The sequence below is a fragment of the Nostocoides sp. genome (assembly GCF_037045025.1).
Classification (GTDB): Bacteria; Actinomycetota; Actinomycetes; order Actinomycetales; family Dermatophilaceae; genus Nostocoides_A.
Map to the genome: position 1 here is coordinate 628,120 of NZ_JBAOHM010000007.1, position 115,343 is coordinate 743,462.

A 115,343-nucleotide genomic window follows, 5' to 3' on the forward strand; every position below is an offset into this window, starting at 1 on the left:
CCGACCGTACGTGCGACTCAACCGTGCGGCCGGACAGGACCAGCTTCTCGGCGATAACGGCATTCGAGTGCCCCTCGGCCACCAGCCGGAGCACATCGAGTTCCCGAGGCGACAACTCCTCGCGGGCCGATCCGCCCCGAGCACGCACGAGCGCACGGACGACCTCCGGAGTGCGGCAGCCGCCCGCGCCCCGTCGGACTCCATCAGCGGCGGCATTCGGACCGGCCGCGTGGACCTCGATCGGGATCGGCGAGGCCGCCCTGATGGCCTCGAGTGCCGCGGCGAGTCCGCCGTCGAGTTGGCTGGGGCGGATGCCATGCGCGATCCGGCGCAGTTCGTTGATTGTCTCGCGCAGTTCGGCAACCGCCGCGTCGACCTCGGCCGCGTGGCCGGGCGGCAGCCGCGCCTGCAACAGCCGCAACCGCACGCCCGTCGCGAGGACACGCTGCTGCACCCCGTCGTGCAGGTCGCGCTCCAGCCGGCGGCGTTCGGCCGACGTCGCCTCGGCTAGGGATCGGCCTGACCCTCCTCGGCACGCGGGTAGCGACCCGCCGGGCAGCCAGGCGCAGCGCTGTGGCCGTGGCCTGACCCCTGCGAAGGGCACGGCATCCAGGCGCCCCCTTGGGGGTTAGCAATGGGCCGAACACCGTGATCGGTGTTCGGCCCATTGCCGGGTCGGGCTAGCTCAGCCGGGAGCGAAGTGCTGCTTGAACCGGCAGATCGCGGCGAATTCGACCGGGTCGAGTGACGCGCCGCCGATCAAGGCCCCGTCGACGTCGCCGCCGGCCATGATCTGGGCGATGTTGCTCGACTTGACCGAGCCGCCATACAGGATGCGGATGCCGTCGGCGGTGTCGCCGCCATACATGTCGGCCAGCTGGGTGCGGATCGCGCCGCACACCTCCTGGGCGTCCTCCGGCGTGGCGACCTCGCCGGTGCCGATCGCCCAGATCGGCTCATAGGCGACGACGATCGAACGGACCTGCTCCGGGGTGATCTGCGCGAGGCCCGCGCGGACCTGCTCGAGCACGTGCGCGACATGCCGGCCCTCCTTGCGGATCTCCAGACCCTCACCGCAGCAGAAAATCGGCGTCAGGCCATAGCGGTATGCCGCCACGACCTTGTCGGCGACGACCGCGTCGGTCTCGTTGTGATACTCGCGGCGCTCGCTGTGCCCGACGATCACATAGGTGCAGCCGAGCTTCGCGAGGAACTTGCCGCTGACCTCACCGGTGTAGGCGCCACTGTCGTGAACGGAGATGTCCTGGGCGCCATATTTCACCTCCAGCTTGTCACCATCGACCAGCGTCTGGACGGTGCGCAGGTCGGTGAACGGCGGGCACACCGCGACCTCGACGTCGGCGAAGTCGTGCTTGGCGTCGCGCAACGTCCAGTCGAGCTTTTGCACCAGATGAGTCGCCTCGAGGTGGTCGAGGTTCATCTTCCAGTTGCCCGCCATCAGGGGTGTGCGGCTCATTGAGAACCCTCCAGAATCGTGATGCCGGGGAGAGCCTTGCCCTCGAGGTATTCGAGGCTGGCGCCGCCGCCGGTGGAGATGTGACCGAACTGGTCGTCGGCAAAGCCCATCTGCCGGACCGCGGCCGCGGAGTCGCCGCCGCCGACGACGGTCAGGGCACCCTTGGCGGTGATGTCGACCAGGGCGTCGGCCAGGGCCTTGGTGCCGGCCGCAAAGGGGGCCATCTCGAAGGCGCCCATCGGGCCGTTCCAAAAGACCGTCTTGGCGTCGGCCAGCTTGTCGGCATACAGCTGCGCGGAGCGCGGACCGATGTCGAGACCCATCATGTCGGCGGGAATCTTGTCGGCGTCCACCACGGCGGTCTCGGTGTCGGCGGCGAAGTCCTTGCCGCAGACGACATCGACCGGCAGGACGATCTCGACGCCGCTGTCGGCGGCGCGCTGCAGATAGCCCGTGCACGCCCCCAGCGACTCGGCGTCGAAGAGGCTCTTGCCGATCTCGTGGCCCTGCGCGGCGAGGAAGGTGAACAGCATGCCGCCGCCGATCAGCAACCGGTCGGCCTTGCCGAGCAGGTTGTCGATGACCGCCAGCTTGTCGGCGACCTTCGCGCCACCGAGCACGACGACATAGGGCCGCTCGGGGTCCTCGGTCAGGCGCTTCAGGACATCGACCTCGGTCTTGACCAGACCGCCCATCGCCGACGGCAACCGGGTCGCGACGTCATAGACCGACGCCTGCTTGCGGTGGACGACGCCGAAGCCATCGGAGACGTAGGCGTCGGCAAGGCCGGCGAGGGCGTCGGCGAACTCGGCCCGCCCCTCGTCGGTCTTGGCGGTCTCGCCGGCGTTGAACCGGAGGTTCTCGAGGAGGACGACGTCGCCGTCGGCCATCGCGTCGACGGCGGCCCGCGCGGACTCGCCGACGGTGTCGGTCGCGAACGTCACCTCGTGACCCAGCAGCTCACCGAGCCGGGCGGCGACCGGGGCCAAGGAGTACTTGGCCTCCGGGGCGCCCTTGGGCCGCCCGAGGTGGGCACACACGATGACGCGTGCGCCCGCCTCGGTCAGGGCCGTGATCGTCGGGAGCGAGGCCCGGATCCGGCCGTCGTCGGTGATCGTCGTGCCGTCCAGCGGCACATTGAGATCGGAGCGGACGAGCACGCGCTTGCCGCGCAGGTCGCCCAGCGAAGCGAGATCACCCATGACGGATCAGAGGCTCTTGCCCACGAGCACGACGAGGTCGACGAGCCGGTTGGAGTAGCCCCACTCGTTGTCGTACCAGCCGACGACCTTGACCTGGTTGCCGATGACCTTGGTCAGCGGGGCGTCGAAGATGCAGGACGCCGGGTCGGTGACGATGTCCATCGAGACGATCGGGTCCTCGGAGTAGCGCAGGTAGCCCTTGAGCGGGCCCTCGGCGGCAGCCTTGACGGCGGCGTTGACCTCGTCGACGGTGGTCTCGCGCGAGGCCTCGAAGGTCAGGTCGGTGGCCGAGCCCGTGGGCGTGGGCACGCGCAGCGCGTAGCCATCGAGCTTGCCCTTCAGCTCGGGCAGCACCAAGGCGACCGCCTTGGCGGCACCGGTCGTGGTCGGCACGATGTTGAGGGCGGCGGCGCGGGCGCGGCGCAGGTCCTTGTGCGGGGCGTCGAGCAGGTTCTGGTCGCCGGTGTAGGCGTGGATGGTGGTCATCAGGCCCTTGACGATGCCGAGCTCGTCGTTGAGGGCCTTGGCCATCGGGGCCAGGCAGTTGGTGGTGCAGGACGCGTTGGAGATGATGTTGTGCTTCTCCGGGTCGTAGTCGCCGTCGTTGACGCCCATGACGAAGGTCGCGTCCTCGTTCTTGGCCGGAGCGGAGATGATGACCTTCTTGGCCCCGCCGTCGATGTGGGCCTTGGCCTTGGTGGCGTCGGTGAAGAAGCCGGTGGATTCGATGACGACGTCGGCGCCCACGGCCTTCCAGTCCAGGTTGGCGGGGTCGCGGTCCTCGAAGACCTTGAAGGACTTGCCGTTGACCGTGATCGACTCCTCGTCGAAGGTGACGTCGCCGTCGAGGCGGCCGAGCACCGAGTCGTACTTCAGGAGGGTTGCGAGCGTCTTGTTGTCCGTCAAATCGTTGACGGCCACGATCTCGATGTCGGCTCCCGACGCCTGCACGGCGCGGAAGAAGTTGCGCCCAATGCGGCCGAAGCCGTTGATGCCAACGCGAACAGTCATGCTCACATACCTTCCGGTTCGAGGTGGGGGAAGCCGCATCGGTGCGACTTCGAATCCAGAAGCCAGCCTATTGGTAGCAAGGGGTGCCGTGCACCCCGCCCAAGGTTCGGACAGAATGAGCCGTTTGCGCTCAACTGTCGAGCATGTCGGCGGTGATCGACGCCTCGGTGTCGGGTATGCCGAGTTCACCCGCTCGTTTGTCGGCCATCGCCAGCAGCCGCCGGATCCGCCCGGCGACGGCGTCCTTGGTCATCGGTGGTTCGGCGAGTTGACCAAGCTCTTCGAGCGAGGCCTGCTTGTGAGCCAGCCGCAACTCGCCGGCGAAGCGCAGGTGATCGGGGACCTCCGGTCCGAGGATCTCCATCGCCCGCTGGACGCGGGCCCCGGCGGCGACAGCGGCGCGCGCCGAGCGGCGCAGGTTGGCGTCGTCGAAGTTGGCCAGGCGATTGGCGGTGGCCCGCACCTCGCGGCGCAGCCGCCGCTCCTCCCAGACGAGGACTGCCTCGTGTGCGCCCATCCGGGTGAGCATCGCGCCGATCGCGTCGCCGTCCCGGATGACCACCCGGTCCACTCCGCGCACCTCCCGCGCCTTGGCGGCGATCTCGATCCGCCGGGCGGCGCCGACGAGTGCGAGCCCCGCTTCCGGGCCGGGACAGGTGACCTCGAGCGCAGACGAGCGGCCCGGTTCGGTCAGGGAGCCGTGCGCGAGGAAGGCGCCGCGCCAGGCGGCGACCGCGTCGCACATCGCGCCGCCGACGACCTTGGCCGGCAGCCCACGCACCGGCCGTCCCCGCACGTCGATCAGTCCGGTCTGACGGGCGAGGACGTCGCCGGCCTCGACGACGCGCACGACATATCGGCTGCCCTTGCGCAGCCCGCCGGCCGCGACAACGATGACCTCACTCGAGTGGCCATAGAGGGTGGCGATCTCGCGGCGCAGCCGCCGGGCGGTGTTGGCGGTGTCGAGCTCGGCTTCGACGACGATGCGACCCCCGACGATGTGCAGTCCCCCGGCGAAGCGCAGCATGGCGGCAACCTCGGCCTTGCGGCAACAGGTCTTGGTGACCTCGAGTCTGCTGAGTTCGTCCTTGACGGACGCTGTCATCGCCATCGGGACATCCTCGCATTTCCCCGGAGGCCAGGTGGCTACCGGGAGGAGCCACGATCACCCCGCCTCGGCTGGGGGACTCACGGGGTCAGCAGCAGGTCGCGATAGGCCGCGGCGAGTCGCAGCAGATCGTGGTGGCCCGGGTCGCGTCCGGCCACGGTGGCCACGATGAGTTCGGCGCCGATGCGATGCACGGCCTGCGCCAGGCCCGGATCCTCCCGGACGACCGACGGGTCGGCGAGCACGGCATCCAGGCGAAGTCCCGGGGCGTGCTGGGCGAGCGAATCGATGTGCCCGGATGCGGAGAAGCCGATGGTCTCGTCGGTGTGCATTTCGAGGTTGAGCGTCAACACCCGGCGGGCCCGGGTGCGCTGGAGGGCGGCAAGGAGCTGTGGGACGAGCAGGTGCGGCAGCACGGAGGTGAACCACGAGCCCGGCCCGAGGATGACGCAGTCGGCGTCGGCGATCGCCTGGAGGGTCTCCTCCCGGCAGGGGGGTGACGCCGGTTCCAGCGCGATCGACTTGACCAGACCGCCGGTGCTCGCGACATTGTGCTGCCCGGTGACGGTCATCACGGCATCCGGCCGGCTCGGGTCGAGCGCGACCTGGGCGCGGATCTCCAACGGCACGGCCGCCATCGGCAGGACGCGTCCGCGCGCGTTGAGCAGCCGACCGACGAGGTCGAGGCCGGCTACCGGGTCGGGGTCGAGATCCCACAGCGCCAGGATCAGCAGATTCCCCAGAGCGTGCCCGCCGAGCGGTCCCTCCCCAGAGAAGCGGTGTTGCAGCACATCGCTCCACTTTTGGCCCCAGGCGGTGTTATCGCACAAGGCGGCCAGCGCCATCCGTAGGTCACCCGGCGGGAGCACGCCGAACTCCTGGCGCAGCCGCCCGCTCGACCCGCCGTCGTCGGCGACGGTGACCACCGCGGTGATCCGGTCGCACACCAGCCGCAAGGCGGCCAGTGAGGCGGCCAGGCCGTGACCACCGCCGAGGGCGACAACCCGGTGGGAGCTCATTCGCGGCCCAGGTCGCGGTGGAGGGCGAAGGTCGCAATCTCGGGCCCGCCCAGCTCGTGAACCAGTCGCTCGGCGACCGCCACGGAGCGATGCTTGCCGCCCGTGCAGCCGACGGCGAGCGTGACATAGCGTCGGCCTTCGCGCAGATAGCCGGCAGTGACGGTGGCCATCAGCTCGCGCACCTGCGCGACGAAGTCGCCGGCACCTTCCTGGGCGAGCACATAGTCGGCGACGGCCTGGTCCTGCCCGGTGAGCAGGCGCAGCTCGGGCACCCAGAAAGGGTTGGGCAGGAAGCGCATGTCGAAGACGAAATCGGCATCGAGCGGAACGCCATACTTGAACCCGAAGGACAGCACGGCCAGCCGAAGCGGCAGCTCGTCGCTGACGCTGAACAGCGGCGTGACCTTGCGGGTCAGTTGATGGACGTTCAGGCCCGAGGTGTCGATGACGACGCTCGCCGTGGACCGCAGCTCCTGCAGCAACGCCCGCTCGGTCTGGATCCCGTCGAGCAGCCGCCCGTCGCCCTGGAGCGGATGCGGCCGGCGCACGCTCTCGAACCGGCGCACCAAGGCCTCGTCGGTGGCGTCGAGGAAGATGATGTTCGGGGTCCACCCACGCCGGCGCATGTCGGTGACCGCCTCGTGGAGCGAGGCAAAGAACTCCCCCGCCCGCACGTCCACCACCGCGGCCACCCTGCTCGGGCGCCCGTCCCGGACCGCCGAGACGTCATGGGCGAGTTCGACGAGATCGAGGATCAGCCGCGGGGGCAGGTTGTCCACGACATACCAGCCCATGTCCTCCATGACGTTGGCGACCGTCGAGCGCCCGGCACCGCTCATCCCCGTGACGATGACGAAGTCGGTGCTCAACCGGCGCAGTCGGGTCGGGGCCGGGGCGATGGGCTCCTGCGTCACGGCCCTATTCAACACCGGCTCGCGCGCCGGTCAGTCCAGGACTTCGCCGGTGGTGACATTGACGGCCGGCTCGGACGGCTGCGCTCCGAGCCGGGCGACGATCGTCGCGGCGAGAGCCGGGCCGATGCCAGGAACCTCGGCGATCTGCTCGGCGCTGGCGGCGCGAATCCTCTTGACCGACCCAAAGTGTTTGCGCAGGGCCTGCTGCCGGGCCGTGCCGAGACCGGGTATGCCGTCGAGCCCGCTGACCGTCATCGCCTTGCTGCGCCGCTCCCGGTGGAAGGTGATCGCGAACCGGTGCGCCTCATCCCGGACCCGCTGCAGCAGATACAGGCCCTGGCTTCCCCGCGGCAGGATGACCGGGAAGTCGTCACCGGGAACCCACACCTCCTCCAGCCGCTTGGCCAGACCGACGCAGGCCACGTCGACGACACCCAGCTCCTGCAGCACCTGCGCGGCCGCGTTGACCTGCGGCAGGCCGCCGTCGACGACGACGAGATTGGGCGGGTAGGCGAACTTCTTGGCCTTACCGTCCTCGTCCAGTTCGTGCCGCTCGCTGAGGTAGCGGCGAAAGCGTCGGGTCAGCACCTCGCGCATCGCGGCGGTGTCGTCGACTTGCCCGTCGCCGTCGCGGCCGATGATGAACCGGCGATACTCCGACTTGCGGGCCAGCCCGTCCTCGAAGACGACCATCGAGGCGACGACATTGGTGCCCTGGACGTGGCTGACGTCGAAGCACTCGATCCGCAGCGGGGACTGGTCGAGCGCGAGGTGGGTGGTCAACTCCTCCAGGGCCTGCGCCCGGGCCGACAGGTCCCCCGCCCGCGCGACCTTATGCCGGGCCAGCGACTGCTCGGCGTTGCGCCGGACGGTCTCCATCAGGGTCCGCTTGTCGCCCCGCTGTGGCACCCGCAGCTCGACCTTGTGGCCGCGGACGGAGCCGAGCAACTCACCCATGGCCGCGGGGTCGGTGGGCAGGACCGGCAACAGGATTTCGCGAGGTATGCCGTCGCCGGACTCCCCGGCATACACCTGGAGCAGGAGGTGCTCGATCAGGCTCGGGACGCCCTCGGCGTCCTTGTCGGCAACCCAGCCGCGCTGGCCGCGCACCCGGCCCCCGCGGACGTGGAAGACCTGGATGGCCATCTCGAGTTCGTCGTCGGCGATCGCGAAGACGTCGGCGTCGGTGCCGTCGCCGAGGACGACCGCATTGCGTTCGAGGGCCTTGGTCATCGCCTCGATGTCGTCGCGCAGCCGGGCAGCCCGCTCGAAGTCGAGGTCGGCGGCGGCGGCCTTCATCTGCGCGGTGAGCGACTTGACGAAACGGCTGGTGTTGCCGGCCATGAAGTCGCAGAAGTCCTCGGCGATTGACCGGTGCTCGTCCTCGCCGATCCGGCCGACGCAAGGCGCCGAGCACTTGTCGATATAGCCGAGCAGGCACGGCCGCCCCACCTGGCCGGCGCGCTTGAACACCCCGGTGCTGCACGTGCGGATCGGGAAGACGCGCAGCAATAGATCGAGGGTCTCCCGGATCGCCCACGCATGGGAATAGGGCCCGAAGTAGCGGGTCTTGGGCTTCTTGGCACCGCGCATGACCTGGGCTCGCGGGAACGGATCGCCCATCGTCACCGCGAGGAAGGGATAGGACTTGTCGTCGCGGTACTTGACGTTGAAGCGGGGGTCGAACTCCTTGATCCACGAGTATTCGAGCTGCAGGGCCTCGACCTCGTTGTGCACGACCGTCCACTCGACCGAGGCCCCGGTCCGCACCATCCGGGCCGTGCGTGGGTGCAGGGCGGCGATGTCCTGGAAGTAGCTGGACAGCCGCGAGCGCAGCGACTTGGCCTTGCCGACATAGATGACCCGGCCGTGCTGATCGCGGAAGCGATAGACGCCCGGGTCGGTCGGGATCGACCCCGGCGCGGGACGATAGCTCGACGGGTCAGCCACGGCAAATCACTGTATGCCGCCGCGGCGACACCCGCGGATGCCGCTCGCGCCGAGCCACGCGCGGGGCGCGCCCCCCGGTCAGGAGACCGACAACGAGTCGCCGTCGGCAGTGACCGTCTTGGCGGGCAACGAGGCGGTGGCTGGACCGGAGACCACCGAGCCATCGGTCACGGAGAATTTGCTGTTGTGGCAGGCGCAGTCGATGGTCTCGGTCACGCCACTGACCACGCACCCCTCATGGGTGCAGACCGCGCTGAACGCCTTGAACTCCCCCTCGGTCGGCTGGGTCACGACGACCTTGGCGTCGGTCAGGATCGCCCCGCCACCGACGGGGACGTCGGCGGCGGCCACCGTGGCCGCGCCCCCGGCAGCCGCGGCCGAGGAGCCGGACGGGCTCGACGTTCCCGAGTCCTCGCTCCCGCAGCCACTCAGGGCCAGTCCGGCGGCACCCACACCACCGGCGGTCAACAGAGTGCGCCGGGACTTTCCGGCAGGACGGCTGCTGGGCATTGGGTGGCTCCTTCGCTCGCTGTGCTGGCCCGCACACGCTAACCGAGCTCCCTGTGTCGAGCAGGTGTCGGCCCCGTGTCAGACCGGGAAAATAGCCTCCGCACGCATAACGAGAGGGACACGCCACCGCCGGGGGTATGTCGCAACCGGAGCATTTGCGGTTAATGTGCCCCTGCTCCCATGCATAGGCGGAGCGGGCGGGCGGGAGCTCGTCAGATTCTTTAACAGGAGGCAATCCGTTGACCAAGCGCTCCGTCGTTTCTGTCGGCGCCACCCTGCTCGCCACCTCCCTGATCATGGCGGGCTGTGGCTCGCGGGGCGGGAACGAGTCGTCCACCAGCGCCGGTGGCGGCGACAATGGTGGCAGCACCAAGGTGGCCAAGATCGGTGTCATCGCCCCCCTCTCGGGCGACCTCGCGGCCCTCGGGCTCGGCATCCAAAACTCCGTCGACCTGGCAATCAAGCAGGCCAACGAGTCCAATGCGATCCCGGGCTGGAAGCTCGAGATCGCCCCCGAAGACGACCAGGCCAGCGCGGATGTCGGCAAGAACGCCGCCACCAAGCTCGCCGGCGACAAGGACGTCATCGGCGTCGTCGGCACGCTGAACTCCTCGGTGGCCTTGCAGGTCCAGCCGGTCCTGGCGGCCGCCAATATCGTCCAGGTCTCGCCGGCCAACACCGGTGTGTCGTTGACCAAGGGTGACGACGCAGCCAACCCGAAGCGGCCGTTCCCCACCTACTTCCGCACCTGCACCACCGACGCCGTGCAGGGCCCGTTCGCCGCGCGCTACCTCTTCGAGAAGGCCGGCCTCAAGCAGGTTGCCACCATCCACGACAAGAAGGCCTACGGCCAGGGGCTCGTCGAGGCATTCACCGCGGAGTTCGAGAAGCTCGGCGGCACCGTGGTCGCGGCCGAGACGATCAACCCCGACGACGACAAGTACGACCCCGTCATCTCCGCGATCAAGCCGAAAGCCCCTCAGGCCGTCTACTACGGCGGTGAATACCCGCAGGCTGGCCCGCTCAGCCAGCAAATGAAGGCCCAGGGCCTCAACGTCCCGCTCATGGGTGGCGACGGCATCTTCGACCCCAAGTTCATCGAGCTTGCCGGCTCGGGCTCCGACGGTGACCTGGCCACCTCGGTCGGCGCGCCCACGGACACCACCGCGGCGGGCAAGGCCTTCCTGGAACAGTACAAGACGGCCGGCTACAAGGACCCGTCCGCGGCCTATGGCGGCTACTCGTATGACGCCGCGAACGCGATCATCAACGCCCTCAAGGTCAGCCTCAAGGACGCCGACAGTGTCGAGGCCGCCAAGCAGAACACGATCACCGAACTCGGCAAGATCGACTTCGAGGGCGTGACCGGGAAGGTCTCCTTCGACGAGTTCGGCGACACCACGTCCAAAGTGTTGACGGTCTACAAGGTGACCGGCGGCGAATGGAAGGCGGAGAGCACGGACTCCTTCGACTGACCGGGGACCGGCCGGTCGGCATACGACATCAATGACGCGTCGACGGGGGACAGCGTTGCCTGCCCCCCGCCGACGCGCCGTGTCATTTACCGTTCTCCCAGCGTGACCGGGGTCACGCGCCTGTCCCATCTCGTCCAAGGAGTGCACCGGCGGTGTCCCTTTTCCTCCAACAGTTGGTCAACGGACTGACGCTGGGCTCGCTCTACGCGCTGATCGCCGTTGGCTACACCGTCGTTTATGGCATCGTGCAGCTGATCAACTTCGCGCACGGCGAGGTATTCATGATCGGCGCCTTCGGGGCGCTGGCAACCTATTTGCTGTTCTTCAAGGGCCAGACCGCGCTCTGGATTTTGCCGATCATGATCGTCGGCGCGATGCTCGCCTCGGTGGGGACCGCAGTGCTCATGGAGCGGGCGGCCTATCGGCCGTTGCGCAATGCGCCCCGGCTCGCGCCGCTCATCACGGCGATCGGGATCTCGGTCTTCCTGCAGGAGTTCGTCCGGCTCTTCTTCGACAAGGTCCCCGGAGCCGACTTTCCCTCGGCCAAGGCGAAAATCCCCTTCCCGCAGATCGACGTCGTAACCGGCCCCGCGTTCACTCCCGGTGGCGTCAGCATCCAGCGGGCGGCGATCTTCACGATCGGCTCGCTGCTGCTGGCGGCCGCCTTGTTGTGGTACTTCATCAACAAGACCAAGGTGGGGCGCGGCATGCAGGCGGTCTCACAGGATGCCGACACCGCCCGGTTGATGGGGATCAACGTGGACCGGATCATTGTGGTCGCCTTCGCCCTCGGAGCGGCGCTGGCCGCCATCGCCGGTGTCGCGCAGGGGCTGCTCGTCACCAATGTCCACTTCAAGATCGGCTTCCTCGCCGGGCTTAAGGCCTTCACCGCCGCGGTCCTCGGCGGCATCGGCAATATCTGGGGTGCCGTCGTCGGCGGGCTCGTCCTCGGCGTCCTGGAGGCCCTCGTGACGCAATACTCGCGCTATCTGCCGGGCATCCTCGGCCAGTTCGGCGGGTCGACGTGGAAGGACGTGTGGGCGTTCGGCCTGCTCATCCTCATCCTCGTCTTCCGGCCACAAGGGCTGCTCGGTGCCAAGGTGGTGGACCGGGCATGAGCTCGCGCCGAGAGATCCCCGCCGGCTCCCGGGAAGCGCACGCCGGCAAGGGCTGGCCGCTCGCGCTGGTCGGTTCGGTGCTGCTCATCGCCAGCGGGCTGCTGTCGTGGAGCTACGACCCCAGCATCCTGGAGGACGTCTCGGTCACCATGTGGCCGGCGAGCGTGCAGTTGTTCGCGATGTTCATCGGCCTGGCCGGGCTCGTCCTTGCCCTCGCTCACCGCGGCCCGCTCGCCAGGCTCGGCGCCTGGTTCGACACGGCCGCGGGACTGCGCGCTCTGGGGTTGGGCGCGATCGGATTCGTCGTGCTTTCGCTCGTCGCCATCGCCTGGCAGGCCGGCGGCCTGGTCAACATCGACCCGGGCGGCTGGTTAGCGCTGCTGGCCGCGCTGCTCATCGCCGTGGGCGGGCTGCTGCTGCCGACGCCCCGGCTCCGGTCCTTGGCCAAGGCATTGACCCGCCCGATCCTGGAGATCCTCACGATCGTCGTGCTGATGGCGCTCGTGCTTTTCGGCAGCGCCTACGTCCTCGGCCGGAACGACCCGTGGGTGTTCATCCTCTTCCTCGTCATGGTCGCGGTCATCACGGCCGCCTTGGCCAAGGCGCGCTTCTTCACCTGGCTGAGCCACGTCGCCCAGCGGCACCGCCCGGTGCTCACGCTGGCCGCGTTCGTCGTCGCCTTCCTGTTCCCGTTCACCCAGGACGGCTCCGACGCCAACATGTCGATCGCCACGCAGGTGCTCATCTTTGCCGCCACCGCGATCGGCCTGAACATCGTCGTCGGGCTCGCCGGCCTGCTCGACCTCGGCTATATCGCCTTCCTCGGCTCGGGCGCGTATGTCGCCGCCATGATGTCCCATGCCGCCTCGGCGACGATCGGATTCAAGCCGCCCTTCATCGTCGTGATGCTCATCGGCGCCTGCGTCGCCGCCACCTTCGGTCTGATCATCGGCAGCCCGACCCTGCGCGTATCCGGTGACTACCTGGCGATCGTTACCCTCGCCTTCGGGGAGATCTTCCGGCTGTCGATGTTCAACCTCGACGGCAACAACGGGCCGGACCTGACCAACGGGCCCAACGGCATACCGGGCATTCCCGATCTCAATTTCTTCGGTTTCGACTTCGGCAAACCGCACACCGTGTTCGGCTTCCAGCTGGGCCGGTTCAGCAACTACTACTTCTTGCTGTTGTTGCTCGTCGGGTTCGTCATCCTGGTGTTCACCCGGTTGAACAACAGCCGGATCGGCCGGGGATGGGTCGCCATCCGCGAGGACGAGCGGGCGGCCGAGGCGATGGGCGTGAACACCTTCGCGCTCAAGCTGTTCGCCTTCGCCGGTGGCGCCTTCCTCGCCGGTCTAGCCGGGACGATCAAGGCCCACCAGGACACGGCCAGTTCGCCCGACCAATACATCTTCCTCGAATCGGCGTTCCTGCTTGCCGCGGTTGTTCTCGGGGGTATGGGCACGGTCGCCGGAGTCCTGATCGGCGCGACGATCTTGAAGTTGCTGCCCGAGAAATTGCGTTTCTTCAGCGAATACCGGCTGCTGCTCTTTGGCCTGCTCCTCGTGCTGATGATGCGCTTCCGGCCCGAGGGGATCATCGCCAGCAAGCGCCGGCAGCTGGAGTTCCACGAGGAAGACGAGGAACTGATGGATGAGATCCAGCAGGATCATCTGATCGACGTCGACGCGGAGTCGCGCGCATGAGCGCGGTCACCACCGGGCGCGGCCCGCACGACGCGGCAGCGGAACCGGCCGGCAAGATCGTCCTGCAGGCCAACAAGATCGTCATGCGGTTTGGCGGGCTCGTGGCCGTCGACAATGTCGACTTCGAGGTCCGCGAGGGCGAGATCGTCGGCCTGATCGGACCCAACGGCGCCGGCAAGACAACCTTCTTCAACTGCCTGACCGGCATGTATAAGCCGACGTCGGGCACGGTGACCTTCTTTGGCCAGGTGCTGCCGCCCAAGCCGCGCGCGGTCGTCAAGGCCGGGATGGCCCGCACCTTCCAGAACATCCGGCTGTTCGGCAACATGACGGCGCTGGAGAACGTCATGGTCGGCCGCTACTGCCGCACCTCGTCGGGGGCGATCACCTCGATCCTGCGGGGCCCCAAGTATCAGCGCGAGGAGCGCGAGTCCCGCGACCGGGCGCAGGAACTGCTCGACTTTGTCGGTCTCGGCAAGTCCGCGGAGTTGCTCGCCCGCAATTTGCCGTATGGCGATCAGCGTCGCCTCGAGATCGCCCGGGCGCTGGCGACCGACCCCAAGGTGCTCCTGCTCGACGAACCGACAGCCGGGATGAACCCCCTCGAAACCCAACAGACCAGCGAGCTGGTGTTCAAGATCCGCGACCAGGGCCTGGCGGTCGTCGTCATCGAGCACGACATGCGGTTCATCTTCGGACTGTGCGACCGGGTCCTGTGTCTCGTGCGCGGCGCGGCGCTCGTCTGGGGCACCCCGGCCCAGGTGCAAAGCGACCCTCGGGTGATCGAGGCCTACATCGGCGGCGCCGAGACCGACGACGAGGAGGACGCGTGAGCGCCATGCTGGAGGTCGCCGACCTCGAGGTGAGCTACGGCAAGATCAAGGCGGTCAAGGGGATCAGCTTTAGCGTCGGCGAGGGCGAGGTCGTCACGCTGATCGGCACCAACGGCGCCGGGAAGACGACCACGCTGCGGACGATCTCGGGGTTGCTGCGCCCGTCCGCGGGACGCATCGTCTATCAGGGCAAGCGCATCGACAATGTCCCGGCGCACGACATCGTCTCCCTGGGCATCGCCCAGTCCCCCGAGGGCCGGCGCATCTTCCCGCGGATGACCGTCGAGGAGAACCTCATGCTTGGGGCGTTCTCGCGCACCGACCACGCCGGGATCGCCAAGGATCTGCAGGCGGCATACGAACTGTTCCCGATTCTCGGCGAGCGGAGCAACCAGGCGGCCGGCACGTTCTCCGGCGGGGAGCAGCAGATGCTCGCGATGGGCCGGGCGATGATGAGCCGGCCCAAGCTGCTGATGCTCGACGAACCGTCGATGGGGCTGTCGCCGCTGATGATGAAGCGGATCATGTCGACCGTGCGAACCCTGCAGGAGCAGGGCACGACGATCCTGCTCGTCGAGCAGAACGCCCAGGCGGCGCTGAAGCTGGCCAACCACGGCTATGTCCTGGAGGTCGGCAAGGTCGTGCTGTCCGGCACCGGCCGGGAGCTGTTGTCCTCCGACGACGTCCGCAAGGCCTATCTCGGCGAGGAGTGAGGCGGCTCCCCGTCAACGCCCGACGTAGGCCAGCAGCGCACTCAACGCGGCGCCGGCGCCGGCGCTGATGGCATGTTCGGGGTCGGGGGTGTAGCCGGGAGTATGCACCCCGGATCGCTGCTCCTGCCCGGGGGCGAACACTCCGAAGGCCCAGAACACGCCGGGAACGCCGATCGCGTCGCTCAGCCAGCCCGCGTCCTCGGAGCCCATGCCGAGGCGGCCGTCACCGACCCGGTCGGCGCCGAACGCGGCGACGAGGGCTTCGGTGACCTTGGCCGTCTGCTCCGGCTCGTTGTAGAGCCGGGGGAAGTTGTTGATCGGCTCGAAGGTGGGTTCGGCGATGCCGGACGCCATCGCCTCGGCGGCGATGATGCGCTTGACCGCCGAGATGACGTGATCACGGACCTCCTGATCCGGGGTGCGGATGTTCAGGCTGAACTCAGCCGTTTCCGGGATGATGTTCTCCTTCGTTCCCGCGCGGAATGTGCCGACGGTCACTACGGCCGGCAGTTCCGGGTCCACCTCACGCGAGACCACCGTCTGCAGGCGCACCACCATGGACGCCGCCGCAACGATCGGGTCCTTCGACTTCTGCGGTTGCGAACCATGCGCTTGCTGGCCGGTGACCGTGACCCGCAACGAATCGCCGAGGGAAGCCATATTGCCTGGTCGGATGACGACCGTGCCGGCGTCGTCGGGCCAGGAATGCTGCGCCAGCACCACCTCGGGCCTGGGCGCCTTGTCCCAGAGCCCGTCGGCCACCATCGCCTTGGCGCCGTAGGCGCTTTCTTCGCCGGGTTGGAAGACGAATACCGTCGTCCCCGCCCACCGGTCCGGGTGTTGGGTCAAGAAGGCGGCAGCGGCGAGCGCCGACGTGATGTGCGTGTCGTGCCCACACCCATGCATCGTGCCTACAGTCGTCCCGTCCGGGAGGGTCCCCGTGGCCGTGGACGCATAATCGACCCCGGTTTCCTCGGCGATCGGCAGGCCGTCGATATCGGCCCGGAAGGCAACCGTCGGGCCGTCGCCATTGCGGATGGTGGCGACGACTCCCGTTCCACCGCACCGGAAATGTTCGATGCCGAGGCTGTCCAGGCGCCCCTCGATCCGCGCCGCGGTGCGGTGCTCCTGGGCCGACAGTTCGGGGTCAGCGTGGAACTCCTTGTACAGCGCTATGTGCTCGTCGAGGAAGTCCCGGGGCACCGCTATCCCGGTCGCCAGCTGCGCGTGTTCTTCACTCATTCTGGTTCTCCTTGGCTCGTCGTGGACGCTGCCGGCTTGGTGGTTTGGTCGCGGCCGTACCACGCGCCCAGGATCGTGATGATCACGGCGATCGGCGTGCCGTAGTTCGCCAGCGCTCCCACATAGGGGATGAGGAGGAAGTTGACCAGGCACGCCACCACGATCGCGATCATCGTGGTGCGCGGTGCCTTCATGGCGACGACGACCTGAACCAGGACGGCACCGAAGACGGCGGGCAGGATATAGCGACGGGCGACGTCGATCAGTGACTCGGGCAGGACGTCGATGAGCATGCTGCCCCCGATTCCCACGAAGAGGATGAGCGTGGTCAGGTGGACCAGGACGGCGCCGATGATCGCCGCGCACGCGATGAACTCGCCGCGGCGGGTGCCCGGCTTCTCGTCGAGGTTGCTCTGGGCGATGATGGCGGCGGGGAGCAGCTTGTTGGAGATATTGCCGATCATGAACGCCTGGTAGGTAGCCGCCCGCCCGAGGATCGGATAGTAGGAAATCGGCTCGACGATGGCGATGATGCCGAAGGTCCCCAACACGACGCTCACCGCTTTCCACACCTCCCCCGCGGTCAGGCCGAGGCCCAGGCCGAAGGCAGCGAACAGGGCAGCGAACAGCGAGACGAGGAAGCCGAGGAAGAGCGTGACCGGACCCCAGATCGAGATCGTGCGATCGAATTGGGCGAGCATCCCCGGTTGCCGGGCGTCAACGGACATCGTGCCTCCTCGCTCAGGCGCTGGTCATGAAGTGGGCGACCGTGAGGGCGACGACGATGGCGATGCCCAATCCCCATTCCCGCAGGAAGGGTTTGTTCAGGTGCGTGGCGCCGAGGAGGCATAACCCCATCGTCGCCGCCGACACGAACAGGAGGGTGAGGTGCACGCGCGACTTGAGCCCCTCGGCCAGGGTGAGAGTGAAGAATGCGCCCAGCATCGCGGCTCCGGGCACGATCAGCATGATCGTCGGATCGACCTTGCGCAGCGACTTGTCGCCCTTGGCGAGGATCGGCGTCAGGATCAGTGCGCTGAGCATCCAGGCGAGCCCGCCCAGGGTCATCGCCGAGAACCCGATCGCGAACACCTTCTGGGTGTAGGTGGGGCCACCGAGTTCGGCGTTCTGGGTGCCCGCGGCCATGCCGGCGGCGGCCACATCGAAGGCCGCCGAGCCGACCAGGCCGATCCGGGTCAGGACCGCTGGCGTCCCGAACAGAGGGAGCAAGGAAATCGCCACGAGGGCCACGGCCAGCGACGGCCCGATGGCGGCCACGGCACCGGAGCGGACCGACGCGGACACCTGATCGGGTGTCAGGTCCACCGCCGGCCCGGCCCGCCTGATGGCCCGGTAGTAGATGATCGACTGCAGCAGGATGACGCCGAAGACACCGGCCATCGCCACCCACAGCAGGGGATGGAGCGCGACCGGGCCGATGTCGGTGGAAGCGGGGTTCACGTCGTAAGGCATCTTGGCTCCTCACGCGATCTCGAGAAGAGCTTCTCCGTTGAGGCTCACGCAAACGAGGGTAGGGCACCCGTCGTGGAGGCGCCATATCAAAGGGCGCCGGCGCGGTGTGGAAACCCACAGCCGCAGACGATGACCGGTCCGCAGCCGCAGGTCCGCGACCGGGCAACACCGTCGCGGCCGCGGTCATCGACATGGGGCTGTCGGTGGCGCGACATACGATGGCGGACGTGACCCGAGCGACCGCCGCACGCGCCTCCGGAAGCCGCCACCACGACCAGTTGATCGTGCGCGGCGCGCGGGAGCACAACCTCAAGGACATCTCGGTCGAGTTGCCCCGGGACGCGCTCGTCGTCTTCACCGGCCTGTCCGGGTCGGGCAAGTCCTCCCTCGCCTTCGACACGATCTTCGCCGAGGGACAACGGCGCTATGTCGAATCGCTCTCGGCATACGCGCGGCAGTTCCTCGGGCAGATGGACAAGCCCGACGTCGACTTCATCGAGGGCCTCTCCCCCGCCGTCTCGATCGACCAGAAGTCGACCAACCGCAACCCGCGCTCGACGGTCGGCACGATCACCGAGGTCTATGACTACCTGCGACTGCTGTTCGCCCGGGCAGGTCGGCCGCACTGCCCGGTCTGTATGGAGCCGATCACCCGGCAGACGCCGCAACAAATCGTCGACCGGCTGCTGGAGCTGCCCGACGGCACCCGCTTCCAGGTGCTGGCGCCGGTGGTCCGCGCCCGCAAGGGCGAGTATGTCGACCTGTTCGCCGAGCTGCAGAGCAAGGGCTACGCACGCGCCCGCGTCGACGGGCAGGTCGTGACGCTAACCGAGCCACCCAAGCTGGAAAAGCAGGTCAAGCACACGATCGACGTCGTCGTCGACCGGTTGGTCGCCAAGGACGTCACGACCGACGCCGGGCGCTCGGCCAAGCGGCGACTGACCGACTCGGTCGAGACCGCGCTCGGGCTGGCCGGCGGGCTGGCCGTCGTCGAGTTCGTCGACCTCGCCGAGGACGACCCGGGCCGGGAGCGACGGTTCTCGGAGCGGATGGCCTGCCCCAACGACCATCCGCTGCAGATGGACGAGATCGAGCCGCGGTCGTTCTCGTTCAACAGCCCGTTCGGTGCCTGCCCGACGTGCACCGGCATCGGCACCGAGCTCGAGGTCGACCCCGAGCTGATCGTCCCCGACGAGGACCTCTCACTCGCCCAGGGGGCGATCGCCCCGTGGGGCCAGGGCTGGGGCTCGGCAGAATACTTCCAGCGGGTGTTGACCGCTCTCGCCGACGACCTCGGGTTCTCAATGGACTCGCCGTGGCGGGCGCTGCCGCAGCGCGCCAAGGAGGCGGTGCTGCACGGCAAGAACCACAAGGTGCACGTCAAATACCGCAACCGCTACGGGCGCGAGCGCTCCTACAGCACCGGCTTCGAGGGCGCGGTGCCCTTCGTCAAGCGCCGGCACGCCGAGACCGAGTCCGACTGGAGCCGGGAGCGTTATGAGGGGTTCATGCGGGAGATGCCCGTGCCCGGCCTGCCGCGGATCGCGGCTGAAGCCGGAGTCCCTGGCCGTGCTGGTCGGCGGGCGCAGCATCGCCCAAGTGTCCGCGCTGTCGATCCGGGGGGCCGCCGACTTCCTCGTCGACATCGACTTCACCGAGCGGGAGCGGCAGATTGCCGAGCGAGTGATCAAGGAGATCGGCGCGCGCCTCGGCTTCCTGCTGGACGTCGGCCTCGACTACCTCTCGCTCGACCGGGCCGCGGCGACGCTCTCCGGCGGCGAGGCGCAGCGGATCCGGTTGGCGACCCAGATCGGGTCCGGGCTAGTCGGGGTGCTCTATGTCCTCGACGAACCGTCGATCGGGCTGCACCAGCGCGACAACCACCGGCTCATCGAGACCCTCGTCCGCCTGCGTGACCTGGGCAACACCCTGATCGTCGTCGAGCACGACGAGGACACGATCGCGACCGCCGATTGGGTGGTCGACATCGGACCGGGCGCCGGCGAGCACGGCGGGCATGTTGTGCACAGCGGCCCGGTTGCCGGGTTGCTGGGTCACGCCGACTCGATCACCGGCAAATACCTCAGCGGCCGGTTGGAGATCCCGACGCCGCCGATCCGGCGGCCGATCGACAAGACCAAGCATGGTCACGGTCGTCGGTGCCAAGGAACACAACCTGCGAGGATGTGACGGTCTCCTTCCCCCTCGGCGCCTTCATCGCCGTCACCGGCGTCTCCGGCTCGGGCAAGTCGACGCTGGTCAACGACATCCTCTACAACGTGCTGGCCAACAAGCTCAACGGCGCCCGACACGTGCCGGGGCGGCACAAGACGCGTGACCGGGTTGGAGCACCTCGACAAGGTCGTGCACGTCGACCAGAGCCCGATCGGACGGACCCCGCGGAGCAATCCGGCGACCTATACCGGGCGTCTTCGACCACGTCCGCAAGCTGTTCGCGACGACGACCGAGGCCAAGATCCGCGGCTATCAGCAGGGCCGGTTCAGCTTCAACGTCAAGGGCGGCCGGTGCGAGGCCTGCTCCGGTGACGGGACGATCAAGATCGAGATGAACTTCCTGCCCGACGTCTACGTCCCGTGCGAGGTCTGCCACGGCTCGCGCTACAACCGCGAGACGCTCGAGGTCCATTTCAAGGGCAAGACCATCGCCGACGTGCTCGGCGATGCCGATCGAGGAGGCCGAGGAGTTCTTCGCCGCGGTCCCGGCGATCGCCCGGCACATGACGACGCTGAACGCCGTCGGGCTCGGGCTATGTCCGGCTCGGGCAGCCGGCGACCGACTCTGTCCGGTGGTGAGGCGCAGCGGGTCAAGCTGGCGAGCGAGCTGCAGAAGCGCTCCACCGGCCGCACCGTCTATGTCCTCGACGAGCCGACCACAGGTCTGCACTTCGAGGACATCCGCAAGCTGCTGCTCGTGCTGCAGGGCCTGGTCGACAAGGGCAACACGGTGATCGTCATCGAACACAACCTCGACGTCATCAAGAACGCCGACTGGATCATCGACCTCGGCCCCGAGGGCGGCTCCGGTGGTGGCCGGGTGCTCGCCGAGGGCACCCCCGAGCAGGTCGCCGCGCTACCCGACAGCCACACCGGACGCTTCCTGGCTCCAATCCTCGCCCGGACGGCCCGCACGCCGGAACGGGCCGGCGCCACGCCGGACCCGGGGAAGACGGCGACAACGGCCACGGAGCCGGCAGCCACGAAGGCGGAGGCAAGGAAGGCATCGGCTACGAAGGCATCGGCAACGAAGGCGAGAACAGGCAAGGCGGCACCGGCCAAGACCGCCACGACAGCGGCCGCGGCGACAGAGACCGCGGCGGCGAAAGTATCGGCGGCACCGGCCAAGACCGCCCCAGCAACGACATCGGCTGCGGCGCAACCGGCGCCGGCCAAGAGCGCGGCGACCAAGGCGGCCGTGCGGCGCATCCGCAAGGCCGGCTGACCGGTCCCGACCCAACCAGCAGCAGCGAAGGGAGCGTCATGGACGAGCACGCGCACGCGGAGGATGTGCTGGGGGTGTTGACGCGGCATACGAACGCATTGATCACGACAGCGGCGGGACTGGACGATGTCGCCGCGCCGAGCCGCTGCGAAGGCTGGACCCGGGCGCACGTGCTGACCCACGTTGCCCGCAACGCCGATGCGCTCGGGCGGTTGGTTTCCTGGGCGGTGACCGGCGTGCGGGAGGAGATGTATCCCGGCGGCCCCGGTGCGCGGGACGCCGAGATCGAGGCCGGCGCCGGACGACCGCACGCCGAGTTGGTCGGCGACGTGGCCACGAGCGCCGCCGCTCTGGCTCTCGCCTTTGGTGGCCTGGACGATGCCGTGGTCCCCGGCGTGGAGATGCGCGGCGGCCGGGTGCTCGCCCCCGGCGATCTGCCCGTGCTGCGGCTGCGTGAGGTCGTCTATCACCACGTCGACCTCGACGCCGGCTTCGGCTTCGCCGATGTCGACGACGCTCTGATCCGCACCTTCCTCGAGGAGGAGGTCGCCCGGCTCGACGCCCACCCCGAGCGGCCCGCCCTGACGATCGTCCTGCCCGACGAGTCCCGCTATCTGATCGCCGACGGCGGCCCGGAGGTCCACGGCGAGCGGGCCGCGATGCTGTTGTGGCTGGCCCGGCGCGACCCGTCCGGCGTGACGACCCGCGACGGGAGTGGCCTGCCCGACCTTCCCCGAGGAGCCTGACCTTGCCGACGGACCAGACGTGGGGAGGTGTCGCAGAAGTGGGGGGATTTCGCAGGAGTGGGGGAATTTCGCAGAGGTCACACGTACTCCGTGTGACCTCTGCGGATATGTGTGACCTCTGCAAATGCGCGTGACCTCTCCACCCGGGTGAGAGCGCCGGCACTCCCCGCGACCGGTTGGCCATAACCTGTGGCCCAGAACCGAGAGGAGTTCCGAGATGACCTACACCGGCGAGGTGACGCCTGGTGGCCCGAGCGACGTTCGTGAACTGGGCCGGGCCACCATACGCAAAATCGCTGTGTCGGAGCAGCACAACAACGTCTATCTCGTGACCTGCACCGCGACCGGCGAGCAACTGCTTATCGACGCCGCCGATGACGCGCCGCGGATCGCCAGGTTGATCGCAGAAGGCACCGGGACAGTGCAGCACCTGGTCACCACGCATCGGCATTGGGACCACACTCGCGCGCTCACCGAGGTCGCCGCGGCCACCGGCGCTCGAACGTATGCCGGCGCCGACGACGCCGACGCCCTGCCGGTAGCGCCCGACGTCCGCCTCGAACATGGGGACACGGTCAGCGTGGGCGAGTTGACCTTCGATGTGATCCACCTGCGCGGGCATACTCCCGGCTCGGTGGCTCTGGCGTATGCCGATCACGAAGGCCACACGCACCTCTTCACCGGCGACTCCCTCTTCCCCGGCGGGGTGGGCAACACGAAGATGCCGGGTCAAAGCTTCGAGTCCCTCTATGCGGACGTCGTGGCGCGGGTCTTCGGCGTGTACGACGACGACACGTGGTTCTACCCAGGGCACGGCGCGGACTCGACGATCGGCGCCGAGCGCCCCAATCTCGACGAATGGCGCGCTCGCGGCTGGTGAAGTCCGGTCGTTGGCCGGGTCGGAGCACGTGTGCGCTCCATCCGTGACGCCGGGTCGTCTCCGTGTCCTTCAGGAACTCGGGCAGGGCCTGGCCGAGTCCCGATGCAATCGGACCAAGCCCGAACGGATGTGTGGGTGCCTACCGAGATCCTCGGATGATGGGTGACCGGGATCGACGCAAGGACCCGCGTAGGCTGCACCGGTGTCCGCCGTCAACCGGGTCCCCGCGTCCATCTTGGTGCTCGGTGGCATCGTCTCGGTCCAGTTCGGTGGGGCCATCGCCCAAACGCTCATCCCCGTCCTCGGCGCCGGTGGGACGGTGGTGTTGCGACTGCTGCTGTCCACGACCATCATGCTCGCCGTGCTGCGGCCCCGCTGGCGTGGCTACGGGCGGGCGGAGTGGACGACCGTGCTGCTGTTTGGCCTCGCGCTCGGTCTGATGAACTACACCTTCTATGGGTCGCTCGCCCACCTGCCGATCGGGGTGGCGGTCACGATCGAGTTCATCGGGCCGCTGCTGCTCGCGTCCGCCCTGTCCCGGCGGCTGCTGGACATCATCGCCGTGCTGGCTGCCGGGGTCGGTGTGGTATTGATCTCCGAGGCACTGCACACGCCGTTGGCCGATCTGGAGTGGACCGGAATCGCGCTGGCGCTGACCGCCGGAGGATGCTGGGCGGCATACGTCATCTTGTCCGGCCGAGCCGGGGCGCATTTCCCCGCCCTGGACGGGCTCGCCTTGGCGATGGTCGTCGCGACCGCGGTGACGTTGCCGGTCGGCATTGGGAGCGTCCCGGACTGGACCGGCCCGCTGGCGCTCAAGGGGCTCGGCATCGCCGTGCTGTCCTCGCTGCTGCCCTATTCGCTGGAACTGCTCGCGTTGCGGCGGATGTCGGCGAAGGTGTTCGGCGTGATGCTCAGCCTGGAGCCGGCGTGTGCAGCGCTCGCCGGCCTGCTGGTGCTCGGGCAACGACTGCACCCAGCCCAGTTGGTCGGTATGGCGTTGGTCGTGGGCGCCAGCGTGCTGATCATGGGCTTCGGCGCGCGGCCGGATCCGGCCGAGGCCGCGGCGACCTGAGCCCGGTGGCCATGTCGCCCGCCCCTCTGTCGAGATCCAGGGGCCGGGATCGGCTCATTCCGGTCCCTCTCTCCCGGAATCGCGCCAAGCAAAGAGCGGCGGAACTCGCGGCCCCTCGAGTCGGGAGATTCGCCCGAACTCTGCCCGTCGATTCAGCCCGACGACGCGATCTACCCGGTTGCAGACACATCCCGGTGGCACGAGTCGGGTGAATAGCAAGGGCATATATCCGAGATTTGTTCTTGTCTACCGACCGGTAATCTAGTATAATTGTGGCATGACGGCGATCCTACCCACCACCCCCGGAACCCCCGGGGACGATGGCGGCAGGGACGACGCGGTCGCCACGGTCGTGAATGACTTCTTTGATGACTGTGACGGGCTGGCCGGTCAGCTGACTCCGGAGGAAGAGCTGGCGCTGCTGCAACGCGGGGATGAGGAGCCGATGTTCGCCGACGCGGCCGAGGAGGCCGCGTTCTTCGCCCAGATCCGCGCGGACATGGAGGACTACGAGGCCGCCCAGTTCCCCCGCCGCGGCCGCGGCGGCTACCCCGGCGGCGGCGAGGGTGGGGATGAGTGCGGGTCGCGGTTCGCGGAGCTGGTGGGGGCACCACAGCGGGCGAGCGATCAGGTGGCCTGGCTGACCGCGATCACCGACGCGTTGGCCGAGGTCGACGGCCTGGCCCAGGACGCGGGGCAGGGGGAGCGGATCGAGGTGTTGAGCGTGTGTGAACGCCTCAAAGCGGCCCTGGCGGCGGCCCAGGCGCGAGTGAGCGTCGCGTTCGCCGACACCCATACCGCCGACGCGCACGCCCGCGGGCTCTCGCCGCGGGCGGCGAGCCGGGGAATCACCCCGCAACTCGCGCTGGCCCGCGGGTGTAGCCCGTCGGCGGCGCAGGCGCAGCTGTCCCAGTCGCGGGCGTTGACCAGCGTGTTACCGCACACCCTGGCCGCCCTGACCGCGGGCCTGATCTCCCCGGCGGTCGCGGGCGCGGTCTGCGCCGAAGCCGCCGGGTTGTCCGAGGACGACCAGCGCCTCCTGGACGCCGAGCTCGGGGAGCGGTTGCCGGTGTTGACCCTGGCGCAGGCGCGGGCCGCCGCCGCCCAGGTCGCCGCCCGGCTCGACCCGGACGCCGTCCTGGCCAGGCACGCCAAAGCGGTCTCCTCCCGGGGAGCGTGGACCCGGCCGGCGCCGGACGGGATGGCCTACCTGACCCTCTTGGACACGTTGCCGCGGATCGTGTCGGCGTACGCGTGTTTGCACCGGCACGCCACCGGCGTGCTCGCCGGCGCCGACCCGGATGACCCGGCGGGGGAGCGGACCTATTCGCAGGTGCTGGCCGACACCGCCATCGCGCGGCTGTCTGGGCTGGCGTCCGGGCAGTTCCCCCCGGCCGCGGTCACCCTGGTGATGACCCCCGACAACCTGTACGGCAAGAACCTCAACGACCTGGGCGACCTATTCACCCCCACCGCCCCCAGTGACACCACCGACAACACCGACACCGACACCACCGACACCACCGACACCACCGGCGCTCCCGACACCACCGGCAGCGACAGCACCGCCGACAGCCGTGCCACCGAAACCACCGGCAGCGACAGCGGCGCGACCGAGACTGCCGACACCCACACTGGCGACGACGCCGGCGCCGGCGAACCCGAACCTTGGCCCGCCGAAGCCGACGCTGCCGAGCCCGAGTCCGAGCCTGCTGCCGGCTCGCCGGCCGAGACGGTTCCCGGCGATGCCACCGCCGACGCTGACCCCACCGACGACGGCGAGCCCACCGACCAGCCGTCGCCTGGAGAGCCCTGACACCCACGGCGAGCCGAACGATGACGGCGCCGAGCCCGCCGACACCCGCGCGGGCAGCAGGAGCCAGCCGGCCGGCCCCAGCGGCCCCGCCGCGGAACCCGCCGCGCCCGCGCGATCCCCCGGTGACGATCGCGGCGACCCGGACAAGGCCGCCGATCCCGACGGACACCGACCCCGCCGACACGCATCCCGACAGCCACCCCGCCACCGAGTCCGACCCCATCACCGAAGCCCCGGCGGGCGAGCCGCCAACCCCGACGGACCAGCACCCACCCACCGAGCCTGCCTGGCACCGCCCCGGCGAGGGCAGCCGCTGCGCCGGCGCCGCCGACCCGGTCCGCATCCTCGGCCACGGCACCATCCCCGCCGCCCTCGCCCGCGAATGGCTCCTCTGCGGCTGCGACACCCCCGACACCGACACCGACACCCCCGACAACCACTGCGGTCCGCCGGGCCCCGGCGAACACCCCGCCGCGGTGTCCCTGCGGCGGGCGTTCACCAGCCCCGACCGGCGCGACCTGATCGCCCTCGAATCCGCCGCCCGCCTCTTCCCACCCCTACTGCGCTCCCTGCTCATCCTGCGCGACGACCGCTGCCGCATGCCCCACTGCGATGCCCCCATCCGCCACGCTGACCACGCCGTCCCCGCCGCGAAGGGCGGGCCCACCAGCTACCAGAACGGGCAAGGCCTGTCCGCCGGCTGCAACTACACCAAAGACCTGCCCGGGTTCACCACCCGCGTCCTAACCCGCGCCGAGATCGCCGCCTACGCCGCCGGACCCGAGACCGACCGCAACACCCACATCGCCCGCAACGCCAGGCCCCGCACCCACATCACCGCGATCACCACCCCCACCGGCCACACCTACCTCTCCATCCCACCGCCGGCCCTCGGCTGGGGACACCGCCCCACCTGACCCCGCCACACCCAGTCCCGCCACGCCTGAAACCCATCGCCGGCTGGGCCTCCTCACGCGCCAGCTGGACTGCGCGATTGACCAAATCGCGCAAATCAGCCCTTCGTTATACGGCGTCCTGGGGTGAGTTGCGAGCGTCACGGCTGGACTTCCACAGGCTGGCGATCGTCGTGACGCCGAGAATGACGAGGATGGCGCCGAGCGAGACCGAGATCGGGATGTCCGGGACGCTGACATGCTCACCACCGTTGATGAACGGCAACTCGTTCTCATGCAGGGCGTGTAGCAGCAGCTTGACCCCGATGAACGCCAACAGCACGGCGAGCCCGATGCTGAGATAGACCAGCTTCTGCAGCAGCCCGCCAAGGAGGAAATAGAGCTGCCGCAGGCCCATCAGGGCGAACAGGTTGGCCACCAGGACGATATAAGGCTCCTTGGTCAGGCCGTAGATCGCCGGGATGGAGTCCAACGCGAACAGCAGGTCGGTGGTGCCGAGCGCGAGGATGACGAACAGCATCGGCGTGGCAAGCCGGCGCGCGCCATCCTTGACGAAGAGCTTGGTCCCCTGGAACTGCGGCGTCGACGGGAAGCGCTTCTCGATGGCCTTCATGAACCGGTTCTCCTCGAACTCCTCATCGTCCGACTCACCCTCGGTCGCGAGTTTGACCGCGGTGTAGATGAGGAAGGCGCCGAAGATGTAGAAGACCCAAGAGAAGTTGTTGATCGCCGCCGCACCGGCCCAGATGAACAGGCCACGCAGGATGATCGCGATGATAATGCCGATCATCAACGCGAACTGTTGCAGCTTCTCCGGCACCGCGAACTTCGCCATGATCAGCAAGAAGATAAACAGGTTGTCGACGCTGAGCGAGTACTCGGTCAGCCACCCTGCGAAGAACTCCCCGGACAGCTTGCCGCCCTTGGTCACCAACAACATGATCCCAAAAGCGACCGCCGCGCCGATGTAGAGGCCCAGCGCGACCACCAATTCCTTGGTGCTCGGTCGGTGCGGGTTCCGCGCGATCCACAGGACGTCGAAGGCCAGCACGGCGGCCGCGACGGCGATGGTCAGCCACCACACCCACGCGTGCAAGTCGAGCTGCGTGGCGTTGGCCGTGGCAAGGGTTGCGGTCATGGGCACCTTCCGGACACGAGCAAATCAGTCCCGAAGGTCTCTCCCACCAGTTGGGCCGGCGGCCCCGAGCCCGGTGGCGAGCTGTGCTGACGAGGCTACCGCGTGGGGATACTCCCCTTCGCGTGCGGGCAGTCTAGCGCCTTCGGCAACTAAGACGCCCCGTCTAGCGCCTTCGACAGCTACGACGCCCCGCCCGCTCACAGGCACCGAGCCGTCAACCGCCGAGACCGCTCGCGCGTGCCAGCAGCGTGGTGACCTGCTCACGGCCACCACGCGAGGAGAGTTCGCCATCGCCGGCCACACCACAGACCACCCCATTCTCACGACGCCGTCGCCGCATGCTCGGCCTCACCATCGCTTCCGCGCTCGCCCTCACCGGCGTCGGCCTCGCCAGCGCCCATCCGACGAGCCAACCACCCTCAGCCAGCCGCTCGGGCGACCCGGGATTCCGGATCGAGCGGTTCGGCCGGCGCCAACCGCTACGAGGCTGCTGCGGCGATCAGTCGCGAGTTCTTCCCGTCATCCGCGGCCGTTGCCGTCGTCGCCAGCGGCGAGGTGTATGCCGATGGCCTGGCCGCTGGCCCGGCCGCGGACCAGCTCGGCGGTCCGGTCCTGTTCGTCAAGAAGGATCATGTCCCCGAGGTCGACCCGCGCTGAACTGCAACGGCTGCGACCAGGGCGCGTGCTCGTCCTCGGCGGAACGGCGACGATCGACGACGCCACCTTCGCGGCGATCGCCGGATCGACGAGCGCATCGACGACCCGAGTCAGCGGCACCGACCGGTTCGCCGTAGCCGCCGCCGTCAGTCAGCGCCGCGTTCGCGTCGGGCGCGGACATCGCCTATGTCGCCTCCGGACGGCGTCTGGCCGGACGCGCTCGCCGGTGGTGCCGCGGCCGCGGTCCAGGGCGCGCCGATGCTGTTGACGGACACCCACAGCGTCCCGACCTCGATCCGCGACGAGCTGCGGCGGCTCGCTCCGGACCGGATCATGCTGCTCGGCGGCACCGCATCGGTGAGTTCGGGCGCGGCGGCGGACCTAGCCACCATCGCTCCGGTGGAACGGGTGTGGGGAGACGACCGCTACGCGACCGCGCTCGCCGTCTCGCGGCGTGTGTTCGGTCCGGACCGGCCCGGCCTCCTGCTCGCCACCGGCGCGAGCTACCCGGATGCCCTGGCCGGCGTGCCCGCCACCCGCGCGACCCGCGGGCCAATCCTCCTGACCCGGACCACGTCCCTGGCGAGTGGCACGGAGGCCGAACTGTCCCGGCTGGGGCCGGATACGGCATACATCATCGGCGGGACGGCATCGGTCTCGATCGCCGTGCCCCGTCTGGTCCAGCGCCAGCTCGGCCTGTGCTGGGCCGGGTTCGCGCCCACCTCCACCAGTCAGGAAATCGTCACCCAGGCCGACGGAGTGAGCGGCGCCAAACTCGCGTTCACGTTGGACATGGGCGGGCGGCTGACCGGGGCGGCCGACATCGTCCGCTATCCTGACCGATCACCAGGTGTGCACGACGTTCTTCCCGACGTCGATCATGGCGGCGACCGATGAGGGACGAGAAGTCCTCGCCCTGATCGCGGCCCATCCGGAACTCTTCGAGGTCGGCAACCACACCGTCCACCACTGCGATCTCGTGCTCGGCGGCGGCGGATCGCCGACCGCGCCGCCGTGCGACCGTCCGATGACCGACGACTTCGTCCGCTCCGAGCTGTCCGGCGCCGAGTCCGCGCTCCGCTCGCTCAGCGGCGGTATGCCGATCCGGCCCTACTGGCGTCCGCCGTTCGGCTCGCACGACTCGCGGGTGCGCGGTCTCGCCGCCTCGGTGGGGTATCCGAAGACGATCATGTGGAGCCGGGACACCATCGACTGGAGCGAGTCGACCACCACCGCCCAGATCATCGACCGCGTGCTCAACCCATCGCCGGCGAGCGGCACGATCGTGCTGGCCCACCTCGGCGGCTACCACACCGGCGAGGCACTCCCGACGATCGTCACCACCCTGCGAGCGCGGGGGTTCACCTTCACAACCGTCTCGGACCTGCTCGACGGCTGACCGTCTCGGGCCTGCTCGACGGCTGGGGTCTCAGGTGGCGGCGGGCCGCTTCGACTTCGGCAGCTTGCTGACGACCAGCTCGTAGGACAGGTCGACCGCGTCGAGGATCTCCTCGTCGGGGATCGCGCCCCCGATCGTGAGCGTGTTCCAGCCGTTGCGGCCGATATACGGCATGACGACCACGTCCTTGGGGTATTGGTGCAGCCACTCGTCGGCTTCGGCCCGGTTGGCGCCGCACTTGACACCGACGCTTTCGCCGCCGAGCCCGAAGGCGAATATCTTGCCGGCGACCTTGGCGACGTGGTCGCCCTCCCACGGCTCGTCGGCATACGCGCCGCGCTTGCCGAGCGCATGCGCGCTCACCTGCTCGGGGGTCAGGCCGCTCATCGGGTGGCCTCGCTCATCTGCCGCAACTCCTTCTTGAGGTCGCCGATCTCGTCACGCAGCCGCGCGGCGAGCTCGAACTTCAACTCGCCGGCGGCCTGGTGCATCTGCTCGGTGAGTTCCTGGATCAGCGCGGCCAGCTCGCTCGCCGGCAGCCCCTTGACCGTCGCAACCTGGCCGGTGTCGGCCATCATCGCGCCCCGCCCGCCCCGGCCCGCCCCGCGCACACCGCGCGATTGGCTGCGCCCGGATCCGATGCAGGGTCTCGGTGTCGGCGTCCTCGCGGCCGAGCAGGTCGGTGATGTCGGCGATCCGCTTGCGCAGCGGCTGGGGGTCGATGCCGTTCTCCCGGTTGTAGGCGAGTTGCTTCTCGCGACGCCGGTTGGTCTCCTCGATGGCGTGCTGCATGCTCGGGGTGAGCTGATCGGCATACATGTGCACTTGGCCGCAGACGTGCCGGGCGGCGCGGCCGATCGTCTGGATCAGCGAGCGCGCGGAGCGCAAGAATCCCTCCTTGTCGGCATCGAGAATGCTGACCAGCGAGACCTCGGGCAGGTCCAGTCCCTCGCGCAGCAGGTTGATCCCGACGAGGACATCGAACTCGCCGAGCCGCAGCTCCCGCAACAACTCCACGCGTCGCAACGTGTCGATGTCGGAGTGCAGGTAGCGGACGCGCACTCCCTTCTCGAGGAGGTAGTCGGTCAGGTCCTCGGCCATCTTCTTGGTCAGCGTGGTCACCAGCACCCGCTCGTCCCGCTTGGCCCGCTGGAAGATCTGGTCGAGGAGGTCATCGATCTGCCCGCGGGTGCCGCTTGACGATGATCTCGGGGTCGACCAGGCCGGTCGGGCGGATGACCTGCTCGACGACGCCGTCGGACTTGGCCAGCTCGTAGTCGCCCGGGGTCGCCGACAGGTAGACGGTCTGCCCGATCCGGTCGAGGAACTCCTCCCACATCAGCGGCCGGTTGTCCATCGCGCTCGGCAGGCGGAAGCCGTGCTCGACGAGCGTGCGCTTGCGGGACATATCGCCTTCATACATGGCGCCGATCTGCGGCACGGTCTGGTGCGACTCGTCCAGAACGAGCAGGAAGTCCTCGGGGAAGTAGTCGAGCAGGCAGTTGGGGGCACTGCCGCGGGTGCGGCCGTCGATGTGCATCGAATAGTTCTCGATGCCCGCGCACGAGCCGATCTGGCGCATCATCTCGATGTCGTAGGTCGTGCGCATCCGCAGCCGCTGGGCCTCGAGCATCTTGCCCTGCTTCTCGAACAGCGCGAGTTGCTCGGCCAGCTCCTTCTCGATGCCGCTGATCGCCCGCTCCATCCGCTCCGGGCCGGCGACATAGTGCGTTGCCGGGAAGACATACATTTCCTGCTCCTCGCGCACGACCTCGCCGGTGATCGGGTGCAGGGTATAGAGCCGCTCGATCTCATCGCCGAAGAACTCGATCCGGATCGCCAGCTCCTCATAGACCGGGATGATCTCGACCGTGTCGCCGCGCACCCGGAAGGTGCCCCGGGTGAACGACAGATCGTTGCGCGTGTATTGCATCGTGACGAACTTGCGCAGCAGCTCATCGCGCTCGATGACATCGCCGACCCGCAGCGGGACCATGCGGTCGACGTATTCCTGCGGGGTGCCGAGGCCGTAAATGCAGCTCACCGAGGCGACGACGACGACATCGCGGCGGGTCAGCAGCGAGTTGGTGGCGCTGTGCCGCAGCCGCTCGACCTCGTCGTTGATCGAGGAGTCCTTCTCGATGTAGGTGTCGGTCTGGGGGACGTAGGCCTCGGGCTGGTAGTAGTCGTAGTAGGAGACGAAGTATTCGACCGCGTTGTTGGGCAGAAGCTCGCGAAACTCGTTGGCGAGCTGAGCGGCGAGCGTCTTGTTGGGGGCCATCACCAGCGTCGGCCGCTGGACCTGCTCGATCAGCCAGGCCGTGGTCGCCGACTTGCCGGTGCCGGTCGCGCCGAGGAGCACGATGTCCTGCTCCCCCGCCTTGACCCGCCGGGCCAGGTCGCTGATCGCCGTCGGCTGGTCGCCGTTGGGCTCGAAGTCGGAGACCACGGCGAAGGGAGCCACCCGCCGCTTGAGGTCAGTGGTCGGACGCATGGTGCAACGGTAAACGCCTCCACCGACAACCTCGATTCCCAACTGCCGCCGTTGCCGGTTGCGGTGGTTGTCCTTCCCGAGCCCGGATCGATCGCGCTGGCGGCCCGGCTGTTGGCGCCGCCCGTAGCTGCCGAGGACCTCGCCTATGTCCTCTACATCAGCGGCTCCACCGGAACCCCGAAGGGGGTGTGCGTCGAGCACGGGCAGGTGGCGTCCTATCTCGACAGCGTCGCCCACCTCTTCCCCGACGCCGACCTGGGCGCCGCCGGCGCCGTCGCGTCGGCGGAGTTCGACTACTCGCTGCACGAGCTGCTGCTCCCGTTGACCCGGGGCGGGTGCCTCGTCCTCGCCGAGGATGCGTTTACGCTGCCGGAGCACCCGGCATACGGGCAATTGACGCTCTTGCATGGGGTCCCGACGCCGATGGCGTTGCTGCTCGAACGGCCGCTGCCGGCGTCGGTGCGAACCGTGGTCTTTGGTGGTGAAGCGCTGCCGCTGCCGCTGCCGCTTATCGAGCGCGCCTTCGCCAACCCCGGCGTCGAACGCGTCCTCAACATGTATGGCCCGACGGAAACAACGATCGCCTGCACGGGCATCGTCTTCCGGCGCGAAGACCCGCCTCGCGCCACCATCGGCGCACCGCTGCCCGGGGTCACCGCGGCCGTGCTCGACGCCGATCTGCAACCGGTCGCTGGCAAGGCCGTCGGGGAGCTGTGGATCGGCGGCAACCGCGTCGCGCGCGGCTATCTCGGGGAGCCCGAGCGCACGGCCACCGCCTTCCGCGACGGGATTCCCGCGCTGCCGGGCCGGGCCTACCGCACCGGCGACCTGGTCAGCTGGTCCGGCGGCGAACTCGTCTATCACGGCCGCCTCGATGACCAGGTCAAGGTCCGCGGCCACCGAGTCGAGCCCGCGGAGGTCGAGACCGCGCTGCTCGGAATCCCCGGTGTCGGGCAGGCCGCCGCGCTCGTCGTCACGACCGCGGCCGGTGCCGAACTCGCCGCGGTCCTCGTCCCAGAGCATCCCGGCCTCGATGTGGAGTCGGTCCGCGCGGCCGCCGCCGCCCGGCTCCCGGAGTTCCTGCTGCCGGGCCGGTTCGTCGTGGTCGAGGCGCTACCGCTGACCACGGCGGGCAAGGCCGATCAGCGGGCGCTGGCCGCGCTGGTCGCTGCCGCCACGGGCGATCCCCGCCCGGTCGGGATGCCGTACGATCCCGGCGAGCAGGCGGTCGCTCACGCGGTGGCGGGCGTCCTCGGCGGCCTGCCGGACCCCGCGCGCCCACTCGCGGCCCAGGGACTGCACAGCCTCGGTGCGGCCCGCGCGGCCGCCGCCCTCGCCACCGCCACCGGGAAGCTCCTGCAGCCCGGCGACTTCCTGGGCGAGGCCACCATTGGCTCGGCCGCCGCAGCCCTGCAGTCCGCGCGGGTCACGGCGGCGCCCAGCGAGGACGTCACCGCCGCTGTCGGTGACCGGGTGCCGCTGACCGCCACCCAGCGCCGGCTGTGGGTGCGACGACAGCTGGCCGATGACCCGGCCGTCACCGCCGTCGCGGCGCGCCTGCACCTCGACCCCGATCCGGGGACGGCGGCACTCGGCGCCGCCCTCACCCGGCTCACCGAACTGCATCCGTCGCTGCGGACGGCCGTCCGGGAGAGCGCCGGGGGCCCGGTGGGCGAGGTCCTCGCTCCCGGGTTCGACCTGCACGACCTGCGTGGCGGCCGAGGCACGCCCGACGAGTTCCTCCGGGTCGCGGTCACGCTGGACGGGTCGACGCCGCCGCTGCGGGCGGCGCTCGTCGAGCCGGACACCAGGCAGGCCGGGATTGACGTCATCATCCACGCCGACCATCTGGCCCTCGACGGGTGGTCGCTCGGCGTGGTGGCCGCTCAGCTGGCCGAACTGCTCGCCGAACTCGAGCGGATCATCGCCGGCGGACAGCGCATCGACGACCCACTCGGAGTCGGCGCCCCAGGCGCGCCGGTTGCCGGCCGCGGGCGTCGCATCATCCGCGGCCACCCCTGGTCTGTCGACGACATCGACGCGTATGCCGCGCGGCTCGGTGTCAGTCCCGCCGCCGTGCACGTCGCGGTCACCGCGACGCTCCTCGCCCGGCTGGGCCGCCTCGACGACCTCCTCCTCGGCGTCGCCGTCGCCCAGCGGCACCGCCCCGGCACCGACACCGTGGTCGCCCCGCTGCTCACCGTGCTGCCGCTGCGCATGCAGATCGACCCCGACCGGATCGTCGAAGCCGTGATCCGCGACGCCGGCGAGGCGCTGCAGCGCACGTTGCGCCTCATCGACCTCGACCCGGACGCGGTGGCGACGGCAGCAGCGTGGGCGGACTTGCCACCCGGCGCGTTGCCGCTACCCGTGTTGCTCACCGTGCAGCCTGATGGCCCGGTCACCGCCAGTGCCGCGGGTCAGCGCGTGGACATCGCCGGCGAAATGGATTGCGGCAGTTCCCAGGCTGATCTGACGATCATGATCAACGCAGGATCGGCCGGACCCGAACTGATCGTCGAGCACGACACCACTCGGGTGCCGGACGGGGGCGCGGTCGCCGACTTCGCCGACCGCTATGTGCGCGTGCTGCACGCGATGCTGGCGGCTCCCCGGGCACCCCTCGCCGAACTCCCCATCCTGAGCCCCGCGGAACTCGACCGGCTCGACCGGTTGACCGAGGGCCCACCACTGGCGAGCGGGTTGGTGGACGTCACCCAACGGATCTGGGCCGCGGCGCAACGCCATCCCGGGCAAGTTGCCACCGAAACTGCCTCTTTACCAGGACCTTCCAAGCCCCCCGAACGGCTGACCTATCGAGACCTCGTCCACCTTGCCGCACGGACCGCGACGATCTTGCGCGCCGCCGGCGTGCGCCCCGGCGACACGGTCGCGGTCGCCCTCCCCCGCGATGCCCGGCTGCCCGCGGCGCTACTCGGAGTTCTCGCCGCCGGGGCCGCATACCAGCCCTGGCACCCGGGCTATCCACCGGCCCGCCTCGCCTTCCTCGCCGCGGACGCCGGGGTGGGCGTGGTGTTGACCTGTCCGCAACTGCGCGATGTGGTGGCCGCGGTGCCGGTCGCCGACCCGGTCACTGTCGTCGACCTGCCCGGCCCGGACTCCCCCGACGACCCGATTCCGGCACCGCCACCCGCGTGGCCGGACGAGTCCGCGGCATACGTGCTGCACACGTCGGGATCGACGGGCACTCCCAAGGGCGTGCCGGTCAGCCGCCGCAACCTGAGCTGGCTGACGCACAGCGTGCTACAGGCCGCGGTCGTGCCCGCAGGCAGCCGCGTGCTGCTGACGACGTCGCTGACGTTCGACATCTCCGTAGCCGAACTCTGGCCCGCGTTGATCTGCGGCGGCACGGTCGTCGTCGCCCCGGACGAACTGGCCCGGGACGGTGCGAAATTCGCCGCCGTGCTCGACGCGAACGCGGCGGGAGCGATCCAGGCAACCCCCAACGGGCTGCGCGTCCTGACCGACGGCGGCTGGCGCGGCGGTGACGTCGCCGTGCTGAGTTGCGGCGAGCCCCTGCCGGCCGACGTCGCCGGCAAGGTCGTCACCCGCGCCCGGATCGGCTGGAACCTTTTATGGCCCCACCGAAGCGACCGTCTATGCGACCGCGCTGGCCATGACCCCCGAGCACGTCGCCGATGCGGCCGGCCGGGGAGCACCCATGTCGATCGGCCGGCCTCTGCCCGGCGCGCGCGTCCGCGTTGCCGGGCCCGACCGCCGCCCGGTTCCCCCCGGGTGTGTCGGGCAGTTGTGGATCGGCGGCCTCGGCGTCGCTGCCGGCTACCTGGACCGGCCGGAGCAGACCGCTGCCGCGTTCGGCGCCACCCGGGGGCACCGCACGGACGCGTGGGAGCCCGGCTGGTATGCCACCGGCGACCTGGCCTGCTGGCTCCCCGACGACACCTTGGACTTCCGCGGACGGCGGGACGCACAGGTCAAGGTCAACGGCTACCGGATCGAACCGGCGGAGGTGGAGGCCTGCCTGCGTAACTCCAGGCCGCTCAAGACCGGGCTCTGGTCGGCGCCTCGTCCCATGCAGGATGACGCTGGGGTCAAGGAGGTGGTGTCCTGCAATAGGTGAGGTATACGGCACCTTCTGCAGGACGGCGACGCGGGCCAGCGTGGAGGCACCGCCTTGGTGGCCGCCGCCTTGTCCGCCGCCGACGCAGCGGGCGAGCCACTGGTGGTGCTGGAGGGCAGCCCGCGCTGCTACGGCGCCCGCGGGTTTGATTTCGCGGGCAGCTACGGGATCCGCCTGCCGCTCGCTACCGGACTGGGCACCCCGCGAGGCGGCCCAGGTGGCCCTGCTGTCCCGCTACGTCCCTGGTGACCCGACGCTTCGGGGGGAGGTGATCTATCCCGCCGCCTTCGACGGGTGGTGACCCCGGCCGTCACCTCGCAGCCTGGGACGACAGCCGCCACGGTAGACCGGCTAGCGTGGGCGAGCGTGAGAACGGGTGAGTGAGGTGAGTGAGCAGCAGCGGGCGCCATACGACCCGATGCCGCACGGACCGGGCGAGGTGGGCCTCGGGCCGTGGGAGGGCGAGTGGCCCACCGGGCCAGGCAGTGAGGTCTACGACCCCGACCTCCTTCGCGACGGGGATCGGCGCAACGTCGTCGATCGCTACCGCTACTGGTCGATGGCGGCCATCGTCGCCGACCTCGACACTCGACGGCACGGCTTCCACGTCGCGATCGAGAACTGGCAGCACGATTTCAACATCGGGACCATCGTCCGGACGGCAAACGCCTTCCTCGCCAAGGAGATCCACATCGTCGGCAACCGCCGCTGGAATCGGCGCGGCGCGATGGTCACCGACCGCTACCAGCACGTGCGCTATCACCCGGATGCCCAGAGCCTGGCCGAATACCTCGGGGAATGCGCGGTCCCGCTGTGGGGAGTGGACAACCTGCCCGGGTCACTCCACCTGGAGTCGGCAACCTTGCCGGAGCGGGTGTGCTTCCTCTTCGGCCAAGAGGGCCCGGGCCTGTCACCAGCGGCCCGCGCCGCCTGCTCGGCGACTTTCTCGATCGCCCAGTTCGGCTCGACGCGCTCGATCAACGCCTCGGTTGCTGCCGCGATTGCCATGCACGCCTGGGTGCGCTCGTATGCCGACTTCTCCGACGCCTGGCGGGGGTGACGCTGGCGACGGCGCTGGTCAGCTTCCGGCGCTGGTCACGACCCGCAGCCGCTCGATGGCATCGACCAGATCGACGCGGACGCCAGCGAGCACGCTGACGCGCTGCGGGTCGGGCACCTCCGCGGGCAATTCGGCCGTGCCGGTGCGCATCCGCCGATAGGTCGCCAACGCGCTCCGCGCGACGAGCGGGTAGAGCCAGGTCGTGAACGCGCTCCGTCCTTCGAATCCGTGGATGCCGCTGCTGACGGCGATCAACGCCTCCTGGGTGGCGTCCTCGGCGTCCTCCGGATCGGCCGGTCATCGACGCCCTTGCTCGGCTGGAGATCCGCAACCTGGGCGCTTCCTTGCCCGACGCTGGCGTCCGGGTCGCTTAGCAGCGCCTCGTGAACTGGGGGGCCGACAGGTGCGTGGGAGGATTTGCTTGGTGCTAAGTCACTGCTTCCGTTTCGGAAGCAGTGACTCGTCTGTGCTTCCGAAACGGAAGCAGTGACTTAGCGTGTGGAGACCGCCCCGGGCTACGGTGGAGGCTATGACGCCCGATCCCAGCCCGCGGAATGTGCTCGGCGGGGCCTTGACCGAGTGCGGGGTGGATCCGATGACCGGGTTCTACCGGAACGGATTCTGCTGGACGTCTCCGGAGGACGTCGGGCGCCATACGGTGTGTGCGGTGATGACGGCGGGCTTTCTCGAGCATCAGGTGCGCACCGGGAACGACCTCGTCACTCCCATTCCGGCCTATCGCTTCCCGGGCCTGAAGCCAGGCGACACGTGGTGCGTCGTTGCTGCCCGCTGGTTGCATGCCCACCGCGACGGTGCCGCCGCGCCCGTGGTCCTGGCGGCCACTCACGAGGCAACATTAGAGATCATCCCCCTGGATGTCTTACGCGCGTATGCCGTCGACGTGCCCGACGACGCCAGCTCACTCGAGTGAGTCCTCCTTGGACGCTGTCTCTAGCAGGGTCAGCGACACCCGGCGCGCCAGCCCTGCCGGACCTTCTGGAGGACCTGCAGGTCGTCACTCTCCCGATGCGGGTTCCGTTCCGCGGCATACGATTCCGGGAAATCGCCCTAGTCAGGGGGCCGAGTGGGTGGGGCGAGTTCAGCCCCTTCCTTGACTACGAGCCACTCGAAGCCGCGCACTGGCTCGGCGCCGCCATCGAAGCCGCTTACGGTCAGTGGCCGCGGCCCATACGCGATTCCGTACCGGTGAACGCCACTGTCCCGGCCGTGCCAGCGGACGCGGTTGCCACTCTGCTGGAACGGTTTCCGGGATGCATGGCGGTCAAGGTCAAGGTCGCCGAACGTGGCCAGGCCCTCGCCGACGACCTGGACCGGGTCGCCGCCGTGCGAGCCGTCGTCGGCCGGGACGTCCGGATCCGAGTGGACGCCAACGGATCCTGGGATGAGGCCCAGGCGAGGGAGGCACTACAGTCGCTCGCGGCATACGACATCGACTATGCCGAACAGCCCTGTGCCACTGTCGAATCCCTCAAACGACTCCGGATATCCCTGGCCCGCAACGGGATCAACGTCAGAATCGCCGCCGACGAATCGATCCGCAAGGCCGCGGATCCGCTACGGGTGGCGCGGGAGCACGCCGCCGACCTGCTGGTCGTCAAAGTCGCTCCCCTCGGCGGGGTCGCCCGTGCCCTCGACATCGTCCGTGAAGCCGGGCTGCCGGCGGTGGTCTCCTCGGCGCTGGACAGCTCCGTGGGCATTTCGGCGGGGGTGGCGCTCGCCGCCGCGCTCCCGGCGCTCGACGGGCCGTGCGGCCTCGGCACGCTGGCCCTCATGGGCGGCGACGTCACCCGAGAGCCGATGGTTCCCGACGCCGGGATGCTCCGCCCGCGCCGGGCGGTCGTGTCCGCAGACCTGCTCAGCCGGTATGCCGCGGCCCCGGACCGGATTGCCTGGTGGCGCAAGCGGATCCGGGACTGCCTCGCTCAACTCACCGAGCAGCCGCCGGTCGGGCCACGATGACGAACTGAAGGTACTGGAACTGCCCGGTCAGCGGCGCGATCGGCTGCAGCCGATCCCAGCGGCCGGTGTACCACTGGTTGTTGATGCCCTCCGCTCGGGCCACTTCGAACCCCGCGCCCGCAAACATCTCCAGCATGGTCGACCGGGTGAAAAAGCGCAGGTGCGTGCGATCCAGCGTCCCCTCGTCGGTGTAATCCCAGCGGCGCCGGGCGATCACACGAGCGATCACCGGCAGATAGAGAATATTGGGCAGGCTCGCCACGACCCAGCCGCCCCGGCTCAGGTGCGCGCGCGTGCGAGCCAGCGCCGCCCACGGGTCCAGCATGTGCTCCAGGACGTCGTTGAAGACCACGCAGTCGAAGCGATCGCCGCGCTCGAGAGCCTCCGGGAAGTAGCCCCCGCGGACGACGTCGAACCCAGCGGCCTCGGCTGACTCCCGGGCCGCCGCAACCGGCTCGATTCCCTCAAGATGCAGCCCAGGACCGAAGCGCTCCCGCACGAGCCTGCCGAAGCCGCCCGTTCCGCACCCCACATCTAGCAGTGAGCCGATCCCGTCGGGCACGAACGGGAGGATCTCGGGTCGGCAGGTGTCATAGACATGCCCCTGCTGTGCGGCGGTGGACAGATCAGGCATGGCCGAATCGTACGCATCGAGCGACGGCATCGGGGCCGCGTGCCGGCGTCGGAGGCGTTTGCCTCCCAGCGCATCCCAGTGCGTCAGTCGGCGGCGACGAGGCCGATCCGGCTGGGCCACAGCGGATCACAATTACCGAAGACGACACCCGGGCGCGCGTCGTTGCGGCAGCGCGGGAACCCGGCCGCCCCCAGCGCGCGGACATCGGGCGAGCGGCCAGCGCCGATCCGCAGCTCGAGCTGCAACCGGCCGGCGCTCCAGCCGGTGGTCCCGGACGCGGCACATGGCTCGCCGACGGCGCGGGCGACCCGGGCCGCGATCCGCCGGGCCTGCGCAGCCGCGAACCCGGGGGGAGGGACGGTCCGTGCTTGCGTCGCGCACGTGGTCGTGCGGAGGTTGGCGGCGAAGGGCAGCAGGCGCGCGGCATACAGCTGCGTGGTTGCGGCCTCGAGGTCTGCCGGCGAGCCGTCATTGTCCAAGAGCACGTCCGCCGCCGCGCGGCGAGCGCCGTCATCCGCCTGCGCCCGGATGCGCGCGCGCGCATCGGCCTCGGCCAGCCCGCGGTGCTCCACGAGCCGACGCACGCGCACCTCGGCGTCCGCGAGCACGACGATCACCAGGTGGTATGCCGCGGACATCTGCTTCTCGACGAGCAGCGGCATGTCGTGCACCGCGATCTTGTCCTCGGGCACCGCCGCCAGCTGCCGGTCGGTCTCGGCGAAGATCAGCGGGTGCGTGATCGCCTCCAGGTCGCGCAGCGCGCCCGGATCGGCAAAAACGATCCCGGCCAGCGCTGCCCTGTCGAGGGTGCCGTCCGGCGCCCGCACGGCAGCACCGAAACGATCGATGACGGCGGCCAGCCCATCGGTGCCGGGCGCGACGACCTCGCGGGCGATGCGGTCGGCGTCGACGATCACCGCCCCGAGCTCGCGCAACTGGGCCGCGACACTCGACTTGCCCGACCCGATCCCCCCGCTGAGGCCGACCCGCAGGCCGCTCACGCCTGCGCCAATCGGGCCGGGAAGCCCCCGGTCGCGATGGGTCCCCAACGGGTGGGCGTGATCCGCAGCAACGACTTGCCCTGCTCGCGCATCGCCTGACGGTATTCGTCCCAGTCCGGATGCTCCCCGCTGATGCACCGGAAGTAGTCGACGAGCGGCTCGAGGGCCTCGGGCAGCTCAAGCACCTCGCATTCGCCGTCGACCTGCATCCACGGCCCACCGAAATCGTCCGACAACACAACCACGGACACGGCGGGCTCACGCCGCGCGTTGGCCGTTTTCGCGCGCTCCGGATAGCTCGAGATGACGATCCGGCCGTCCTGGTCGAGACCGCCGGTCACCGGCGAGAGCTGCGGGCCACCGTCGCGGCGCGAGGTGACCAACACCATGTGGTGGCGTGACCGCACGAACTCGTGCATGCCATCCCGGTCGACCACACGTGTGGTCGCAATCATGCGTGCCATACCGCCATCCTGCCGCACGCCTGGGAGAACACCCTTCGAGCACGGGCGGCAAACCTGTTATAAGCAACCGAGCGACCCGCGCTCCGGGAGTGGAGCGCGGGCCGTTGCTCGCGGCATACGGGCTCGTATGCCGCCGGTGTCAGTTCCCGGTGAGCTTCTCGCGCAAGGCGGCCAGCGCCTCGTCGGAGGCGAGGGTGCCCTCGACCGGGGCCGAGGAGCTGCTCGAGGAGCCACCCGAGGAGTAGGACGTCGGCGCCTCGGCCTCGGCGCCCGCCTCGGCGTCGGCCTCGGCCGCCTTCTCGATCTGGGCGCGGTGGGCCTCCCAGCGGGAGAACGCCTGGGCGTACTGCTTCTCCCATGCCTCGCGCTGCTTCTCGAAGCCCTCAAGCCACTCGTTGGTCTCCGGGTCGAAGCCCTCGGGGTACTTGTAGTTGCCCTGCTCGTCGTACTCCGCGGCCATGCCGTAGAGGGTCGGGTCGAACTCAGTCTGGCTCGCGCCGTCCTCGTTGGCCTGCTTGAGCGACAGCGAGATCCGCCGACGCTCCAGGTCGATGTCGATGACCTTGACAAAGATCTCGGTGCCCACGGTGACGACCTGCTCGGGCAGCTCGACGTGCCGCTCGGCCAGCTCGGAGATGTGCACCAGACCCTCGATGCCGTCCGCGACGCGCACGAACGCGCCGAACGGCACCAGTTTGGTGACCTTGCCCGGCACGACCTGACCGATCGCGTGGGTGCGGGCGAAGTGCTGCCACGGGTCTTCCTGGGTCGCCTTCAGCGACAACGAGACCCGCTCGCGGTCCATGTCGACGTCGAGCACCTCGACGGTGACCTCGTCCCCGACCTCGACGACCTCGGACGGGTGGTCGATGTGCTTCCAGGACAGTTCGGACACGTGCACCAGACCGTCGACCCCACCGAGGTCGACGAAGGCGCCGAAGTTGACGATCGAAGAGACGACACCGGAGCGGACCTGGCCGGGCTGCAGCTCGCGCAGGAATGTCGAGCGAACCTCGGACTGGGTCTGCTCCAGCCATGCCCGGCGCGACAGCACCACATTGTTGCGGTTCTTGTCGAGCTCGATGATCTTGGCCTCGATCTCATTGCCGACATAGGGCTGCAGGTCGCGCACCCGGCGCATCTCGACCAGGGAGGCGGGCAGGAAGCCGCGCAGGCCGATGTCGAGGATCAGGCCGCCCTTGACGACCTCGATGACGGTGCCCTTGACGACGCCGTCCTCCTCCTTGACCTTCTCGATCGTGCCCCACGCGCGCTCGTATTGCGCCCGCTTCTTGGACAGGATCAGCCGGCCTTCCTTGTCCTCCTTTTGCAGGACCAGGGCCTCGACCTCGTCACCGACGGTGACGATCTCACTCGGGTCGACGTCGTGCTTGATGGACAGCTCCCGGCTGGGGATGACGCCCTCGGTCTTGTAGCCGATGTCGAGCAGGACCTCGTCCCGGTCGACCTTGACGATGCGACCGGCGACGATGTCGCCGTCGTTAAAGTGCTTGATGGTCTCGTCGATGGCGGCGAGAAGTTCTTCCTCAGAGCCGATGTCGTTGATGGCGATCTGAGGGGCGGTCGTGGCGACCGTGCTTGCAGTCATGTAGTAGGAACTCCGATTGTGGATGATGGCGTTGTGCGGATAGGGACAGTGCAACTCGCCTGCGCGAGGCGTTCGCCGAATCAGCGCAAGCCAGAACGCACACACGAGTGCGCCACAAGTCTAATCGGCGCAGTAATACGGGGTCAAAACATCGGCCGAGGAGGCCTGGCGTGAGTTGGGCCGGCCGCCGAGTGGTCGACCAGGAGGTGTCGGTCCGGGCCCAGCGAGCGTGGTGGGACCGGGCGGCGGGCGACTACTACACCGAGCACGGCGCCTTCCTCGGTGACCGCGGCTTTGTGTGGGGCCCGGAGGGGTGGACCGAGGCCGAGCTGGGCCTGATCGACCCCGCCGGTATGCCGCCCGGACCTCTTCTCGAGATCGGCGCCGGGGCGGCCCAATGCTCCCGTTGGCTCGCCGGCGAGGGGGCCGCCGTGGTCGCCACCGACCTGTCCGGCGGGATGCTCGCCCAGGCGCGCGCGATCGACCGCGCAGCCGAGCCCGTCCCGCTCGTGCAGGCCGACGGCTCGCGGTTGCCGTTCGCGGCGGGGAGCTTCGCGGCGGTGTTCACGGCATACGGAGTGATCCCCTTTGTCGCCGACTCGGGTGCGGTGATGCGGGAGGCAGCGCGGGTGCTGCTGCCGGGCGGCCGATTGGTGTTTGCGACCAGCCACCCGATCCGGTGGGGCTTCCCCGATGTGCCCGGGCGGGCGGGTTTGACCGTCACGCAGAGCTACTTCGACACCACTCCGTATGCCGAGTGCGACGACCGCGGCCAGGTCACCTATGTCGAGCATCACCGCACGCTCGGTGAGCGGGTCCGCGAGGTCGTCGCGGCCGGCTTGGAACTCGTCGACCTTGTCGAACCGACGTGGCCGAGCCGCAACGAGCACGAGTGGGGCGGCTGGTCGCCGTTGCGTGGCGCACTCATCCCGGGGACGGCCATCTTTGTCGCTCGCAAGCCCGACGGCCGCGCCCGCGGCTAGCGCCGGATCGATGCGTGCACAAAGATGGGGGGCGCGGGCATCGCGGCCCGCCCCGGCCAAGGAGGCTGTCGCAGATGGCTAAGCACACCGTCGCCCTCGGGATCGACATCGGCGGATCCGGCATCAAGGGAGCCCCCGTCGACCTGACGACCGGCCAGTTCCTGCAACCGCGGCGCAAGGTGGCCACCCCGGCGAAGTCGACCCCCACGGCGGTCGCCGCCATCGTCGACCAGATCGCCGACGAGTTCACCGACGATCTGCCCGCGGACGCCCCGATCGGCGTGACCATCCCCGGCGTAGTCCAGCACGGCGTGGTCCGCACGGCGGCCAACATCGACAAGAGTTGGATCGACGCCGCGGGCGAGGAGATCTTCAGCGAGGCCCTCGGCCGCCGCTGCCTGCTCGTCAACGACGCCGACGCCGCCGGCGTCGCCGAGCAGCGCTATGGCGCAGCCAAGGGCGAGCAGGGCCTGATCATCTTGACGACGTTGGGCACCGGCATCGGCATCGCGTTGCTGCACAACGGGGTGCTGATCCCGAACTGCGAAATGGGACATATCGAGGTCGGGGGTCACGACGCCGAGACCCGCGCCGCCTCGAGCGCCCGGGAACGCGAGGGGCTCAGCTACAAGGCCTGGGCGACCAAGCGGCTGCAGCCCTACTACGCGATGATGGAACAGATGCTGTGGCCGGACCTGTTCGTCGTCGGCGGCGGCGTCTCCCGCAAGCACGAGAAGTTCCTGCCGCTACTCACGCTGCGCACCCCGATCGTGCCCGCGGCGCTGGAGAATCAGGCCGGCATCGTCGGCGCCGCAGCGCTCGCGGCCGACTGAGCGCGCCGGCGAGGGGCCGACTAACTTCTGCTAGCAGCAGTTCGTCGCCCCCCAATAGCTTGCAACCTAGTGGGACCTCGACTAATGCCTGCTAGCAGAACTTCCTTGGGCGGCCCTGGTCACTCCTTTTCCAGGGTCACTCGGCGCGGCGCGGTCGCCTCGCCCGCACCGGCCGCCGCCGGCGCAACCGCAGTCGCTCCACCGAGCGCTGGCTGCTCACCGAAACGGCTCGACCCGATGTGCCCGGACTCGCTCGCCATCACCGGCTGCGCCTGCTCCTCCTCGCGCCCGTTGATGCGGGCCAGGATCAGGCCGAGCCCGATCGCCACCAACCCGATCGCTCCGGCGATCCACGGTAGCCGTCCGACGAGGGCGAGCTTGCTCCCGTTCTTCTTTGCCGAGTCGACGTTAGCGGCGACGGTCTCGTCGGTGAACGCCAGCGCCATATTGAGCGCGTTCCCCCCGTCGGGGAGGGTGCGCACCTGGGTCTCCTGCTGCTTCATGATGGCGCCGGTGACCGGGTCGATCCACATCGTCTTGTCCACCGAGTAGATCCCCTCGATGCCGGAGGAGATCTCCGCGGGGGCCTGATCGACCTTAAGGTTGAATTTGTAGGTCGGCAGCCCGAGAACGTCTTCTTTGCCCTCAAAGGTCGCGTCGACCGCCTTGTCGAGGATGCCGTCCCAGAAGGGGTAGGTCTTCTCCTCGGTGTCGAACGGGAACTTGTTGATCAAACCGTCATGCGGTGAGGCATCGGCGCCGAGGTACTTCTCCTGGTCTTGGACGGCCAGCCCGCTGACCCGGTCGGTGGCGAAGGCGTCGGTGCCGGCGTTGATCAGCCGGGACCCTTCCCCCTCGGCGCTGGCGCAGTCCCCGGCCTGGCCGTCGCCGTTGCGCACCAGGCAGGTGAAGGTCTGGAAGACCACGGTGTCACCGGTGGATGCGGTGCCGTCGGCGACCGTCCGGCTGATCGCCTTGACCGGGCCGCGACTCTCGGTCAAATAGGCCGCCTCGCCCTGCAGCCGAGTGAGGCTGTTGGTGTCCAGCGGCGTCTTCTTGACCTGCCCGGGCACCCATACCAACAACAGGAGAGCGGTGGTCCAGCAGAATGCCCCGACGCCGAGCAGGAGCGGGGCAAGAATTTTCCGCATGGGCTCGCTCTCCTCGAAGGAATGGCACGATCGCCTGATGCTACCAGTGGGTAGGCGCCCTTCGGCAACACCCACAGGCCGCCGCGCCGCCGTGGCCTGCCTGATCACCCACGGTCATCGGAATCGCCCGACCGCTAGCCACCGACCCGTAGTTACTTTCGGGTATTTTGGTGGGCCGCCGCGCTGTCACCTGTTCGCAGGCCGGCGCGCCACCCACCCGCCGATCACCCCCCGAGGACCTTGTGTTGCCGCGTCAGATCCGCATCCTCTTCCTGAGCTGGCGCGACCACGAGCATCCCGAAGCCGGCGGGGCCGAGAAGTACCTCACCGAGGTGGCCGAGGGACTCGCCGACCGCGGCCACCAGGTCACGATCCGCACAGCCGCGTATGCCGGGGCCCTACCGGATGAGGTGGTCCGCGGCGTCGCCTACTGCCGCCGCGGTGGCCGCTTCGGCGTCTACCCCCGAGCCTTGGCTTCCCGCCTGACCGGTCGCGCCCGGGCCGATGTCGTCGTCGACATCCAAAACGGCGTGCCGTTCCTGTCCCCGCTCGGGGGCCGCTCGCGGGTGGTCAACCTCGTCCATCACGTGCACAAGGAACAGTGGCCGGTCGTTCTCGGACCGCGGGCCGCCAGCGTCGGCTGGTGGCTGGAATCCCAGGTCGCGCCGCGCGTCTACCGGAATACGACCTATGTGACGGTCTCCCCCGCCACTCGCCGAGAACTCGCCGGGCTGGGCGTTGCGCCCGAACGAACCGAGATCATCTTCAACGGCACCGACGTCGTTCGCGACGACGGCATCGAGCGCTCCCCCACGCCCTCGATCATCGTGCTGGGACGGCTCGTGCCCCACAAGCGCGTCGAACTGGCCATCGACGCGCTCGCCAAGCTCGCGACCGAACGGCCCGGCCTGCGCATGCAGATCGTCGGGTCGGGATGGTGGAAGCCACGACTGGAGGAGTATGCCGAGGCCGCCGGCGTGACCGACCTGATCACCTTCACCGATCACGTGTCCGAGGCCGAGAAGCATCGGCTGCTGGCCCAGGCCTGGGTCCTCGCCCTCCCGTCCCTGAAAGAGGGGTGGGGGCTGGCCGTCGTCGAAGCCGGGGTCCACGGCACGCCCGCGGTCGGCTTTCGCGACGCCGGGGGCGTGCAGGACTCCATCCGGGACGGCGAGACCGGCCTGCTGTGCGAGGAGGGAATCGAGGCCTTCACCGCTGCGCTCGCCCGCTTCCTGGACGACGAGCAGCTGCGAACCCGGCTCTCGGCCAACGTGCACGAGTGGGTGGCGCGCTTCCGGTGGGAGGAAACGATCGATGCGTGGGAGCGGCTTTTAATCGGCGAGGGTGACGGCGACGGGACCGACGCGGGCTAAGGCCTCAGCGGCCTGAGGCCTACTTGGTGTCGTACTGAGCGAGCTGCCCGGGCGTCGGGTTGGGGTCCGGAGTGATGGCGCTGACCGCGCCGATGATCGCAAACAATGCGAGGATCACGCCGCCGATGAGGGATGCGGCGTTCGTGCTCCGGGACTTCATGTACCGAAGGGTAGCAAAGGGTTAACTCGCAGCTGGCCAGAGAAGCGCCGGTGAAATCCGAGCCCGGCGAGCACGCTGGCCTCGGTGAACAAACTCACGGCCCAACCCACGCGGATCGGCCAGCGTGCCGGGCCGGCCGGCGGCCGGACTCTCACCTCCCCGAGGTCGACGACCAGGACCGTCGCCGAGCGGTGCACGATCGTCCCCTCGGACGTGCTGGGCAGCGGCACCGCCGAGTCCAGTTCGATGAAGACATAGCGAGCCCCCGCCCGGCGCACGGCCGTGACCGGATCCTCCCCGGCATCAATCGCCTCGCGCACCAGCGCCGCGCGGCCGTCCTCCCCACGCACCCAGCCGGCCCAGGTCAGCAGGTCATCGCTCACCAGAACGGGCTGATCGACGATCCGCGGTGCCACGGTCAGCGCCACCCGGTCGTCATTCCACGGGTAGCGCCGGTACTGCAGCCACGGCAAGACCGCGACCAGCCCCGGCGGACGCGTGGACAGCTCCGCCGCCGCGGCACGGAAGTCGCCCGGCACGTCCACCGGCCGCCAGCGGCCGCCCACACCCCACGCGAGCGTGGGCAACACCGCCAGCGGCAGCAGCGCGAGAACGACCGCCAGCACCCGGGTGGGATCCTGCCCCGGACGGCGCCAGAGCCGCTCGACGGCCAGCCCCGAGGCGAGCGCGAGCACGAGAACCCACCCGGCGAGCAGCTTCTGGGAGTCGCGCAGCAAGGCGCCACCCGGCAGCAGGTCAAGGCCCCGCGCCCACCCCGCGGCCAGCGGCTCCAGGCCGCTGACGGCCACGGCACACAGTCCGAGAACACCACTCGCGGCGACGGCAATCGTCGCCCCACGGCCACGGGCGTCCAGGCGCACCACGCGCGCGGCGATCGCCACCACCATCATGACGAGCGCCGTGGCCGCCGCCGCCGGCAACAGCGCCGCCCGCGGCGCTGGGTGGCTCGCCTGGTTCCACATCCCGCCGCCGCTCAGCAGCGAAACGACGAGCCCGAAGGGGGTGTCGGGACGCGCGGCAAAGGCGCGGCCGCCAACCGGATCGCCGCGGACGTCCGCGGCGATCGCGGGCAGGGCCCACACCGCCGCCAGTCCGAGCGTCACCGCCACGATCGAAAGGCCAGCCCGCAGCCGCGCCAGCGGCGCCGGCCCTGGCGTCCACCGCGCCGGCCAGATCGTGAGCAGCACGACCGGCCCGACGACCATGAGCAGGGTGTTCGCGCCGCCCAAAGCCGCCGCACCGATGCAGCCGCAGACCACGGTCAACCTGGTTGTCCCGGCCCGCCAGCCGAGCACCGCCCGCAACCCCAAGGCGCTCAGCCCGTAGCCCAAGACGATCGTCCACTGCCCGATCGCCAGCCGCTCGGCGACGAACGGATTCCAGATCCCCACCGTCGCCGCGGCGCACCTGCCGAGGACGCCGACCTGCGGCCGCAGCCGGCGCAGCAACGCCACCGGGCCGAGCCCGGCGAGGATCACCACGGCGAGCAGGACGATGGTCTGCGCGGCGCCCGCGCCGACCACCCGACCGAGGACGACGCCCACCGCATCGCTCGGGACCGCGCGGGGCGCCACCGACCCGGTGCCGGTGACAAACGGAGTCAACCGCGGATCCGGCGACCAGCCGAGGTCATAGGCGAGCACGACCCCGGGACCGAGCGCCGGCCCGAGCACGAGTAGGGCGAGGACGACAGCGACGGCGAGCGGGGCGGCATACCAGCCGAGCGCAGCGATCAAGCTGCGCATCCGCGCCATCGGGGGCCGCTCCTTTATCCGGCGGAGTTGTTACCCGCCGGAAGCTACCAGGCGGCCCTTGGGCTTGCCTCGGCGGCGTTCGGTCCGATCTTTGCGGGCACTTCGGCGCGGCTCGCAGCGCGACGCGCACGCCCTGCGGCCGAGCGGGACCGGGTACAGTTCCCACGCTGCTATTCCGTTCCCAGGATGACCGTGACACACCCCTCCCCCGCGTCCGCGGACCAGGCCGAGCCGCTCGAGCCGGATCGCACCGCCGCCTGCGAGCCTCCCGACGCCGAGCCGGAAGAGGGCCCGCGGGACTGGGTCCGGCTGGGCTTCCTGCTGGTCACCGCGCTCGCCTTGGGTGTGCGCGTGAGCGTCCTGAAGGACGCTTCGTTTATCACCGACGACTTCATGCTGAGCGCCCGGGCGATGGAGAACCCGTTCTCGTGGAGCTACCTGACCCGGGTGCACACCGGCCACTTCGAGCCGATCGGCTTCGCGATCATGTGGGCGCTGGCGCATTTCGCGCCACTGCAGTGGGGCTGGACGGTCGTCGCCCTGCTCGCCGGGCAGCTGGTCGTCTCGGTCCTCGTCTGGCAGTTGCTCCGCGAGCTCTTCGGGCGTCACCCGCTCATCCTGATTCCCTACGTGATCTTCGCGTTCACGCCGCTGACCCTGCCCGCGGTGGCCTGGCTGTCCGCGGCGATCTTGTGGCTGCCGCTGATGGCCGCCCTCGCCGGCGCCTTGCGGTGGCACGCGCGCTACCTGCGCACCGGGAGCACGCCCGCCGCCCTCGCCGCGATCGCCTGGTTTCTGGTCGGGTGCGCCAGCTTCGAAAAGATCGCGATCTTCGTCCCCTACGTCATCGTCTACACCCTCGCCCTGGAACCGGGCGTCCGGCTGCGCCCCCGTCCCTTGCTCGCGTTGCTGCGGCGCACCTGGGTGATCTGGGCCGGGTATGCCGTCGCCGGCCTGCTCTATCTGGCGATCTACCTGCCCGGATACCGCAGCCTCGGCAACGACACCCCGGTCACGGCCCCGCATGCCGGGACGTTGTCGGAGTTCACCTTCCTCAGCATCTTCCGAACCCTGATCCCGGCGAGCTTCGGCGGGCCGTGGAGTTGGCAGCGGGTCAGCTATGCCCTCGGCATCGTCGACTCCCCGCGCGCCTTCGACTGGGTTTGTTGGGTCCTGGCCCTGGTCGTCATCGTCGGGTCGCTGGTCGTGCGCCGCCACGTGCTGCGGTTTTGGGTCGCCCTGTTGGTCTATGTCGGCGGCTCGATCCTGACCGTGGCCGCGGGCCGGGTCGCGTATGGCGGCTCGATCGTGGCGCTGGAGACGCGCTATCTCGCCGACGCGGCGGTTCCTCTGGTCATCGCCCTCGGTGCGGCACTGTTGCCCGTGCGGGGGCAGACCCGGCCGTGGACGTCCATGGGTCAGCGGCTGCGCGCCACGATCCCCGCGGGCGTGTGGCACGGCGTTGCCGTCGTGGCCGCCCTCGTCGTCATCTCGCTGTCCTTCCACTCGATGGGCCGGTATGCCACGATCGCGACCGGCAACCCCTCCCGAGCCTTCCTGGAGAACACCAAGTCCTCGCTGGCCGCGTTGCCCGATGACGCCCAGATCGTCGACACCGAAGTACCGGCCGGGATCATCGGGCCGATCTTCGCCGAGTACAACCTGGTCAGCCGCTACCTCTCGCCGCTGCTGGACACCAATCGCCGCGCCGAGGCGCGCAACCGGGTCAACTACACCAGACCCTACATCCTCGACCACACCGGCACGTTGGTGCCGATGGCGGTCAACACCGTGGTGCCGTCCGCGGGTGAGGGATGCCGGGTGGTCCAGGACGGGCGCGTCGTCGTGCCGCTGGCGGGGCCGGTCTTTGAGTGGAGATGGGTCATCCGCATCGGTTATCTCGCCGACGCCCCGGTCACCGGCACGGTTCGGCTCGGCTCGGGGACGGCCACGGTGCCCTTCGGGAAGGGCTTGGGAGAGGTCTTCGTGCGGGTGACCGGCAGCGGGAGCCGGTTGACGATCACCGGCCTGCCCAACGGGGTCAACTTCTGCGTCGGCGACGCCCAGGTCGGCACGCCGATGCCGAAGGGCTAAGTCGTGGCGAGCGCCGACGCGCCGCGGCCAACCCCGCGATTTGCCGCCCTCGACGGGCTGCGGGCCGTGGGGGCGCTCGCGGTCATGCTCACCCACGTCGGTTTCCAAAGCGGGGCCGCGCTCACCGGCCCCTTCGCGGGCATCCTCGCCCGGTTCGACTGCGGGGTCGCGCTGTTCTTCGTCGTCTCCGGCTTCTTGCTGTTCCGCCCGTATCCCGTCGCGCGCCTGAGCGACCGGCCCCCACCCGCGGTCGGGCCCTATCTGTGGCACCGGGCGCTGCGCATCCTGCCCGTGTTGTGGGTGACCGTGCTGGCCTGCGCGGTGCTGGCCCCCACCGCCGGGGCCGGCTGGGCGGCATACGCCGAGCATGCCGCGCTGATCCAGATCTATACCGGCAACCCGCTGCTGCACGCGCTGACCCAGCTGTGGAGCCTGGCGACGGAGGTGGCCTTCTATCTCGTGCTGCCCCTGTTCGGGCGGCTGCTCCTGCGCGGGCGGGACGCGCGGTCCTGGGCGCGCCGCACGATCGCCGTTGGGGCGGCCGGTGCCGCTCTCTCCTGCGTGTGGATGGCCGCGGTGACCGCGGCCGGTCAGCCGGATGCCCGGCTGTGGCTGCCCGGTTATGCCGGCTGGTTCGGCGGCGGGATCGCCTTGGCCGCCTGGCAGGTCGCCCGGGACCGCGGCGTCCTCGCGCCGGGGCGCGTCGATGCGCTGCTGGAGCGCCCGGGGACCGTGTGGGCCATCGCCGCGGCGCTGTTCGTCCTGGTCTCGACGCCGCTCGTTGGCCCGCTCGATCTCACCGAGCCGACGCCGGCCCAGGCGGCGCTGAAAAACCTCGCGTATGGCGTGATCGGGCTGCTCGTCGTTGCTCCGACGGTGCTGGCGCCGAGGCCGACCAACGCGGCCTTCCTCGGCGCCCTATCCGGTCGGATCGGGTCCTTCCTCGGCCGCATCTCCTATGGCATCTTCGCGTATCACGTGCTCATGCTCTATCTGGCCGAGCGGCTGCTCGGGCGTGAGACCTTCGACGGCGGTTTCTTCCCGCGTCTCGGTGTCACGCTCGTGTTGACGATCGCGGCCGCGAGTGTGAGCTACTACGGGATGGAGTTGCCGGTGATGCGCCGCGGTCGGGGCTGGGCTCCCCGGCGGGCGGGGAGTCATGCCCGCGCCACGGCCGGCGCGCCGTGAGCACCCCCTGACCCGGCCAGCGCCGGCCTGCCCCGGAGGAGGCCGGCGTCCGGCAGCTGAGCTGGGCGATTAACGCCACGACGGCGAGGACGGCGCCGGCCTGCACCACGCCCGAGTCGAAGGCGGCCCCGCTGCGTGGCCAGGGAGCGGCAGCCACTGCCGCGGTCGCTACGGCCAGGCCGGCCAGCCCGGCCAACGGAGCGACCAGCCGAGCATGCGGCGGCCGCTGCCGAAGCGCAACCAGCAGCACGAGCCCCAACGCTGCGCCCGCGAGCCCCCCGAGCGCAAGACCGGCGAGAACCGGCAGCATCTCGGCGAGGACCCGGCCGCCTCGGCCGGTGAGCCGCAGCGCCGGGGCCGGGCCCGTGGGTTCACCGCGGTCGCCGAGGGCGGCCAGGCGCGGCAACCGGGCGGCATACGGGGCGAGCGGGGCGGCACCGAGCAGGAGCAGCAGCGCGAGGACCCCGGCGCCCAAGCCGAGCCGGTAGCCCGTGTCCGGGACAAAGCCAGCCGTCAGCGTGACGGGCGGGCCGGCCGGAACCAGCCACCCCTGCATCCACCCGTTGACCCGGACTCCCTGCACCGGATCCCCGCCCGGCAACCGTGCCTCCCACCCGGGATGGTAGTTCTGCCCGATGGTGACCAGAGCGGCATCCGATCGAGCCGGAACATCGAGGCTCAGCTGGACCGCGCCCTCGCGGTGCATCGGGACTGGGCGCAGCGCGGTGCCCGTGCCGGTGCTGCGGTGCAAGGTCAGCGTCGCCGGCTCGAACCGGTCGCTGGGCGCGGCGACGATCTCGTTGGACCCGGCGGCGAGCGCGATCCTGCCGTCTCCGCAGGCCACCCAGGCAACCGGGCGCCCTTCGAGCACATCACCACTGGTGCCGGTGACCCGAGTCTGGATGCGCGCGCCGTTCACGAGGACGTCCGGTCCGCTGCCGCAGGCGGGGTCGAGCGGCTGGGTGGGATCGATCGGGCGGCGCAGGTCGTCGGCGCCAACGACGCGGACCTCGCCGAAACCGACGGGCAGGAAGGTCCGCTCTCGCGTCGCGCCGTCGATGCCGACGCGGGGCCGGGTGGCCTCGAACCACACCCGCACCAGGTCGGTGCGCCGGGCCGGGAACCAGACGTAGCCGTCCTCGTCGGTGGTCGCGGTGACCGGGTAGCCGTCGCCGAAGCGCAATCGGACCTCCTTGGGCAGCGAGGAGTTCTCCATCCGTGACGGGATGAACTGCAGCCCCCGCACCACCCGCTTCGTGGGCAGGTGAAGGGTCAGCCGGGGCTGCGGGTCGGTGCTGGCCGCCACCCAGCCGGTGGCCGGATCGGTGTCCACGACCGCCCCCGGCCGGTCGGCGAGACCGGGCACCAGCCGCGAGGACCCGGTCGCACGGATCCGGTCGGTCCCGTCCAGCAGCACGTCCGCCGCGGACGTCCGCGCCGCCAAGGCCGTGCCCTCCAGCCGATAAGAGCCGGCACTCCCGATTCGCACGACCCGGCCGATGCCGGCCGGGGGCTCCCTCGGCGAGACCGTGGCCGGCGAGCACACCTCGCCGGCGGCCAGCGACCAGCAGCCGGTGCGGAAGCCGTCATCGGCACGCAGGTCGATCACGTCTGGGGTGGCGGCCACGGGGGTTTCCAACAGCAGCGAGGGCGTCACCCCGTCGATGGCAAGCTCGGTGATCGACATCCCGTTGGGCACCCCGGACGCCACCGCCGAGAGCGTGAACCGGATCCAGTCGGTGGCTCCCTCGGCCGGGACAACAGTCCCAAATCCATTGCTGTCCAGGCTCATCGACCGGCTGCCGGTGGCCGTCGAGACGAGGATGCGGCGTGGCGGCGACCCGATCGGGGAAACGCGGGAGGCGACCAGGCGCACCGACCCGATCCGTTTCGGCTCCAGCAACCGCACCTCGAGCCACTCCCCCTCGGCCTGACCGTAGCGGCCGGACACCCACCGCGTCGTGAAATCGCCGTCAACCGCGGCGGCCGGGGAATAGGCGGCGCCGAGGCGCAGCGTTGCCCCCGCGTCGGACGCCGAGGAAGATGCGGTCACCGAGCGCACCCCGCGCCAGGTGCTCGTCGTCTGGGGGGCGTCGGGGTCGGCGATCACATCGTGAACGGGCCGGTCCTGGCCGAACTTGGCGTCCGATGACAACACCGCGGAGGTGTTGTTGGCGGCCGCGCCGAAGAAGACCTCCCGGCGGCGCAACCCGTCGGTCAGGACGCTGGCGGCTGCGCTCGCGAAGCCGCCGATGACGGCGCGCGCGTCGGTGCCGAGCAGGGCAAACGGGATGCCGATCCGGGTCAGGGCGAGCATGTCCTCGGGCCCGGCGAGCGCTGTGGGGGCCGTGTGCGCGGACAGCATGCCGGCCTGGCGCGGCTGGGGAACGGCATACACCGTGATGCTCGGACGCGACCCCCGGGTGCGGTTGTCGATGGTCGTTTCGGGCGACTCCTCCGGGTCGACGATCTGGGGTCCGAACTGGGCGACCGAGCGCAATCCGCTGGTGCGCAGCCCCTCCTCGACGGCCACCAGCGGGTCGACTTGGGCGCCCGGCCGCAGGTCGGCCGGGACGACGACATAGGCGACGCCGGCGCTGGCGAGCGCCTGCGCGATGCTCGGGTCTCCGCGGCCGCTGGCAATGGTCTTGTTGACGCCGTCGAGGAAGCGGGTCGAGCCGGCCGACCCGAGCGGGACGGCGTCCCGCAGCACGAACGGGCGGCGCATGATCGCCTGCAGCGGGTTGTCCTTGGTCGAGCCCCAAGTGAAGTCGGCGAACGCGGTGGCCGGGAGCATGAGGACCGATCCGTCTCCCCGCTGCCGATCCAGCCAGGTGGCCGCCTGCTGCCAATACGACGGGAGAGCGGGATAGCCCTCGTCCCGGGCGAGCCGGGCAGTTAAGGCCGGGCTGGCCGCGGCGACAATCAGCGCGCCGACGACGGTGGCCTGCACCCACCGCTGCACGCCGACCCGGCGCAGCCACTCGACGCCGGCCTCCATACCGGCGACTGCCGCGACGGCCAGCGGCAGGCGGACGACGAGATCGAACTTGTGCGCATTGCGCAGCGGCGCCAGCGGGCCGTCCAGGAGGCGGAAGCTCAGCTCGGTCCAGACCGGCCCCAGCGGGCCGCGGTGCCCGAGGGTGACCAGGACCAGACCGACGACCAGACAGGTCGCCAGGAACGCCCGCTCGGCAAGGCGGCGGGTGGCGAGGCCGGCCAGGCCGGCGGCGACGACGAGCGCCGTGGTGACGATGAGAATCGGCCGGGTGACATAGGCCCACCCGCCGGGCCAGTGTGGACCGGTGGGTGTTGTCAGATAGCCCAGCCAGGCGCTGGTGCCACGCAACGCCTCGAAGGTGCTCGCCGTCCCGGTCGTGGTGACCGCGCTCTCGATCCAGTCGAGGAAGGGAGGGCTGTTGGCGCCGAGGATGGCCAGCGGGAGCAACCACCACAACATCGCGGCCACGGCCGCACCCAGCCAGCCGACGAAGGCCCGGGCGAGATCCCGGGACGGGCGCCGGGTGAGGAACCACAGCGTCGGCATGACGAGCACGGCGCCGGTGGCGACGGCATTGACCCCGCCACACAGCGCAACCGCGAGCGCGGAGCGGGTGATCCGCCACCGCCAGCTGCGCTCCTGGCGGACGATCAGCGGCAGCAGCACCCAGGGGGCGATCGCCATCGGCCACACCTCGACCGAGGTCGTTGTCAGCTCGCCGACGATGCGGGGCGAGAGGGCATAGAACAGCGCCCCGGCCAGGCGCAGCCAGCGCCGGCCGGCGGCAAGTTCCCCGGCGACCCGCCAGGTGCCAAGGAAGGCGAGCACCAGCAGCAGGGTCCACCACAGCCGTTGGGTGATCCAGGCGGGGATTCCCGCGGAGATCAGCAGACCGTGGAACGGGCCCATTGGGAAGAGGTAGCCGTAGGCCTGATTTTGCAACTGGCCGAAGTACAGCTGCGGGTCCCACAGGTGCAGCGCGTCGCGCAGGAAGCCCCACGGGTTGAGGGTCAGGTCGGCTTTGGTGTCGCCGACGACCAGTCCGGGCTGTTGCCGGAAGGCAATGGCGGCCAGCGCGGTGCAGGCCGCGAGCAGCCGGGCCCGCCAGATCAGCTGACCGGGCGTGCCAGCGGCGCTCACCGGCGCTTGGTCACGACCAGGACGGCGTTCCAGCTGAGCACCTCCCGCGCGCCCGGCACCCGGATCACCCAGCGGGCCCAGGAGGGGTGGTATCGCGGCAGGATGTCGACGACGTCGATCTCGCCGTGGGCGACGCCGGCGCGAGCCCAGCGCACCATCCGCGCGACCGAGCACGCGAAGAGAGTGCGGCCGTAGTCGTTCTTGGGTCGGTGGCCGTGCCGCGCGGCATACCGGTCGGCGGCTCGGGGGCCGCCGAGCAGGTAGTGCCACGGCGAGGTCTCATGCCCACCCCACGGGGAGAGCCACGGGGTCCACGACAGCACGACCAGCCCACCGGGGGCGGTCACGCGCACCATCTCCCGCCCCATCCGCTCCGGCTCGGCCACGTGCTCGAGGACATTGCTGGAGTAGGTGACCGCGAAGCTGGCGTCGGCGAACGGCAGCGCCAGGCCGGACGCGCGCACCGAGATCCCGCCAGGGGCGCCGTGAGCGGTCATTTCTCCCGCGTCCGGCTCGACGCCGAGATACCGCGCACCGGCCGTCGTGAAGGCGTCGGCAAAATAGCCCGGGCCCCCGCCGACGTCGAGCACATCGGCGCCGTCGAGGTCGCACCAGCGGGAAAGCTCGGCGACCGAATCCCGGGCAAGCGTCAAATAGAACAGGTCGGGATCGGTCTGCTCGTTGAGGAAAACGCGGAACAGCCCGACCGAGCGGCGCAGACTCCCCGCGGGCCACGGGTGGGTGGCAGGAGTCGGCGACGGCACGGGCGGCATTCTAGGCAAGTGGGGACCGGCAATCGGGGCCTGGCATAATCCGATGTCCCTGTTCATGCGTCGAGAGTCGTCCGTGGCCGTCCGCTCCAGCACCGAGCCGGCGAGCGCCGGACCCGGCGCGCGCTCGGGCGCGGTTCTCGCCGCGGCGACGCTTATCGCCGGCGTCCTCGGCTACGCGTTCATCCTCATCCTCAGCCGGGCACTCGGCCCGGAGCGGTATGGCGCGGTGGCCGCGCTCCTCGGGGTCGCGCTGATCTCGACCGTGACGATGACCGCGGTGCAACTGGAGAACACCCGGCTGGTCGCCTCGGGCCGGGTGACGTCGGGCGTGGTGCTGATGCGCCACTCGCTGGCCGTCTCGATCGCCACCGCGCTCGTCGTCGGGCTGCTCTGCCCGCTCCTCGTGCGGCTGCTGCATGTCGACGGGCTGACCGACGCCTTGGTCATGGCCTCACTGCTCGTGCCGCAGACCTTCAGCGGCGGCCTGCTCGGAATCCTGCTCGGCCGCGGCTTGACAACCCAGTTCGGAATGCTGCTCGTGGCCACCGGCGCCAGCCGGATGCTGGCGGCGGTGGCGACCTTGGCGGTGGGCGGGGACGAAACCTTCGCCCTGGTCACCGCGGTGGTCGGGGGCCTGGCCGCGTGCGCCCTCGGGGTCTGGCAGGTGCTGATCAGCGAGCCGTCCGACGCCGGTGTCGCGCCGGAGGCCTTCGGCTGGGCCGGGCTGGCGCGGGCCGCGGCGGGGGCGGGCGCTCTGATGGTGCTGCTCAACGCCGACCTGCTGGCCAGCCGCGGGGTGCTGCCGAGCCGCGAGTCCGGGTGGTATGCCTTCCTCGTCGTCTTCGGGCGATTCACTTTCTGGGGCACGAACTTTTTGTCGCTGTGGATCTTTCCGCACGTGGCTGCCAAGGGGTCAACGACGCGTGCCGTGCGGGCCGCGCTCGGCGTGGTGGTCCTTGTCGGTGCGGCAGCGGTGCTCGGGGCGTGGCTGTTCGGCCGGCCGCTGGTGCGGCTGCTCGCCGGCGAAAGCTACCTGCCCGCGGCCGGTCACGCGCCGGCCTTCGCCACCGCCGGAGTGCTCTTGGCCGTGGTGCAATTGGCGACCTATGTCGATGTGGCGCGGGCGCGGCATACGGTCGGGATTGCCGTCTGGTGCGCCAGCCTGCTCCTCATCGTGCTGATCCGGGTGGCCGCGCCGCCCAGCGTCCCCGGCGTTGTGTGGACGGCCAATGCTGTCCTGGCCGCGACGGCGTTGGTCGGCATCCTGACGATCCTGCACGAACCCGGGGTGCGTTCACGCCGCTATAGCGCGCGCGGCTCGATCCGGTCCTCGGTGACCGTGCCGTCGAAGCTCCGCTGGACGAGATAGGCGCCCTTGCCCGGTTGCTCGGTGACCGCCTCGACCAGGTCGGTGCCGTGATAGACAAGGCCGACGCCGTCGTCCGTGCAGTGGGTCGGCCCGAGCGTGCCGGCACCTACGAGCCGATGGACCGTGGGGCGGCGCTGCTTCTCGGAGTCATAGTGCACGCCGTTGCCATAGGGCAGCAACCCCAGCCCGTTGGTCACCGCCCGCAGGTCGGGTCCGAAGGAGTCGGTGCAGCCGCCCTGATACCAGCAGATCGAGCCGGCCGAGACCCCGGACAGCACGACCCCGGCCGCCCAGACCCGCCGAAAGACCGGCCGCAACTCGTGCACGTCCCACACCGCGAGCAGGTTGGCGACGCTGCCCCCTCCCACCCAGACGACGTCCTGGGAGAGCAGATGCCCCTCGACATCCTCGATGTTCGGCATCGGGAACAGGTGCAGGTGGGTCAGCTCAAAACCGGCAAGCCGGGCCGCGTCGTCCAGTTCGCCGGCGAACCAGCGCTGGTCGCCGCTCGCGGTGCCCAGCGTGCATACGCGCGGCTTGCGACCGGTGACTCCTGATAGGGCGACGGCATGATGCACCAGCGGCGCGAACTCCACGCGGGTGCGCGTCCCGAAGCGGAAGCCGCCCGAGGTGGCGAGGATCGTGGGGTGGTCGGCCGGCATGCGTCCACCCTAAGGTGCCCGCAGCCGGCGGCGCAGCCCGCGCTCGCCGGAGCGCATCATCCAGTGATGGTTGGCGATCACCACCGGTCGCGCGTATGCCGCCGCCCGCCGCAGCAGCGGCGCGATCACCGCCACCTGCTGCCGGTAGTCCGCGATCACCGCCCCCGGAGTGAGCGGATCGTCGCGCACCTCCCACCGCGCCCAGCCGCGCAAATCGCCGGCGATCGCCACCGCGAGGGCGCCCGCGTCCGGGTCGGTCACCCTCCGGGTCAACCTCAGCCTCAACGTGATCGGCAGCGCACTGCGGACCCACACCAGGCCGACGTCGTCGGACAACCGCTGCACGCGCCGGACCTGGGGCCACCACTTGCCGTAGTGATCGGCGTCGGCGAGCACATCGAACACCGTTGCCGTCGAGGCATCCTGGACCCGCCAGCGGTGCACAAAGGCAAACTCGGCGCGGCCGGCGAGGGGGCGCCGGTGGTCCGGTGGGAAGGTCAGTGCCCGGCCTCGTGCCAGCTGTGTCCGAGCCCGACGCTCACGTCGAGCGGGACATCCAAGGCGATCGCGCTGCCCATCTCGCGCCGGACAAGTTCCTCCAACGCGACCGCCTCCCCCGGAGCGACCTCAAGGACCAGCTCGTCGTGGACCTGCAACAGCAGCCGCGAACGCATCTCGCCCCCGGTGATCGCCCGGTGGACGCCGAGCATGGCGACCTTCATGATGTCGGCGGCGCTGCCCTGGATGGGCGCGTTGAGCGCCATCCGCTCGGCCATCTCGCGGCGCTGCCGGTTGTCGCTGGTCAGGTCGGGCAGGTAGCGGCGCCGCCCCAGCATGGTCTCGGTGTAGCCGGTGCCCCGGGCCTCGCGAACAACATCGGCGAGATAGTCGCGCACCCCGCCGAACCGGGCGAAGTATTCGGCCATCAGCGCCCGGGCCTCTTCGACCGGGATCGTCAGCTGCCGGGACAGGCCAAAGGCGGACAGGCCGTAGGCGAGGCCGTAGGACATCGCCTTGACCTTGCTGCGCATCGCCGCAGTGACCGCCTCCGGCTCCACCCCGAAGACCCGGGACCCCACGAACCGGTGCAGGTCCTCCCCCGTGCGGAAGGCCTCGATCAACCCCTCGTCGCCGGACAGGTGCGCCATGATCCGCATCTCGATCTGGCTGTAGTCGACGGTCATCAGCTGCTCATAGCCGGGCCCGACGACGAAGGCCTCGCGGATGCGCCGGCCCTCCTCGGTGCGGATCGGGATGTTCTGCAGGTTGGGGTCCTTGGACGACAACCGGCCGGTCGCGGCGATCGTCTGCTCGAAGGTCGTGTGGATGCGCCCGTCGTCGGACACCGACTTCAACAGCCCCTCGACGGTCACCCGCAGCCGGGTTGCGTCGCGATGACGCAGCAGCGCCTCCAAGAAGGGGTGCTCGGTCTTGGCGAACAGCTCCGCGAGCGCGTCGGCGTCGGTGGTCCACCCGGTCTTGGTGCGCTTGGTCTTGGGCATGCCCAGGGTGTCGAACAGGACGACCTGCAGCTGCTTGGGTGAGCCGAGATTGATCCGCTCACCGCCGATCGCGGCGTAGGCGTCCTGCTGGGCCCGATCCACGGCATTGGCGAAGTCCGTCTCGAGGGCGTCCAGGCCGTCGCTGTCGACGGCGATGCCGGTGCGCTCCAGCTCGGCGAGCACCTCGGTCAGGGGCAGCTCGATGTCGCGCATCAGCTCCAGGCCGCCGGCCGCCTCGACCTGCTCGCGCAGCGCCTGGCCGAGGTCGAGCACCGCCCGGGCGCGGACACACGCCTGCTCGACCTCGCCCTCCTGATCGGCCGCGAAGTCGAGCATGCCCTGCTCCTGCGGCTCCTTCTCGGTGCGCAGGTCGCGGCCGAGGGTGCGCACGACGAGGTCGGACAGGTCGTAGTCACGTTGGTCGGGGCGCACGAGATAGGCGGCGACGGCGGTGTCGAGGACCACCCCCGCCAGGGGCAGCCCCCGCGCGGCCAGGGCGTTGCTCGGCCCCTTGGCGTCGTGCAAGATCTTGGCCCGCTCGGGGTCGGCCAGCCACTGCGCGAGGGCGCGCTCGCTGAACGGGTCGAGCTCGGTCACATCGACGTATGCCGCGGGCCCGTCCGCGCTGGCCAGCGCCACCGCGCCGACGTCGCCCCTGCCCCGGGCCCACGAGCCGACGACATGCACCCCGACGTCGCGTCCCGCCCCAGCGTGCTCCGCCAGCCAGGGCGCAATGTGTACCGGTTGCAGCCGCTCGGCGGCGATGTCGAAGCCCCCCTCGGTGGCCTCCTGCGCCGTGGTGTCGAAGGTGGTAAACAGCCGGTCGCGCAACACCCGGAACTCCAGCGCATCGAAGACCGCGTGCACCTGCTCGCGATCCCACATCCGTCGCTCCAAGTCGGCCATCTCGACGCCGAGATCAAGATCGGGCACGAGCCGGTTGAGTCGCTTGTTGCGCACCACCTGATCGACGTTGGCGCGCAAGGCGTCACCGACCTTGCCCTTGATCTGATCGACCTGGGCAACCAGGCCCTCCAACCCGCCGTACAGGCCGATCCATTTGGCCGCGGTCTTGGGCCCGACGCCCGGGACCCCGGGCAGATTGTCGCTCGACTCCCCGACCAAGGCGGCCAGGTCGCGGTAGCTGCCCGGCGGGACGCCGTATTTCTCCTCGACCTTTTCCGGGGTCATCCGCCACACCTCGGAGACGCCACGCACGGGATAGAGCAGGGTGACCTCGGAGCTGACCAGTTGGAAGGTGTCGCGGTCGCCGGAGCAGATGACGACCTCCATGTCCGCGCGGCGGGCCGCGGCGGTCAGCGTCGCGATGATGTCGTCGGCCTCGTAGCCGGGGAACTCGATGTGCCGGATCTTGAGGGCGTCGAGGACCTCGCGAAGCAGCGGCAGCTGGCCGGAGAACTCGCTGGGCGTCGCCGACCGGCCGGCCTTGTATTCGGCATACTCCCGAGCACGGAAGGTGTCACGGGAGACGTCGAACGCGACCGCGATATGGGTCGGGTCCTCGTCGCGCAACACATTGATCAGCATCGAGGTGAAGCCATAGACGGCGTTCGTATGCTGCCCGGTCTTGGTCGAGAAGTTCTCGGCCGGCAGCGCGAAGAACGCGCGGTAGGCCAGGGAGTGACCGTCGAGTAGGAGGAGGCGACTCACACCTGGCAGCCTAGGGGGCATGACTGACAGCGCGATGCCCCCGGATGCCGACCTGCTGGCTTGGGTTGACCGGGCATCGCGCGGAACGCTGATCGAGCGGGTGGGCATCGAGTTCGTGCACGTCGGCCCCGAGGAGATCAGCGCCCGGATGCCGGTGGCCGGTAACACCCAGCCGTATGGGCTGCTGCACGGCGGCGCGACTGTGGTGCTCGCGGAGACGCTCGGCTCCGTGGCGGCCGCCATCCATGCCGGGCCCGAGCGGGCCACCGTCGGCATCGAGGTCAACGCCACCCATCACCGGGCCGTCCGAGCCGGCTGGGTCACCGGCACGACCCGAATCGTGCACGCGGGAAAGACGATGTGCACGGTCGAGATCGTCGTCGCCGACGAGTCCGGCGGGCGCGTCTGCACCAGCCGGTTGACCTGCCTGATCCGCGAGCGTCCGCCGGCGCAGGTCGAGGCTGGGCGAACGTCATGGGGTTAATTGACGATGCCGAGATCGTTGCGAGTGAACCCGGGGAAGACGGTGGCGAGGTTGGCGGCGTTGTTCAGTCGTTTGGCGACGATCTCGGCGAGCGGGCGCCGGTAGTCGGTCGTCGTCGGGATGTCGCCCTCGTAGAGGTTGGCCGGCTCCAGCGAGGGGATCGAGCCATAGATGGCGCCGTTGACATTACCGCCGGCGACAACGACCGCGCCGCCGGTGCCGTGGTCGCAGCCCAGGGTGCCGTTCTGGGCGACCCGGCGGCCGAACTCCGACATCGCGACCACCGTCACCTGGCTCCACAGCGCACCGAGGTCGGTCCGGAAGGCGGCCAGACCGCCGGCGAAGTCGGCGATATTCCGCGAGAACCAGCCGGTCGGGTCGGTCGTGCCGAGCCCGAGATGCATATCCCAGTTGGGGATGTCGACGCAGGCGACCTCCAGGCCCTTGCCGGCCCGGAACAGCCGCGCGGTGTCCGCCAACCCCTGGCCGAAGGGCGTGACCGGATAAATGGCGCCGTTCTCGGGGGACAGCGGCGGCACCGAGCCGAGTTGCCCGACGGTGTCGAGGACGACCTCGGCCGCGCTCGCGGCGGGGCCGCCGTTTTGGCGATACATCGAGTCGATCAGCCGGAGCACGTCGGGGCGGTATTCGGACGGCTGCACGCCGAGGTTGAAGGCGTCGATGCTGCTCATCGTCAGCGTCGAGAACGTGGTCGCGAGCGAGAGGATCGACTGGGTGCCCCAGGAGATCGCCCGGAAGGTGCCCTGGACGCTTGATGAGGTCGCCAGGTGACGCCCGAGCCAGCCGGAGCGCACGTTGGCGGGCGCGCCGGCGCCCTCGACGGCGACCATCTCATCGAAGTGCGACCGGGTCGCGGCGGGGCGGCCGGCACCGACGACAAAGGCCAGGTCGCCCTCGTTCCACATCGGCAGCAGCGGCCCGGCGTTGGGGTTCAACCGCATGCTCGGGTGGCCGAGGTCGAGGCTGGTCTCGATTGGGACCGCGATTCCCGGGCGCGCGGCGCGGTATGCCGGATCGTCCGGTGGGAGCAGCGAGAGGCTGTCCATCCCCCCGCGCAGGAAGATGCACACGAGCAGCTCGCTGCTGCCTTCTCGCCCGGCGCTGCCGGTGGCGGCGTCGGCGGCGAACGCATAGCGCACGCCGGCGCTCGGCGCGAGCAGGGCGCCGAACCCGGCACCCGCCAGCAGCCGGCGACGGTCGACGCCGCGAGGGCCGTCCGGGGCCTGGTCGGCTTCGTTCAGCGCGGTGACCGGACGGTGCTGGGCGATCGCCTCGCTTGCCTCGTGCAAGGTGGCCGTGCGCGGCGCCTGGCCGGGCAGGGTCAAGACGTATTCGTCGGGCGCACCGTCGTGGTGCAGCGGCGTGATCAGGTCCTCGTGCAGGAGGGCGTCGGAGCAGGTGCAGGGTGACATCGGGCTCACCTCGTCATGAAGGCCGGCGAGGCCAGGACGAGCCGGACCGTCTCGGGTAGGTGGTTTTGGATCATGGTCGCGTCGAGGAGGGTTTCGGTCGGCGGGGATGCGACGGTGCCGGCGCTGGCCAGCATGCTGGCGATGGCGCTCAGCTGCTCGGTGGGCCACACGAAGCCGGTCAGTTGCCGGGTGATCGAGGTGGCCGCGGTCCAGACGTTCTGCCCCTCGGCGACCCCGAGGGTGCTCGCCCACGGCGCGGACACGAAGTCCGGGTCGAGTCCCCAGGCGCACGTCTCGGCGCATTGCCAGGCCTGTTGCAGCGACACCGTCGTCGTCCAGGCCGAGGCAATGTCCTTGTAGCCGTCGACCGTCGGCCAGCCCCGCGGCGCCGCGCCGCACGTGTTGAGCGTGTTGGTGACCAGCTTCATCACGGCATACGGGTTGACCGTGTAGTCGAAGACCGGCGTGTACGGCGCCTGCGCAGCGGCATACATGGCGGTCAGCCACTCCTGCGGGGTGCGCCACTTCAGTCCGGCGGAGGCGAGGAACTCGGGGTGGCGCAGCAGCGCGCGCACCACGGCCTTGATGCTCGTGCCATTGCTCAGGTAGACCTTGACCAGGCTGTTGACCAGCGCCTCGGACGGGGTGTCGGAGACGAACCGGACGGCCAGGCGGCGACAGAGCCGTTTGGCGGTCGCCGGATGCCGGGCGAGATAGTTCAGGTATGCCGTGAGCACGGCCGGCCCGCCCGCCGCGGTCCCGTTGGCGGTCGTGAAGCCCATGATCTTCAGCGGGCCGACGTAGTGGTTGGCCGCGACATATTGGTAGGTCATCGACGCATACGAGTAGCTGTGCCCGGTCAGCAGTTTGGCGCTGGCGAGGACGTCGTCCTCGGTGTAGTTGCCGGTGCCGACGGTGAACAGTTCGAGCAGCTCCCGGCCGAGATTCTCGTTGGGCTTGACCTTGGTTGAGGAGGCGTTGTCGAGGAAGGCGAGGACGGCCGGGTGGCGCAGCGCCTTTTGCAGGTAGTCGCTGTAGCGGCCGAGGGCGTACTTGCGGGTGACCTCCCGGTCGAAGTCGATAACGAATTGGGCCTCGAGGACAGGGACGTAGATGTGGCTGGTGAGCACGTCGACGACTACCTCGAGCAGGTGGCGCTTGGTCAGCAGTCGGCGCGCGATCGTCGCTCTCGGCAGCAGGGTGGCCGCCTTGTGCGACTTCCGTCCGGTGACGTCGCTGATCTGCTTGCTGGTCAGGGCCAGCCAGGGGAACTCCTCGGCAAGCATCGCGTCACAGGCGGCGTCTGGTATGGCGCTCGGGTTGAGTTGGGCGTCAATCCACGCATTTGGGGTCATCGCCGCGATCTCGGCGGTCAGCGACGCCGTCGCGGCAAAGCTCGCGCGGCGGGCGATGTGTGCCGCCCGCGAGATGCTCGCGTAGCGATCGGCGGAGCCGGCAGCGAGGGCCGGCACGGCGGGGGCGGAGGCAGGAGGAGTCATAAAAAGCCACTCTCGCGGGGGTTGGGCGCGGCGGGGAGCCGCGCGGCACGCGACCAGGGTATTCACCGTTGCGCAGTAATGCGATTGCCGCTCGGGACAAATCCGGACCGGCAGGTCGAACAATTAAGGGACAGCCGCTCGCGAAGTCGCGGCGGGCGCCGTCAGCCGGTCGCGGGTCGGCGCCCGAGGCCCTGCCGTGGGGCGCGGACGATGCTCGGGGCCGGGTCGGCAGAGCGTCCTGCGCGGGCCTTGAGCAGCCGCCGCCGGCCGACGAGCACCTCGACGGTGGCGTCCTTGTCCTCGCCGAGCTTGCGCCGCAGCATCGCCGTGGGCACGACCCGGCGGGTGACGGTGGAGGTGAAGCCCAACCGGGCAAAGAAGCGGTTGGTCGGCCGGTCCCCGGCCGGCACATTGCTAAAGACCCGGTCGTGCGCCTCGGTCTCGGCGAAGGTGGCGACCGCGGAGAGCAGGTGCCGGCCGATGCCGTGCTGGCGCAGATCGGGCAGTACATAGAGCTCGTCGATGACCAGGTTCGAGGCGTCGAGCAGTCCCTGGTGGCGGGCGTTGACGACGGCGAAGCCCGCAGGGACGGACTCGTAGGTCGCGACGAAGGCGGCGCAGCCCGTCCGGCGCAGCGCCTCTGCGACCCGGCCGCCGGCCGCTGCCCGGGCGGCGATCTCCTCGCTCACCCCGCCGGCCAGGGCCGCGTGCATCCACAGCTGGGTGAGCGCGCCGACGTCCTCGGGAACGACGCGACCCACCGCGACGACCGACCGGGCCACCGGGCCTCCTTCTCCACGCGCGGGCAACGCTTGACGGCTGCCTAGAAAACGATTACACCCGCACTCTAGGGGCGAGCGGTCCCGGCGCGGAAGTGCGGCTTCTCACAGGGGGGCCGGCTTAGGCCTTGTCGATCCCGGCGATCACGGCCTCGGCGACCTCGCGCATGCCGAGGCGCCGGTCCATGGCGGTCTTTTGGATCCACCGGAAGGCCTCGGCCTCGGACAGCTTCAGCTTCTTCATCAGCACTCCCTTGGCGCGTTCGACGGCCTTGCGCGTCTCAAGGGCCTCGCCGAGGTCGGCGACTTCCCGCTCGAGTTCCTTCAGCTCGCGCCACCGCGAGAGCGCGATGTCGATGGCCGGGGAGAGGTCGGCGGCGGTGAACGGTTTGACGATATAGGCCATCACGCCCGCGTCACGGGCGCGCTCGACCAACTCGGCCTGGGAGAAGGCGGTGAGCATGATCACCGGGCACAGCCGCTGCTTGCCGATCTCCTCGGCGGCGCTCAGGCCGTCCATCACCGGCATCTTGACGTCCATGATCACCAGGTCGGGTTGCAGGTCGAGCGCCAGCTCTACCGCCTGCTCGCCGTTGCTGGCTTGGCCGACGACGTCGTAGCCGGCTTCGCCGAGCAGTTCGATCAGGTCGAGTCGGATCAGGGCCTCGTCCTCGGCGACAACCACCCGCTTGGCCCGTGTGGCCGGCTCGCTCGCTCCTGCCTTGGTCATCTCATCCTCACCATGGTGTCGGGCACGGCGGCGTGGTCAGGGCCACCGCGTGTGTGCCGAGGGCGGGACTTGAACCCGCACGCCCTTGCGAGCAACGCATTTTGAGTGCGCCGTGTCTGCCATTCCACCACCCCGGCGAGGGCCAGCCTGCAGCATACTCGTCAGGTCGACGGACTGAAGGCTCCGGTGCGGCGCACAGCGTCACCGACGATGTGAACGCGTAGCGCGTTGGTGGTTCCCGCGACCCCGGGAGGCGAGCCCGCGGCGATGACGACCCGGTCGCCCTCGGGGCAGCGCCGCTGGTCGAGCAGCGCCTGGTCGACCTGCACGGCCATATCGTCGGTATGCCGCACGTTGGGCACCAGGAAGGTCTCCACGCCCCAGGTCAGGGCCAGTTGGGAGCGGGTGGCGGGGTTGGGTGTGAACGCGAGCATCGGCATTCGGGGCCGCAGCCGGGACAGCGCCCGAGCCGAGCCGCCGGAGGTGGTGAAGGTCACCAGGTAGCGGGCCCCGACGAGCTGGGCGATATCGGCGGCGGCGCGGGTGATCGCACCGGAGACGGTCTGCGGGGGGGCATAGAGCGGTGCGATCCGCTCGAATCCGGTCTCCTCGGTGTTCTCGATGATCTTGGCCATCGTCGTCACCGCCTCGATGGGGTGGGCGCCCATGCTCGTCTCGCCCGAGAGCATGAGGGCGTCGGCGCCGTCGAGGACGGCGTTGGCCGCATCGGAGGCCTCGGCACGGGTGGGCCGGGGCTGCTCGATCATCGACTCGAGAACCTGGGTGGCAACGATGACCGGTTTGGCGTTGCGCCGGGAGATCTCGATCGCGCGCTTTTGGACGATCGGGACCTGTTCGAGCGGCAGCTCGACGCCGAGGTCGCCACGGGCGACCATGATCCCGTCAAAGGCGGCAACGATGTCCTCGAGGTTGTCGACGGCCTGGGGCTTTTCGATCTTGGCGATGACCGGCAACCGCACGCCCTCCTCGTCCATGATCTCGTGGACGCGCCGGACGTCCTCGGCCGTGCGGACGAAGGAGAGGGCGACGAAGTCGGCGGTCAGATGCAGCGCCCAGCGCAGGTCGGCCTCGTCCTTCTCGGACAAGGCGGGGACGCTGACGGCGACGCCCGGCAGGTTAATGCCCTTGTTATTGGAGACGGTGCCGCCGTCGACGACCTGGCAGATGACGTCGGTGGCGGTCACCTCGGTGGCGACCAGCTCGACCTTGCCGTCATCAATGAGCAGAGTGTCTCCCGGGGAGACGTCGCCAGGCAGTCCCGTGAACGTCGTGCCGACGATCTCTTGGGTGCCGTCGATGTCGCGGGTGGTGATCGTGAAGGTGTCGCCGGCGATCAGTTCCACCGGCCCGCCGCTGAACCGGGTCGTGCGGATCTTGGGCCCCTGCAGGTCCACGAGCACACCGACCGAGCGCTCAGCGGTGTTGGATGCCTCCCGGACGAGGGCATAGACCGCCTCGTGGTCGGCATAGCTGCCGTGCGAGAGGTTGAGCCGGGCGACGTCCATGCCGGCCGCGACGAGTTGGGCGACGCGTTCGGCGGTGGCGGTGGCCGGACCGAGGGTGCAGACGATTTTGGCGCGACGCATTACCTCATCCTATCGATGTAAGCGCTTTCAGCGATTCGGCGTGGAGTGGCCGGCCGGTGGCACGTCGGTAAACAACCGAGTCACCAGCGGCGTGGCTGGTCAGACGGCCAGCGGGCGGTCGGTCGGCTCAATCGGCCGCGGCAGGGTGGAGAAGCCGGTCGTGAGGTAGGCATCCACCCCGTGCGCCGCCGCCCGGCCCTCGGCGATCGCCCAAACGATCAGCGACTGCCCACGGCCGGCGTCCCCAGCCACGAAGACGCCGGGCACGGAGGTCATATAGCTGCGGTCGCGCACGATGTTTCCGCGCGCGTCCAACTCCACGCCGAGTTGCTCGACGACGCCCTCGCGCTGCGGCCCGAGGAAGCCCATGGCGAGCAGCACCAGCTGCGCGGGCAGAACCCGCTCGGTGCCCTCGACCGACTCGAACCCCTTCTCCCCCAACGCCACTTCGGTGACCTCCAGCCCGCTGACGTGGCCGGCTTGGTCGGCGAGGATCGCGGTGGTGCTGACGGCATACAGCCGCTCCCCGCCCTCCTCGTGGGCGCTGGCAACGCGGAAGATCGCCGGGTAGGTCGGCCACGGCTGCAGCGCGGAGCGCTCCTCACCGGGGCGCGGCAGGATCTCCAAGCTGGTGACCGACCGGGCACCTTGGCGGTGCGCCGTGCCGATGCAGTCGGCGCCGGTGTCGCCGCCGCCAATGACGATCACGTCCTTGCCCTCGGCGGTGATCTGCCCGGTCACCCGCTCGCCGAGGCTGACCCGGTTGGCGGGGGGAAGGAAGTCCATCGCCTGGACCACCCCGCTCGCTTCTCGCCCGGGAACGGCCAGGTCACGCGGGGTCGTCGCCCCGATGGCCAAGACCACGGCGTCATAGCGGTCCCGCAACTGGGTGCCGGTGACGCCACGGCCGACGTCGACCCCGCACCGGAAGCGCGTTCCCTCGGCCTCCATCTGTTGCAGCCGGCGATCGAGCACGGCCTTTTCCATCTTGAACTCGGGTATGCCGTAGCGCAGCAGCCCGCCCGGCTTGTCGGCGCGCTCATAGACCGCGACGGTATGCCCCGCCCGGGTCAGCTGCTGGGCGACGGCCAGACCGGTCGGGCCGGAGCCGACGACGGCGACGGTCTTGCCGGACAGCCGCTCGGGCGGTTGCGGGGTGACCAGGCCGTGAGCCCACGCCTGGTCGATCGTGGTGACCTCGACCTGCTTGATCGTCACGGCGGGCTGGTTGATGCCGAGCACGCAGGCGGTCTCACAGGGCGCGGGGCACAGCCGGCCGGTGAACTCGGGGAAGTTGTTGGTCGCGTGCAGCCGCTCGATCGCCTCGCGCCAGTCGCCGCGCCAGACCAGGTCGTTCCACTCGGGGATCAGGTTGCCGAGCGGGCAACCGGAGTGGCAGAACGGGATACCGCAGTCCATGCACCGGCCGGCCTGGCGGCGCAGGGTCTCCAGGCTCTGCTCCTCATAGACCTCCTTCCAGTCCAAGATCCGCACCGGCACCGGTCGGCGCGCGGGCAGCTCCCGCTCCCGGGTCGCCAGAAATCCTTGGGGGTCAGCCACGAGCAGCCTCCATGATTCGCTCCCACACCTGTTCGCTTTCGCCGTCGAACCCCTCGGCCGCGGCCTGGGCGCGCACCTGCAGCACCCGGGCGTAGTCCCGGGGCAGCACGAGCGAGAACCGCTCGCGGGTGGCGGCCCAGTCGGCCAGCAGGGCGGCGGCAACCGGCGACTCGGTCAGCTCGGCATGCCTGCGGACCAGGTCGTGGACCACGTCGGCGTCCTGGCCGCGCAGCGGAAAGATGTCGACGAACTCGGGGTTGACCCGGTGGGCCGGCAGCTCGAGGACATAGGCGAGCCCGCCGCTCATCCCGGCGGCGAAGTTGCGCCCGATGGAGCCGAGGATGACGACCGTTCCGCCGGTCATGTACTCGCAACCGTGATCGCCGACACCTTCGACGACCGCGACAGCACCGGAGTTGCGCACGCAGAACCGTTCGCCGACGACGCCGCGCAGGAAGATCTCGCCGTTGGTCGCGCCGTAGGCGATGACATTGCCGGCAATGACATTCTCCTCGGCGGCAAACGGGGCGCTCGGATGCGGGCGCACGATCACCCGGCCGCCGGACAGGCCCTTGCCGAGGTAGTCGTTGGCGTCGCCGATCAACCGCAGGGTGACCCCGGCGGGCAGGAAGGCGCCAAAGGACTGCCCCGCGGAACCGGTCAACGTGATGTCGATCGTGCCGTCGGCCAGGCCACTGACGAAGCGTTTGGTCACCTCATGCCCGAGCAGGGTGCCGACCGTCCGGTTGACATTCCGGATGCCGAGCTGGCCGTGCGCCACATCGCCGTCGTCGAGCGCCGGGCGGGCAATCGCGATCAGTTGGTGGTCGAGCGCCTTCTCCAGGCCGTGGTCCTGCCCGACGCTCTGGTAGCGGGTTGAGCCGTCAGCCGGTGCCGCTTCCTGCAGGATCGGGGCGAGGTCGAGGCCGCTGGCCTTCCAGTGCGCGACGGCGGCCGAGGTGTCGATCACGCCGACCTGGCCAATCGCCTCGGCGAGGCTGCGGAAGCCCAGCGCGGCCAGATGCTCGCGGACCTCCTCGGCGATGTACTCGAAGAAGGTCTCGACGAACTCCGGCTTGCCGGTGAACCGCGCGCGCAGCTCGGGGTTTTGGGTGGCGACGCCGACCGGGCAGGTGTCCAGGTGGCAGACCCGCATCATGATGCAGCCGCTGACCACGAGGGGGGCGGTGGCGAAGCCGAACTCCTCGGCGCCAAGCAGCGCCGCGATGACGACATCCCGGCCGGTCTTCAGCTGGCCGTCGACCTGGACCACGATCCGGTCACGCAGCCCGTTCAGCACGAGGGTCTGCTGGGTCTCGGCGAGCCCGAGTTCCCACGGCCCGCCCGCGTGCTTGAGCGAGGTGAGCGGCGAGGCGCCGGTGCCGCCGTCGTGGCCGGAGATCAGCACGACATCGGAGTGCGCCTTCGAGACCCCGGCCGCGACCGTCCCGACGCCCACCTCGGCGACGAGCTTGACGTGGATCCGCGCGTCCGGGTTGGCGTTCTTGAGGTCGTGAATGAGCTGGGCGAGGTCCTCGATCGAATAGATGTCGTGGTGCGGGGGCGGCGAGATCAGCCCGACCCCGGGTGTGGAGTGCCGGGTCCTGGCCACCCACGGGTAGACCTTGTGGCCCGGAAGCTGCCCGCCCTCGCCCGGCTTGGCGCCCTGGGCCATCTTGATCTGGATGTCGTCGGCGTGGGTCAGATAGGCCGAGGTGACCCCGAAGCGGCCGGAGGCGACCTGCTTGATCGCCGAGCGGCGCTCGGGATCGAGGAGACGCTCAAGGTCCTCCCCGCCCTCGCCGGTGTTGGAGCGGCCGCCGAGCCGGTTCATCGCGATCGCGAGGGTCTGGTGGGCCTCGAGGCTGATCGAGCCATAGCTCATCGCGCCGGTGTTGAACCGCTTGACGATCTCGCTGACCGGCTCGACCTCCTCGATCGGCACCGGCGCCCGCTCGCCCGCCTTGAACGCGAACAGCCCGCGCAGCGTCATCAGCCGGAGGGCCTGGTCGTCAACCCGGGCGGTGTACTGCTTGAAGACGTCGTAGCGGCGCTGCCGGGTGGAGTGCTGCAAGGTGAAGACCGTCTGCGGGTCGAAGAGGTGCGGCTCGCCCTCGCGGCGCCACTGGTATTCGCCGCCGACCTCCAGCGTGCGGTGCGGTAGCCGGACACCCTCGGGCGGGTAGGCCGCCGAGTGGCGGGCCGCGCACTCGGCGGCGAGGACGTCCAGTCCGATCCCGCCAAGCTGGGAGACGGTGCCCGTGAAGTACTTCTCGACCAGGTCATGAGACAGGCCGATCGCCTCGAACACCTGGGCACCGCGATAGGAGGCGACGGTCGAGATGCCCATCTTGGACATGACCTTCAAGCACGCCCTTGCCGAGCGCCTTGATCAGGTTCCTGACGGCCTGCTCACCCGAGACGCCGGTGACCGAGCCGGAGCGAACCATCTGCTCGACGGTCTCCATGGCCAGATACGGGTTGACGCAGGCCGCGCCATACCCGATGAGCAGCGCGACGTGATGCACCTCGCGGACGTCGCCGGCCTCGACGATCAGCCCGACCTGGGTGCGAGTCTTCTCCCGGATCAGGTGGTGATGGACGGCCGAGCAGAGCAGCAGCGACGGGATCGGGGCCAGGTCGCGGTTGCTGTCCCGGTCGGACAGCACGACGAAGCGGGCACCGGCGGCGATGGCCGCAGACACCTCGGCGAAGATCTCGTCCAGGCGAGCCTGCAGGGCGGCGGCGCCGCCATGCACGTCATACAGCCCCCTGATCACGACCGTCGCGTAGCCGGGCAGGTCGCCGTCGGCATTGATCCGGATGATCTTGGCCAACTCATCGTTGTCGATCACCGGGAAGTTGAGCACCAACTGGCGGGCGTGCGCCGGAGTGGCCGTGAGCAGATTGCCCTTCGGGCCCGACCGCGGTCGCCAGCGAGGTGACCAGTTCCTCCCGGATCGCGTCCAGCGGCGGATTGGTGACCTGCGCGAACTGCTGGGTGAAGTAGTCGAACAACAGCCGCGGCTTGCTCGACAGTACGGCGATCGGGCTGTCGGTGCCCATCGAGCCGAGTGCCTCGGCCCCCGTGCGCGCCATCGGGGTGAGCAGGATGCGCAGTTCCTCTTGGGTGTAGCCGAACGTCTGCTGGCGCCGCATGACCGACTTGTGGGTGTGCACGATGTGCTCGCGCTCGGGCAACTGCTCCAAGTGGATCAGGCCGGCGTGCAGCCACTCGGCATACGGGAGCTCGGTGGCGAGTTCGGTCTTGATCTCCTCGTCCTCGACGATCCGGCCCCGGCCGGTGTCGACGAGGAACATCCGCCCCGGCTGCAGCCGGCCCTTGCGGACGATCTTGTCGGGGGCGATGTCCAGGACGCCGGCCTCGGAGGCCAGGACGACCAGGCCGTCGTCGGTGACCCAGAACCGGCCGGGGCGCAGCCCGTTGCGGTCCAGCACCGCGCCGATGACCGTGCCGTCGGTGAAGGTGACGCAGGCCGGCCCGTCCCAGGGCTCCATGAACAGCGAATGGAACTCATAGAACGCCCGCCGGTCGGGATCCATCTCGTCATGGTTCTCCCACGCCTCGGGGATCATCATCAAGACGGCGTGCGGCAGTGAGCGCCCGCCGAGGTGGAGCAGCTCTAGGACCTCATCGAAGGAGGCCGAGTCGGACTGCCCGGGTGGGCAGATCGGCGACAGCCGGGACAGGTCGCCGGGAATGAGGTCGCTGACCAGCTGGGACTCGCGGGCCGCCATCCAGTTCTTGTTGCCCTTGACGGTGTTGATCTCACCGTTGTGGGCAATCAACCGGTAGGGGTGGGACAGCGGCCACGAGGGGAAGGTGTTGGTGGAGAACCGGGAGTGGACCAGCGCCAGCTCGGTCGCGAACCGCTCATCGGACAGATCGGGAAAGAACGGCTCGAGCTGCCCGGTGGTCAACATCCCCTTGTAGACCAGCGTGCGGGCGGACAGGGAGGCGAAGTAGACGTCGAGCTCACGCTCGGCCCGCTTGCGCAGGCAATAGGCCCGCCGATCCAGGTGTATGCCGCGCACGGCGCCGTCGGAGGGCGCGAGGAAAAGCTGGGCGAAGTGCGGCATACACGCGCGTGCGGCCTCGCCGACCAGGTCGGGCAGGTGGGGGACGTCGCGCCAGCCGAGGGTGTCCAGGCCCTCGTCCTCGGCGATGTCCTCGATCCGGGCGACGACGCCGGCGCGGGCGTCCGGGTCGGCCGGGAGGAAGACCATGCCCACGGCATACGACCCCTTGGCGGGCAGGCCGAACGGCACGACCTCGCGCAGGAAGCCGTCGGGCACCTGGGTAAGAATGCCGGCGCCGTCACCGACGAACGGGTCGGCGCCGGTCGCGCCGCGGTGGTCGAGGTTGATCAGCCCGGTCAGGGCGTGCCGGACGATGTCGTGCCCGGGAGTCCCGCGCAAGGTGGCGACCATGGCGACGCCACAGGCGTCGTGCTCCTGCTCGCCTCGGTAGAGACCGGTGTCGGCGGGGAGGGTGCTGAACGGTACGCGAGTCATGTCACCGCCAAGGTGTCGGCCGGCGCGCCAGGCCGGGAAGGAGGGCAGCTCGGCCGGAGGCCGAGAGGGGTCCGTGGACGGCTCCGGCCACTTGACCGCACGATAGCAGACCGGCGTCCTACGATATGAACGTTTTCGTCTCGCCCTGTGGAACGTTGTCCGGGCTGGGGCTGGGCCGCCGGCCGCGGATGATAAATAGGATGACGCCGAGCAGGAAAACGATCAAGCAGGTCCAGACATTGAGCCGCTGGCCGAGGATAATCGTCGCATCGTCGGTGCGCATCTTCTCGATGACCAGCCGCCCCAGCGGGTATCCCGCGACGTAGAGCGCGAGGATCTGTCCGGGAGCGAAGGCCCGCCGCCCGTCCAGCCAGATGAGCAGCATCGCGAGCAGGACGCAGAAGAGGAACTCGTAGAGAAACACCGGGTGGTAGGTGCCGAGCACGACCGCGTGTCCCTGGGCGTCCGTCACCGCTCGCCCGGTCGCCTGGTCCCATTGGTGGATGGTCAGCCCCCACGGAAGGTCGGTGCGCTTGCCGTAGAGCTCGTTGTTGAACCAGTTGCCGAAGCGGCCGATCGCCTGGGCGAGCAGGATCCCCGGGGCGGCGGCGTCGGCGAAGTCGGCGAACGGGACCTTGACGCGGCGCGCGCCGAACCACGCCCCCAGGGCACCCATCGCGATGGCGCCCCAGACGCCGAGGCCGCCCTGCCAGATCTTCAGCGCATCCAGCGGGCGCCCGCCCTCGCCGAAGTAGGCCTGCGGCGAGGTGATCACGTGGTAGAGGCGCGCTCCCACGATGCCGAAGGGCACCGCCCAGGCGGCGATGTCGAAGGCAGCGGTGGCCGGCCAGCCGCGGTGTTCCAGGCGCCGCCCGGCCACCCACGCGGCGGTGAAGATGCCCAGCAGGATGCACACGGCATACATGTGCACGGTGAACGGACCGAGGTGCCAGGCACCGACGGTCGGGCTGGGGATGGCCGTGAGCACCGCGTTACCCTATCTTGGGCAGCGGGACCCCCGCCGTGCTGGCCACGTCGTTGGAGGCAGAGATGTCCTCGGACACCTCAGCCGCCCAGGACGGCCTTCTTGAAGGTCTCGGCGGTCATGTTGGCCATGTCCATGACCTTCCCGTTGAGCTTGACGGTCGGCGTACTCTGTACGCCGTCCTTCGCCGACGCCGCTTGCATCGAGGTGGCGTATTGCTTCATGTCTTGGTTGGTGTAGCAGGTCTCCCACGTGGTGTAGGCGGCCCCGCTGAGGCCGGCGTCCTTGGCGATCTGCTTGAACTGCTCGTCGGTCCAGCCCTGGCCCTCAGTCGCGGGCTGGGCGGCATACACCGTGTCGTGGAAAGCGCCAAACTTGCCGTCGGCGGCCGCGCAGAAGCTGCCGATTGCCGCGCGAGTGGAGTTCTCCCCCGGGTAGCGCTCATCGAGGAAGTTCATCACGTGGTAGCGGACCTTTGCCGACCCGTCGGCTGCCATCTCGGCAACCGTCGGCCCGAGGATCGTCTCTAACTGGTGACAGCCGGGGCACTGGAAGTCCTCATAGATGTCCAGGGTCGGCGCACCCTCCTTGGCCGTGCCCCGCTCGATCGGCTGGCCCATGGCGCTCACGCCGGCCGGCAACGCCGAACCCCCCTCGCCCTTGCCGTCGTTGGCGTTGTGGTTGGCGATGATCACCCAGGCGACGACGGCGATGATCGCCAAGATGGCGACGATACCGGCAATTGTCACCGGGCTGGGGCCGGTGCGCCCCTTGCCGGCGGCCTGTTGGATCTTGGCTTGCCGGGCTCCGGAGGCGTCGGACGGAGCAGTCGTCTTCTTGCTAGCCATGTGGGCGGTCGTTCCCTTTCGAGCGGGTGAGGCGAGACCGGTTCGTGGTCACCACGGGTGGACGGAGTCCGCGGGCCGGAGTGGTTGCCGGCCCGCATGGGCCGAAACGAACGGTTGCGCCGCTCGGGTTCCCCACGAGCCTAAACTAACCCGGAGGGCCGACACCGTCTGCCAGTTCGCGGGTGAGCGCGCCGAGGCGGCGCAGACCCTCGTCGGGGGCGACATCGAAGAGCGTGGCGACCAGGGCGGAGCCGACGATCACCGCGTCGGCGAACCCGGCTACTTCGGCGGCTTGGTTGCCGGTGCTCACGCCGAGCCCGACACCGATTGGCAGGTCGGTGACGGCGCGGGTGCGCTCGACGAGCTCGTGGGCGGCCGTGCCGACGCTCGAGCGGGCGCCGGTGACACCCATCACCGCGGTCGCATAGACGAGCCCGCGACAGGCGGTGGTCACCGTCGTCAGTCGCTCCGGGGTGGAGCTGGGGGCGACGAGGAAGACCCGGTCGAGACCGGTGCGGTCGCTGGCCGCGATCCAGTCCTCGGCCTCGTCGGGGATCAGGTCGGGGGTGATCAGCCCCGCTCCCCCGGCGGCGGCGAGTTCGTCGGCGAACCGATCGACGCCGCGGCGCAGCACGAGATTCCAGTAGGTCATCACCACCGGAGGCGCGCCGGCGTCGCGGACGGCCCGAGTGGCGGTGAACACATCGGCGACCCGGGTGCCGGCGGCGAGGGCCTCGGCAGCCGCGCGTTGGACGGTGGGTCCGTCGATGACCGGATCGCTATAGGGGATGCCGACCTCGACGATGTCGCAGCCGTTCTCGACCAGCGTGATCAGCGCGCGGATCGAGGTGTCCAGGTCGGGGAAGCCGACCGGCAGGTAGCCGACCAGGGCGGCGCGGCCCTGCGCGCGGCAGCGGGCGAAGACCTCGCTGGTCCCGATTGCGGTGGTGGTCGTCATACCGGCTCCCCGTGCTCGGCTCCGGGCTCGATCAGCCCGAACCAGGCGGCGGCGGTGTGCATGTCCTTGTCGCCGCGCCCGGAGAGGTTGACGAGCAGCAGCGCGTCGGGGCCGAGCTCGCGGCCGACATCGATTGTCGCAGCGAGGGCGTGCGCCGATTCCAGAGCGGGGATGATCCCCTCGGTGCGGCACAGCAGCCGGAAGGCGGCCATCGTCTGCTCGTCGGTGGCATAGCGGTATTCGGCGCGGCCGATATCGCGCAGGTAGGCGTGCTCGGGCCCGACGCTCGGGTAGTCGAGGCCGGCGCTGACCGAGTGCGACTCGAGGGTCTGCCCATCCTCGTCCTGCATCAGGTAGCTGCGGGCGCCGTGCAGCACGCCCGGCTCGGCCGAGCCGGCGAACCGGGCGGCGTGCCGCCCGGACTCGATGCCCTCGCCCCCGGCCTCGACCCCGATCAGGCGCACGCCGTCGTCCTCGACGAAGCGGTGGAAGATGCCCATCGCGTTGGAGCCGCCGCCGACGCACGCGAGCACGGCATCGGGCAGCCGCCCGGTCAGCTCGAGCACTTGTTGGCGGGCCTCGACGCCGATGATCCGGTGGAAGTCGCGGACCATCTCGGGGAAGGGGTGCGGGCCGGTCACTGTGCCGATGCAGTAGTGCGTGTCGTGCACATTGGTCACCCAGTCGCGCAACGCCTCATTGATCGCGTCCTTGAGGGTCTGGCTGCCCTGCTCGACGGCCACGACCTCGGCGCCGAGGATCCGCATCCGGGCGACGTTGAGCGCCTGCCGCTCGGTGTCGACCTTGCCCATATAGACGGTGCAGTCCAGGCCCATCAGCGCGGCGGCGGTGGCGGTGGCGACGCCGTGCTGTCCGGCGCCGGTCTCGGCGATGATCCGTCGTTTGCCCATCCGCTTGGTCAGCAAGGCTTGGGCCAGGACGTTGTTGATTTTGTGCGAGCCGGTGTGGTTGAGGTCTTCGCGTTTGAGGATGACCCGGGCGCCCCCGGCGTGCGCCGCGAAGCGGGGCACCTCGGTGATGATGCTCGGCCGGCCGGTGTAGGTGCGGTGCAGGCGGTCGAGTTCGTCGAGGAACTCCGGGTCGACCCCGGCCTTTTGCCGGACCTCGTCGAGTTGCTCGAGCGCGGGGATGAGCGCCTCGGGCACGAAGCGCCCGCCGAAGGACCCGAACCGGCCGACACTCATGCGCTGGCCTCCTCGGAGCGGCGCGCCGGGGTGGGGATCGCGGCCATGGCGGCGACCGCGCCGCTCGGCTCCCCGTCCTTGACGAGCGCCTCGCCGACGAGGACCGCCTGGGCGCCCTGGGCGGCATAACGGGCCGCATCCGCGGCATCCCGTATGCCGCTCTCGGCCACCGCGAGCACGTCCGGCGGGATGCTGGTCACCAGCGCGGCGAACGCCCCGGGGTCGACAGCTAGCGTCTTGAGGTTGCGCGCGTTGACGCCGAGCAGTTCCGGGGCTATGGCCAAGGCGCGCTCGATCTCGTGGGCGTCGTGGACCTCGACGAGCGCGGTCATGCCCAACTCGGTGGCCAGGGCGTGGAAGCGGGCCAGTTCGCCATCGGTCAAGGCGGCGACGATGAGCAGGACCAGGTCGGCGCCGTGGGCCCGGGCTTCGTAGAACTGGTAGTCGGCGACCATGAAATCCTTGCGCAGGACCGGGATCTCGACGGCGGCCCGGACGTCGTCGAGGTCGGCAAGTGAACCGTTGAAGCGGCGGCGTTCGGTCAGGACCGAGATCGCGGCGGCGCCGCCGGCGGCATACGACCGGGCGAGGGCGGCGGGGTCGGGGATCGCGGCGAGGGTGCCCTTGCTCGGGCTGGCCCGCTTCACCTCCGCGATGACCCCGAGCCCCGGCCCGGCGAGGCGGGGCAGCACCGGCCGGACGGGGGGCGCCGCCTCGGCCACCCGGATCACCTGATCGAGCGGGACGGCGGCGCTGCGCGCGGCGACATCCTCGCGGACACCGGCCACGATCGCGTCCAGCACGGTGTCGGGAGAGGGAGTCGGCATGGTGGACAAGATTAGCCGGGGGCTGGCGGCCCGGCTCGCAGGTCCGGAATCGGGCCGGTCAAGTGTCCGGGTCAGCCGTCCGGATCGGCTCGCTCGTCGATCTACTCAGTTGTAGAGCGACTGCGGCTTGTGCTTGTCTCCCATACCCATGCGCGCCAGGATCGGCCACACGGCCGCGCCGATCAAGATCACAACGCCGCCGCCGATCGCGGTCGGGACACTGGCGTTCATGACGCCGAGGGCGGCGACGGCGAAGCCGAACAGCATGATGATCACGCTGGCCCAGGCAGCGACGCTGTTGCCGTGGCCTTCATGGTCTTCCTCGATCATGGGGACTGGCTCCTTCGGTGGCGCGGTCACGAGCGTGGCCCGGTGTGGCCGGGCCCTGGCTGGTCCGATTCTGGCAGATCGTCCGCAGCGATCGGCGCAGGGTCCGCCGGTTCGGTGCTCGTCGGGTCCTCGCCGCGGTCGAGGCGCTCCCACGCAGAGGCCACCCGCTGGCCGCGGGCGCCGGCGACGTCGCCGCCGGCCGGTGCCTCGTAGCGTTGTCCCAACCCGCGCCAGGAAGCTGCGCGGCTCAAGCCGAGCACTGCTGCGGCCGCGGCGAGCAGGCCGGCGGCGAGCACGGCATACGGCCAGATCGAGGCGGTGGCGCTGACCGCCACCTGCCCGGTGCGGCCGGAGGCCTCGGCCGCGATCGTGCCGAGGGCGGCATCCGCGTCCAGGAGTGCACGTCCTGCGAGTGCGGCCACGGCCAGCCCGGCAACGCCCGCCGCGATGAGCGTCAGCCGACGCAGCAGCGCGCCCGCCGTCGCCGCCGCGACGACGGCGGCCGCGACGACGAGCGCGAGCGCGACGAGTCCCGGCACGACCTGGGTGCCGGTCGCGTCGACCCTGCCGCTGCCGAGCACTGGATCGTCGCCGGTCCCGGTCAGCCAGGTGCGCCGGCCCGACACGACGGTGAGGGCGGCCGCGGCGAGGCCGGCGGGCAGGACGACTCGCGGGCTGCTGAGCCGGGTCACGATGCTGGGCCGGTCACGAGGCTAGACCGGGTCAGGTGACGGGCCGGGTCACGGGGTTGGGACCGGGTCATGTGACGGGGCCGGGTCGGGAGGTGGGCGTCGGCGCCGCGAGCGTGCCCGCGGCGGCGATCGCCCGAAGCACGGCGGCGGCCTTGTTGCGGGTCTCCTCGTATTCGAAGAGCGGCACACTGTCGGCGACGATCCCGGCCCCGGCTTGGACATAAGCGGTGCCGGCGCGGACGATCGCGGTGCGGATGGCGATCGCGGCGTCCATGTCGCCGTGGAAGTCGAAGTAGCCGACCACGCCGCCATACAGCCCGCGCCGGGTCGGCTCGTATTCGTCGATGAGCGCCATCGCGCGGGGTTTGGGCGCCCCCGACAGGGTGCCCGCAGGGAAGGTCGCGGCGAGCGCGTCATACGCGGCGTTGCCCGGGCTGAGCAACCCGGCGAGCGTCGATTCGATGTGGATGACGTGGCTGTAGCGGCGGGCGTTCATGAACTCGACGACGTCGACGGTGCCTGCGTCGCAGACCCGCTGCAGGTCGTTGCGGCCGAGGTCGACGAGCATGACGTGCTCGGCGCGTTCCTTGGGGTCGGCGAGCAGTTCGTGCTCGATGTCGAGGTCGTGCTCGGGCGACTTGCCCCGCGGGCGGGTTCCCGCAATCGGATGCAGGATCACCTCGCGGCCGGTCACCTTGACGTGCACTTCCGGGGAGGAGCCGACCACGTCGAAGGTCGAGCCGTCCGGGTGGGGGAAGCGGAACAAGTACATGTAGGGGCTCGGGTTCGTCGAGCGCAACACCCGGTAGACGTCGAGGGCATCGGCGGGGCACGGCATCGTGAACCGTTGCGAGACGACGATTTGGAAGGCCTCCCCGGCGCGGATGTCCTCCTTGGCCCGCTCGACCATGTCCTCGAAGTCGGGCTGGGTGAAGGTGCTGGTGACCGTCTGCAGCGCGGCCGCCGCCGCTTCGGTGTCGAGGACGGCCACCGTGCTCGGCGCCGGCTCGGCGAGGGCGGCGGTCATCGCGTCGAGCCGCTCGACGGCATCGCGCCAGGCCCACTCGACCCGCTTGTCGGTGTCGTCGTAGTTGATCGCATTGGCGATCAGCAGTACCGAGCCGTCGGCGTGGTCGAGGACGGCGACATCGGTGGCCAGCACCAGCGCCAGCTCGGGCAGGTCGAGGTCGGCCACCGCGTGCTCGGGCAGGCGCTCCCAGTGCCGGACGATGTCATAGGACAGGGCGCCAACCAGGCCCCCGGTCAACGGCGGCAGGCCGGGGATCGCCTCGGTGGCCAGCGCGGCGAGCGTGGCGCGGACCGCTTCGACGGGATTGCCGCTTCTCGGGACCCCGACCGGCGGATCACCGAGCCAGAGCGCCTGGCCGGTGCGCTCGGTCAACGTGGCCCGGCTGGCGGCGCCGATGATCGAGTAGCGGCTCCACATGCCGCCGTGCTCGGCGGACTCGAGGAGGAACGTGCCCGGCTTGTCGGCCGCGAGCTTGCGATAGAGCGCGAGCGGCGTCTCGCCGTCGGCCATCAGCCGTCGCACGACGGGCACGACCCGGCGGTCTTGGGCCAGGACGAGGAAGGTGTCCAGCGATGGCCAGGTGGCACCGAAGGCCAAGCTGGGCGCGGCAATGCTCATCGCTAGCGCCCTGCCATCGGCGTCGGTGTCGGAGTCGGTGTCGGAGTCGGCTGAGTATCCGCGACGGCTGTCGGCAGTGGCACCGGCAATGCGCGCCCGTCGAAGCAGGTGTGCGCGCCGGTGTGGCAGGCCGCGCCGACCTGGTCGACGCCCACGAGCACGGCGTCGCCGTCACAGTCGATGGCCACCGAACGGACGAGTTGGATGTGGCCGCTGGTGTCGCCCTTGCGCCAGTATTCGCCGCGGCTGCGCGACCAGAAGGTCACCCGGCCGGTGGTGAGCGTGCGGTGCAGCGCGACCTCGTCCATCCAGCCGAGCATGAGCACTTCGCCGGTGTCGTGTTGCTGGATGATCGCGGCGACCAGGCCGTGGGCATCGCGCTTCAGGCGGGCGGCGATCGCGGGGTCGAGGCTCGCCGGGTCGTTCGTCACCGGGACATTGTGCCAACCGCCCAGGAGCACTGGGCGCAGCGTTCGGATCGTGGGGATCGTGGGGCGCCGAGTCAGCGACTGCTGCCGCCTTGGTTGGCGAGCCAGGAGGCGTGCAGCGCGGCATACGGGCCCTGCTGATGGGCCAGGTCGCGATGGGGGCCGCGCTGCACGACCCGCCCCTGGTCCATGACGATCACCTCGTCGGCGGCCTCGGCTGTGGCAATGCGGTGGGCGATCGCGATCGCGGTCCGGCCGCGAGCAAGTGACTCCAGGGCGCGCTGGACGCGAACCTCGGTGGCTGGGTCGAGGGCGGAGGTGGCCTCGTCGAGGACGAGCAGGTCGGGGTCGGCGAGGTAGGCGCGGGCGATCGCGACCAGCTGCCGCTCCCCCGACGACAGCGACTCCCCGCGTTGCCCGACGCGGGTGTCCAGGCCGGCGGGCAGGCCGGCGACCCAGCCGTCGAGGCCGAGCTCGGTCATCGCCCGCTCGACCGTGTCGCGATCGACGGGGGCGCCGAAGCGCGCGTTGTCGAGGATGCTGGCATCGAAGAGGAAGCCCTCCTGCGGCACGAGGACGACGCGCTCGCGCAGCGAGGCGAAGCGCACGCGGCGCAGGTCGACGCCGTCGATCCGGACCGTGCCCTCACCGGGATCGACCAGGCGCACGATGAGCTTGGCGAGCGTGGACTTGCCCGACCCGGTCTCGCCCACCACGGCGACCCGCCGTCCCGGGGCGATGTGCAGATCGACGTCCCGCAGCACCGGCTCACCCCCGGGATAGGCGAAGCTCACCTGCTCCAGGTCGACCGAGACCGCCCCACGGGGCAGATCGACCCCGTCGGGCCCCGGATCGGGGACGTCCAGGGGCGTGTCGACCACCTCGATGACCCGGCGCCAGCCGGCGACGGCGTTCTGCAGCTCGTTGAGGATCTCGGTGGCCAGCTGCACCGGCTGGGTGAACAGCCCGACGAGGAAGAGATAGGCGACGAGCTCGCCGAGCTGCATCCGCCCGGTCGCCGCGAGCCACGATCCGACGACCAGGACGACGGCGAGGGTGAACCCGGCGACGAACTGCCCGGCGGAGAAGGCCACCGAGGAGCGGATGTGCGCCCGGATCGCGGCCCGTCGGTGCTCCTCAATGGCGCTGTCGAGTCGCTCGGCGGTGCGCTCCTCGACGCCGAAGCTGCGGATGGTCGCCGCGCCGACCACGCTCTCGGAGACGGCGGCAAGCAGGTCACCCACTCGCTCGCGGACCCGGTCGTAGGCATCGCCGAGCGAGCGTTGCATGCGGCGGACCACGATCAGCAGCGGGATGAAACATCCCCACGTCACCGCGGCGAGGATCGGGTTATAGGAGATCATCAACCCGGTCGCCAGCAGGATCTGGCCGAGGGAGACGAGCAGCATGATCCCGCCGAACTGGACGAACTGGCTGATCGTGTCGACATCGGAGGTCACCCGAGAGACCATCGCGCCGCGCCGTTCGGCATTCTGGGTCAGCACCGATAGGTCGTGGATGTGCCGGAATGCCGTAGCCCGCAGCGTCGCCAGGCCGGACTCGGAGGCGCGGAAGAGCCGAACGTTGACGGCATACGTGGCGCAGCTGGTCGCGAGGACCACAACGAGGGCGATGACCAGGTAGCGGCGGACCAGGCCGGTGTCCGGTCCGGCCGCGGCCAGGAGGCCGTCGTCGGTCACCTTTTGGACCACGACGGGCACGACGATGCGTCCGGCCGTCGCGAGCAGCGCGAGCAGCAGGGTGACCCACAGGCCGGTGGCAACCTCGGGCGAGAGGGCAAGCCCGCGTCGCAGGGTCGCCATCGTGGACCCGCGGGTGGGCGCCGAGGCCACGCTCATCGCGCCTCCCAGGACGTGGCCGCCGCATCGGCCGCGCTCGCCCGCGCCTGAGCGTCGGTGGCATAGGCGGTGACCAGCTCGCGGTATGCCGTGCAGCGCGCCATCAGCTCTGCGTGCGATCCGCGGTCGGCGAGCATGCCGTCCTGCAGGTAGAGGACCTCGTCGGCCAGCGCAATGGTCGACATCCGGTAGGCGACGATCACCAGGGTGCTGCCGCCGCTGCCGGCACCGAGCGCGCCCAGGATGGCCTGCTCGACGCTCGGGTCCACGGCGCTGGTCGCGTCGTCGAGGACCAGCAGCCGCGGGCCGCGGACGAGTGCCCGCGCCAGGGCCAGGCGCTGGCGCTGCCCGCCCGACAGGCTCGTGCCTCGCTCCCCAACGACCGCGTCGAGGCCGGCCGGCAGGGCACGGACGAAGCCCTCGGCCTGGGCGATGCGCAACGCCCGCCACACCTCGTCGTCGGGCAGGTCCGCGCCGAGCGTGACATTGCCACGGATGCTGTCGTCGAAGGCGAACGTCTGCTGGGGCACGAGCGCCACTTGCTCGGCGAGCACTCCGGGGGCGAGGTCGCGCAGGTCGTGGCCGTCGAGTCGGATCACCCCGCGGGTGGGGTCGACCAGGCGCATCAGCATCCCGGCCAGGGTCGACTTGCCGGAGCCGGTGGCCCCGACGATCGCGACGGTCCGCCCCGCGGAGATGTCGACGCTGACGTCGTGAACCGCGGCCGCCGGGCCACCGGCGAGCAGGTCGAGCGCGTCGGGGCCGTGGGCGTCGGCGTCGTAGTCGTAGCTGACGTGCTCGAGCGCCAGGTGGGCACCGCCGCTGGCCCGGGCGAGTCGGCGCTCGCCATAGGACATCGCGCCGTGGGCGCCGAGGACCGAGTTGACCCGCTCCCAGCCGACCAGGGTGCGCGGGATCTCGCCAAGCACCCAGCCGAAGGCCCGCACGGGGAAGGCGAGGACGGAGATCAGATAGGCGATCTGGACGACCTCGGGCGTGGTGATCGAGCCCCCGGCCAGCCGCGTGGTGCCAACGGCGAGCACCGCCAACGTGCCGACCGTGGGGATCGCTTCGATGATCGGGTCGAAGGTCCCGCGGGTGCGGCCGACGGCGATCCCCGCGTCACGCAGCCGCTGGGTCACCTCGGCGAAGCGGGCGGTCTCGGTGCTCTCTCGGCCCATCGCCTTGACCAGAAGGGCTCCCTCGAAGCTCTCGTGGGCTACCTCGGCCACCTCGGCGCGCAGCTGCTGGGCGAGGGTGACCCGGGCGCTCATCCGGCGTTGAAAGACGGCGTTGGCGAGGAAGAGGGCGGGGAAGATGACGAACCCGACCAGGGCGAGCACCCAGTCGACGAGGATCATCTGCACGGCACCGGTGATCAGCATGACGAGCACGCCGAGCGCCATCGGCAGCGGCATGAAGATGCCCCACGCGGCCTCGACGTCGGCGTTGGCGTTGGACAGCAACTGTCCGGACGGGTGGCGGTGATGCCAGGCGAGCGGCAGCCGGAGATATTGCCGGGTCACCTGGCCGCGATAGTCGGCGGCGACGTTGAACATCGTGAAGCCTCCGGCGATCCGGCGAAGCAGCACCCCGATCGTGGTCAGCAGGACCACGCCGGTGATCGTCGCGCCGATGACGAGCGCGCGGTGCCCGCTGAGCTGACGCTCAGCGATCGCCGGGGTGACCTGGGTGCGGATGGCCCAGCCCACGGCCGCCGCCATGACCGCGGTCATGACGCCATAGAGCGCGCTCCCGCCCACGGCGAGGGCGAACATGCGCGGCTCGGCCCGCACGCCGAGCGCCACGACGCGAGCAGCCCGGCGCAAGGTCTCGCGCGGGCCCATCCCCGCGCCGAGGTCGTCGCTCATCCAGTCGCTGACGTCAGGCGAGCCCGAGTTTGCTCGCCCACAGCGCGTGGATCGCGTCTTCGGCGCCGAGGCTGGTCACCTCGGCGGCGGGGCGGCGGCCGTATGCCGCGAGCAGCAGCTCCGCGGGCTCGCCCTCCACGACGACCTCACCGGCCGGCGTGGGGGGCTTGGCTCGCACCCGCCCGAGTGGGCTGACCAACTCGACGCCGACGGCGGCCTTGCGGAACATCAGCCGCGCCATCCGCGACAGCGCACTCCAGAGGGCCTGCCGTTGCTCCTCGGGCAGCACTCGGGGGCTCCATCCCTCCTTAGCGCGGCGGACGTCCTCGTGGTGGATGAAGAACTCGACGTGGTTGACGAACTCATCGACCGGTGGGATCGACGTCGGGCTATAGATCGGTGGCCCGGACGCGACCGCACTGACCAGGTCGGGCCACGGCTGGCCCTTGATGGCCCGCACGCGCCCCTTGGCCCACCCGCCCACCACGGGCAGCATCGGGCCGACGATCAGGTCGGGCCGCCCGTCACGGATCACGAGGTGGGTGGCCAGGTCGGTGGTGGTCCAGCCCGCACACAGGGTCGGGGCGTCTGGACCGACGTCGAGGAAGCTCTCGCACAGGTCGGCGCGTTCTTGTTTGGCAAAACGGCTCATGGGGCTATCCTCGCCGATCCCACCGACAGCCCGACGCCGGGTGAGCAGTCGAGGTGAACCGAGCAGTCGAGGTGAACCGAGCAGTCGAGGTGAACCGAGCAGGCGAGGTGAACCACCCGGCGTGAACCCCCAAGCGGGCGGGCGCCGGGCGTGACCCCGTCACCGCACCGGGTGGCCGTGGGTTCGGATGGCGTCCTTGACCTGCCCGATGGTCAAGGTGGCGAAGTGGAAGACCGACGCGGCCAGCACGGCGTCGGCGCCCGCGTCGAGGGCCTCGGCGAAGTGCTCCGGCGTCCCCGCTCCGCCGCTGGCGATGACCGGGATGGTCACTGCCTCGCGGACGAGCCGGATCAGCTCGAGGTCGAAGCCGGCGGTGGTGCCGTCGGCGTCCATCGAGTTGAGCAGGATCTCCCCCGCGCCCAATTCGGCGGCCCGCGAGCACCACTCGATGGCGTCGAGGTCGGCGCTCTTGCGGCCGCCGTGGGTGGTGACCTCGAAACCGCCGAGCAACTCCCCGGCCGGACCGCGGCGGCGACGGACATCGGCGGACAGGACGAGCACCTGAGCCCCGAACCGGTCGGCGACCTCGGCGATCAGCGGTGGCCGGTCGATGGCGGCGGTGTTGACCCCCACCTTGTCCGCACCCGCCCGCAACAACCGGTCGACGTCATCCACGGTGCGCACCCCGCCGCCGACGGTCAACGGGATGAACACCGCCTCCGCGGTGCGGCGCACGACGTCGTAGGTCGTCTCCCGACCCGCGGAGCTGGCCGTCACGTCGAGGAAGGTGAGTTCGTCGGCCCCCTGGTCGTTGTAGGCCCGGGCCAGCTCGACGGGGTCCCCGGCGTCGCGGAGGTTCGTCGAAGTTGACGCCCTTGACCACCCGCCCGGCATCGACGTCGAGACACGGAATCACCCGCACCGCCAAACTCATGTCGGCAACCCTATGCCGCGCCCAACCGCGAGCGGAGCGAGCCTTGATTCGGCGCAACAGGCAGGCGCGCGAGCGCAGCGAGCACCATGGTTGTCACCGAACTCGGCCTCAACTCGGCCTCAGCCGAGCCCAGGGTCGCGCATGCTACGACCGTCAGGCGTGTTCGCTGCTCGCGCCTCGAAGGGCCACACCGGTCGGAGAGCCAGCATCGACGACCGGACCGGCCGCCACGCAGGCGGCCGGGCCGGATGGCTCGCAGCGAGACGCCAGCGCCTACCAGCCGATGGACTTCAGCAGAGCCATGGTGATCTTGCCCTGGCTGCGGATGGTTTCGCCATCGTTGATGGCGTAGGTCATCAACGAGTTGGGGTTGCCCTGGGGGTAGGTGCTCTCGTCCAGGTGGGAGTAGCTGCTGCCCTGACGCCACGCGCCTGGGGCGTAGAGCTTGGCAGCGCGGCCACCATTAGCGGCGCGGACCTTGGTGCTGTCGAAGTAGACGTTGTTGCTGCGCAGCGCATTGCCGAGCTTGACCGAGTTGTCGGGCATCTTCCACAGCAGCGGGCTGCTCGCCTGCGAGCCGAGCTTGGTGAACCGGTCGTAGCTGATGTTCTTGCCGCTGAACCGCACGGTGCCGAGGTTGCCGTTGACCCGACCCGCGCCGAGGAAGCCGACGCCGTGGCCGAGCTCGTGCATGACGACGCTCTCGAAGTCGTACTTGCCCCTCGGTGCCGGGCCGGTGCCGAAGTGCCAGTTGGAGAAGTTGCTGCTGAAGCGGGCCACGATGTCGGGGGCCGAGTCCAGGTCGCGGCCGGCCTTCTTGTTGGCGATCGCGTCGATGTAGATGACCCCGCCCATCGTCCAGCCGTAGCTCGGACCCGCCGAGCCGAGGATGTTGGAGCCGAGCGGCTCCCAGCTGGCCCGGACGGTGATCGGGACGGGCGAGCTGAGCTTGGCGGCCCACTTGTTGACGGCGCGCTGGAAGGCGGCCTTGGCAGGCGCCGAGAAGCCGACATAGGTGACCTTGAACTGCACGGTCGGGGCGGCCTTGGTGGCGGCGGTGTCCTCGATGACGGTGGGCGCCGATCCTCCCGGGCCGGCGTAGACCGGGACCTGCCAACCGGGCTGGCGGGCCGGCTCGTCCGACGCCGTGGCGGTCACCGATCCGGCGGTGCCGAGCAGCGCTGCGGCGGCGCCGAAAGCGATCGTCGTGGTGCGTGCAATGCGCATATTGTGCTGATTCCCTCCGAATGTGCCACCGGGAAGATCTCCCGGCTGGGCCGGTTGGCCGAGGGTGAATTTATCAGGCGGGCTCGCTCGGCCCGGTGGATTCGCCGAAACCTGGTTCCCGGCTTCCCTGTTGGCGGAGGTCGACGAGGGCGGCCAACCGGGCCGCCTCGTCCGCGGCATACAGCCCGTCGGCGCGCTGGATCGCCATCAACGCGACGTGCTCGCCGTCGAAGAGTTCGAGCGCGACCCACGGCTCGCCGCCGCCGAAGCGCAGGTCCTCAATCTCCGCCCAGGGGATGGTCCGGCTGAGGAACAGGTTGCGGACGAACAGCCCGCCGGCCCGTGGGACGGCTTCGATCCGCGAATAGCGCACGAGCAGGAGGGCCACGCCCCAGCCCAGGCCCCACACCATCGCCTTGTCGAGCGCGGTCCAGTTGCCCCCGCTGGCCGGCCCGGGCAGCAGCAGGGCAACGACACCGAAGAGGACGAGCGCGACCGCGATGCCGGCGCCGGCGACCTGGCGTCCACGCCGGGGCCGGAAAGGACGCTCGTCCGGTGCGGCGCTCACAACCGACAGGCGGCGATGTCGGTGACGAGGATCGCGCGCGCGCCGAGGTCGTAGAGCGCATCCATCACCCGGTTGGTCTGGGCGCGCGGCACCATGGCGCGCACGGCGACCCAGTGCGGATTTTGCAACGGGGAGACGGTCGGCGATTCGAGCCCGGGCGTCAGGGCGCACGCCCGATCGACCAGATCCGCGGGACAGTCGTAGTCCAACAGCACGTAGTGGCGGGCGGTGACCACGCCAACCAGCCGACGGCGCAGCACCTCGACCGCACCCGCCTCGCTGGTCCCGGGGCGCCGGATGAAGACCGCTTCGCTGCGCAGGATCGGCTCACCGAACACCTCCAACCCCTGAGCCCGCAGCGTGGAGCCGGTCTCGACGACGTCGGCGATGACGTCGGCCACCCCGAGGGTGATTGCGGTCTCGACGGCGCCGTCCAGCCGCACGACATCCGCCTGGATTCCGTTGTCGGCGAGGTGTTTCTCCACCAGCCCCGCATAGGACGTGGCCACGCGACGGCCGCCGATGTCGGCGAGGTTGGCGATCTGGCCGGGGCGCGCGGCATACCGGAAGGTCGAGCCGCCGAAGCCGAGCGGCATGACCTCCTCGGCGGCGTTGCCGCAGTCCAGCAGCAGGTCCCGGCCGGTGATGCCGGCATCGACGGTCCCGGATCCGACATAGACCGCGATATCGCGCGGGCGCAGGTAGAAGAACTCGACATTGTTGTCGGGGTCGGCGCAGATGAGTTCCTTGAGGTCCCGGCGGGTCCGGTAGCCGGCCTCGCGGAGCATCTCCGCGGCGGCCTCGGCGAGGGAGCCCTTGTTGGGGACGGCGACGCGCAGCATACGAATCCTGCTCCTAGAGATAGGCGTAGACGTCATCGGGGGTCAGCTCGCAGGCGAGCATGAGGACCTGGAGGTGATAGATCAGCTGGCTGATCTCCTCGGCGGTCTTGTCCTTGCCTTCGTGCTCGGCGGCCATCCACACCTCGGCGGCCTCCTCGACGATCTTTTTGCCGATCGTATGCACGCCCGCGTCCAACGCCTTGACCGTCCCGGACCCGGGTGGGCGGGTCGCGGCCTTGCCGGCGAGTTCGGCATACAGCTGATCGAACGTCTTCACGTGCACCAAGGGTATGCCGCCCCGCCTCGCGTTGCCTGTGCCGTCCGCGTCACGCCGGGAGGGCGTCGTGATCGGCCGCCGTCGGGGTCTCTGCCCGCGAGGCCTTGACCCACTGGGTGAAGCCATAAAGGACGAACAGGCCATAGAAGGTGTACATCACCGCGGTCGGGACGTAGTCGGTGGCGAAGCCGAGCGGGACACCGACCAGGTCGACGCCGATCCAGGCGAGCCAGAATTCGTTCCAGCCGCGGGCCATGGCGTAGGTCGCCACGATGGAGCCGACGAAAATCCAAGCGTCGCACCAGTAGTACCACCACTGCGGTGTCCAGTAGGGGTTCGGGGAGAGGTTCCACAGCCACACGAAGACCTGGTGCACGACGACGGTGGCGAGCAGCCAGAAGACGACGATCGCGAGGCGTTCCTTGGGGCTGGCCCAGCGGGGGGTGATCGCCGGGGCGTCGACGGCCGCGCCGCGCGCCTTGCGGATGGTGTTCCACCGCCACCAGCCATAGATGCTCGTGATGATGAAGAACACCTGCCGCCCGGCCTGGCCGAACAACGGGATCCGCTGGTCGGCGGACACGAGCGCGCCGATATAGACAAAGAACAGCATGATGTTGGCGGTGATGCCCACCGGCCAGGCCCACACCCGGCGCTTCATCCCGAAGTACGCCGAGACGACGCCGATGACAACCCCGATCAGCTCGAGCCAGTGCAGCTCGTATTTCCCGATCGGGATGACGGCCTCGATGGCCCGCTGGAAGATGTTCTGGTCCGCACTGGCGGCCATGACGAGCGCTGACACGGGGCCCCAGTATGCCGCACCACCGGCATCGCGGTCCGCGTGGCCTGCCGTGGCGCCAGGTTCGGCGACAATGAGCCGGTGCGCTTCGTCCTGATCCGGCACGGCCAGTCCGGCAACAACCTCCTCTGGGCACAGACTGGAGGGTCGACCGGCCGGCACCCGGACGCGCCGCTGACCGACCTCGGCCACGAGCAGGCCCGCCGGCTGGCCGCGGCGGCCGCCGACGGGGTGTTGCCCTGGCCGGTCACGCACCTCTACACCAGCCTGATGACCCGCGCGGTGCAGACGGCCGCCCCGCTGGCGGACGCCCTCGACCTGCCGCTTCGCGGGAGCCTGGACATCTATGAGACGAGCGGGCCGTATGAGGAGGACGAGGTGACCGGGGCGCGGTCGCCGCACCCGGGTGCATTGCGCGCCGACTTGCTGGCCCTGTCCACGCGGCTCGACCTGCCCGACGCGGCCGGCGCGGACGGGTGGTGGCGCAGCTCGGTCGAGGATGGGTGGGAGATCTCCGCGGCCCGCGCCCGGCGCGCGATCGCTGCCTTGCGAAGCGGGCACGACGAGGGCGATGTTGTCGCCCTCGTCACGCATGGGGCGTTCACCCAGCACCTCATCCGGGCCCTTCTCGGCATCGAGGTGATGACCGGGTGGATCGAGATCGTGAACACCTCGATCTGTCTGTTCGAGGACGACGTTCGGCGACCCGGCACCTGCATCGCCCGTCGCCTGGGCTGGACCCCGCATCTGGCGTCGGACCAGATCACCGAGTAAAAGCACCCGGCGAGGCGGAACTCCACCGCCGCTCGCCACGTCGGATGCCGTATGAGCAGCTCGCCGCCGTCACCGTCTCGCCGCTCGCTCCTGCGCGGGAGCGGCCTGCTCGCCTGGTGGGCCCTCGGTGGGGTTGCGCTGTCTGGGTGCGGGGCCTCCGGGCCGGTCGGTCGGCGCGACGTCGGCGATGTCGTCAGCGCCGATGCCGCCCGCGCAACCCCGGCGGCCGGCGCGGCCGGCGCGGGAGCCGCGTCACTGCACCGGTTCTCTGCCGACCTGCTCCCCCGACTGCTCACGGGTGAACCCGGCAACTTCGCCTGCTCGCCGCTCTCCGTGGCGGTTGCGCTCGGGATGACCGCGAACGGGGCCCAGGGCCGGACGGCGAGCGAGATGCTCGGTGTCCTGCAGGTCGATTCGATCGACGCGCTCGACGAGGGCTTGGCCGGCGTTGTCGCTGCTGTCGAGGGGCTGGCGGGGAAGGGGAAGCGGGGGGACGGTACGGCATACGAGATCATTCTGGATTCGGCGAACTCACTGTGGGCACAACAGGATCTGGCGTGGGAGCAACCGTTCCTGCAGGCGCTGACGCGCTGGTTCGGCGCAGGGGTGCACACGGTGGACTACAAGAGCGCCGCTGAACAGGCGCGGGCGGCGATCAACGGGCGGACGAGCGAGCAGACACACGCCAAAATCCCGGAACTGGTTCCCCCGGGCACCATCGACGCACTCACCCGGCTGGTGCTCGTCAACGCGCTGTATCTCAAGGCCCCATGGGAGGCCGTTCACCAAAGACGCCACCCGCCCGGGCCCGTTCACTCGCGCCGACGGTTCACGCAGCGAGGTGCCGATGATGGTCACCGGGCTGCACACGGCCTACGCCGCGGGATCGGGCTGGCGGGCAACGACCTTGCCGTATGCCGGTCGCGCCCTCGCGATGACCCTGATTCTTCCGGACGACTCCAGCCCCGCCGCCGCTGCCGCCTGGTTCACGCCGGAGAACCTCGCCGCCTCGCTGACGGGTGCCGAGCAGACCCAAGTCGAGGTGCGACTGCCGCGATGGACCTTCCGTTATCCGGTCGCGCTCAAAAGCGTTCTCTCCGAAATGGGTATGCCGCTTGCCTTCACCGACGGCGCCGACTTCACCGGGATGACCCGAACCGAGCCGCTCTCGATTTCCGAAGTTCTCCACGAGACCTTCATCGCGGTCGACGAGGCGGGCACCGAGGCGGCGGCCGCGACCGCGGTGACGATGGTTGCCGGCGCCGCCCCTGCCCAGCCGGAAAAGCTCGTGTTCGACCGGCCGTTCTTCTTCGTCATCCACGACGTCGCCAATGGGGTGCCGCTCTTTGCCGGCCGGGTGGCCGAGCCGTCCGCCTGAGGATCAGCCGACGACGTCGATCCCTAAGGGGCGCAGCAAGTTTGTGGCTCCGGCGGCATCGACCCGGGCGCCGCGCACCTGGTTGTCTCGCACGTCGAAGGCGTAGTTGACGGCACCGACCAGGTCGGCTTCGCGCAGGTCCGTCCCGCCGAACGACGCGCCGACCAGATCGCACCCCGTGAAGGCCACCCGCCGCGCGACCGCCTCACCGAAGTCGGCGTCGTGCAGTCGGCAGTCCCGGAACGCCGAGCCGGTGATGTCGAGGGCTCGGAACGAGGCATAGTCGAGGCGGCAGCGCTCGAAGGCAAATGGCGGCGCCAGCGAACCGGTTTGGGCCAGAGCGAAATTCACGCCCAATAGACGGCAGTCCACGAATGCGCACTCGCTGAACCGCGCGTCGGTCACGACCGCTCGGGACAGATCGCACTCGACAAAGGCACACTCGGTGAAGGTGCATCCGCTGAGCACGCCGCCGGCCAGGACGCAGCCCTCGAACCGGCAGCCGTCGAACTCGACACCGCCGGACTCGACACCAGCGAGCAGCTCGCCCTCGGCGAGCGAGCCGGTGAACGTGCGATCAGCGGCATACGGCAGGCCGGAGAGTACATCGCATAGGCGCGGCCGGGCGGTGGGCATGGGCGCCAGTCTCGCAGCCACTGCGGGAAGCAGCCCCCTGGCTAGCTAGGCGCCCAGCCGGCGGGCAATCGAGGCGAGAGCGACCTCCCGGGCGGCCAGGACGTGCGCCTCGGCTCTCGCCCGTGCCGCCGCCGCGTCGGCCGCGGTCACCGCCGCGACGATGCCGCGGTGTTCGGCCAGGGCGGCTTCACGGCGCTCCTGCGTCTCGTTGGTGTAGCGCCGGTAGCGGGCCATCTGCACATCGACCTGGGCATGCAGGCGCCGCGCCCAGGAGTTGCCGGCGATCTCGGCGAGCGCCAGATGGATGTCGTGGCCGGCCTCGCCGGCCTGCTGCGGCAGGTCGACGAGGCGGGCGTTGCGGTCCAGCAAGCTCTCCAGGCGGGTTCGATCCGCCTGGCCGGCGACCGTTGCGGCCGATGCGGTCATCAGGCCCTCCAGGGCGGCGCGCACGGCATACAACTCCTCGATGTCGCGCGCCGAAACTCCGCGCACAACAACACCACCGGTCGGCAGTTGCTCCAGCAGGCCTTCGGCCATGAGCAGGCGGACGGCTTCGCGGTAGGGCGTGCGGCTGACCCCAAGGTCGGCCGAGAGCGCGGCCTCGTGCAGCCGCTCCCCCGGGGGCAACTCCTCGTGCAGAATCCGCCGAAGCAGCTCGGCATAGACGGCGTTGCTACCGCTCGGCCGACGCATCGGCCCGTCGACGAGTGCCATTGTCCCTCCGTTTGCATTTTTGTATACAAGTATGCTTAACTCTGTGTCAGCATTCAAGCACACCACGGGCGACAGGAGCAGGAATGAGCGCTGATGCACGCGAAGGCTTCCGGGTCGCCCCGGACGACCTCACCGCCACGATGACCGCTGTTCTGGAGGGCTTCCACGTTCCCCGGGCCGACGCCCAGCTGCTGGCCGACAGCCTGACGGTCGCCGAGTTGTGGGGTCACGCCTCGCACGGCGCGCTGCGCCTGCCCTGGTATGTCGAGCGCCTTCGCTCTGGGGCGATGCGCGCCGTCACCGAGGTCGCCACGGCCTTCGACAATGGCGCCGTCGTGGCCCTCGACGGGCAGGACGGAATCGGCCAGGTCATCACGGCGCGGATGGTCGACCTCGGCATCGAGCGGGCAAAAGCGCACGGTGTCAGCGCGATTGGTGTGCGCGGTTCGGGGCATTTCGGCACCGCCGCCTATTTCACCCGGCGCGCCGCCGAGGCCGGCTGCGTCGCCTTCCTCGCTACCAACGCGTCCCCCGCGATGGCCCCCTGGGGCGGACGGACCAAGGCGATCGGCACCAACCCCTGGTCGATTGCCGCGCCGGCCGGCAAATATGGCGTGCTCTGCATCGACCTGGCCAACACCGCGGTCGCGCGCGGCAAGATCTATCTCGCCAAGGAGCGCGGCACCGACATCCCGCAGGGATGGGCGGCCGATCAGGAGGGCAACCCCACCACCGATGCGGCGGTCGCCGTTGACGGCCTGATCATGCCGATGGCCGGGCCCAAGGGCTACGTCATCGCGTTCATGATGGATGTGCTCGCCGGGGTGCTGACCGGCGCCAACTTTGGCGCCACCGTCGCCGGCCCCTACAACCCCACCGCCCGCAGCGGAGTCGGGCACTTGCTGATCTGCATTGACGTTGCCGCACTTGGCGATCCGACGGAATACGCCGCCCGCGCCGAGCAGCTCGTCGAACAGACCCGAGGCGCTGACAAGGCGGCGTGGGCGGACGAGATCCTTGTCCCCGGCGAGTTGGAGGACCGCGCCCGCACCCGGCACGAAGCCGAGGGCATCGTGCTCGCCGACAGCACCTGGGACAGCCTCGCCGCGCTGTGCGTCGAGACCGACCTCGCACTCCCCACGTTCACCCAGGTCCGCCCGACCCCCGACACCGCAAAGGAACCGTCGTGATCGCCCTGAAAGTCACCCTTCGCGTGCGCGAGGGGGCGCTTGAGCCCTTCCTCGCCGCAATCACCACAAACGCCGCGCGCAGCATCGCCGACGAGCCCGGCTGCCGGCAGTTCGACATCGTTCAGGCGCATGACGATCCGCACGACTTCGTGCTCTACGAGCGATACGACGACCTGGATGCGTTCGCCGCGCACAAGGCGGCCCCGCACTTTGCCGTATGGCGCGAAGCCGCCGCCGCCTATCTCGTGCCCGGCTCGCAGCTCAACACTCTCGGCGATGTCATCGCCCATCACACCGACGGGCAGACCGCCGACGAGAACCGCTGAGCGAGAGGGAAACCGAGATGAAGATCCTCGTCCTCCCCGGTGACGGTATCGGGCCGGAGATCACCGCGGCCACGGTGGCCGTGCTGGAAGCCGCCGACGCGGCATACGGGCTCGGGCTTGAGTTGGAAACCCGGGACATCGGCTTGGCGAGCCTCCCGACGCTCGGCACGACGATGCCCCAGGAGGCACTCGACCGGGTGCGTGAAGTCGACGCTACCGTGCTCGGGCCGGTCTCGCACTACGAGTACCCACCGCGCGCAGAGGGCGGCATCAATCCGTCTGCCGCGTTGCGGGCGACCTACCAACTGCACGCCAATGTGCGCCCGTGCCGCTCGGTCGCCGATCTGTCCGTGCTGCGCACCCCGATGGACCTGATCATGGTGCGGGAGAACACCGAAGGCTTCTACAGTGACCGGTCGATGGTCGCGGGAACCGGCGAATTCATGCCCGACGCCGACACCGCCTTGTCGGTCCGCAAGATCACCCGGCGGGCAAGCACCGAGGCCGCTCGGGCCGCCTTCGAGCTGGCCATGACGCGGCGCAAGCGGGTCACGGCGGTGCACAAGGCCAATGTCCTGAAGCTGTCCGACGGCCTGTTCTTGGAATCGGTCCGCGCGGTCGCTGCCGACTTCCCGCAGGTGGAGTTGCGCGAGTTGATCGTTGACGGGGCCTCGGCCCGATTGATCCGCGCCCCAGGCGATTTCGACGTCATCGTGACGACGAATATGTTCGGCGACATCCTGTCCGATGAGGCCAGCGAGCTGTGCGGCAGCCTCGGCCTCGGCGGCTCGATCAACATCAGCCGCGAGGTCTGCGTCGCCCAGGCCCAGCACGGTTCCGCTCCGGACATCGCCGGCCAGGGCATCGCCAACCCGGTCTCGCTGATCCGCTCTGCGGCGATGATGCTCGATTGGCTCGGCCGCCGCCACGACAGCGAGGCCTATGCCGCAGCCGCCGCGGCCATCGAAGTGGCTGTCGATCGCGTGATCGCCGATCCCACCACCCGAACGCCCGATCTCGGCGGCACGCTGACCACCGCGCAGGTCACCGCGGCCATCCTGGCCGGGCTGACCACGACCACCATCCCACCCACGAATGAGGCCACCGATGACTGACCAGCCCGCCGCCCCCACCCTGCTGATCCACCCCGACCAGGTCGAGCCGTTCGACCGCGGTAACGGGGTGCGCACGATCCCCTACGTCGGCAAGTGGAACTGCGAAACCAACTGCGTCACAACCGGACAGACCCAGTTCGCTGAAGGCACGGGGCTGCCGCTGCATACGCACAATGTCGAGGAGTCCGTCCTCATCCTCGAAGGTGACGCCGTCGCCGAGGTCGACGGGCAAACCTTCGACCTCGTCGCCGGTGACGCCACCTGGGTGCCGGCCGGCATCCCACACCGGTTCTACAACCGCGGCAGCGGGACAATGCGCATCTACTGGGTCTACGGCGGGCGCGACGTCACCCGGACGATCGTCGCGACCGGCGAGACCTTTGAGCATCTCTCGGAGAGCGACCGTGGCGGGCTGAGCACACCATGACCACCGAGCGCCCAATGACCACCGAGCGCCCAATGACCACCGAGCGCCCAATGACCCAGATCGTCACGATCAATCCGGCAACGGGCGAGCACCTCGGTGCGTATGCCGCGATGTCCGACTCCGACGTCGAGGCCACCGTGGCTGCGGCGGTCGAGGCGCAATCCGGATGGGGGGCGACCGCGCCCGCGCACCGCGCGGAGCGTCTGCTTGCCCTGGCGGCCGCCCTGCGCGAACAGGCCGAGCCGCTGGCCGTCCTCGCGACGGCCGAGATGGGCAAGCCGCTCGCCGAGAGTCGCGGTGAGGTGGGAAAGTCGGCCGTGACCGCCGAGTACTACGCCGCCGCCGGACCGGGGCTGCTCGCCGATACTCCCGTGGAGATCGACGGTCCGGCTGGCATCAGCGCGTGGGTGGCTCAGGAGCCGGTCGGGGTGGTCCTCGGTGTCATGCCCTGGAACTTCCCGATCTGGCAGGTCATGCGCGCCGCCATCCCGATCGTCATGGCGGGCAACGCTTTTGTGCTCAAGCACTCCCCCAATGTCACCGGATCCGCGCTGGCGCTCGGCGAACTCTTCGTCGCCGCCGGCTTCCCCCGGGGCTGGTCGGGGTCCTCGTCGTCGATGAGCCGGCTGTCCCGGCGACGATCGATGCGCTGATCGCCGACCCGCGCATCGCCGCGGTGACCCTGACCGGCTCCAACCGCGCCGGCGAGGCCGTCGGGGCCGCGGCCGGCCGGGCCAGCAAGCCGTCGGTGCTCGAACTCGGCGGCTCGGATGCGTTCGTCGTGCTCGACGACGCCGACGTCGAGGCGGCCGCCGCCGCTGCAGTCAAGGCCCGCTTCCACAACGCCGGTCAGAGCTGCGTGTGCGCGAAGCGGTTCATCGTCGGCGCCGCTGTCGCCGACCGGTTCACCGAGTTATTCGTCGCTGGCACAAGCGCTCTCGTCCTCGGAGACCCGACCGACCCGGCGACCCAGGTTGGGCCGATGGCGCGTGCCGACCTGCGTGACGGCATACAGTCACAGGTTGATCGCTCGGTCGCGAGCGGCGCGAGGCTGGTCCTCGGTGGCCACGCCGTCACCGGCGACGGCTACTTCTATCAGCCGACGGTGCTGACCGGCGTCGCTCCCGGCATGGCCGCGTTCGACGAGGAGACCTTCGGTCCGGTCGCCGCGATCGCGGTCGCCCGCGACGACGATCACGCGGCCGAGCTGGCCAATGCCAGCGATTATGGCCTCGGCCTGTCGGTGTGGAGCCGCTCCCCCGAGCACGCGGTCGCCGTCGCGCGCCGGATCACCAGCGGCGCGGCGTTCGTCAACGCCGTGGTCGCCAGCGACCCACGGGTTCCTTTCGGCGGCACCAAACGCAGCGGGTATGGCCGCGAACTCGCCGACCTCGGCCTGCTCGCCTTCACCAACACCCGCACCTTCTGGGTCGCCTGAACCCGTCCAGTTCTCGGATCGTGTAGGTCATCGGCCGCCCTGGCGACCAAAGACCTACACGATCTCGCGTTCTCCCGGGCTCAGTGCTGGTGCGCGGCAACGAGCGCGCGCAGCTTATCGACGTTCCCCGCCGCGTCGTCGGCGTTGTAGACCGCCGAACCGGCAACGAACACATCCGCCCCGGCCTCGGCGCACTGCTCGATCGTCGAGGCGCTGACGCCGCCGTCGACCTGGATCCACACCTCGCCGCCATACCGGCGCACCGACTCGCGCACCGCGCGGACCTTGGGCATCTGGTCGGCCATGAACGCCTGCCCGCCGAACCCGGGCTCGACGGTCATCACCAACACCATGTCCAGCTCGGGCAGCAGCTCCGCATACGGCTCCCACGGCGTCTTCGGCTTCAGCGCCATCGAGGCGCGCGCGCCGAGCGCCCGCAGGTTGCGCGCCAGCGTTTTCGGATCAGCAGCGGCCTCGATGTGGAAGGTCACCGACTTGGCGCCCAGTTCGGCATACATCGGCGCCCAGCGGTCGGGGTCCTCGATCATCAGGTGGGTGTCGATGGGGACCGGGCTGACCTCGACGAGACGCTCGACGACGGGCAAGCCGATGGTCAGGTTCGGCACGAAATGGCCGTCCATGACATCGACATGCGCCCAGTCGGCGCTCGCGATGGCGTCCAGCTCCTCCTCCAGGTTGGCAAAGTCGGCGGACAGGATGCTCGGCGAGATCAGCACGTCCCCCAGCCTAGACAGCCGCCGCCCGGGACCGTAGCCTCACGACCGCTTGCGCAGCAGCGCGAGGAACATCGCGTCGGTGTCGTGCACGTGCGGCCACAGCTGCACCGCCGGCCCCGGACCGAGCAGGTCCGCCCATCCGGTCGTGACGGCAGCGACGGCCTCCCGCGCGTCAACTTCAATGACGTCCGGGTGCCGCCTGAGCACATCGGCGACCACGAAGCCGGTCTCGGCCAGGTGCGGGCTGCACGTCGCGTAGGCCGCGACGCCCCCCGGAGCGAGCGCGGTCAGCGCGCTGTCGAGCAGCTCGTGCTGCAGTTGGCCGAGCGCGCTCAGATCGGCCGGGGTGCGTCGCCACCGCGCCTCCGGCCGCCGCCGCAGCGCACCGAGGCCGGTGCACGGGGCGTCGATCAACACCCGGTCGTATGCCGCGGGCTCCTCCCCCCCGAGCAGCCGGCCGTCGCGGGTGCGCACCTCCAGGTCGAGACCCGCGGCCGCCGCGCGCTCCACCGCCGGGATGAGGGTCTGGGCGACGAGCTGGGCGCGGTGCGGGGCGATCTCGTTGGCGACCAGGTCGGCGCCGCGCTCGATCGCCAGCGCGGCCAGCAGCCCGGCCTTGCCGCCCGGCCCGGCGCACAGGTCGAGCCAGCGTTCGCGCCCGCCCGGTCCGCTTCCCGCGGTGTCGCCCCGGGGGAGCGCCGCGAGCGCCAGGGCGACGACCTGGGAGCCGGCGTCCTGGACCGCGGCCCGGCCGGTGCGGACGGCAGCGAGGCCGCCGGGATCGCCGCCGGCCAGTAGCACGGCCGTCGGCACATGGGGATGCTGGCGCGCTCCGGCGCTCTCGAGATCGGCCAGCGTCGACAACCCCGGACGGGCGACGAGCGTGACCTCGCCCGGTGAATTGTCGGCGGCGAGCAGGGCGGCCAGCTCGGCATCGACGGTCTGCGGCGTGGCGCGGTCGTGGCCGAGCAGCGCCTGCCGCAGGGCCTTGGCGATCCACTCGGGGTGGGAGTGCTCGATCGCCAAGGCGGTGGTCACGTCGGCGTCGCTAGGAATGATCCGGGTCAGCCAGGTGGCCAGATCGGCCTCGGTGACCCGCCGCAACACCGCATTGACGAGCCCGGCCGCGCCGGCGCCGTTGACCTGGCGGGCCAGGGCGACGCTCTCGTCGGCGGCGGCGTGCGGCGGCACCCGCATGGACAGGACCTGGTGCAGCCCCAGCCGCAGCGTGTCGAGCACCCCACCGTCGATCCGCGTGATCGGCCGGTCCGCCGCGATCGCAATGATCCGGTCATAGACGCCGCGCATCCGCGTCGCGCCATAGGTCAACTCGGTGGCGAAGGCCGCATCCCGTCCGCGCAACCGGCGCCGGCGCAACTCGCCCGGCAACTCGAGGTTGGCATAGCCGCCGTCGGCGACGGCCCGCATCACGGTGTATGCCGCCAGCCGCGGGGGATCTCCCGCCCGTCCCCGCTCGGCTGGCCGGCTCGCCGAACGCCCGCGCGGTCCGGCGCGCTGCGGGCGCCCGCGCTGCTCCCCCGGCTCGCCCCGCCCACGCGCTTGACCCGACTCGCGCCGCTCGCGGCCGGGCCGCCTCGGGCCATCGCTCACGAGCGGTGAGTCTACGCGCGGCTCAGCCGGCGGCGGGCGCGGTCGTCGACGAATCCCCGTCCCCAATCGGTCCACATGTTGATGACGTGCCCTTGACGATTTGTAGACCATTGTGGTGGCATGTTGCCCTTGGCGCCGACTTCGCCTGTAGGGGCGCGGTGTCGTCGCGATGCCCGTCAGGAGCAGGAGATCACCGTGGACCATGCTGCCCTCTTTGCCACTCCGGATGTCTCTCGCGAGCACCGGCCGGACGGCAGCATTTTGCTTCGCGCCACCACACCCCTCGGCGACCACCCGCCCTCGGTGCTGCATGATCTGCGACGGTGGGCGCTCGAGGCGCCCGACCATCTCCTCGCCGCCGAGCGCGAGCCCGGGAACGGGCAGTGGCAATCGGTCACCTACGCCGAGGCGGATGCTGCCGCGCGCTCAATCGGCGAGGCGCTACTGGAGTTGGGCCTGACGCCCGAGCGTCCCCTGCTCATCCCCTCAGGCAACTCCGTCGGCCATCTGCTGATGACTCTCGGCGCCCTGACCGCGGGCATCCCGGCCGTCCCCATCAGCGTCGCCTACTCCCTGCTCTCCCACGATCACGCCCGGGTCCGGGAGGTGACCGAACTGACCACGCCGGGCGCGGTCTACGTCGAGGACGGCGCCCAGTTCGCCTCCGCCCTGGCCGCAATCGCCGACATCGACGACTCCATCCCCGTGATCGCCAAGACCAACGTCCCTGACGGAGCCCGAAGCCTGGAGGAACTACGCGCGACCACGCCGACCACGCGGGTCGAGGACGCGTATGCCGCCATCGACGCCGAAACCGTGGCCAAGATCCTGCTCACCTCCGGGTCGACCGGGGTTCCGAAGGGCGTTCTCAACACGCACGGAATGTGGGCCGCCGACCAGCGCGGGATGCAGCACGCCTGGCCCTTCCTCACCCAGGAGCAGCCGGTCATCGTCGACTGGCTGCCGTGGAGCCACACCTTCGGCGGCAACCACAACGTCGGCATGGTCATCACAAACGGCGGCAGCCTCTATATCGACGCCGGGCGTCCGGCTCCCGGGCTGTTCGACCAGACGCTCGCTAATCTCGCCGAGATCAAGCCGACCATCTGCTTCAACGTTCCGGCCGGATACGCCCTCCTGGTCAGCGCGCTCGAAGGGGACGAGGGCCTGGCGCAGGCCTTCTTCTCCCGGCTTCGGTTGGTGTTCAACGCCGCGGCGGCGCTCCCCGCAGCGGTGCGCGAGCGCTTGGTCGGGGTCTCCGAGCGCACCCTCGGCCGACCTGCGGTGATCACCGGGTCATGGGGGCTGACCGAGACCGCGCCGGCCGTGACCACGGCGCACTTCCCGTTCACCGACTCCCGGTGCATCGGGGTGCCCCTTCCCGGGACCGAACTGCTGCTCGTGCCCTGCGACGAGGACGCGTATGAGGCGCGCGTGCGCGGCTCGATCGTCACGCCGGGCTATCTCCGGCGCCCGGATGCGACCACGGAAGCCTTCGATGACGAGGGCTTCTATCGCACCGGCGACGCCGTCTCGCTGATCGATGAGGCCGACCCCAGCCGGGGAGTCGCCTTCCGCGGCCGGGTCGCCGAGGATTTCAAGCTCACGACCGGCACCTTCGTGCGGGTCGGCGCGGTGCGCACCAACTTGCTCTCGGCGCTCCCGGTGCTCACCGACGCCGTCATCGCCGGGGAGGGCTTTGACCGGGTCTGCGCACTGGCGTGGCTCAACGTCGCCGAGGCGACCAAGATCCTCGGCCGGGAGCCGATCGCGGACGGGGCGGTCTATGCCGACCCGGAGTTGGCGGCGTGGGTCGGCAAGCGGGCCGATTCCGACCCGAGCCTCGGGTCTTCCGACCGGATCCGGCGGCTGATCTTGATGACAACGCCGGCCGATCTGGACGCCGGTGAGATCACCGACAAGGGCTACGTCAATCAGCGCCGGGTGCTCGCCCTGCGGGCCGAACTCGTCGAGCGACTATTCGCCGCCGAGCCGGACCCGGCTGTCATTGTGACTGGAGGAAGAAAGTGAAAGGTTTCTCGTATGGCGATTCGGCCTTCCCCGCAGGCGCGGTGTGGAGTTCGCCGTTCGCCAAGTGGCAGGGTTCGCTCGCCGAGATCAGCAGCCTGGACGTCGCGGAGGCGGTGACCGGCCGGGCGCTGCGCGATCGCGGGATCGACTCCGCCGCGCTCGACGGGTTGGTGCTCGGCTGGTCGGTTCCGTCCAAACAGATCTTCTATGGCGCTCCCTGGCTGGCAGCGCGCCTGGGAGCGCCGCACCTGACCGGTCCGATGATCAGCCAGGCGTGCGCGACATCGGTCGCCGCGGTCCACGCGGCGGCGGCGACCGTCTCGTGCGGTGGCGGCCCGCAACTCGTCGTCGCGACCGACCGGACGAGCAACGGCCCCACGCTGTTCTATCCCCAGCCCTCGGCCCAAGGTGGCGCCGCCGCCACCACGCACTGGGTGCTGGATTCCTTTGCGAGCGACCCGGGAACGGGTAAGGGCATGCTCGCCACGGCGGACCTGGTCGCGCGTGACAACGGGTTTACCCGCGAGCAGGCCGACGAGGTCAAGGTGCTGCGCTGGGAGCAATACGCCAGTGCCCTCGCCGACGACCGGGCCTTCCAACGCCGCTATGTCGTCCCGATCGAAATCGGCCAGGGCAAGCGCGCCGTGGTGCTCGAGGAGGACGAGGGGGTACGCCCGATCCAGGCGGCGGCCCTGGCCGGGCTGCGCCCGGTCGACCCCGAGGGGATTCATACCTTCGGCACGCAAACCCATCCCGCGGACGGCTGCGCCGGCGCCGTCGTCGCCACCGTCGACGCAGCCCGCGAAATCTCCCGCGGCGCCGGAATCGTGCGCCTTCTCGCGTCCGGCACCGGGCGGGTCGGGCCCTCCCGGATGCCGGAGGCCCCGGTGCCGGCGGCCAAGGCTGCCCTGGATGCCGCCGGGCTCGGCTTCGACGATGTCGACCTGGTCACCACGCACAACCCGTTCGCGGTCAACGACCTGTACTTCGCCAAGGAGACCGGTATTCCGTTGGACAAGATGAACGTTCGTGGATGCAGCCTGATCTTCGGCCACCCGCAAGGCCCCACCGGGCTGCGCTCGATCGCCGAACTGACCGAGGAGTTGCGCGTTCGCGGCGGCGGCGTGGGCCTGTTCACCGGATGCGCCGCCGGCGACAGTGGGATGGCGCTGGTGGTGCGGGTCGAGGACTGACCCACGACGACGGCGTCCGCTCGTTGCGAGCGGGCGCCGGGCCGACACGCCGGAGAAGGGGGAGACTCGGTAACATACTCGGTATACACTCGACACTGGACGCCGTCGGCCGACGGCCGGCCCGAGACGAGGATGACCGATGACGACGACCAGCCAGCCGATGCGCACCCGTCCACCGGCGCCCTCCGAGCCGCCCCGTTCCCGGCCCCCGATGACCTTCGGCCGGCCCCGGCGCCGGCGAGTCAACGGCCGCGCCATCGGGCTCGCCGCGTCCATTGCCGTGCCCGTGGCCCTGACCGTCGGCATTGGCGCGAGCGTCATCCACGGCTACCGCGAGCACACCCGGGCGGCCGCGGAGCCAGCCAACGCGGCCCCCACGCCGCCCGCGGACCAGGGGGAGCACGCCCCCACCGGCCCGGACGTGGGAACCGACGGCCTGACCGCACCGATGGTCCGCGCGATCACCCGGGCCCGCTCGGCCGCGAGCCCCAACGGGATCACGATCGACATCGTGTCGGGCAAGCGCACCGCGGCCACCCAACAGCAGCTGTTCGACAAGGCCGTGATCAAGTACGGCAGCCCGCAGGAGGCCAGCCGCTGGGTGCTGTCGCCGGACAAGTCCGCGCACGTCACCGGGGAGGCCGTCGATATCGGCCCGTATGCCGCGGCCCAGTGGCTGGAGCAGAACGGCGTGAAGTTCGGCCTGTGCCGGCGCTACCAGAACGAGTACTGGCACTTCGAACTGCTCGCCCCGGCCAAGGGCCAGGCCTGCCCCGCGCTCGAGCCGGACGCCTCCGGCTAGGTGAGACTCCGCTTTAGCCGAGGTCGGCCAGGCGGATACGCAGCCGGCGGAAGCCGCGACCCTTGTTCTCGATCTTGGCCACCTCGATCCGCCCGATCTGCGCCGTCGAGGCCACGTGGGTGCCGCCGTCGGCCTGCGTGTCCAGGCCGGCGATGTCGACGATCCGCACGATCTCGACGTCGTCCGGAATGAGGTTGGTGGCGGTGCGGATGATGTCGGGGATCGCGAACGCTTCTGCTCGCGGCAGCATACTGACCGTGATCGCCCCGTCGGCGGCCACCTCGGCCGCGCACGCCGCCTCGATCGTCTCCTTGAACCCGGCGGGCACCTGCGGGAGGTTGAAGTCCATCCGCGCCGAGCCCGGTTCCATATTGCTGCCGGTGACCAACGAGCCGTGGTCGCGGAAAACGACCCCGGAGAGCAGGTGCAGTGCCGAGTGCGTCCGCATGAGAGCGCTTCGCCGCGCATCCTCGATCGCGCCGCGCACCCGCATTCCGGGAGCGGGCAGCGGATCGCCCTGCGCAGCAACGAGATAGATGTCATCACCCTTGCGCGCGCCGACGATTCGCGTCTCGACACCGCCCCAGAGCAGCACCCCATGATCGGGAGGTTGGCCCCCTCCGCCGGGATAGAACGCGGAGCGGTCGAGCACGATCTCGCCGTCCTCGGCGGCGAGGACGACCGCGTCCCACTCGCGCAGCGCTTGATCGGCCAGGTCGAGGCGGTCGGTGCGGTGGGCCATGGTTGCGACGCTAGCGCAACGGCGTGCCGTTGATCGCCGCGTCGAGTACCTGCGCGGTGTGCGCCAGCTGCACCTGACCCCCGGCCTGCTCGACCGCCGCCGCGATCTGCAGCAGGCAGCCCGGGTTAGCGGTCACCAGCAGCTCGGCCCCGCTCGCCAGGACCGCGGCCGCCTTGGCGGCGCCCAATTCCGCGGCCGGCTCGGGGTTGAGGACGTTATAGATTCCTGCGCTCCCGCAACAGATTTCGGCGTCCGCAAGCTCACGCAGCTCCAATTCCGGTATGCCGCGCAGCAACTCCCGCGGCTGGCTGCGGACCCGCTGGGCGTGCCCGAGATGGCAGGCGTCGTGATAGGCCGCGACAAGCGGCAGCCGGCGGCGCGGCGCCACCGGGCCGATCTCGGTCAGGAACTCGGCCAGGTCACGGACGCGAGCCGAAAACGCCTGGGCGCGTGCGGCATACGCGGGATCATCGGCAAGCAGGCGGCCATATTCCTTCATCGCCGACCCACAACCCGCGGCGTTGACGATTGTCGGCACGTCGCCGGCGAAGGTGTCGATGAGGTCGCGGGCGAAGCGGCGGGCTTCCTCCCGGCGGCCGGCGTGGCCGCTCAGCGCGCCGCAGCAGCCTTGACCCGCCGGGATTCGCACCTCGCAGCCCTCGGCAGCCAGGACGCGCGCGGTGGCTGCGTTGACACCGGGGAAGAAGACCGACTGGACGCAGCCGGTGAGCATGATGACCTCGGCACGAGGGGTGCCGAGGGCAGCCACCCGGGTTGGGAGCGCCCCCGCGTCGCCGAGACGAGGCGCCAACCGGGTGAGTGCAGCCAGCTGCGGGGCGAGCCGGTTGAGCACGGTGCTCGCCGCCCGATCGAGCCCCATCCGTTGGGCGAGGTGGAGCGGGCCGCGGGTCAGGAGCAGCCGCCGCGGATAAGGGAAGAGCGCAAAGATCGCCTCGCGCAGTGCGCGATCGGCGCGCGAGCGCGGGTAACGACGTTCGATCTGGCCGCGGGTCGCCTCGAGGAGTTCGTCGTAGTGCACGCCGGACGGGCAGGCGGTCAGGCACGCCATACAGCCGAGGCAGGCGTCGATGTGGCCGACCATCGCGTCGGTGAGCGGTGCACCCTCCAATCCCGTTTTGATCAGGTGGATCCGGCCACGGGGGCTGTCCATTTCCTCGCCCCACAGGCGATAGGTCGGGCAGGTCGGCAGGCAGAAGCCGCAGTGAACGCAATCATCAACCAGCGCCGCGTCGGGCGGATTGTTGTGGTCGAAGGCCGGTTCTGCGGGCCCGGTCGCTCCCGTGGCGGCGAAGTGGATTGGTTTGTGTCCCATCAGATTCCTCCGACGAAGCGGCCCGGCGACAAGATTCGGCGCGGATCGAACTCGGCCTTAACACGACGCATCAGGTCGATTGCGGGGATTGAGCCCCAGCGGTCCACGCCCGGCAGCGCCGGTCCGTCGAGCAGCACCAGGCTGCCGCCTTGCCTCACACAGTGTTCCCGCAGCCGCGGCAGCGCCGCAATCGCCTCCTCGGGCCCGGTCGCGTGCAGCACGCCAGCCGCGGCAGACCCGGTGACCGTCAGGCCCGCCTGCCGGCACCGGGCCAGCAGCTCCGGAACGGCGGTGCGTAGGACAGCGAGTTTGACCGCTAGCGCCCCGGGCCCGCCCGCCTGCCAGGGGAATTGGTCGACCCAGTCCGGCTCTCCCAACGACAGCGGCGAGAGCAGCTGACCGCAGGCCGTGGCGAGGTCGTCGGCGCGTCGCGCAACCCCGGCCTCGGTCCCCGCGAGCAACACTGCCAGGTCCACGTGCGCCGCTCCCGGCTCGACCCGGACCTCCACCGCGGACGGGGCGATCTGGATCTCGTCAAGGAGCCCGAGGACCTGGCCGAGTTCGTCGGCCGACACCGCGCCGCACAGCCAGCTGCGTTGCGCCGGAATGGGATGCAGCCGGAAGGTCGCTTCGGTGATCAGCCCGAGCGTCCCGAAGGAACCGACGAGCAGCTTGCCGAGGTCATCGCCGGCGACATTCTTGACCACCTTGCCGCCGGCCTTGGCAATCGTCCCGTCGGCGCGAACCATGGTGATGCCGATGAGCAGGTCGCGAGCGGGGCCAGCGTGCGCGCGTCGTGGCCCGTTGGCGTTGGTGGCGAGCACGCCCCCAATGGTGGCTCCACTCACCATGACATCGAGGAGCAGCCGCTGATTCGCCTCCCCCAGAACGCGGTTGACCGCGGCAACGGTGCAGCCCGACTGCACCGTCGCGACCAGATCGCCGCGGACGTGCTCGATGATGCTGTCGAGACCGGTGGTCTCGCAGATGACGTCGAGCCGCTCGGGCGGATTGCCCCACGTGAGCTTGGTCCCACTCCCGCGAGGCGTGAGCGCCCAGTCCTGCTCGTGGCAGCGGGCGAGCAACGCGCCCGCCTCGGCCGTGCTTGCCGGGGTGGCGACGACACGGGCCGGCATGGTGCCGACGGTGTCGCTGGGGGCGGCGGGCCGCACCCGGCATACGGACGAAAGGGTGAGCGGATCGATCATCAGAACACCTCGGCGACCCCGGCCTCGGCGAGCGGATGCACCCCGCGATGGAAGCCCGGCACCTCGCCGCACAACCGCGGTGTCGGATAGATCTTGCCCGGGTTGGCCAAATGGTCGGGATCGAAGGCGCACTTGACCAGCTGCATGGTGTCCAGGTCCTCGGCAGTGAACATCTTGGGCAGGTATGCCGCCTTGTCGGCGCCGACGCCGTGCTCGCCGGTGATCGATCCGCCCGCGGCGAGACAGAGATCGAGGATCGCGCCCGAGAATTCCTCGGCCAGCTCGGTCTGGCCGGGCACCGAGGAGTCGAACAGCACGAGCGGGTGTAGGTTGCCGTCGCCGGCGTGGAAGACGTTGGCGATCCGCAGGCCGCGCTCCTCGCTCAGGGCGGCGAGATCGCGCAGGACCGCCGGGAGCGCGGTGCGGGGCACGACGCCATCCTGGACGAGGTAGTCGGGGCTGATTCGGCCCACCGCCGCAAAGGCCGACTTGCGCCCCCGCCAGATCGCTGCCCGGTCGGCCGGATCGGTCGCCAACCGGATCTCGAAGGCCCCCGACTGCTCACAAATCTCTTGCACTGCAGCGAGTTCCGCGTCGACTTCGGCGGTCGGACCGTCCACTTCGACGACAAGCACGGCCCCGGCGCCGGCGGGATAACCGCACGCGACCGCGGCCTCGGCGGCCTCGATGGCCAGGGCGTCCATGATTTCGATCGCGGCCGGGACCACGCCGGCGGCGATGATCGCGCTGGTCGCCGCGCCCGCGTCGTCGGTGTGGCGGAAGCCGGCCAGAACGGTGCGCACGTCCTCGGGGAGGCGGGTGAGGCGGACCGTCGCCGCGGTCGCGACGCCGAGCGTTCCCTCGGAGCCGACGAACGCCCCGACGAGGTCGTAGCCGGGCGCATCGGCGGCCGCCGTGCCCAGGCTCACCTGCTCGCCCGCAGCCGTGACGATGTCGAGGGCGAGCACGTGGTGAGAGGTGAACCCGTATTTCAGGCAGTGGGCGCCGCCGGAGTTCTCGGCGACATTGCCGCCGATCGAGCAGATCTGCTGGCTGGAGGGGTCGGGGGCGAAGTAGTAGCCCCCCGGCGTGGCCGCCCGGGTCAGCTCGAGGTTGACCACGCCGGGCTCGACGACGGCGCGGGCGTTGCCGGTGTCAAGGGAGCGGATTGCCTGCATGCGCGAGGTCACCACGAGCACCCCGTCGGCATGGGGCAACGCGCCGCCCGACAGGCCGGTCCCCGACCCGCGAGCGACGAACGGCACGCCGTTCTCGGCACAGGCCCGCACCGTGTCGGCGACATCGCCGGCGCTCTCGGCGAGCACGACCAGGCCTGGTGTCACCCGGTAGGCGGCGAGGCCGTCGCACTCGTAGGTCGCCAGCTCGGCGGGGTCGTCGATCACCGCGCCGGCTCGGAAGCGGCCGCGCAACTGCGCGGTCACGCGGGCCAGTGCTTTGGTGCCGGCGGCGGCGGTCATACCCTCGACCCAACCCGATCGGGGCGCCGACGTCAACGCACAATGGTCGGTGTGGAATCGGTCCGGCTCGTCCTGCTGCACGGCACGCAGCTCAACAGCGCCCAATGGCTGGGGTATGCCGCAGCCCTGCCCGGCATCGACGTGCAGACACCGGATCTGCCCGCGCACGGAACCCGTCGCGACCAGCCGTTCACCTGGGCGGCCGCGATGGCCGTGATCGACTCCGCGGTCAGCGGCGCGTCGCCGGGGACGCGCGTCGTCCTCGCCGGGCACAGCCTCGGCGGCTATCTCGCGACCGCGTATGCGGCGGATTGCCCCGGCCGCCTCGCCGGACTCGGCCTGCTCGGCGCCGCGGGCGAACCGGGTGGCCGCGGCGCAGCCAGCTACCGGGTGATCGCCCGCGTCAACCGCCGCCTTGGTCCGGCCCGGATGTCCCGGATCCTGGACCGTCAGCTGCGGCGGCTGGGCACCCCGGCCGCGACGGCCGACGCGCTGCTCGCCGCCGGCTATAGCTTCACGGGCGTCACCCCGGCCTGGACGGAGGTCATGGCCCGGTGCGGCTCCGCGCAGTTGGCCGAGTTCACCGGCGACGTCTTGCTGGTGGCCGGCCAGTTCGACCAGCTACGCATCCACACCCGCCGGTATGCCGCGGCCGCCCGAAGCGCCCGCTCGGTCCGGATCGTGACCGTCCCCCGCGCCAGCCACGCCTTCCCGCTCAGCCACCGCGAGCAGACCACCGCCGAGCTGGCCCGGCTGTGCGCAGCCGACCCCCACCCCATCCGCTGAGGTCTGCATGTTTGGGTGAGGTCGTACGTTTTGGAGTACGACCTCACCCAAAGATGACGACCTCAGCGCACTATGCCCGACTGAGCGCACTATGCCCGACTCAGCGCACTATGCCCGACTCAGCGCACTGTGCCCGGCGGCAGGTCGACCCGCTCGCCGGGGGCGATCCGCACACCGCGGGCCCAGTCGGGCGCCGGCATCGGCTTCTTGCCGAGCGGGTGGACCTGCTGAAGGACGAGCGGCACGGTCGCCGTCCCCAGTTCGACCCGGCTCTTGGTGACCCGCAACTCCCCGGGCGGCAGCGGGTCGGCCTCCGGACCGCGGAGCGTGACCGGGCCGAGCTTGAGACGCTCACCGCGGAACATCGTCCACGCCCCGGGCGCCGGAGTGCAGCCGCGGATGCGCCGCTCGATCGCGAACGCCGGCTGGGCGAGGTCGAGGCGGGCGTCGGCGACGTCGATCTTCGGCGCCAGGGAAATCCCGTCGGCCGGCTGCGGCACGGGGGTGAGCGTGCCGGCCGCGATGCCGTCGAGGGTGGCGAGCAGGAGCTGCGCTCCGGCATACGAGAGGCGCTCGAGGAGATCCCCGGCGGTGTCGGCGGGCCGGATGCGCTCGGTGAGGGTTCCAAAGACCGGGCCGGTGTCCAGGCCCGCCTCCAACCGGAAGGTGGTGGCGCCGGTGATCTCATCGCCGGCGATCAGCGCGTGCTGGACGGGTGCGGCGCCGCGCCAGGCGGGCAGCAGCGAGAAGTGCAGGTTGATCCAGCCGTGCGCCGGGATGGCCAGCGCCGCGGGCGGGATCAGGTTGCCATAGGCGACGACCGGGCAGGCGTCCGGCGCCAGCTGAGCCAGCTGCGACTGGAGCTCCGGGTCACGCACCGAGGCCGGCGTCCATACCGGCAGACCGAACTCGAGCGCGCGGACCTTGGCCGGCGACAGGCTCAGCGTGCGCCCGCGGCCCGAGCGGGCATCGGGGCGGGTGATCACCGCGAGCAGGTCGTGGCCGGAGCAGGCGAGCAGATCGAGCGCCGGCAGGGCGGCCTCAGGAGTGCCGGCGAAGACGAGGCGCACCTACATCCCCAACCCGAAGGTGGAGTGCGGAGACACCTTGACCCGCACCTCGGGGTCGCCGAACCAGTCAGCAGCCCGGATCGCCTTCATCGCCTCCCGGCGGGCCGCCGGCTCGAGGCGGTCGATGAACAGCACGCCGTCGAGGTGGTCGCTCTCGTGCTGGATGGCGCGGGCGAGCAACTCGCAGCCCTCGAGGAAGACCGGCTCGCCCCACATATTCTGGCCGCGGGCAACGACATTCAGCGCGCGTTTGGTGTCGATCGTCACCTCGGGGATCGACAGGCACCCCTCGAGCCCGTCCTGCTCCTCGGGCCCGAGCTCGAGCACCGGGTTGACGAGATGGCCGAGGATCCCGTCGACGTGATAGGTGAACACGCGCAGCCCCACCCCGATCTGTGGGGCGGCTAGCCCCGAGCCCGGGGCGTCGATCATCGTGTCGGCGAGGTCCTGGACGAGGACCCGCAGCTCCTTGTCGAAGTCGACGACCTCGTCGGCGCGCGTGCGCAGGACGGGGTCACCGAAGAGGCGGATGCGCTGGACCGACACGCGTGGGAGTTTAGGACACCGAGCCCGGCCTCCCGCGTCAGGACAGGTCGGTGACGCCGAGCCGGACCGCGATCTGGTCGGGATCCTTGCGGGCGCTGCGGGCGGCCCGTTCCGCGGCGAGAACGCCGCCGAGGCCAAGCGCGTCGCCCGGGGCGGCCTTGAGGATGAGCCGATGCTCGTCGGTATGCCGCCCCGGCGTGACGCCGTAACGCTCGATCGTCGGCGGCAGCCGGGGGTCGGCGGCCAGCGCCTCCAGCGCGCCCCGGGAACCGGTCACCGCCGCGAGCGTGGTGACCGGGGGCAGGGCGAGCTCGGTCCGGTCGGCCAGCTCGCGGGCAGCGAGCCAGCCGGGGTCCCACCGCACCAGGGCCTCAACAGGAGGAAGCACGACGCCCGGCGCAACGCCGCACAGCACGACGGCGCCCCCTGCCGTGGCGGGACGCACGAGGGCGGCCGCGGCGAGCCAGCGGCGCAGCGCCTCGGGGGCGCAGTCGAGGTCCGGCCGGTCGAGCAGCGCCCACGCGTCCAGCAGGAGGGCGGCGGCATAGCCGCCCTCGGCGACCGGCTCGGCTCCGGGCGTGGCGATGACCAGCGCCGGCGTGCCCGGGACGTCGGCGCGGACCTGGTCGGCGCCGGAGGTGATCACCGCCACCCCGGGGAAAGCCCGGCCCAGCTCCTCGGCGGTGCGCCGCGCGCCGATGACGAGCGAGCGCAGCCGGGTCTCGCCGCACACCGGGCAGACCCAGCGCAGCGCCGGCGTGGCGCACCAGCGGCAGCGCGGCGCGACGCCGTCCCCGCCGAGCTCGAGCGGGCCCTGGCAACGGGCGCAGCGAGCGCGCGCCCGGCAGGTTTGGCAGGCGACCGCTGGGATGTAGCCGCGCCGCGGGACCTGCACGAGCACTGGTCCGAGCTTGAGTGCGGCCGAGGCGGTGCGCCAGGCCAGTGAGGGTAGGCGGGCATTGGTCGCTGCGACGTCCCGCTCCTGCTCCCGGTCCTCGCCGGCAACCAGCACCCGGGGGGCGGCGGCCCGGGTCGCGCCGGCGCTGGCGGCGACCTCACGGGCTGCGCCGGTCGCGACGAGCTGTTGCGCCCAGACGCTGCGGCCGTAGCCGCCGAGCAGCATCCCGGCGCCTTCGATGGCGGCCCGACGGAGGGCGATGTCGGGCACGTGCGGATAGGGGGCGCGCGGCTCGGCGTGCAGGTCGTCACCGTCGTCCCAGACGGCGATCAACCCGAGATCGCGCACTGGTGCGTATGCCGCGGCACGGGTCCCGATCGCGACACGCACCTGGCCGCGGAGCACCTTCAGCCAGGCGGTGTAGCGCGCTTGCGGCCCCTGCTCGGCGCTCAGCCGCACGTGCTTTCCCGGGCC

General features: G+C 70.2%; 92 protein-coding genes, 1 tRNA gene and 9 pseudogenes (2 of these 102 only partly in view). 37 read left to right on the plus strand and 65 right to left on the minus strand.

All coding sequences use genetic code 11. From position 1 onward, the window contains the following. From V9G19_RS07640 to V9G19_RS07680, 9 genes are all read right to left on the minus strand, one after another. A protein-coding gene (locus tag V9G19_RS07640; RefSeq protein ID WP_462284869.1) for a helix-turn-helix transcriptional regulator crosses the window boundary here: on the minus strand, positions 1 to 604 show its 5' portion. Its footprint begins 92 nt before the window's first position; 604 of the gene's 696 nt are visible here — the first part of the coding sequence; its start codon is at positions 602 to 604; its stop codon lies beyond the left edge, outside the window. An 81-nt stretch (positions 605 to 685) separates the two neighbouring features. After that, entirely contained in the window at positions 686 to 1,477 is a 792-nt protein-coding gene (gene tpiA, locus V9G19_RS07645) for a triose-phosphate isomerase (protein ID WP_462284870.1), read from the minus strand. After that, positions 1,474 to 2,679, minus strand: coding sequence for a phosphoglycerate kinase (locus tag V9G19_RS07650; RefSeq protein WP_462284871.1), 1,206 nt, complete (start codon positions 2,677 to 2,679; stop codon positions 1,474 to 1,476). The genes tpiA and V9G19_RS07650 overlap by 4 nt, the downstream gene beginning before the upstream one ends. A gap of 6 nt (positions 2,680 to 2,685) precedes the next feature. Continuing rightward, complete coding sequence (gene gap, locus V9G19_RS07655; protein WP_462284872.1) at positions 2,686 to 3,690, minus strand: type I glyceraldehyde-3-phosphate dehydrogenase; 1,005 nt, start codon at positions 3,688 to 3,690, stop codon at positions 2,686 to 2,688. Between the two features lie 130 nt (positions 3,691 to 3,820). Beyond that, complete coding sequence (whiA, locus tag V9G19_RS07660; RefSeq protein WP_462284873.1) at positions 3,821 to 4,801, minus strand: DNA-binding protein WhiA; 981 nt, start codon at positions 4,799 to 4,801, stop codon at positions 3,821 to 3,823. 77 nt (positions 4,802 to 4,878) lie between these two features. Beyond that, complete coding sequence (locus V9G19_RS07665) at positions 4,879 to 5,817, minus strand: gluconeogenesis factor YvcK family protein (RefSeq protein ID WP_462284874.1); 939 nt, start codon at positions 5,815 to 5,817, stop codon at positions 4,879 to 4,881. Then, positions 5,814 to 6,731 (minus strand): RNase adapter RapZ, encoded by a 918-nt coding sequence (gene rapZ, locus V9G19_RS07670; RefSeq protein WP_462284875.1) that lies wholly within the window; start codon positions 6,729 to 6,731, stop codon positions 5,814 to 5,816. Before rapZ ends, V9G19_RS07665 begins: the two co-directional genes overlap by 4 nt. A 30-nt stretch (positions 6,732 to 6,761) precedes the next feature. Beyond that, positions 6,762 to 8,681, minus strand: a complete 1,920-nt coding sequence (uvrC, locus tag V9G19_RS07675) for an excinuclease ABC subunit UvrC (protein ID WP_462284876.1) — start codon at positions 8,679 to 8,681, stop codon at positions 6,762 to 6,764. Between the two features lie 78 nt (positions 8,682 to 8,759). After that, a complete protein-coding gene (locus V9G19_RS07680; protein WP_462284877.1) occupies positions 8,760 to 9,191 on the minus strand; it encodes a Rieske (2Fe-2S) protein in 432 nt (143 codons plus the stop codon). Positions 9,192 to 9,430: 239 nt separating this feature from the next. On the opposite strand from V9G19_RS07680, the gene V9G19_RS07685 reads away from it, so the two are divergent. From V9G19_RS07685 to V9G19_RS07705, 5 genes are all read left to right on the plus strand, one after another. Further along, the gene (locus V9G19_RS07685; protein ID WP_462284878.1) at positions 9,431 to 10,666 is read left to right on the plus strand and encodes a branched-chain amino acid ABC transporter substrate-binding protein; all 1,236 of its coding nucleotides are present in this window, start codon (positions 9,431 to 9,433) and stop codon (positions 10,664 to 10,666) included. Positions 10,667 to 10,818: 152 nt separating this feature from the next. After that, positions 10,819 to 11,784 carry a branched-chain amino acid ABC transporter permease gene (locus V9G19_RS07690; RefSeq protein WP_462284879.1) on the plus strand — a complete coding sequence of 322 codons (966 nt, stop codon included), beginning with the start codon at positions 10,819 to 10,821 and terminating at the stop codon, positions 11,782 to 11,784. Next, on the plus strand, positions 11,781 to 13,490 hold the full coding sequence (locus V9G19_RS07695) for a branched-chain amino acid ABC transporter permease (RefSeq protein ID WP_462284880.1): 1,710 nt from the start codon (positions 11,781 to 11,783) through the stop codon (positions 13,488 to 13,490). Before V9G19_RS07690 ends, V9G19_RS07695 begins: the two co-directional genes overlap by 4 nt. After that, entirely contained in the window at positions 13,487 to 14,323 is an 837-nt protein-coding gene (locus tag V9G19_RS07700) for an ABC transporter ATP-binding protein (protein ID WP_462284881.1), read from the plus strand. Before V9G19_RS07695 ends, V9G19_RS07700 begins: the two co-directional genes overlap by 4 nt. 5 nt (positions 14,324 to 14,328) lie before the next feature. Further along, positions 14,329 to 15,036, plus strand: a complete 708-nt coding sequence (locus V9G19_RS07705) for an ABC transporter ATP-binding protein (RefSeq protein WP_462285049.1) — start codon at positions 14,329 to 14,331, stop codon at positions 15,034 to 15,036. A 12-nt stretch (positions 15,037 to 15,048) separates the two neighbouring features. On the opposite strand, the gene V9G19_RS07710 is transcribed toward V9G19_RS07705, so the two are convergent. The 3 genes from V9G19_RS07710 to V9G19_RS07720 are packed head-to-tail and all read right to left on the minus strand — an operon-like array spanning position 15,049 to position 17,751. After that, positions 15,049 to 16,278: an amidohydrolase gene (locus V9G19_RS07710; RefSeq protein ID WP_462284882.1), complete on the minus strand. Its 1,230-nt coding sequence runs from the start codon at positions 16,276 to 16,278 to the stop codon at positions 15,049 to 15,051. Further along, complete coding sequence (locus V9G19_RS07715) at positions 16,275 to 17,006, minus strand: hypothetical protein (RefSeq protein WP_462284883.1); 732 nt, start codon at positions 17,004 to 17,006, stop codon at positions 16,275 to 16,277. Before V9G19_RS07715 ends, V9G19_RS07710 begins: the two co-directional genes overlap by 4 nt. Before the next feature lie 13 nt (positions 17,007 to 17,019). Then, positions 17,020 to 17,751: a DUF5058 family protein gene (locus V9G19_RS07720; protein ID WP_462284884.1), complete on the minus strand. Its 732-nt coding sequence runs from the start codon at positions 17,749 to 17,751 to the stop codon at positions 17,020 to 17,022. A gap of 218 nt (positions 17,752 to 17,969) precedes the next feature. On the opposite strand from V9G19_RS07720, the pseudogene uvrA reads away from it, so the two are divergent. From uvrA to V9G19_RS07750, 6 genes and pseudogenes are all read left to right on the plus strand, one after another. Further along, a pseudogene (gene uvrA, locus V9G19_RS07725) lies at positions 17,970 to 21,211 on the plus strand (excinuclease ABC subunit UvrA). A 38-nt stretch (positions 21,212 to 21,249) separates the two neighbouring features. Beyond that, the gene (locus V9G19_RS07730; RefSeq protein WP_462284885.1) at positions 21,250 to 21,957 is read left to right on the plus strand and encodes a maleylpyruvate isomerase family mycothiol-dependent enzyme; all 708 of its coding nucleotides are present in this window, start codon (positions 21,250 to 21,252) and stop codon (positions 21,955 to 21,957) included. A gap of 217 nt (positions 21,958 to 22,174) precedes the next feature. Then, positions 22,175 to 22,837 (plus strand): MBL fold metallo-hydrolase, encoded by a 663-nt coding sequence (locus tag V9G19_RS07735; RefSeq protein ID WP_462284886.1) that lies wholly within the window; start codon positions 22,175 to 22,177, stop codon positions 22,835 to 22,837. 202 nt (positions 22,838 to 23,039) lie between these two features. Continuing rightward, on the plus strand, positions 23,040 to 23,912 hold the full coding sequence (locus tag V9G19_RS07740) for an EamA family transporter (RefSeq protein WP_462284887.1): 873 nt from the start codon (positions 23,040 to 23,042) through the stop codon (positions 23,910 to 23,912). A gap of 277 nt (positions 23,913 to 24,189) precedes the next feature. Beyond that, positions 24,190 to 25,728 carry a DUF222 domain-containing protein gene (locus V9G19_RS07745; RefSeq protein ID WP_462284888.1) on the plus strand — a complete coding sequence of 513 codons (1,539 nt, stop codon included), beginning with the start codon at positions 24,190 to 24,192 and terminating at the stop codon, positions 25,726 to 25,728. A gap of 122 nt (positions 25,729 to 25,850) precedes the next feature. Then, positions 25,851 to 26,645: an HNH endonuclease gene (locus V9G19_RS07750; protein ID WP_462284889.1), complete on the plus strand. Its 795-nt coding sequence runs from the start codon at positions 25,851 to 25,853 to the stop codon at positions 26,643 to 26,645. Positions 26,646 to 26,751: 106 nt separating this feature from the next. Here the strand turns inward: V9G19_RS07750 and V9G19_RS07755 are convergent, their stop codons facing one another. Further along, a complete protein-coding gene (locus tag V9G19_RS07755) occupies positions 26,752 to 27,780 on the minus strand; it encodes a TerC/Alx family metal homeostasis membrane protein (protein ID WP_462284890.1) in 1,029 nt (342 codons plus the stop codon). A gap of 498 nt (positions 27,781 to 28,278) precedes the next feature. Here V9G19_RS07755 and V9G19_RS07760 point away from each other — a divergent pair, with 498 nt between their 5' ends. The 3 genes from V9G19_RS07760 to V9G19_RS07770 all read left to right on the plus strand — a co-directional run bounded on the left by V9G19_RS07760 (position 28,279) and on the right by V9G19_RS07770 (position 29,836). After that, a complete protein-coding gene (locus tag V9G19_RS07760; RefSeq protein WP_462285050.1) occupies positions 28,279 to 28,437 on the plus strand; it encodes a cell wall-binding repeat-containing protein in 159 nt (52 codons plus the stop codon). A 186-nt stretch (positions 28,438 to 28,623) separates the two neighbouring features. Further along, positions 28,624 to 29,334, plus strand: coding sequence for a cell wall-binding repeat-containing protein (locus V9G19_RS07765; RefSeq protein WP_462284891.1), 711 nt, complete (start codon positions 28,624 to 28,626; stop codon positions 29,332 to 29,334). Further along, positions 29,288 to 29,836: a polysaccharide deacetylase family protein gene (locus V9G19_RS07770; RefSeq protein ID WP_462284892.1), complete on the plus strand. Its 549-nt coding sequence runs from the start codon at positions 29,288 to 29,290 to the stop codon at positions 29,834 to 29,836. Before V9G19_RS07765 ends, V9G19_RS07770 begins: the two co-directional genes overlap by 47 nt. A gap of 30 nt (positions 29,837 to 29,866) precedes the next feature. Here the strand turns inward: V9G19_RS07770 and V9G19_RS07775 are convergent, their stop codons facing one another. Then, the gene (locus tag V9G19_RS07775) at positions 29,867 to 30,223 is read right to left on the minus strand and encodes an MmcQ/YjbR family DNA-binding protein (protein ID WP_462284893.1); all 357 of its coding nucleotides are present in this window, start codon (positions 30,221 to 30,223) and stop codon (positions 29,867 to 29,869) included. Next, positions 30,220 to 32,330: pseudogene (uvrB, locus tag V9G19_RS07780) on the minus strand (excinuclease ABC subunit UvrB). Before uvrB ends, V9G19_RS07775 begins: the two are co-directional and overlap by 4 nt. Before the next feature lie 63 nt (positions 32,331 to 32,393). On the opposite strand from uvrB, the pseudogene V9G19_RS07785 reads away from it, so the two are divergent. From V9G19_RS07785 to V9G19_RS07795, 3 genes and pseudogenes are all read left to right on the plus strand, one after another. Next, positions 32,394 to 35,885, plus strand: a pseudogene (locus V9G19_RS07785) (AMP-binding protein); the annotation flags it as partial. Positions 35,886 to 35,967: 82 nt separating this feature from the next. Beyond that, entirely contained in the window at positions 35,968 to 36,432 is a 465-nt protein-coding gene (locus tag V9G19_RS07790; RefSeq protein WP_462285051.1) for an AMP-binding protein, read from the plus strand. Positions 36,433 to 36,850: 418 nt separating this feature from the next. Then, on the plus strand, positions 36,851 to 37,492 hold the full coding sequence (locus tag V9G19_RS07795) for a TrmH family RNA methyltransferase (protein WP_462285052.1): 642 nt from the start codon (positions 36,851 to 36,853) through the stop codon (positions 37,490 to 37,492). 18 nt (positions 37,493 to 37,510) lie between these two features. Here the strand turns inward: V9G19_RS07795 and V9G19_RS07800 are convergent. Then, positions 37,511 to 37,771, minus strand: a pseudogene (locus V9G19_RS07800) (RNA polymerase sigma factor); the annotation flags it as partial. 250 nt (positions 37,772 to 38,021) lie between these two features. On the opposite strand from V9G19_RS07800, the gene V9G19_RS07805 reads away from it, so the two are divergent. Both V9G19_RS07805 and V9G19_RS07810 read left to right on the plus strand, forming a co-directional pair. Beyond that, complete coding sequence (locus V9G19_RS07805; RefSeq protein ID WP_462284894.1) at positions 38,022 to 38,423, plus strand: DUF2237 family protein; 402 nt, start codon at positions 38,022 to 38,024, stop codon at positions 38,421 to 38,423. 14 nt (positions 38,424 to 38,437) lie between these two features. Then, positions 38,438 to 39,472 carry an o-succinylbenzoate synthase gene (locus V9G19_RS07810; protein ID WP_462285053.1) on the plus strand — a complete coding sequence of 345 codons (1,035 nt, stop codon included), beginning with the start codon at positions 38,438 to 38,440 and terminating at the stop codon, positions 39,470 to 39,472. Here the strand turns inward: V9G19_RS07810 and V9G19_RS07815 are convergent. The 4 genes from V9G19_RS07815 to rpsA all read right to left on the minus strand — a co-directional run bounded on the left by V9G19_RS07815 (position 39,441) and on the right by rpsA (position 43,180). Next, entirely contained in the window at positions 39,441 to 40,106 is a 666-nt protein-coding gene (locus tag V9G19_RS07815; protein WP_462284895.1) for a class I SAM-dependent methyltransferase, read from the minus strand. The two genes, V9G19_RS07810 and V9G19_RS07815, sit on opposite strands and share 32 nt — an antisense overlap. Positions 40,107 to 40,189: 83 nt before the next feature. Continuing rightward, on the minus strand, positions 40,190 to 41,107 hold the full coding sequence (gene coaE, locus V9G19_RS07820) for a dephospho-CoA kinase (RefSeq protein ID WP_462284896.1): 918 nt from the start codon (positions 41,105 to 41,107) through the stop codon (positions 40,190 to 40,192). Beyond that, on the minus strand, positions 41,104 to 41,571 hold the full coding sequence (locus V9G19_RS07825) for a PPOX class F420-dependent oxidoreductase (protein ID WP_462284897.1): 468 nt from the start codon (positions 41,569 to 41,571) through the stop codon (positions 41,104 to 41,106). The genes coaE and V9G19_RS07825 overlap by 4 nt, the downstream gene beginning before the upstream one ends. A 139-nt stretch (positions 41,572 to 41,710) precedes the next feature. Then, positions 41,711 to 43,180: a 30S ribosomal protein S1 gene (gene rpsA / locus V9G19_RS07830; protein WP_462284898.1), complete on the minus strand. Its 1,470-nt coding sequence runs from the start codon at positions 43,178 to 43,180 to the stop codon at positions 41,711 to 41,713. Positions 43,181 to 43,350: 170 nt separating this feature from the next. Here rpsA and V9G19_RS07835 point away from each other — a divergent pair, with 170 nt between their 5' ends. After that, a complete protein-coding gene (locus tag V9G19_RS07835) occupies positions 43,351 to 44,163 on the plus strand; it encodes a class I SAM-dependent methyltransferase (RefSeq protein ID WP_462284899.1) in 813 nt (270 codons plus the stop codon). A 74-nt stretch (positions 44,164 to 44,237) separates the two neighbouring features. After that, positions 44,238 to 44,996 (plus strand): polyphosphate--glucose phosphotransferase, encoded by a 759-nt coding sequence (gene ppgK, locus V9G19_RS07840; RefSeq protein ID WP_462284900.1) that lies wholly within the window; start codon positions 44,238 to 44,240, stop codon positions 44,994 to 44,996. 119 nt (positions 44,997 to 45,115) lie between these two features. Here ppgK and V9G19_RS07845 read toward each other — a convergent pair whose 3' ends face one another. Then, the gene (locus tag V9G19_RS07845; protein WP_462284901.1) at positions 45,116 to 46,147 is read right to left on the minus strand and encodes a PorA family protein; all 1,032 of its coding nucleotides are present in this window, start codon (positions 46,145 to 46,147) and stop codon (positions 45,116 to 45,118) included. A gap of 245 nt (positions 46,148 to 46,392) precedes the next feature. Here V9G19_RS07845 and V9G19_RS07850 point away from each other — a divergent pair, with 245 nt between their 5' ends. Next, positions 46,393 to 47,520 (plus strand): glycosyltransferase family 4 protein, encoded by a 1,128-nt coding sequence (locus V9G19_RS07850; protein ID WP_462284902.1) that lies wholly within the window; start codon positions 46,393 to 46,395, stop codon positions 47,518 to 47,520. A 19-nt stretch (positions 47,521 to 47,539) separates the two neighbouring features. Here the strand turns inward: V9G19_RS07850 and V9G19_RS07855 are convergent, their stop codons facing one another. Then, entirely contained in the window at positions 47,540 to 47,680 is a 141-nt protein-coding gene (locus V9G19_RS07855) for a hypothetical protein (protein ID WP_462284903.1), read from the minus strand. Then, positions 47,677 to 49,455, minus strand: a complete 1,779-nt coding sequence (locus V9G19_RS07860; protein WP_462284904.1) for a hypothetical protein — start codon at positions 49,453 to 49,455, stop codon at positions 47,677 to 47,679. Before V9G19_RS07860 ends, V9G19_RS07855 begins: the two co-directional genes overlap by 4 nt. A gap of 186 nt (positions 49,456 to 49,641) precedes the next feature. Here V9G19_RS07860 and V9G19_RS07865 point away from each other — a divergent pair, with 186 nt between their 5' ends. Together V9G19_RS07865 and V9G19_RS07870 are read left to right on the plus strand one after the other, a co-directional pair. After that, on the plus strand, positions 49,642 to 51,549 hold the full coding sequence (locus V9G19_RS07865) for a DUF2339 domain-containing protein (RefSeq protein WP_462284905.1): 1,908 nt from the start codon (positions 49,642 to 49,644) through the stop codon (positions 51,547 to 51,549). An 84-nt stretch (positions 51,550 to 51,633) separates the two neighbouring features. Then, positions 51,634 to 52,578 (plus strand): annotated as a pseudogene (locus V9G19_RS07870) (acyltransferase family protein); the annotation flags it as partial. A gap of 25 nt (positions 52,579 to 52,603) precedes the next feature. Here the strand turns inward: V9G19_RS07870 and V9G19_RS07875 are convergent. Both V9G19_RS07875 and V9G19_RS07880 read right to left on the minus strand, forming a co-directional pair. Then, positions 52,604 to 56,878: an alpha-(1->3)-arabinofuranosyltransferase domain-containing protein gene (locus tag V9G19_RS07875; protein WP_462284906.1), complete on the minus strand. Its 4,275-nt coding sequence runs from the start codon at positions 56,876 to 56,878 to the stop codon at positions 52,604 to 52,606. Then, positions 56,875 to 57,642, minus strand: a complete 768-nt coding sequence (locus tag V9G19_RS07880) for a class I SAM-dependent methyltransferase (RefSeq protein WP_462284907.1) — start codon at positions 57,640 to 57,642, stop codon at positions 56,875 to 56,877. Before V9G19_RS07880 ends, V9G19_RS07875 begins: the two co-directional genes overlap by 4 nt. 52 nt (positions 57,643 to 57,694) lie before the next feature. On the opposite strand from V9G19_RS07880, the gene V9G19_RS07885 reads away from it, so the two are divergent. Next, positions 57,695 to 59,020 carry a polysaccharide biosynthesis protein gene (locus tag V9G19_RS07885; protein WP_462284908.1) on the plus strand — a complete coding sequence of 442 codons (1,326 nt, stop codon included), beginning with the start codon at positions 57,695 to 57,697 and terminating at the stop codon, positions 59,018 to 59,020. Here V9G19_RS07885 and V9G19_RS07890 read toward each other — a convergent pair. The 3 genes from V9G19_RS07890 to polA are packed head-to-tail and all read right to left on the minus strand — an operon-like array spanning position 58,954 to position 62,855. Beyond that, positions 58,954 to 59,682: a Type 1 glutamine amidotransferase-like domain-containing protein gene (locus V9G19_RS07890; protein WP_462284909.1), complete on the minus strand. Its 729-nt coding sequence runs from the start codon at positions 59,680 to 59,682 to the stop codon at positions 58,954 to 58,956. The two genes, V9G19_RS07885 and V9G19_RS07890, sit on opposite strands and share 67 nt — an antisense overlap. A gap of 9 nt (positions 59,683 to 59,691) precedes the next feature. Next, positions 59,692 to 60,126, minus strand: coding sequence for an SRPBCC family protein (locus V9G19_RS07895; RefSeq protein ID WP_462284910.1), 435 nt, complete (start codon positions 60,124 to 60,126; stop codon positions 59,692 to 59,694). 53 nt (positions 60,127 to 60,179) lie between these two features. Next, positions 60,180 to 62,855, minus strand: coding sequence for a DNA polymerase I (gene polA / locus V9G19_RS07900; RefSeq protein ID WP_462284911.1), 2,676 nt, complete (start codon positions 62,853 to 62,855; stop codon positions 60,180 to 60,182). 19 nt (positions 62,856 to 62,874) lie between these two features. Here polA and V9G19_RS07905 point away from each other — a divergent pair, with 19 nt between their 5' ends. Further along, positions 62,875 to 63,339 (plus strand): hotdog fold thioesterase, encoded by a 465-nt coding sequence (locus V9G19_RS07905; RefSeq protein WP_462284912.1) that lies wholly within the window; start codon positions 62,875 to 62,877, stop codon positions 63,337 to 63,339. On the opposite strand, the gene V9G19_RS07910 is transcribed toward V9G19_RS07905, so the two are convergent. From V9G19_RS07910 to pnuC, 26 genes and pseudogenes are all read right to left on the minus strand, one after another. After that, complete coding sequence (locus V9G19_RS07910) at positions 63,336 to 64,772, minus strand: DUF1501 domain-containing protein (RefSeq protein ID WP_462284913.1); 1,437 nt, start codon at positions 64,770 to 64,772, stop codon at positions 63,336 to 63,338. The two genes, V9G19_RS07905 and V9G19_RS07910, sit on opposite strands and share 4 nt — an antisense overlap. A gap of 5 nt (positions 64,773 to 64,777) precedes the next feature. Beyond that, positions 64,778 to 66,271 (minus strand): DUF1800 domain-containing protein, encoded by a 1,494-nt coding sequence (locus V9G19_RS07915; RefSeq protein WP_462284914.1) that lies wholly within the window; start codon positions 66,269 to 66,271, stop codon positions 64,778 to 64,780. A gap of 161 nt (positions 66,272 to 66,432) precedes the next feature. After that, positions 66,433 to 67,053 carry an N-acetyltransferase family protein gene (locus V9G19_RS07920; protein WP_462284915.1) on the minus strand — a complete coding sequence of 207 codons (621 nt, stop codon included), beginning with the start codon at positions 67,051 to 67,053 and terminating at the stop codon, positions 66,433 to 66,435. A gap of 118 nt (positions 67,054 to 67,171) precedes the next feature. Beyond that, positions 67,172 to 67,780 (minus strand): ANTAR domain-containing response regulator, encoded by a 609-nt coding sequence (locus V9G19_RS07925; protein WP_462284916.1) that lies wholly within the window; start codon positions 67,778 to 67,780, stop codon positions 67,172 to 67,174. A 54-nt stretch (positions 67,781 to 67,834) separates the two neighbouring features. Then, a tRNA-Leu gene (locus tag V9G19_RS07930) sits at positions 67,835 to 67,917 on the minus strand. Between the two features lie 24 nt (positions 67,918 to 67,941). Further along, positions 67,942 to 69,387, minus strand: coding sequence for a pyruvate kinase (gene pyk, locus V9G19_RS07935; protein ID WP_462284917.1), 1,446 nt, complete (start codon positions 69,385 to 69,387; stop codon positions 67,942 to 67,944). Between the two features lie 99 nt (positions 69,388 to 69,486). Beyond that, positions 69,487 to 70,947, minus strand: a complete 1,461-nt coding sequence (locus V9G19_RS07940; protein ID WP_462284918.1) for a glutamate synthase subunit beta — start codon at positions 70,945 to 70,947, stop codon at positions 69,487 to 69,489. Beyond that, a pseudogene (gene gltB / locus V9G19_RS07945) lies at positions 70,940 to 75,483 on the minus strand (glutamate synthase large subunit). Before gltB ends, V9G19_RS07940 begins: the two are co-directional and overlap by 8 nt. A 118-nt stretch (positions 75,484 to 75,601) precedes the next feature. After that, positions 75,602 to 76,471, minus strand: coding sequence for a prolipoprotein diacylglyceryl transferase (gene lgt, locus V9G19_RS07950; protein ID WP_462284919.1), 870 nt, complete (start codon positions 76,469 to 76,471; stop codon positions 75,602 to 75,604). A 77-nt stretch (positions 76,472 to 76,548) separates the two neighbouring features. Then, positions 76,549 to 77,316, minus strand: a complete 768-nt coding sequence (locus tag V9G19_RS07955; protein WP_462284920.1) for a DsbA family protein — start codon at positions 77,314 to 77,316, stop codon at positions 76,549 to 76,551. A 145-nt stretch (positions 77,317 to 77,461) separates the two neighbouring features. After that, positions 77,462 to 78,274, minus strand: coding sequence for a tryptophan synthase subunit alpha (gene trpA / locus V9G19_RS07960; RefSeq protein ID WP_462284921.1), 813 nt, complete (start codon positions 78,272 to 78,274; stop codon positions 77,462 to 77,464). After that, positions 78,271 to 79,479, minus strand: a complete 1,209-nt coding sequence (trpB, locus tag V9G19_RS07965) for a tryptophan synthase subunit beta (protein WP_462284922.1) — start codon at positions 79,477 to 79,479, stop codon at positions 78,271 to 78,273. The genes trpA and trpB overlap by 4 nt, the downstream gene beginning before the upstream one ends. After that, a complete protein-coding gene (gene trpC, locus V9G19_RS07970) occupies positions 79,476 to 80,306 on the minus strand; it encodes an indole-3-glycerol phosphate synthase TrpC (protein WP_462284923.1) in 831 nt (276 codons plus the stop codon). Before trpC ends, trpB begins: the two co-directional genes overlap by 4 nt. Positions 80,307 to 80,411: 105 nt before the next feature. Next, the gene (locus V9G19_RS07975) at positions 80,412 to 80,636 is read right to left on the minus strand and encodes an HGxxPAAW family protein (protein ID WP_462284924.1); all 225 of its coding nucleotides are present in this window, start codon (positions 80,634 to 80,636) and stop codon (positions 80,412 to 80,414) included. A 26-nt stretch (positions 80,637 to 80,662) separates the two neighbouring features. Next, positions 80,663 to 81,328, minus strand: coding sequence for a Trp biosynthesis-associated membrane protein (locus V9G19_RS07980; protein WP_462284925.1), 666 nt, complete (start codon positions 81,326 to 81,328; stop codon positions 80,663 to 80,665). Between the two features lie 67 nt (positions 81,329 to 81,395). Then, positions 81,396 to 82,976 (minus strand): anthranilate synthase component I, encoded by a 1,581-nt coding sequence (locus tag V9G19_RS07985; RefSeq protein ID WP_462284926.1) that lies wholly within the window; start codon positions 82,974 to 82,976, stop codon positions 81,396 to 81,398. 2 nt (positions 82,977 to 82,978) lie between these two features. Further along, complete coding sequence (gene hisI, locus V9G19_RS07990; protein WP_462284927.1) at positions 82,979 to 83,407, minus strand: phosphoribosyl-AMP cyclohydrolase; 429 nt, start codon at positions 83,405 to 83,407, stop codon at positions 82,979 to 82,981. A gap of 71 nt (positions 83,408 to 83,478) precedes the next feature. Next, positions 83,479 to 85,263 (minus strand): ABC transporter ATP-binding protein, encoded by a 1,785-nt coding sequence (locus tag V9G19_RS07995; RefSeq protein ID WP_462284928.1) that lies wholly within the window; start codon positions 85,261 to 85,263, stop codon positions 83,479 to 83,481. Further along, positions 85,260 to 87,134: an ABC transporter ATP-binding protein gene (locus V9G19_RS08000; RefSeq protein WP_462284929.1), complete on the minus strand. Its 1,875-nt coding sequence runs from the start codon at positions 87,132 to 87,134 to the stop codon at positions 85,260 to 85,262. The genes V9G19_RS07995 and V9G19_RS08000 overlap by 4 nt, the downstream gene beginning before the upstream one ends. Positions 87,135 to 87,147: 13 nt before the next feature. Next, on the minus strand, positions 87,148 to 87,786 hold the full coding sequence (locus V9G19_RS08005; protein ID WP_462284930.1) for a TIGR03085 family metal-binding protein: 639 nt from the start codon (positions 87,784 to 87,786) through the stop codon (positions 87,148 to 87,150). A gap of 159 nt (positions 87,787 to 87,945) precedes the next feature. Further along, positions 87,946 to 88,720, minus strand: a pseudogene (gene hisF, locus V9G19_RS08010) (imidazole glycerol phosphate synthase subunit HisF). Between the two features lie 273 nt (positions 88,721 to 88,993). After that, a complete protein-coding gene (locus tag V9G19_RS08015) occupies positions 88,994 to 89,947 on the minus strand; it encodes a hypothetical protein (RefSeq protein ID WP_462284931.1) in 954 nt (317 codons plus the stop codon). A 73-nt stretch (positions 89,948 to 90,020) separates the two neighbouring features. Continuing rightward, on the minus strand, positions 90,021 to 90,515 hold the full coding sequence (locus V9G19_RS08020; RefSeq protein WP_462284932.1) for a PH domain-containing protein: 495 nt from the start codon (positions 90,513 to 90,515) through the stop codon (positions 90,021 to 90,023). After that, a complete protein-coding gene (hisG, locus tag V9G19_RS08025) occupies positions 90,512 to 91,357 on the minus strand; it encodes an ATP phosphoribosyltransferase (protein WP_462284933.1) in 846 nt (281 codons plus the stop codon). The genes V9G19_RS08020 and hisG overlap by 4 nt, the downstream gene beginning before the upstream one ends. 13 nt (positions 91,358 to 91,370) lie before the next feature. After that, complete coding sequence (locus tag V9G19_RS08030) at positions 91,371 to 91,634, minus strand: phosphoribosyl-ATP diphosphatase (protein WP_462284934.1); 264 nt, start codon at positions 91,632 to 91,634, stop codon at positions 91,371 to 91,373. Between the two features lie 49 nt (positions 91,635 to 91,683). Then, complete coding sequence (gene pnuC / locus V9G19_RS08035; RefSeq protein ID WP_462285054.1) at positions 91,684 to 92,424, minus strand: nicotinamide riboside transporter PnuC; 741 nt, start codon at positions 92,422 to 92,424, stop codon at positions 91,684 to 91,686. Positions 92,425 to 92,517: 93 nt separating this feature from the next. Here pnuC and V9G19_RS08040 point away from each other — a divergent pair, with 93 nt between their 5' ends. Beyond that, the gene (locus V9G19_RS08040; RefSeq protein WP_462284935.1) at positions 92,518 to 93,210 is read left to right on the plus strand and encodes a histidine phosphatase family protein; all 693 of its coding nucleotides are present in this window, start codon (positions 92,518 to 92,520) and stop codon (positions 93,208 to 93,210) included. Between the two features lie 51 nt (positions 93,211 to 93,261). Further along, positions 93,262 to 94,588 (plus strand): annotated as a pseudogene (locus tag V9G19_RS08045) (serpin family protein). A 3-nt stretch (positions 94,589 to 94,591) separates the two neighbouring features. Here V9G19_RS08045 and V9G19_RS08050 read toward each other — a convergent pair. Further along, positions 94,592 to 95,224 (minus strand): pentapeptide repeat-containing protein, encoded by a 633-nt coding sequence (locus V9G19_RS08050; RefSeq protein ID WP_462284936.1) that lies wholly within the window; start codon positions 95,222 to 95,224, stop codon positions 94,592 to 94,594. A gap of 45 nt (positions 95,225 to 95,269) precedes the next feature. Beyond that, a complete protein-coding gene (locus tag V9G19_RS08055) occupies positions 95,270 to 95,938 on the minus strand; it encodes a GntR family transcriptional regulator (RefSeq protein ID WP_462284937.1) in 669 nt (222 codons plus the stop codon). A gap of 83 nt (positions 95,939 to 96,021) precedes the next feature. Here V9G19_RS08055 and V9G19_RS08060 point away from each other — a divergent pair, with 83 nt between their 5' ends. The 5 genes and pseudogenes from V9G19_RS08060 to V9G19_RS08080 all read left to right on the plus strand — a co-directional run bounded on the left by V9G19_RS08060 (position 96,022) and on the right by V9G19_RS08080 (position 100,434). Continuing rightward, positions 96,022 to 97,128, plus strand: coding sequence for an Ldh family oxidoreductase (locus tag V9G19_RS08060; RefSeq protein ID WP_462284938.1), 1,107 nt, complete (start codon positions 96,022 to 96,024; stop codon positions 97,126 to 97,128). Then, on the plus strand, positions 97,125 to 97,454 hold the full coding sequence (locus V9G19_RS08065) for a putative quinol monooxygenase (RefSeq protein ID WP_462284939.1): 330 nt from the start codon (positions 97,125 to 97,127) through the stop codon (positions 97,452 to 97,454). The genes V9G19_RS08060 and V9G19_RS08065 overlap by 4 nt, the downstream gene beginning before the upstream one ends. A 17-nt stretch (positions 97,455 to 97,471) precedes the next feature. Further along, positions 97,472 to 98,569 (plus strand): isocitrate/isopropylmalate dehydrogenase family protein, encoded by a 1,098-nt coding sequence (locus V9G19_RS08070; protein ID WP_462284940.1) that lies wholly within the window; start codon positions 97,472 to 97,474, stop codon positions 98,567 to 98,569. Beyond that, a complete protein-coding gene (locus tag V9G19_RS08075) occupies positions 98,562 to 98,996 on the plus strand; it encodes a cupin domain-containing protein (RefSeq protein WP_462284941.1) in 435 nt (144 codons plus the stop codon). The genes V9G19_RS08070 and V9G19_RS08075 overlap by 8 nt, the downstream gene beginning before the upstream one ends. Before the next feature lie 110 nt (positions 98,997 to 99,106). Beyond that, positions 99,107 to 100,434: pseudogene (locus V9G19_RS08080) on the plus strand (aldehyde dehydrogenase family protein). Positions 100,435 to 100,514: 80 nt separating this feature from the next. Here the strand turns inward: V9G19_RS08080 and rpe are convergent. Then, positions 100,515 to 101,171: a ribulose-phosphate 3-epimerase gene (gene rpe, locus V9G19_RS08085; RefSeq protein ID WP_462284942.1), complete on the minus strand. Its 657-nt coding sequence runs from the start codon at positions 101,169 to 101,171 to the stop codon at positions 100,515 to 100,517. 39 nt (positions 101,172 to 101,210) lie between these two features. Then, the gene (locus tag V9G19_RS08090) at positions 101,211 to 102,782 is read right to left on the minus strand and encodes an RsmB/NOP family class I SAM-dependent RNA methyltransferase (protein ID WP_462284943.1); all 1,572 of its coding nucleotides are present in this window, start codon (positions 102,780 to 102,782) and stop codon (positions 101,211 to 101,213) included. A 195-nt stretch (positions 102,783 to 102,977) separates the two neighbouring features. Here V9G19_RS08090 and V9G19_RS08095 point away from each other — a divergent pair, with 195 nt between their 5' ends. The 3 genes from V9G19_RS08095 to V9G19_RS08105 all read left to right on the plus strand — a co-directional run bounded on the left by V9G19_RS08095 (position 102,978) and on the right by V9G19_RS08105 (position 106,808). Then, positions 102,978 to 104,813, plus strand: a complete 1,836-nt coding sequence (locus V9G19_RS08095; RefSeq protein ID WP_462284944.1) for a feruloyl-CoA synthase — start codon at positions 102,978 to 102,980, stop codon at positions 104,811 to 104,813. After that, on the plus strand, positions 104,810 to 106,006 hold the full coding sequence (locus V9G19_RS08100; protein ID WP_462284945.1) for a thiolase family protein: 1,197 nt from the start codon (positions 104,810 to 104,812) through the stop codon (positions 106,004 to 106,006). The genes V9G19_RS08095 and V9G19_RS08100 overlap by 4 nt, the downstream gene beginning before the upstream one ends. 139 nt (positions 106,007 to 106,145) lie before the next feature. After that, entirely contained in the window at positions 106,146 to 106,808 is a 663-nt protein-coding gene (locus V9G19_RS08105; protein ID WP_462284946.1) for a M15 family metallopeptidase, read from the plus strand. A gap of 13 nt (positions 106,809 to 106,821) precedes the next feature. Here V9G19_RS08105 and V9G19_RS08110 read toward each other — a convergent pair whose 3' ends face one another. The 4 genes from V9G19_RS08110 to V9G19_RS08125 are packed head-to-tail and all read right to left on the minus strand — an operon-like array spanning position 106,822 to position 111,569. Beyond that, the gene (locus V9G19_RS08110; RefSeq protein WP_462284947.1) at positions 106,822 to 107,550 is read right to left on the minus strand and encodes an alanyl-tRNA editing protein; all 729 of its coding nucleotides are present in this window, start codon (positions 107,548 to 107,550) and stop codon (positions 106,822 to 106,824) included. A 10-nt stretch (positions 107,551 to 107,560) separates the two neighbouring features. After that, positions 107,561 to 108,883: a heterodisulfide reductase-related iron-sulfur binding cluster gene (locus V9G19_RS08115; RefSeq protein WP_462284948.1), complete on the minus strand. Its 1,323-nt coding sequence runs from the start codon at positions 108,881 to 108,883 to the stop codon at positions 107,561 to 107,563. Next, complete coding sequence (locus V9G19_RS08120; RefSeq protein WP_462284949.1) at positions 108,883 to 110,091, minus strand: FAD-binding oxidoreductase; 1,209 nt, start codon at positions 110,089 to 110,091, stop codon at positions 108,883 to 108,885. Before V9G19_RS08120 ends, V9G19_RS08115 begins: the two co-directional genes overlap by 1 nt. Further along, the gene (locus tag V9G19_RS08125; RefSeq protein ID WP_462284950.1) at positions 110,091 to 111,569 is read right to left on the minus strand and encodes an FAD-linked oxidase C-terminal domain-containing protein; all 1,479 of its coding nucleotides are present in this window, start codon (positions 111,567 to 111,569) and stop codon (positions 110,091 to 110,093) included. The genes V9G19_RS08120 and V9G19_RS08125 overlap by 1 nt, the downstream gene beginning before the upstream one ends. A 51-nt stretch (positions 111,570 to 111,620) precedes the next feature. Here V9G19_RS08125 and V9G19_RS08130 point away from each other — a divergent pair, with 51 nt between their 5' ends. Further along, a complete protein-coding gene (locus V9G19_RS08130) occupies positions 111,621 to 112,355 on the plus strand; it encodes an alpha/beta fold hydrolase (protein WP_462284951.1) in 735 nt (244 codons plus the stop codon). Between the two features lie 119 nt (positions 112,356 to 112,474). Here the strand turns inward: V9G19_RS08130 and fmt are convergent, their stop codons facing one another. The 3 genes in view from fmt to V9G19_RS08145 are tightly spaced (at most 37 nt apart) and all read right to left on the minus strand, a layout consistent with a single transcriptional unit that may run on beyond the window. Next, entirely contained in the window at positions 112,475 to 113,425 is a 951-nt protein-coding gene (gene fmt, locus V9G19_RS08135; protein ID WP_462284952.1) for a methionyl-tRNA formyltransferase, read from the minus strand. After that, positions 113,426 to 113,971 (minus strand): peptide deformylase, encoded by a 546-nt coding sequence (def, locus tag V9G19_RS08140; protein WP_462284953.1) that lies wholly within the window; start codon positions 113,969 to 113,971, stop codon positions 113,426 to 113,428. It lies immediately after the preceding gene. Positions 113,972 to 114,008: 37 nt separating this feature from the next. Further along, on the minus strand, positions 114,009 to 115,343 hold the 3' portion of the coding sequence (locus V9G19_RS08145) for a primosomal protein N' family DNA-binding protein (RefSeq protein WP_462284954.1). The gene runs 777 nt beyond the window's last position; the window shows 1,335 of its 2,112 coding nt (coding positions 778–2,112); its start codon lies beyond the right edge, outside the window; its stop codon occupies positions 114,009 to 114,011.

What these genes read in the sequence shown, in the direction of transcription:
- V9G19_RS08110 (WP_462284947.1), bottom strand. Translation starts at nt 107,550, where the DNA reads ATGGCCCACCGCACCGACCGCCTCGACCTGGCCGATCAAGCGCTGCGC.
- gap (WP_462284872.1), bottom strand. Translation starts at nt 3,690, where the DNA reads ATGACTGTTCGCGTTGGCATCAACGGCTTCGGCCGCATTGGGCGCAAC.
- V9G19_RS07805 (WP_462284894.1), top strand. Translation starts at nt 38,022, where the DNA reads ATGACGCCCGATCCCAGCCCGCGGAATGTGCTCGGCGGGGCCTTGACC.
- V9G19_RS08075 (WP_462284941.1), top strand. Translation starts at nt 98,562, where the DNA reads ATGACTGACCAGCCCGCCGCCCCCACCCTGCTGATCCACCCCGACCAG.
- V9G19_RS07720 (WP_462284884.1), bottom strand. Translation starts at nt 17,751, where the DNA reads ATGCCTTACGACGTGAACCCCGCTTCCACCGACATCGGCCCGGTCGCG.
- V9G19_RS07795 (WP_462285052.1), top strand. Translation starts at nt 36,851, where the DNA reads ATGCCGCACGGACCGGGCGAGGTGGGCCTCGGGCCGTGGGAGGGCGAG.
- V9G19_RS07845 (WP_462284901.1), bottom strand. Translation starts at nt 46,147, where the DNA reads ATGCGGAAAATTCTTGCCCCGCTCCTGCTCGGCGTCGGGGCATTCTGC.
- tpiA (WP_462284870.1), bottom strand. Translation starts at nt 1,477, where the DNA reads ATGAGCCGCACACCCCTGATGGCGGGCAACTGGAAGATGAACCTCGAC.
- pnuC (WP_462285054.1), bottom strand. Translation starts at nt 92,424, where the DNA reads ATGGCCGCCAGTGCGGACCAGAACATCTTCCAGCGGGCCATCGAGGCC.
- V9G19_RS08050 (WP_462284936.1), bottom strand. Translation starts at nt 95,224, where the DNA reads ATGCCCACCGCCCGGCCGCGCCTATGCGATGTACTCTCCGGCCTGCCG.
- trpA (WP_462284921.1), bottom strand. Translation starts at nt 78,274, where the DNA reads ATGACGACCACCACCGCAATCGGGACCAGCGAGGTCTTCGCCCGCTGC.
- V9G19_RS07915 (WP_462284914.1), bottom strand. Translation starts at nt 66,271, where the DNA reads ATGACTCCTCCTGCCTCCGCCCCCGCCGTGCCGGCCCTCGCTGCCGGC.
- V9G19_RS07730 (WP_462284885.1), top strand. Translation starts at nt 21,250, where the DNA reads ATGGACGAGCACGCGCACGCGGAGGATGTGCTGGGGGTGTTGACGCGG.
- V9G19_RS07910 (WP_462284913.1), bottom strand. Translation starts at nt 64,772, where the DNA reads ATGTCACCCTGCACCTGCTCCGACGCCCTCCTGCACGAGGACCTGATC.
- V9G19_RS08015 (WP_462284931.1), bottom strand. Translation starts at nt 89,947, where the DNA reads ATGCGCATTGCACGCACCACGACGATCGCTTTCGGCGCCGCCGCAGCG.
- ppgK (WP_462284900.1), top strand. Translation starts at nt 44,238, where the DNA reads ATGGCTAAGCACACCGTCGCCCTCGGGATCGACATCGGCGGATCCGGC.
- V9G19_RS07975 (WP_462284924.1), bottom strand. Translation starts at nt 80,636, where the DNA reads ATGATCGAGGAAGACCATGAAGGCCACGGCAACAGCGTCGCTGCCTGG.
- V9G19_RS07755 (WP_462284890.1), bottom strand. Translation starts at nt 27,780, where the DNA reads ATGACCGCAACCCTTGCCACGGCCAACGCCACGCAGCTCGACTTGCAC.
- V9G19_RS07680 (WP_462284877.1), bottom strand. Translation starts at nt 9,191, where the DNA reads ATGCCCAGCAGCCGTCCTGCCGGAAAGTCCCGGCGCACTCTGTTGACC.
- V9G19_RS07890 (WP_462284909.1), bottom strand. Translation starts at nt 59,682, where the DNA reads ATGCCGGCCGACCACCCCACGATCCTCGCCACCTCGGGCGGCTTCCGC.
- V9G19_RS07860 (WP_462284904.1), bottom strand. Translation starts at nt 49,455, where the DNA reads ATGGCGCGGATGCGCAGCTTGATCGCTGCGCTCGGCTGGTATGCCGCC.
- trpB (WP_462284922.1), bottom strand. Translation starts at nt 79,479, where the DNA reads ATGAGTGTCGGCCGGTTCGGGTCCTTCGGCGGGCGCTTCGTGCCCGAG.
- V9G19_RS07745 (WP_462284888.1), top strand. Translation starts at nt 24,190, where the DNA reads ATGACGGCGATCCTACCCACCACCCCCGGAACCCCCGGGGACGATGGC.
- V9G19_RS07650 (WP_462284871.1), bottom strand. Translation starts at nt 2,679, where the DNA reads ATGGGTGATCTCGCTTCGCTGGGCGACCTGCGCGGCAAGCGCGTGCTC.
- V9G19_RS07735 (WP_462284886.1), top strand. Translation starts at nt 22,175, where the DNA reads ATGACCTACACCGGCGAGGTGACGCCTGGTGGCCCGAGCGACGTTCGT.
- V9G19_RS07700 (WP_462284881.1), top strand. Translation starts at nt 13,487, where the DNA reads ATGAGCGCGGTCACCACCGGGCGCGGCCCGCACGACGCGGCAGCGGAA.
- V9G19_RS08120 (WP_462284949.1), bottom strand. Translation starts at nt 110,091, where the DNA reads ATGATCGATCCGCTCACCCTTTCGTCCGTATGCCGGGTGCGGCCCGCC.
- V9G19_RS07855 (WP_462284903.1), bottom strand. Translation starts at nt 47,680, where the DNA reads ATGAAGTCCCGGAGCACGAACGCCGCATCCCTCATCGGCGGCGTGATC.
- V9G19_RS07905 (WP_462284912.1), top strand. Translation starts at nt 62,875, where the DNA reads ATGACTGACAGCGCGATGCCCCCGGATGCCGACCTGCTGGCTTGGGTT.
- V9G19_RS07825 (WP_462284897.1), bottom strand. Translation starts at nt 41,571, where the DNA reads ATGGCACGCATGATTGCGACCACACGTGTGGTCGACCGGGATGGCATG.
- V9G19_RS08055 (WP_462284937.1), bottom strand. Translation starts at nt 95,938, where the DNA reads ATGGCACTCGTCGACGGGCCGATGCGTCGGCCGAGCGGTAGCAACGCC.
- V9G19_RS07715 (WP_462284883.1), bottom strand. Translation starts at nt 17,006, where the DNA reads ATGTCCGTTGACGCCCGGCAACCGGGGATGCTCGCCCAATTCGATCGC.
- V9G19_RS07815 (WP_462284895.1), bottom strand. Translation starts at nt 40,106, where the DNA reads ATGCCTGATCTGTCCACCGCCGCACAGCAGGGGCATGTCTATGACACC.
- V9G19_RS07885 (WP_462284908.1), top strand. Translation starts at nt 57,695, where the DNA reads ATGTCCCTGTTCATGCGTCGAGAGTCGTCCGTGGCCGTCCGCTCCAGC.
- hisG (WP_462284933.1), bottom strand. Translation starts at nt 91,357, where the DNA reads ATGCTGCGCGTCGCCGTCCCCAACAAGGGCTCCCTCGCCGAGGCCGCC.
- V9G19_RS07765 (WP_462284891.1), top strand. Translation starts at nt 28,624, where the DNA reads ATGTCGCCTCCGGACGGCGTCTGGCCGGACGCGCTCGCCGGTGGTGCC.
- V9G19_RS08005 (WP_462284930.1), bottom strand. Translation starts at nt 87,786, where the DNA reads ATGAGCCGTTTTGCCAAACAAGAACGCGCCGACCTGTGCGAGAGCTTC.
- V9G19_RS08000 (WP_462284929.1), bottom strand. Translation starts at nt 87,134, where the DNA reads ATGAGCGACGACCTCGGCGCGGGGATGGGCCCGCGCGAGACCTTGCGC.
- rpsA (WP_462284898.1), bottom strand. Translation starts at nt 43,180, where the DNA reads ATGACTGCAAGCACGGTCGCCACGACCGCCCCTCAGATCGCCATCAAC.
- V9G19_RS07790 (WP_462285051.1), top strand. Translation starts at nt 35,968, where the DNA reads ATGACCCCCGAGCACGTCGCCGATGCGGCCGGCCGGGGAGCACCCATG.
- V9G19_RS07925 (WP_462284916.1), bottom strand. Translation starts at nt 67,780, where the DNA reads ATGACCAAGGCAGGAGCGAGCGAGCCGGCCACACGGGCCAAGCGGGTG.
- V9G19_RS07705 (WP_462285049.1), top strand. Translation starts at nt 14,329, where the DNA reads ATGCTGGAGGTCGCCGACCTCGAGGTGAGCTACGGCAAGATCAAGGCG.
- trpC (WP_462284923.1), bottom strand. Translation starts at nt 80,306, where the DNA reads ATGCCGACTCCCTCTCCCGACACCGTGCTGGACGCGATCGTGGCCGGT.
- pyk (WP_462284917.1), bottom strand. Translation starts at nt 69,387, where the DNA reads ATGCGTCGCGCCAAAATCGTCTGCACCCTCGGTCCGGCCACCGCCACC.
- whiA (WP_462284873.1), bottom strand. Translation starts at nt 4,801, where the DNA reads ATGGCGATGACAGCGTCCGTCAAGGACGAACTCAGCAGACTCGAGGTC.
- V9G19_RS07665 (WP_462284874.1), bottom strand. Translation starts at nt 5,817, where the DNA reads ATGAGCTCCCACCGGGTTGTCGCCCTCGGCGGTGGTCACGGCCTGGCC.
- V9G19_RS07955 (WP_462284920.1), bottom strand. Translation starts at nt 77,316, where the DNA reads ATGGCTAGCAAGAAGACGACTGCTCCGTCCGACGCCTCCGGAGCCCGG.
- V9G19_RS08125 (WP_462284950.1), bottom strand. Translation starts at nt 111,569, where the DNA reads ATGACCGCCGCCGCCGGCACCAAAGCACTGGCCCGCGTGACCGCGCAG.
- V9G19_RS07695 (WP_462284880.1), top strand. Translation starts at nt 11,781, where the DNA reads ATGAGCTCGCGCCGAGAGATCCCCGCCGGCTCCCGGGAAGCGCACGCC.
- V9G19_RS07710 (WP_462284882.1), bottom strand. Translation starts at nt 16,278, where the DNA reads ATGAGTGAAGAACACGCGCAGCTGGCGACCGGGATAGCGGTGCCCCGG.
- V9G19_RS07995 (WP_462284928.1), bottom strand. Translation starts at nt 85,263, where the DNA reads ATGAGCGTGGCCTCGGCGCCCACCCGCGGGTCCACGATGGCGACCCTG.
- V9G19_RS08070 (WP_462284940.1), top strand. Translation starts at nt 97,472, where the DNA reads ATGAAGATCCTCGTCCTCCCCGGTGACGGTATCGGGCCGGAGATCACC.
- V9G19_RS07775 (WP_462284893.1), bottom strand. Translation starts at nt 30,223, where the DNA reads ATGAGCGGCCTGACCCCCGAGCAGGTGAGCGCGCATGCGCTCGGCAAG.
- V9G19_RS08115 (WP_462284948.1), bottom strand. Translation starts at nt 108,883, where the DNA reads ATGGGACACAAACCAATCCACTTCGCCGCCACGGGAGCGACCGGGCCC.
- V9G19_RS08060 (WP_462284938.1), top strand. Translation starts at nt 96,022, where the DNA reads ATGAGCGCTGATGCACGCGAAGGCTTCCGGGTCGCCCCGGACGACCTC.
- V9G19_RS07985 (WP_462284926.1), bottom strand. Translation starts at nt 82,976, where the DNA reads ATGAGCATTGCCGCGCCCAGCTTGGCCTTCGGTGCCACCTGGCCATCG.
- V9G19_RS07865 (WP_462284905.1), top strand. Translation starts at nt 49,642, where the DNA reads ATGACCGTGACACACCCCTCCCCCGCGTCCGCGGACCAGGCCGAGCCG.
- V9G19_RS08105 (WP_462284946.1), top strand. Translation starts at nt 106,146, where the DNA reads ATGACGACGACCAGCCAGCCGATGCGCACCCGTCCACCGGCGCCCTCC.